The organism is Nocardia sputorum, from assembly GCF_027924405.1.
Taxonomy (GTDB): Bacteria; Actinomycetota; Actinomycetes; order Mycobacteriales; family Mycobacteriaceae; genus Nocardia; species Nocardia sputorum.
Map to the genome: position 1 here is coordinate 2,278,649 of NZ_AP026978.1, position 115,343 is coordinate 2,393,991.

102 protein-coding genes (2 of these 102 running past the window's edge) are annotated in these 115,343 nt (G+C 69.5%); 57 read left to right on the forward strand and 45 right to left on the reverse strand.

The genetic code is table 11. The features are described 5' to 3' along the window. Positions 1-757, forward strand: partial view of an SPFH domain-containing protein gene (locus QMG86_RS10615; RefSeq protein ID WP_281879199.1) — the 3' portion only. The gene continues 521 nt to the left of window position 1, outside the view; the window shows 757 of its 1,278 coding nt (coding positions 522-1,278); the start codon falls outside the window, past its left edge; it ends in the stop codon at positions 755-757. Between the two features lie 66 nt (positions 758-823). Here QMG86_RS10615 and QMG86_RS10620 read toward each other — a convergent pair whose 3' ends face one another. Then, positions 824-1,666, reverse strand: coding sequence for an SGNH/GDSL hydrolase family protein (locus tag QMG86_RS10620; RefSeq protein WP_281879201.1), 843 nt, complete (start codon positions 1,664-1,666; stop codon positions 824-826). Between the two features lie 118 nt (positions 1,667-1,784). Here QMG86_RS10620 and QMG86_RS10625 point away from each other — a divergent pair, with 118 nt between their 5' ends. Next, on the forward strand, positions 1,785-2,462 hold the full coding sequence (locus QMG86_RS10625; RefSeq protein WP_281879203.1) for an O-methyltransferase: 678 nt from the start codon (positions 1,785-1,787) through the stop codon (positions 2,460-2,462). A 7-nt stretch (positions 2,463-2,469) separates the two neighbouring features. Here QMG86_RS10625 and QMG86_RS10630 read toward each other — a convergent pair whose 3' ends face one another. Both QMG86_RS10630 and QMG86_RS10635 read right to left on the reverse strand, forming a co-directional pair. Further along, positions 2,470-3,462: a zinc-binding dehydrogenase gene (locus QMG86_RS10630; RefSeq protein ID WP_281879204.1), complete on the reverse strand. Its 993-nt coding sequence runs from the start codon at positions 3,460-3,462 to the stop codon at positions 2,470-2,472. A gap of 47 nt (positions 3,463-3,509) precedes the next feature. Next, positions 3,510-4,184 carry a TetR/AcrR family transcriptional regulator gene (locus QMG86_RS10635; RefSeq protein ID WP_281879206.1) on the reverse strand — a complete coding sequence of 225 codons (675 nt, stop codon included), beginning with the start codon at positions 4,182-4,184 and terminating at the stop codon, positions 3,510-3,512. A gap of 60 nt (positions 4,185-4,244) precedes the next feature. Here QMG86_RS10635 and QMG86_RS10640 point away from each other — a divergent pair, with 60 nt between their 5' ends. Beyond that, positions 4,245-5,717, forward strand: a complete 1,473-nt coding sequence (locus tag QMG86_RS10640; RefSeq protein ID WP_281879208.1) for an MFS transporter — start codon at positions 4,245-4,247, stop codon at positions 5,715-5,717. 7 nt (positions 5,718-5,724) lie between these two features. Here QMG86_RS10640 and QMG86_RS10645 read toward each other — a convergent pair whose 3' ends face one another. Beyond that, positions 5,725-6,453 (reverse strand): hypothetical protein, encoded by a 729-nt coding sequence (locus QMG86_RS10645; protein ID WP_281879210.1) that lies wholly within the window; start codon positions 6,451-6,453, stop codon positions 5,725-5,727. 237 nt (positions 6,454-6,690) lie between these two features. Here QMG86_RS10645 and QMG86_RS10650 point away from each other — a divergent pair, with 237 nt between their 5' ends. The 4 genes from QMG86_RS10650 to QMG86_RS10665 are packed head-to-tail and all read left to right on the forward strand — an operon-like array spanning position 6,691 to position 9,714. Next, positions 6,691-7,560, forward strand: a complete 870-nt coding sequence (locus tag QMG86_RS10650; protein ID WP_350356375.1) for an SDR family NAD(P)-dependent oxidoreductase — start codon at positions 6,691-6,693, stop codon at positions 7,558-7,560. Positions 7,561-7,619: 59 nt separating this feature from the next. Next, on the forward strand, positions 7,620-8,285 hold the full coding sequence (locus QMG86_RS10655) for an urease accessory protein UreF (protein WP_281879211.1): 666 nt from the start codon (positions 7,620-7,622) through the stop codon (positions 8,283-8,285). 25 nt (positions 8,286-8,310) lie between these two features. Then, positions 8,311-9,024, forward strand: coding sequence for an urease accessory protein UreG (ureG, locus tag QMG86_RS10660; RefSeq protein ID WP_281879213.1), 714 nt, complete (start codon positions 8,311-8,313; stop codon positions 9,022-9,024). A 9-nt stretch (positions 9,025-9,033) separates the two neighbouring features. Next, on the forward strand, positions 9,034-9,714 hold the full coding sequence (locus QMG86_RS10665) for an urease accessory protein UreD (RefSeq protein ID WP_281879214.1): 681 nt from the start codon (positions 9,034-9,036) through the stop codon (positions 9,712-9,714). A 214-nt stretch (positions 9,715-9,928) separates the two neighbouring features. Here QMG86_RS10665 and QMG86_RS10670 read toward each other — a convergent pair whose 3' ends face one another. Both QMG86_RS10670 and QMG86_RS10675 read right to left on the reverse strand, forming a co-directional pair. Beyond that, positions 9,929-10,783 (reverse strand): hypothetical protein, encoded by an 855-nt coding sequence (locus QMG86_RS10670; RefSeq protein ID WP_281879215.1) that lies wholly within the window; start codon positions 10,781-10,783, stop codon positions 9,929-9,931. An 89-nt stretch (positions 10,784-10,872) separates the two neighbouring features. Then, on the reverse strand, positions 10,873-12,306 hold the full coding sequence (locus QMG86_RS10675) for an NAD(P)/FAD-dependent oxidoreductase (protein WP_281879216.1): 1,434 nt from the start codon (positions 12,304-12,306) through the stop codon (positions 10,873-10,875). Positions 12,307-12,535: 229 nt separating this feature from the next. On the opposite strand from QMG86_RS10675, the gene QMG86_RS10680 reads away from it, so the two are divergent. Continuing rightward, positions 12,536-14,032: a cytochrome P450 gene (locus QMG86_RS10680; protein ID WP_281879217.1), complete on the forward strand. Its 1,497-nt coding sequence runs from the start codon at positions 12,536-12,538 to the stop codon at positions 14,030-14,032. Between the two features lie 12 nt (positions 14,033-14,044). Here QMG86_RS10680 and QMG86_RS10685 read toward each other — a convergent pair whose 3' ends face one another. Together QMG86_RS10685 and QMG86_RS10690 are read right to left on the reverse strand one after the other, a co-directional pair. After that, complete coding sequence (locus QMG86_RS10685; protein ID WP_281879219.1) at positions 14,045-14,890, reverse strand: serine hydrolase; 846 nt, start codon at positions 14,888-14,890, stop codon at positions 14,045-14,047. Positions 14,891-15,052: 162 nt separating this feature from the next. Next, complete coding sequence (locus QMG86_RS10690; RefSeq protein ID WP_281879220.1) at positions 15,053-15,250, reverse strand: hypothetical protein; 198 nt, start codon at positions 15,248-15,250, stop codon at positions 15,053-15,055. Positions 15,251-15,507: 257 nt separating this feature from the next. Here QMG86_RS10690 and recC point away from each other — a divergent pair, with 257 nt between their 5' ends. The 7 genes from recC to QMG86_RS10725 all read left to right on the forward strand — a co-directional run bounded on the left by recC (position 15,508) and on the right by QMG86_RS10725 (position 26,562). Next, on the forward strand, positions 15,508-18,876 hold the full coding sequence (gene recC, locus QMG86_RS10695) for an exodeoxyribonuclease V subunit gamma (protein WP_281879221.1): 3,369 nt from the start codon (positions 15,508-15,510) through the stop codon (positions 18,874-18,876). A gap of 229 nt (positions 18,877-19,105) precedes the next feature. Continuing rightward, the gene (locus QMG86_RS10700) at positions 19,106-22,492 is read left to right on the forward strand and encodes a UvrD-helicase domain-containing protein (protein WP_281879223.1); all 3,387 of its coding nucleotides are present in this window, start codon (positions 19,106-19,108) and stop codon (positions 22,490-22,492) included. Beyond that, the gene (gene recD / locus QMG86_RS10705; protein WP_281879225.1) at positions 22,489-24,378 is read left to right on the forward strand and encodes an exodeoxyribonuclease V subunit alpha; all 1,890 of its coding nucleotides are present in this window, start codon (positions 22,489-22,491) and stop codon (positions 24,376-24,378) included. Before QMG86_RS10700 ends, recD begins: the two co-directional genes overlap by 4 nt. A 46-nt stretch (positions 24,379-24,424) precedes the next feature. Continuing rightward, entirely contained in the window at positions 24,425-24,898 is a 474-nt protein-coding gene (locus QMG86_RS10710) for an RNA polymerase sigma factor (RefSeq protein WP_063018698.1), read from the forward strand. Further along, complete coding sequence (locus tag QMG86_RS10715) at positions 24,898-25,509, forward strand: methylated-DNA--[protein]-cysteine S-methyltransferase (RefSeq protein WP_281880902.1); 612 nt, start codon at positions 24,898-24,900, stop codon at positions 25,507-25,509. The genes QMG86_RS10710 and QMG86_RS10715 overlap by 1 nt, the downstream gene beginning before the upstream one ends. Beyond that, the gene (locus tag QMG86_RS10720; protein WP_281879227.1) at positions 25,506-26,288 is read left to right on the forward strand and encodes a 2OG-Fe(II) oxygenase; all 783 of its coding nucleotides are present in this window, start codon (positions 25,506-25,508) and stop codon (positions 26,286-26,288) included. The genes QMG86_RS10715 and QMG86_RS10720 overlap by 4 nt, the downstream gene beginning before the upstream one ends. A gap of 7 nt (positions 26,289-26,295) precedes the next feature. Continuing rightward, positions 26,296-26,562 carry an Ada metal-binding domain-containing protein gene (locus QMG86_RS10725; RefSeq protein WP_281879228.1) on the forward strand — a complete coding sequence of 89 codons (267 nt, stop codon included), beginning with the start codon at positions 26,296-26,298 and terminating at the stop codon, positions 26,560-26,562. A 90-nt stretch (positions 26,563-26,652) separates the two neighbouring features. On the opposite strand, the gene QMG86_RS10730 is transcribed toward QMG86_RS10725, so the two are convergent. The 5 genes from QMG86_RS10730 to QMG86_RS10750 all read right to left on the reverse strand — a co-directional run bounded on the left by QMG86_RS10730 (position 26,653) and on the right by QMG86_RS10750 (position 31,275). Beyond that, a complete protein-coding gene (locus QMG86_RS10730) occupies positions 26,653-27,966 on the reverse strand; it encodes a Dyp-type peroxidase (protein ID WP_281879229.1) in 1,314 nt (437 codons plus the stop codon). Further along, positions 27,963-28,145 carry a type 1 glutamine amidotransferase family protein gene (locus QMG86_RS10735; RefSeq protein ID WP_350356376.1) on the reverse strand — a complete coding sequence of 61 codons (183 nt, stop codon included), beginning with the start codon at positions 28,143-28,145 and terminating at the stop codon, positions 27,963-27,965. Before QMG86_RS10735 ends, QMG86_RS10730 begins: the two co-directional genes overlap by 4 nt. 279 nt (positions 28,146-28,424) lie before the next feature. Then, entirely contained in the window at positions 28,425-29,477 is a 1,053-nt protein-coding gene (locus QMG86_RS10740; protein ID WP_281879230.1) for an HD domain-containing protein, read from the reverse strand. A 109-nt stretch (positions 29,478-29,586) separates the two neighbouring features. Next, positions 29,587-30,615 carry a GlxA family transcriptional regulator gene (locus QMG86_RS10745; RefSeq protein WP_281879231.1) on the reverse strand — a complete coding sequence of 343 codons (1,029 nt, stop codon included), beginning with the start codon at positions 30,613-30,615 and terminating at the stop codon, positions 29,587-29,589. Positions 30,616-30,843: 228 nt separating this feature from the next. Further along, positions 30,844-31,275, reverse strand: coding sequence for a DoxX family protein (locus tag QMG86_RS10750; protein WP_281879233.1), 432 nt, complete (start codon positions 31,273-31,275; stop codon positions 30,844-30,846). A gap of 769 nt (positions 31,276-32,044) precedes the next feature. On the opposite strand from QMG86_RS10750, the gene QMG86_RS10755 reads away from it, so the two are divergent. Continuing rightward, complete coding sequence (locus QMG86_RS10755) at positions 32,045-33,463, forward strand: MFS transporter (protein ID WP_281879234.1); 1,419 nt, start codon at positions 32,045-32,047, stop codon at positions 33,461-33,463. 300 nt (positions 33,464-33,763) lie between these two features. On the opposite strand, the gene QMG86_RS10760 is transcribed toward QMG86_RS10755, so the two are convergent. Beyond that, the gene (locus tag QMG86_RS10760; protein WP_281879235.1) at positions 33,764-35,950 is read right to left on the reverse strand and encodes an MMPL family transporter; all 2,187 of its coding nucleotides are present in this window, start codon (positions 35,948-35,950) and stop codon (positions 33,764-33,766) included. Between the two features lie 266 nt (positions 35,951-36,216). Here QMG86_RS10760 and QMG86_RS10765 point away from each other — a divergent pair, with 266 nt between their 5' ends. Genes QMG86_RS10765 through QMG86_RS10775 form a run of 3 tightly spaced genes read left to right on the forward strand, consistent with a single transcriptional unit; the run spans position 36,217 to position 44,759 of the window. Beyond that, positions 36,217-42,636 (forward strand): type I polyketide synthase, encoded by a 6,420-nt coding sequence (locus QMG86_RS10765; RefSeq protein ID WP_281879236.1) that lies wholly within the window; start codon positions 36,217-36,219, stop codon positions 42,634-42,636. A 31-nt stretch (positions 42,637-42,667) separates the two neighbouring features. Beyond that, positions 42,668-44,065 carry a condensation domain-containing protein gene (locus tag QMG86_RS10770; RefSeq protein WP_281879237.1) on the forward strand — a complete coding sequence of 466 codons (1,398 nt, stop codon included), beginning with the start codon at positions 42,668-42,670 and terminating at the stop codon, positions 44,063-44,065. A gap of 10 nt (positions 44,066-44,075) precedes the next feature. Continuing rightward, complete coding sequence (locus QMG86_RS10775) at positions 44,076-44,759, forward strand: hypothetical protein (protein WP_281879239.1); 684 nt, start codon at positions 44,076-44,078, stop codon at positions 44,757-44,759. 241 nt (positions 44,760-45,000) lie between these two features. Here QMG86_RS10775 and QMG86_RS10780 read toward each other — a convergent pair whose 3' ends face one another. The 8 genes from QMG86_RS10780 to QMG86_RS10815 all read right to left on the reverse strand — a co-directional run bounded on the left by QMG86_RS10780 (position 45,001) and on the right by QMG86_RS10815 (position 54,475). Next, entirely contained in the window at positions 45,001-47,115 is a 2,115-nt protein-coding gene (locus QMG86_RS10780; protein WP_281879242.1) for an MMPL family transporter, read from the reverse strand. Further along, the gene (locus tag QMG86_RS10785) at positions 47,112-48,311 is read right to left on the reverse strand and encodes a peptide synthetase (protein WP_281879244.1); all 1,200 of its coding nucleotides are present in this window, start codon (positions 48,309-48,311) and stop codon (positions 47,112-47,114) included. Before QMG86_RS10785 ends, QMG86_RS10780 begins: the two co-directional genes overlap by 4 nt. A 26-nt stretch (positions 48,312-48,337) precedes the next feature. After that, on the reverse strand, positions 48,338-49,384 hold the full coding sequence (locus QMG86_RS10790; protein ID WP_281879246.1) for an NAD-dependent epimerase/dehydratase family protein: 1,047 nt from the start codon (positions 49,382-49,384) through the stop codon (positions 48,338-48,340). Beyond that, positions 49,381-49,662 carry a hypothetical protein gene (locus tag QMG86_RS10795; protein ID WP_281879247.1) on the reverse strand — a complete coding sequence of 94 codons (282 nt, stop codon included), beginning with the start codon at positions 49,660-49,662 and terminating at the stop codon, positions 49,381-49,383. The genes QMG86_RS10790 and QMG86_RS10795 overlap by 4 nt, the downstream gene beginning before the upstream one ends. Then, entirely contained in the window at positions 49,659-51,338 is a 1,680-nt protein-coding gene (locus tag QMG86_RS10800; protein ID WP_281879249.1) for a fatty acid CoA ligase family protein, read from the reverse strand. Before QMG86_RS10800 ends, QMG86_RS10795 begins: the two co-directional genes overlap by 4 nt. Further along, a complete protein-coding gene (locus tag QMG86_RS10805) occupies positions 51,335-52,249 on the reverse strand; it encodes a beta-ketoacyl-[acyl-carrier-protein] synthase family protein (protein ID WP_281879251.1) in 915 nt (304 codons plus the stop codon). Before QMG86_RS10805 ends, QMG86_RS10800 begins: the two co-directional genes overlap by 4 nt. Positions 52,250-52,257: 8 nt before the next feature. After that, positions 52,258-53,310 carry a 3-oxoacyl-ACP synthase III family protein gene (locus QMG86_RS10810; RefSeq protein WP_281880903.1) on the reverse strand — a complete coding sequence of 351 codons (1,053 nt, stop codon included), beginning with the start codon at positions 53,308-53,310 and terminating at the stop codon, positions 52,258-52,260. Between the two features lie 502 nt (positions 53,311-53,812). Beyond that, positions 53,813-54,475, reverse strand: coding sequence for a TetR/AcrR family transcriptional regulator (locus tag QMG86_RS10815; RefSeq protein WP_281879252.1), 663 nt, complete (start codon positions 54,473-54,475; stop codon positions 53,813-53,815). Between the two features lie 104 nt (positions 54,476-54,579). On the opposite strand from QMG86_RS10815, the gene QMG86_RS10820 reads away from it, so the two are divergent. Genes QMG86_RS10820 through QMG86_RS10835 form a run of 4 tightly spaced genes read left to right on the forward strand, consistent with a single transcriptional unit; the run spans position 54,580 to position 58,950 of the window. Further along, positions 54,580-55,455: a metal-dependent hydrolase gene (locus QMG86_RS10820; RefSeq protein WP_281879253.1), complete on the forward strand. Its 876-nt coding sequence runs from the start codon at positions 54,580-54,582 to the stop codon at positions 55,453-55,455. Next, on the forward strand, positions 55,452-56,522 hold the full coding sequence (locus tag QMG86_RS10825; RefSeq protein WP_434086170.1) for a PDR/VanB family oxidoreductase: 1,071 nt from the start codon (positions 55,452-55,454) through the stop codon (positions 56,520-56,522). The genes QMG86_RS10820 and QMG86_RS10825 overlap by 4 nt, the downstream gene beginning before the upstream one ends. A gap of 38 nt (positions 56,523-56,560) precedes the next feature. Further along, positions 56,561-58,033, forward strand: coding sequence for a flavin-containing monooxygenase (locus tag QMG86_RS10830; protein ID WP_281879255.1), 1,473 nt, complete (start codon positions 56,561-56,563; stop codon positions 58,031-58,033). A 5-nt stretch (positions 58,034-58,038) separates the two neighbouring features. After that, the gene (locus tag QMG86_RS10835; RefSeq protein ID WP_281880906.1) at positions 58,039-58,950 is read left to right on the forward strand and encodes a short-chain dehydrogenase/reductase; all 912 of its coding nucleotides are present in this window, start codon (positions 58,039-58,041) and stop codon (positions 58,948-58,950) included. Between the two features lie 15 nt (positions 58,951-58,965). On the opposite strand, the gene QMG86_RS10840 is transcribed toward QMG86_RS10835, so the two are convergent. Next, on the reverse strand, positions 58,966-59,649 hold the full coding sequence (locus QMG86_RS10840) for a TetR/AcrR family transcriptional regulator (protein WP_195083414.1): 684 nt from the start codon (positions 59,647-59,649) through the stop codon (positions 58,966-58,968). Positions 59,650-59,795: 146 nt separating this feature from the next. Between QMG86_RS10840 and QMG86_RS10845 the strand changes: the two genes are divergently transcribed. Both QMG86_RS10845 and QMG86_RS10850 read left to right on the forward strand, forming a co-directional pair. Then, positions 59,796-61,367: a succinic semialdehyde dehydrogenase gene (locus QMG86_RS10845; RefSeq protein ID WP_281879258.1), complete on the forward strand. Its 1,572-nt coding sequence runs from the start codon at positions 59,796-59,798 to the stop codon at positions 61,365-61,367. Between the two features lie 33 nt (positions 61,368-61,400). Further along, positions 61,401-62,231, forward strand: a complete 831-nt coding sequence (locus QMG86_RS10850; RefSeq protein WP_281879259.1) for an SDR family NAD(P)-dependent oxidoreductase — start codon at positions 61,401-61,403, stop codon at positions 62,229-62,231. Positions 62,232-62,279: 48 nt separating this feature from the next. Here QMG86_RS10850 and QMG86_RS10855 read toward each other — a convergent pair whose 3' ends face one another. Further along, positions 62,280-63,083, reverse strand: a complete 804-nt coding sequence (locus QMG86_RS10855) for a putative protein N(5)-glutamine methyltransferase (protein WP_281879261.1) — start codon at positions 63,081-63,083, stop codon at positions 62,280-62,282. Between the two features lie 88 nt (positions 63,084-63,171). Beyond that, positions 63,172-64,041, reverse strand: coding sequence for a YdcF family protein (locus tag QMG86_RS10860; protein WP_281879263.1), 870 nt, complete (start codon positions 64,039-64,041; stop codon positions 63,172-63,174). 192 nt (positions 64,042-64,233) lie between these two features. Between QMG86_RS10860 and QMG86_RS10865 the strand changes: the two genes are divergently transcribed. Further along, positions 64,234-65,079, forward strand: coding sequence for a bifunctional 5,10-methylenetetrahydrofolate dehydrogenase/5,10-methenyltetrahydrofolate cyclohydrolase (locus tag QMG86_RS10865; RefSeq protein ID WP_159837456.1), 846 nt, complete (start codon positions 64,234-64,236; stop codon positions 65,077-65,079). Positions 65,080-65,115: 36 nt separating this feature from the next. Here the strand turns inward: QMG86_RS10865 and QMG86_RS10870 are convergent, their stop codons facing one another. From QMG86_RS10870 to QMG86_RS10885, 4 genes are all read right to left on the reverse strand, one after another. Then, positions 65,116-65,859, reverse strand: a complete 744-nt coding sequence (locus QMG86_RS10870; RefSeq protein ID WP_281879266.1) for a DUF8176 domain-containing protein — start codon at positions 65,857-65,859, stop codon at positions 65,116-65,118. Between the two features lie 313 nt (positions 65,860-66,172). Next, positions 66,173-66,820 (reverse strand): nucleotidyltransferase domain-containing protein, encoded by a 648-nt coding sequence (locus QMG86_RS10875; RefSeq protein ID WP_281879268.1) that lies wholly within the window; start codon positions 66,818-66,820, stop codon positions 66,173-66,175. 55 nt (positions 66,821-66,875) lie between these two features. Then, on the reverse strand, positions 66,876-67,628 hold the full coding sequence (locus QMG86_RS10880; RefSeq protein ID WP_281879269.1) for a L,D-transpeptidase: 753 nt from the start codon (positions 67,626-67,628) through the stop codon (positions 66,876-66,878). A gap of 201 nt (positions 67,629-67,829) precedes the next feature. Then, positions 67,830-68,264 (reverse strand): winged helix-turn-helix transcriptional regulator, encoded by a 435-nt coding sequence (locus tag QMG86_RS10885; RefSeq protein WP_281879271.1) that lies wholly within the window; start codon positions 68,262-68,264, stop codon positions 67,830-67,832. Positions 68,265-68,330: 66 nt separating this feature from the next. Here QMG86_RS10885 and QMG86_RS10890 point away from each other — a divergent pair, with 66 nt between their 5' ends. Beyond that, a complete protein-coding gene (locus QMG86_RS10890) occupies positions 68,331-69,233 on the forward strand; it encodes an NADP-dependent oxidoreductase (protein ID WP_281879273.1) in 903 nt (300 codons plus the stop codon). A gap of 31 nt (positions 69,234-69,264) precedes the next feature. On the opposite strand, the gene QMG86_RS10895 is transcribed toward QMG86_RS10890, so the two are convergent. Next, complete coding sequence (locus QMG86_RS10895; RefSeq protein WP_281879275.1) at positions 69,265-69,924, reverse strand: cyclodeaminase/cyclohydrolase family protein; 660 nt, start codon at positions 69,922-69,924, stop codon at positions 69,265-69,267. Positions 69,925-70,065: 141 nt separating this feature from the next. On the opposite strand from QMG86_RS10895, the gene QMG86_RS10900 reads away from it, so the two are divergent. Next, complete coding sequence (locus tag QMG86_RS10900) at positions 70,066-71,103, forward strand: LLM class F420-dependent oxidoreductase (RefSeq protein ID WP_281879278.1); 1,038 nt, start codon at positions 70,066-70,068, stop codon at positions 71,101-71,103. Positions 71,104-71,152: 49 nt separating this feature from the next. Here the strand turns inward: QMG86_RS10900 and QMG86_RS10905 are convergent, their stop codons facing one another. Continuing rightward, positions 71,153-71,491 (reverse strand): STAS domain-containing protein, encoded by a 339-nt coding sequence (locus QMG86_RS10905; protein WP_063017971.1) that lies wholly within the window; start codon positions 71,489-71,491, stop codon positions 71,153-71,155. Between the two features lie 250 nt (positions 71,492-71,741). Between QMG86_RS10905 and QMG86_RS10910 the strand changes: the two genes are divergently transcribed. The 3 genes from QMG86_RS10910 to QMG86_RS10920 all read left to right on the forward strand — a co-directional run bounded on the left by QMG86_RS10910 (position 71,742) and on the right by QMG86_RS10920 (position 74,677). Beyond that, on the forward strand, positions 71,742-72,578 hold the full coding sequence (locus QMG86_RS10910) for an SDR family oxidoreductase (protein ID WP_281879280.1): 837 nt from the start codon (positions 71,742-71,744) through the stop codon (positions 72,576-72,578). An 81-nt stretch (positions 72,579-72,659) separates the two neighbouring features. After that, positions 72,660-73,709 carry a 3-oxoacyl-ACP synthase III family protein gene (locus QMG86_RS10915; protein WP_281879282.1) on the forward strand — a complete coding sequence of 350 codons (1,050 nt, stop codon included), beginning with the start codon at positions 72,660-72,662 and terminating at the stop codon, positions 73,707-73,709. A gap of 2 nt (positions 73,710-73,711) precedes the next feature. Beyond that, positions 73,712-74,677, forward strand: coding sequence for a beta-ketoacyl-[acyl-carrier-protein] synthase family protein (locus QMG86_RS10920; RefSeq protein WP_281879284.1), 966 nt, complete (start codon positions 73,712-73,714; stop codon positions 74,675-74,677). A gap of 6 nt (positions 74,678-74,683) precedes the next feature. On the opposite strand, the gene QMG86_RS10925 is transcribed toward QMG86_RS10920, so the two are convergent. Further along, a complete protein-coding gene (locus QMG86_RS10925; RefSeq protein WP_281879285.1) occupies positions 74,684-75,685 on the reverse strand; it encodes a helix-turn-helix transcriptional regulator in 1,002 nt (333 codons plus the stop codon). A 62-nt stretch (positions 75,686-75,747) separates the two neighbouring features. On the opposite strand from QMG86_RS10925, the gene QMG86_RS10930 reads away from it, so the two are divergent. After that, positions 75,748-76,320 (forward strand): DinB family protein, encoded by a 573-nt coding sequence (locus QMG86_RS10930; protein WP_281879287.1) that lies wholly within the window; start codon positions 75,748-75,750, stop codon positions 76,318-76,320. A gap of 42 nt (positions 76,321-76,362) precedes the next feature. On the opposite strand, the gene QMG86_RS10935 is transcribed toward QMG86_RS10930, so the two are convergent. The 3 genes from QMG86_RS10935 to QMG86_RS10945 all read right to left on the reverse strand — a co-directional run bounded on the left by QMG86_RS10935 (position 76,363) and on the right by QMG86_RS10945 (position 79,865). Then, positions 76,363-77,502 carry a DUF3089 domain-containing protein gene (locus tag QMG86_RS10935; protein ID WP_281879289.1) on the reverse strand — a complete coding sequence of 380 codons (1,140 nt, stop codon included), beginning with the start codon at positions 77,500-77,502 and terminating at the stop codon, positions 76,363-76,365. 190 nt (positions 77,503-77,692) lie between these two features. Then, a complete protein-coding gene (locus QMG86_RS10940; RefSeq protein ID WP_281879291.1) occupies positions 77,693-78,412 on the reverse strand; it encodes a MerR family transcriptional regulator in 720 nt (239 codons plus the stop codon). Between the two features lie 13 nt (positions 78,413-78,425). Continuing rightward, positions 78,426-79,865 carry a serine hydrolase domain-containing protein gene (locus tag QMG86_RS10945; RefSeq protein ID WP_281879293.1) on the reverse strand — a complete coding sequence of 480 codons (1,440 nt, stop codon included), beginning with the start codon at positions 79,863-79,865 and terminating at the stop codon, positions 78,426-78,428. Between the two features lie 366 nt (positions 79,866-80,231). On the opposite strand from QMG86_RS10945, the gene QMG86_RS10950 reads away from it, so the two are divergent. The 12 genes from QMG86_RS10950 (at position 80,232) to QMG86_RS11005 (ending at position 91,420) form a co-directional block, all read left to right on the forward strand. Then, positions 80,232-80,456, forward strand: a complete 225-nt coding sequence (locus QMG86_RS10950) for a hypothetical protein (protein WP_063017990.1) — start codon at positions 80,232-80,234, stop codon at positions 80,454-80,456. After that, positions 80,456-80,644 carry a hypothetical protein gene (locus QMG86_RS10955; protein ID WP_159843969.1) on the forward strand — a complete coding sequence of 63 codons (189 nt, stop codon included), beginning with the start codon at positions 80,456-80,458 and terminating at the stop codon, positions 80,642-80,644. Before QMG86_RS10950 ends, QMG86_RS10955 begins: the two co-directional genes overlap by 1 nt. A 359-nt stretch (positions 80,645-81,003) precedes the next feature. Beyond that, positions 81,004-81,813, forward strand: a complete 810-nt coding sequence (locus QMG86_RS10960; RefSeq protein ID WP_281880907.1) for an MlaE family ABC transporter permease — start codon at positions 81,004-81,006, stop codon at positions 81,811-81,813. 2 nt (positions 81,814-81,815) lie between these two features. Next, positions 81,816-82,679: an ABC transporter permease gene (locus QMG86_RS10965; protein ID WP_281879295.1), complete on the forward strand. Its 864-nt coding sequence runs from the start codon at positions 81,816-81,818 to the stop codon at positions 82,677-82,679. A gap of 8 nt (positions 82,680-82,687) precedes the next feature. After that, positions 82,688-84,139, forward strand: a complete 1,452-nt coding sequence (locus QMG86_RS10970; protein ID WP_281879296.1) for an MlaD family protein — start codon at positions 82,688-82,690, stop codon at positions 84,137-84,139. Then, positions 84,136-85,158, forward strand: coding sequence for an MlaD family protein (locus QMG86_RS10975; protein WP_281879298.1), 1,023 nt, complete (start codon positions 84,136-84,138; stop codon positions 85,156-85,158). Before QMG86_RS10970 ends, QMG86_RS10975 begins: the two co-directional genes overlap by 4 nt. After that, a complete protein-coding gene (locus tag QMG86_RS10980) occupies positions 85,149-86,168 on the forward strand; it encodes an MlaD family protein (RefSeq protein WP_281879300.1) in 1,020 nt (339 codons plus the stop codon). The genes QMG86_RS10975 and QMG86_RS10980 overlap by 10 nt, the downstream gene beginning before the upstream one ends. After that, positions 86,168-87,268 carry an MCE family protein gene (locus QMG86_RS10985; RefSeq protein WP_281879301.1) on the forward strand — a complete coding sequence of 367 codons (1,101 nt, stop codon included), beginning with the start codon at positions 86,168-86,170 and terminating at the stop codon, positions 87,266-87,268. Before QMG86_RS10980 ends, QMG86_RS10985 begins: the two co-directional genes overlap by 1 nt. Continuing rightward, the gene (locus QMG86_RS10990) at positions 87,265-88,398 is read left to right on the forward strand and encodes an MCE family protein (protein WP_281879302.1); all 1,134 of its coding nucleotides are present in this window, start codon (positions 87,265-87,267) and stop codon (positions 88,396-88,398) included. Before QMG86_RS10985 ends, QMG86_RS10990 begins: the two co-directional genes overlap by 4 nt. Further along, positions 88,395-89,573, forward strand: a complete 1,179-nt coding sequence (locus QMG86_RS10995; protein ID WP_281879304.1) for an MCE family protein — start codon at positions 88,395-88,397, stop codon at positions 89,571-89,573. The genes QMG86_RS10990 and QMG86_RS10995 overlap by 4 nt, the downstream gene beginning before the upstream one ends. Positions 89,574-89,582: 9 nt before the next feature. Beyond that, on the forward strand, positions 89,583-90,284 hold the full coding sequence (locus QMG86_RS11000) for a hypothetical protein (RefSeq protein ID WP_281879306.1): 702 nt from the start codon (positions 89,583-89,585) through the stop codon (positions 90,282-90,284). A 227-nt stretch (positions 90,285-90,511) separates the two neighbouring features. Beyond that, positions 90,512-91,420, forward strand: coding sequence for an oxygenase MpaB family protein (locus QMG86_RS11005; protein WP_281879307.1), 909 nt, complete (start codon positions 90,512-90,514; stop codon positions 91,418-91,420). A 260-nt stretch (positions 91,421-91,680) separates the two neighbouring features. Here QMG86_RS11005 and QMG86_RS11010 read toward each other — a convergent pair whose 3' ends face one another. Both QMG86_RS11010 and QMG86_RS11015 read right to left on the reverse strand, forming a co-directional pair. Then, entirely contained in the window at positions 91,681-91,833 is a 153-nt protein-coding gene (locus QMG86_RS11010; protein WP_281879309.1) for a hypothetical protein, read from the reverse strand. Positions 91,834-91,914: 81 nt separating this feature from the next. Continuing rightward, entirely contained in the window at positions 91,915-92,598 is a 684-nt protein-coding gene (locus QMG86_RS11015) for a PAS and ANTAR domain-containing protein (RefSeq protein WP_281879311.1), read from the reverse strand. A 114-nt stretch (positions 92,599-92,712) separates the two neighbouring features. Here QMG86_RS11015 and QMG86_RS11020 point away from each other — a divergent pair, with 114 nt between their 5' ends. The 8 genes from QMG86_RS11020 (at position 92,713) to QMG86_RS11055 (ending at position 102,848) form a co-directional block, all read left to right on the forward strand. After that, positions 92,713-94,167: an APC family permease gene (locus tag QMG86_RS11020; RefSeq protein WP_281879313.1), complete on the forward strand. Its 1,455-nt coding sequence runs from the start codon at positions 92,713-92,715 to the stop codon at positions 94,165-94,167. 221 nt (positions 94,168-94,388) lie between these two features. Beyond that, positions 94,389-94,934: a hypothetical protein gene (locus QMG86_RS11025; protein ID WP_281879314.1), complete on the forward strand. Its 546-nt coding sequence runs from the start codon at positions 94,389-94,391 to the stop codon at positions 94,932-94,934. Positions 94,935-95,182: 248 nt separating this feature from the next. Beyond that, positions 95,183-96,247, forward strand: a complete 1,065-nt coding sequence (locus QMG86_RS11030) for a TIGR03617 family F420-dependent LLM class oxidoreductase (protein ID WP_281879315.1) — start codon at positions 95,183-95,185, stop codon at positions 96,245-96,247. Between the two features lie 84 nt (positions 96,248-96,331). After that, on the forward strand, positions 96,332-98,644 hold the full coding sequence (locus QMG86_RS11035; RefSeq protein ID WP_281879316.1) for an arylsulfatase: 2,313 nt from the start codon (positions 96,332-96,334) through the stop codon (positions 98,642-98,644). A gap of 516 nt (positions 98,645-99,160) precedes the next feature. Further along, positions 99,161-99,538, forward strand: a complete 378-nt coding sequence (locus QMG86_RS11040) for a PepSY domain-containing protein (protein ID WP_281879318.1) — start codon at positions 99,161-99,163, stop codon at positions 99,536-99,538. Between the two features lie 34 nt (positions 99,539-99,572). Continuing rightward, on the forward strand, positions 99,573-100,283 hold the full coding sequence (locus tag QMG86_RS11045) for a DUF8020 domain-containing protein (RefSeq protein ID WP_281879320.1): 711 nt from the start codon (positions 99,573-99,575) through the stop codon (positions 100,281-100,283). A 158-nt stretch (positions 100,284-100,441) separates the two neighbouring features. Then, the gene (locus tag QMG86_RS11050) at positions 100,442-101,449 is read left to right on the forward strand and encodes a DNA topoisomerase IB (RefSeq protein ID WP_281879322.1); all 1,008 of its coding nucleotides are present in this window, start codon (positions 100,442-100,444) and stop codon (positions 101,447-101,449) included. A 334-nt stretch (positions 101,450-101,783) separates the two neighbouring features. Further along, positions 101,784-102,848 carry a DUF4185 domain-containing protein gene (locus tag QMG86_RS11055; RefSeq protein WP_281879324.1) on the forward strand — a complete coding sequence of 355 codons (1,065 nt, stop codon included), beginning with the start codon at positions 101,784-101,786 and terminating at the stop codon, positions 102,846-102,848. Here QMG86_RS11055 and QMG86_RS11060 read toward each other — a convergent pair. The 6 genes from QMG86_RS11060 to mftR all read right to left on the reverse strand — a co-directional run bounded on the left by QMG86_RS11060 (position 102,793) and on the right by mftR (position 108,153). Beyond that, positions 102,793-105,084, reverse strand: coding sequence for a SpoIIE family protein phosphatase (locus tag QMG86_RS11060; protein ID WP_281879325.1), 2,292 nt, complete (start codon positions 105,082-105,084; stop codon positions 102,793-102,795). The two genes, QMG86_RS11055 and QMG86_RS11060, sit on opposite strands and share 56 nt — an antisense overlap. Next, positions 105,081-105,713, reverse strand: a complete 633-nt coding sequence (locus QMG86_RS11065) for a SpoIIE family protein phosphatase (RefSeq protein WP_281879326.1) — start codon at positions 105,711-105,713, stop codon at positions 105,081-105,083. Before QMG86_RS11065 ends, QMG86_RS11060 begins: the two co-directional genes overlap by 4 nt. Beyond that, a complete protein-coding gene (locus QMG86_RS11070; RefSeq protein ID WP_051020806.1) occupies positions 105,706-106,119 on the reverse strand; it encodes an ATP-binding protein in 414 nt (137 codons plus the stop codon). The genes QMG86_RS11065 and QMG86_RS11070 overlap by 8 nt, the downstream gene beginning before the upstream one ends. Further along, positions 106,109-106,498: an STAS domain-containing protein gene (locus QMG86_RS11075; protein WP_039798459.1), complete on the reverse strand. Its 390-nt coding sequence runs from the start codon at positions 106,496-106,498 to the stop codon at positions 106,109-106,111. Before QMG86_RS11075 ends, QMG86_RS11070 begins: the two co-directional genes overlap by 11 nt. Positions 106,499-106,511: 13 nt before the next feature. After that, a complete protein-coding gene (locus tag QMG86_RS11080; protein WP_063018025.1) occupies positions 106,512-107,417 on the reverse strand; it encodes an STAS domain-containing protein in 906 nt (301 codons plus the stop codon). A gap of 139 nt (positions 107,418-107,556) precedes the next feature. Next, positions 107,557-108,153, reverse strand: coding sequence for a mycofactocin system transcriptional regulator MftR (mftR, locus tag QMG86_RS11085; RefSeq protein ID WP_281879328.1), 597 nt, complete (start codon positions 108,151-108,153; stop codon positions 107,557-107,559). 64 nt (positions 108,154-108,217) lie between these two features. Here mftR and mftE point away from each other — a divergent pair, with 64 nt between their 5' ends. Next, positions 108,218-108,919, forward strand: a complete 702-nt coding sequence (gene mftE, locus QMG86_RS11090; RefSeq protein WP_281879329.1) for a mycofactocin biosynthesis peptidyl-dipeptidase MftE — start codon at positions 108,218-108,220, stop codon at positions 108,917-108,919. Next, positions 108,916-110,139, forward strand: coding sequence for a pre-mycofactocin synthase MftD (mftD, locus tag QMG86_RS11095; protein ID WP_281879330.1), 1,224 nt, complete (start codon positions 108,916-108,918; stop codon positions 110,137-110,139). Before mftE ends, mftD begins: the two co-directional genes overlap by 4 nt. A 4-nt stretch (positions 110,140-110,143) precedes the next feature. Here the strand turns inward: mftD and QMG86_RS11100 are convergent, their stop codons facing one another. After that, positions 110,144-110,614 (reverse strand): MarR family winged helix-turn-helix transcriptional regulator, encoded by a 471-nt coding sequence (locus QMG86_RS11100; RefSeq protein ID WP_281879332.1) that lies wholly within the window; start codon positions 110,612-110,614, stop codon positions 110,144-110,146. Between the two features lie 194 nt (positions 110,615-110,808). Here QMG86_RS11100 and QMG86_RS11105 point away from each other — a divergent pair, with 194 nt between their 5' ends. The 3 genes from QMG86_RS11105 to QMG86_RS11115 all read left to right on the forward strand — a co-directional run bounded on the left by QMG86_RS11105 (position 110,809) and on the right by QMG86_RS11115 (position 114,247). Next, complete coding sequence (locus QMG86_RS11105; protein WP_281879334.1) at positions 110,809-112,485, forward strand: fumarate hydratase; 1,677 nt, start codon at positions 110,809-110,811, stop codon at positions 112,483-112,485. A 135-nt stretch (positions 112,486-112,620) separates the two neighbouring features. Next, positions 112,621-113,085 (forward strand): hypothetical protein, encoded by a 465-nt coding sequence (locus tag QMG86_RS11110; protein WP_281879335.1) that lies wholly within the window; start codon positions 112,621-112,623, stop codon positions 113,083-113,085. Between the two features lie 664 nt (positions 113,086-113,749). Then, positions 113,750-114,247 carry a M15 family metallopeptidase gene (locus QMG86_RS11115; RefSeq protein ID WP_434085574.1) on the forward strand — a complete coding sequence of 166 codons (498 nt, stop codon included), beginning with the start codon at positions 113,750-113,752 and terminating at the stop codon, positions 114,245-114,247. 57 nt (positions 114,248-114,304) lie between these two features. On the opposite strand, the gene QMG86_RS11120 is transcribed toward QMG86_RS11115, so the two are convergent. Continuing rightward, on the reverse strand, positions 114,305-115,343 hold the end of the coding sequence (locus QMG86_RS11120; protein ID WP_281879337.1) for a TIGR02680 family protein. 3,152 nt of this gene lie beyond the right edge of the window; only the last 1,039 of its 4,191 coding nucleotides appear in the window; its start codon lies off the right edge, out of view — the gene reads right to left on this strand; the stop codon is at positions 114,305-114,307.

The following is a 115,343-nucleotide window of genomic DNA, read 5'->3' on the forward strand; positions in this document are numbered from 1 at the left end:
GGAGAAGCAGATGAAGGCCGACCGCGAGAAGCGCGCCATGATCCTCACCGCCGAGGGCCAGCGCGAATCGCAGATCAAGACGGCCGAGGGCTCGAAACAGGCGCAGATCCTGTCCGCCGAGGGCGCCAAGCAGTCGGCGATCCTGGCCGCCGAAGGTGAACGGCAGAGCCGCATCCTGCGGGCGCAGGGTGAGCGCGCCGCCGCCTACTTGCAGGCGCAAGGCCAGGCCAAGGCCATCGAAAAGGTCTTCGCCGCCATCAAATCCGGCAAACCGACGCCGGAACTGCTTGCCTATCAATACATGCAGACGCTGCCCATGGTCGCGCGCGGTGACGCCAACAAGGTGTGGTTGGTGCCCAGCGACTTCGGCAAAGCACTCGAAGGGTTCGCCAAGAGCTTCGGCACGCAGGGCGAGGACGGCGTGTTCCGGTACGAGCCGCCCGCCTCCGACGGCGCGGAAGTCAAGCCGGAGGACGACTCCGACGTCGCGGACTGGTTCGATACCGCGCCGGACCCGACCATCGAGCGCGCCGTGCGGGCCGCCGAGGCGACGGCGCGGACTCCGGTCGAGGGGCTGACTCCGACACCGCCTCCGCAGAACTTCGAACCGTCGCCGCACCAGCCGGTCATTCCTCCGCACGAGGCTTTCCCGGCCCAGCAGCCGCCGCCACAGGAGCCGCCGCAGCAACCTCCGGCCCAGCGCCCGGACGACCCGCACGGCCGTCCTTGGCAGCCGCCGGAGAATTTCTCGAAATAGGCACACATCCCAGCCGCCCCGGACTCGCCCGAGTCCGGGGCGGTCGTGTCGGCGCCGCTGAATCGCTCAGCCGGGCAGTCCGGCGGCGCGGATCGCCGGGAGCATGACATCGGCGACGCCACGCATGCCCTGCGGGGTGAGGTGGTAGGGAATGAGTGTCTCGGTGGCGACCACGGGGTCGATCCAACGGACGCCGACCGGCGCGCACGCATCGCGGCCCGTCGAGGCGGTGCGGGTGTCGACATAGGTGGCGCCGTGCGCGGTGGCTACCCGGGCCACCACGGTGTTGAGACGGTCGAAGGCGGCTTGGATGGGCGCGGCGTCGGACGGGCGCAGACCGACCAGCTCCGGACAGCCGCCGTCGCGCACATAGGTCGGCCAGCCGTCGACCACGATCGTCGCCCGCGGCGCCAGGGACGAGATCTGTTGCAGGGCGGTCGCATAGGACGTCGCGATCGCCTCGATGTCGGCGTCCCAGCCCGGTCCGGCGCACCCGCCGATACCGGAGAGGCCGTAGACATGACAGGCGACGATGTGCTCGGCCATCAAGGCGTCGTTGGCGCCGATGTGCACTGTGACCAACCTGGTGGCCGGGCCGAGGGCGTCGAACTGGGGTGGGATGCCCGGCCCCTGCGCGGCGGTGAGATCCGGGATGCGCGCGGAGTTGCAGGTGCGGTCGTCGATCCGCAGACCCAGGTCCGCGGCGATCAGTTTCGGGGTGTTCGCGGTCGAGCGGAGACATCGAGGTGGGGACGTGACGTCGTAGTTCCGCACGCCGGTGGTGGCCGCCCCGGAATCACCCAGCGCGACGTATTCGGCCCCGGCTCCGGGGGCGGCCTCGGCGGGGGCGGTGGCGCCCAAGGCGATCAGGCAGGCGATGACCGCCGCGGCCCGCGCAGGGTTCGTCATGTCGGGTCCTTTGTCCGTCGCATGGTCGGCGCGCTCACTGGACACCTACGTCTCGCTGTGCCGAACGCTACTCGGCGAGCCGAGCCCGTGGGCGCGATCGGGTGGCAGACTTCCAGCTATGACGACATCTGGATGGGCCGACGTGGACCGCTATCTGGTGGAGACACTGGTGGCGGACCCCGATTCCGACGCGGCGCTGGACGCGAACAAGGCGGCCGGCCTACCTCCGATCGACGTGTCACCGCCGCAGGGGAAGTTCCTGCACCTGCTGGCCAGGACGGTCGCGGCGCGGCGCGTGCTGGAGATCGGCACGCTCGGCGGGTACAGCACGATCTGGCTCGCCCGGGCAGTCGGCCCCAAGGGGCGGGTGATCACGCTGGAGTTCTCCGCCCAGCACGCCGACGTGGCGCGGGCGAACCTGGAGCGAGCCGGTGTCGGCGACCGGGTGGAGATCCGGGTCGGCGCCGCGCTGGACAGCTTGCCCGTGCTGGCGGAGGAGGACCCGGACCCGTTCGACTTGGTGTTCATCGACGCGGACAAGGTGAACAACTCGAACTACGTGCTGTGGGCGCTGCGGCTGACCCGGCCCGGCTCGGTGATCATCGTCGACAATGTGGTCCGCGGCGGCAGGATCGCCGAGGAGCATTCCGAGGACCCCAACGCACAGGCAAGCCGCGAGCTGGTCGAGTTGCTCGCCGCCGAACCGAGCCTGGATGCGACCGTGGTCCAGACCGTCGGCGGCAAGGGCTGGGACGGTTTCGCTTATGCCGTGGTGAACGGCGACGGCGTCGAGTGAACGGGCGCTAGGGTTCCAGCACCACTTTTCCGGTCGTTCCGCGCGTCTCCAGCGCGCGGTGGGCGGCGGCCGCGTCGGCGAGCGCGAAGCGATGCACGGCCGGACGCAACCGGCCCGCGGCCGCCTCGGCCATCGCGCGCTCCTCCAGGACGCGCAGATCGCCGCCGGCTCGCGCCAGCATCGGCGGGCCGATCACCATCTCCGACGTGATCCCGCGTGCGGCCAGATCGTCGGCGGAAAGCCGCACCGGACCGTCGTCCGCCGACTTGCCGGACCAGCCGTAGACCAGATGCCGCCCACCGGGGGCGAGCAGGTCGATGCCGGTGCGGGCGACGGCGCCGCCCACCGAGTCGAACAGCACGTGCACCCCGCGATCGCCGACGAGTGCACGCACCCGGTCGGGCCAGTCCGGCAACAGGTAGTCCACCGCGAGGTCGGCGCCGTTGCGGCGCACGGGATCCAGTTTCGCGGGGCCACCGGCGGCGCCGATCACCGTGGCTCCGGCGTTCTTCGCGTACTGCACGAGCAAGGTTCCGATACCGCCCGCCGCGGCCGTCACCAGGACAACGCTGCCGGGCTCCAGATCGGCGAACTGAAGGATGCCCATGGTCGTGCGCCCGGTGCCGATCATCGCCACCGCCTCCGCGGCGTCCAGGTCGGCGGGGATCTCGTGCAGCCGGGCGGCGTCGGTCACGGCCAGCTCGGCGTAACCGCCGGGCACCGCGCCGAGATGGGCGACCACGCGCGCGCCGAGCAGACCAGCGGACACGCCATCGCCCACCCGGTCCACCGTGCCCGCGACTTCGCGTCCGGGAACGGTGGGCAGCTCGGGCAACGGAAACGGCCCCGGTTCGCCTCTGCGCAGCACGGTGTCGATCAGATGCACACCGGCGGCCGCGACCGCGATGCGCACCTGCCCGGGGCTGGGCACGGGATCGGGAACGGTTTCGTAGCGCAGGTTCTCGGCCGGGCCGAAGGCATGAAGGCGAATGGCGTGCACGGTGACTCCTGTTCGTGAGCGGTCGCCGGCCAGCCTGCAACATCAAGTCAGCTCGAGGTCAATTCGTCGCGTCGCGCGGCTCTGACCTCGAATCCGTCGCACAGCGCGGTGAGCCCGTCGTAGAGCAGTTCCTCCTGGGTCAGGTCGCGCACGCCGCTGCCCGCGAGATCCGTCAGGGCGGTGGGGACCGGTCCCTGGGCCGTGCCGTTCAGCAGTGTCCGCAGCGCGTTGTCCCCGCCGGGATCCATGCCCTTGCGCGCCATCAGCTCGGCGCTGATCTCCGGCAGGGTCGCGCCGGAGATGTAATTCCACACGGTGAAGGACATACCGGTCGCCTCGCGGGTGGACACGCCGAGTTCCAGGAAGCCGTCCACCAGCCACGCCAGGCAGGCCAGGCTCTGCGGTCCGAAGCTGTAGCGCGGAGTGGCGAAGGTGAGCAGTACCCACGGGTGCTGCCGGTAGAGGGCCCAGTCGACCTCGGCGGCGATGCGTACCCGGTCGCGCCAGGTCCACCGCTGTCCTTCGGGGGAGGGATAGGGATTGCGCCGGGCCACTTCGTCGGTCATCAGCGCGAGCAGTTCGTCCTTGTTCGCGACGTGGCGATACAGCGACATGGCGCCCACCCCGAGCCGATCGGCGATGCGCCGCATGGACAGTGCGTCCAAGCCCTCGGCGTCGGCGAGCTCGATCGCGGTGTCGACAATGGCGGCGCGGTGCAGCATGCGTACACTGTACCCGGAGTCGTGCGTACGACGTACGCGTCAGTGAGAGGATGTCGGGTGATGACAGAGGTGCAGCCGGTGCGAACCACGCCGTCCACCACGGGTTCGCGCCGCGCCTGGCTGGGCCTCGCGGTCCTGTTGCTGCCGGTGCTGCTGGTGTCGATGGACATCTCGGTGCTGTTCCTCGCGCTGCCGACGCTGACCCTGGATCTCGACCCGTCGGCGGACCAGCAGTTGTGGATCCTGGATATCTACGGCTTCTTGATCGCGGGCCTGCTGATCACCATGGGCAACCTCGGCGACCGGATCGGGCGGCGCAACATCTTGCTGGCGGGCGCGGCGGTCTTCGGCATCGCGTCGGTGATCGCCGGGTTCGCCCCCAGCGCCGGCGTGCTGATCGCGGCGCGGGCGCTGATGGGCATCGGTGGCGCGACGCTGCTGCCGTCCAGCCTGGCGCTGATCTCCAGCCTGTTCCCGGACGCCAGGGAGCGAGCCGCCGCGATCGGTGTCTGGACGGCGTTCTTCGCCGGTGGCTCGGCTGTGGGGCCGGTCATCGGGGGCATCCTGCTGCATCACTTCTGGTGGGGTTCGGTGTTCCTCATCAATATCCCGGTGCTGCTGGTCCTGCTCGCGTTCGGTCCGCTCGTGCTGCCGGAGCACCGAGCGGGGGCGCGGGGGCCGCTGGACCTGCCGAGCGTCGCCCTGTCGATCGGCGGCATCCTGCCGGTGGTGTACGGCATCAAGCACGCCGCCACCGAAGGCATCGATGCGCAGGCGATCGTCGTCGCGCTGATCGGCGCGGTGATCCTGACCGTCTTCGTGCGTAGGCAGCGGCAACTCGACGAACCCCTGCTGGACCTGCGGTTGTTCGCCCGCCCGCAATTCTCGGTCGCCATCGGCGCCAGCCTGACGGGCATGATGTCACTGGCCGGTCTGAGCTACCTGACCAGCATCTATCTGCAGTCGGTGACCGGGCGCACGCCGCTGGCGGCGGCCTTGCTCGGCATTCCGATGGCGATCGCGGTGTTCGTCTGCTCGGTGGGCGGCGCCCGGGTCGGGCATCGCTTCGGCGCGCGCGCCACCTTCGTGTTCGCCCTGCTCGCCTCCGCGGTGGGCAATCTGATGCTGCTCGGCGTCGGCGCGCACGACGGACTCTGGTGGTATCTGACCGGATCCGCGATCGCCGGAGTCGGCTACGGTCTGGCGTTCACACTGGTGTCCGAGGTCGCGGTGTCCTCGGTGCCGCCGGAGCGGGCCGGGTCGGCGGTCGGCATCTCGGAGACCAGCTTCGAACTGGGCAACGCGCTGGGCTTGGCGCTGCTCGGTTCGCTCGCCGCGCTGATCTTCCGGTCCGGGGGCGACTACGCGGAGACCCTCGGCGAGACCATCCAGCACGCCGGCGGCGACGCGGCGCTGATCGACGCGGCCCGGGGGTCCTTCGTCGACGGCATGCACGTCGCGGTGGCCGTCGGCGCGGCGGCGCTCACCGCGATGGCGCTGATCGCGCGTTTCGCTTCGCCACGCCCGCGCTGAGCCGGGATCAGCGGCCGAACACCGTCGCCACGACCTCGGCTGCCCAGCGGTTCATCGGCCGGATGATCGCGCCGTGTGCCCAGCGGACCGGGCGCACCACCAGCGCATGCCAGACGACCGCCAGGGCGGCGAACACCGGGCGCAGTACGCAGCGGTACACCGCCCGGCACGGCGCCACCACGAGGACGCCCACGACGAGGGTGGCCACACGCCACCCGTATCGTGCGGTCGTGCGCAGCACGCTCCACAGCGGGCGCAGCACCCAGCGCCACAGTTGCGTCAGCGGCCAGACGATCAACCACTCGACGGTGCGATGGCACACCCATGCGATGGCATAGACGACCGGGTAGACCACCCAGCGCAGCAGCCAAGCCCCCACGGGGCGAATGATCCTGCGCCACAGGAAGATTTCCACCGCCCGCCGCAGCGGTCGCAACAGGTACTCGAGCAGGAAGGACAGGAGCGGCGTGAGCACCAAACCCCACAGCAGATGCTGGATCACCCAGCCCCACAAGAAGTCCTTCGCGACGATCCAGGCCGGCCGCAGCACCCAGTGCCAGACCAGTTCGGCCGCCGGAACCACCAGGTACCGCACGACATACCCGAGCGCCGCTCCGGTGACGCGGCCCAGCAGGACAATGCCTTCCCACAACAGGCGGATCGGGACCAGCACGACGATCGCGATGCCGCGCGCGATCCATTGTGCGATCGATACCTGTGTATCCGGCGTCGACACCGTGTTCCCCCTCGGCTGACCACCTGGGCAAGGCCCGGGCGAAGAATCCGTGCGATCCCACATTCGATCACACGAGTGGCGCTGTGCGCGTGAGTAGAAATGCTCGAGCCGCGCACCGGCGCATCGCCGCCTACCTCACCCGCCAGGACCTGCCGCGGCTCGTACGGGACATGTCGCGCGCGGACCGATCGCGCGAAGCCCGGGTGGGCGCCCCGAACAACGCCTACAGTCGAATTCGTGAACCGAGCCCGGCCTGCGAGCAACGGTCGTCCGGTCGCCGAACGGGTGGCGACGCGACTGCTGTATCCCACGTCGCGTCCGCCGGACGAGGCGTTGCGCGCCGCGGTTGGCGGCAAGATCGTGCTGGTCACCGGTTCGTCGCACGGGATAGGCAAGGCCAGCGCGCGCAAGCTGGCGGCGGCGGGCGCGACCGTGCTGCTCGTGGCCCGCTCCGGCGGCGAACTCGAGCAGGTGGCCGCGGAGATCACTGCCGCGGGCGGCATCGCGCACACCTACCCCACCGATCTCACGGACATGGACGCCGTCGAACGGCTCGGCCGCCTGCTCCTCGACGAACACGGCCACCTCGACATGGTGATCAACAACGCCGGCAAATCGATCCGCCGCCCGATCGATGAGTCCTATGACCGTTTCCACGATTTCACCCGCACCATCGAGGTGAACTACCTGGGTCCGGTGCGCCTGCTGCTCACACTGCTGCCCGCGATGCGCGCGCGGCGACAGGGCCACATCGTCAACGTGTCGACCTGGGGTGTGCGCATGCCACCCGCGCCGCGCTGGGCTGCCTACGGTGCCTCCAAATCCGCCTTCGACGTCTGGCTGCGCAGCGTGGCGGCGGAGGTGGCCGCCGACGGCGTCACCACCACCTCGATCTATCTGCCGCTCGTGCACACGAGGATGAGCGCGCCCACGGACTTCAGCCGCGTCCCCGGGCTCACCGTGGCCGAGGCCGCCGACCTCGTCTGCCACGCGGTGACCGCGAAGCCGCGCGAGATCGCCCCGTGGTGGTCGGGCCCGGTGCAGGCGTGGACCGATCTGACCCGGGGCCGCGCCCAGCGATTCATGGAGCGCGCTTTCCGTCGCTGACCTGGAATGCCAGGAAGCTCTGGGCGTGCGGTCGGCGCACCGGGACATAGGATCGACTAATGCGTGCACCCGCTGCGACCGATCCGGCTGCGTCCGGCTTGACGACGCTGCTCGCGCTCGCCGACTCGCGGCTGCCCATCGGCGGGCACGTGCACTCCGGCGGTGTGGAGGAAGCCGTCGCCTCCGGCGTGCTCCGCGACGTCGCGACGGTGGAACTGTACCTGCGCCGCCGGATCCGGACGTCGGGGCTGGTGGCCGCATCGCTCGCCGCGGCGGTATGCGCGGGCGAGCTGGATCCGGCGCGGGCGGAGACAGAAGCCGACGCGCGCACGCCCGCCCCCGCGGCACGAACCGCGTCCCGGGCCCAAGGCCGCGGCCTGGCGCGGCTGGCGAAACAGCTGTGGCCCCGGCACGATTGGTCGTCACTGGGGACGACACCGCATCTGTCCACGGTCTTCGGGATGGTCGGTGCGGCCGCCGCGGTGCCGCCCCGGGAGATCGCGGGCGTGGTCGTCTACACGACGCTCACCGGGGCCGCCACCGCGGCACAGCGCTTGCTGGCCCTGGATCCCGCCGCGATCGCCGCGTGCACCATCCGCCTGGCCGGCCTGTGCGACCGCGTCGCCGCCGAGGCCGCGACCGGTCTGGCCGCGATGTCCGATCCGCTGCAGGACGTGCTCGCCGAGCGCCATCGGCAGCGGGACATGCCCCTGTTCGCGAGTTGAAGCCCCGGAAGAAGGAGACCGCGCCATGCCCCCGCACCTGATCGACGGTGAGCCGCACGACCACGGTCACGATCGGCCGAAACGCGACCGCACGCCCGGGGAGGCGCTGCGCATCGGCATCGGTGGCCCGGTCGGCTCCGGGAAGACCGCGCTGGTGGCGGCGTTGTGCAGGCAGTTGCGCGACGAACTGTCGCTGGCGGTGCTGACCAACGACATCTACACCACCGAGGACGCCGACTTCCTGCGCAGGCACGCGGTCCTGCCGGACGAGCGGATTACCGCCGTGCAGACCGGCGGCTGCCCGCACACCGCCATCCGCGACGACATCACCGCCAACCTCGACGCCATCGATGATCTGGTCGCCGCCAACCCGCCGCTGGATCTGATCCTGGTCGAATCCGGCGGCGACAATCTCACCGCGACCTTCTCCTCCGGGCTGATCGACGTGCAGATCTTCGTGGTGGACGTGGCGGGCGGTGACAAGGTGCCCCGCAAAGGCGGTCCGGGCGTGACCTTCTCGGACCTGCTGGTGGTCAACAAGACCGATCTGGCGCCGCTGGTCGGCGCCGACCTCGGTGTGATGGAGCGGGACGCGGCGCGGGTGCGTGGGGAGCGGCCGACGGTGCTGATCTCGCTCACCGAGGACCCCGCGGCGACGCCGGTACTGGCCTGGGTGCGCGAGCAACTGCGCGTGGTCGCCGAGCGGGACCGCGCGGACGAATCCGCCGCCGCCCACTGAATGCCGCTGGTGCGCACCGAGTTACGAATATTCGCTCACCCGGCGGCCCTACCGGAGATCCATGCCTGCGGCGGGTTGTCGGCCCGCCGCACCGGCCCGCGAACGGTCCATCTGATCGGCACCGCCGCCACGCCCCTGGGCGGCGACGAACTCGACGTCGTGATCATGGTCGCACCCGGCGCCGAACTGGTGGTGCGCTCGGTCGCGGCGACTCTCGCGCTACCGGGCCCGGCGACGCTCCTGTCGTCCGGACGCTGGCACCTGGAGGTCGGCAGCGGGGGAGTGCTGGATTTCGATCCGGAGCCGATGATCGTCGCGGGTGGCGCGCGGCACCACTCGGTCACCACGATCCGGTTGGCCTCCGCCGCCCGGCTGCGCATGCGCGAACGTGTCCAGGTCGGCCGCGCGGGCGAGGACGGCGGCCAGTGGCAAGGAGACCTCATCGCCGACGTGGACGACATCCCGTTGCTGCGCCACCGGCTGGCGCTGGGCGCGGGCACACCGGTCGATGACGTGCTGGCCGCGCCGCGTGCCCTGGAGAGCGAACTCGTCTATCCGGACGAATGCGCGGCGGCGACTACCGGTTTGACGCAGAGCCGGTTGCCGCTGGCGGCGGGCGGCAGTTTGTTCACCCGCACCGGGCCGGTGCTGCGCGTGTCCGGCGTGGAGCACGCCGAGGTGAAGAGCTGATCAGTGGCGGATCGGCCGTGCGACTCCGGTCCGCGGTGTGTGTCCACCTCCCGGGCGGCCCTGTCGGGAACGATCACGAACGGTCCCGTGCCGTATGTGGGATTTGTTCCCCAGAGGTGTAATTCGACCGAGACCTGGAGAAAGAAAGGGTGGGAGCTCGACAGCGTCGTCGGGTTCCCACCCTTCCGGCTCGCTTCTCGGAAACGTCATCCGGTCAGCCGTTGGCCGTATCGGCGGTCTCAGGAGCCGTCTCGCCTGCCTCCGGGGCCGGGGCGGCCGGCTGTGGTGCGCTGAGCGCCCGCGGCGGCGCGCTGAGCGCGTGCACGACCCCGAGTCCAGCGCCGATGCCCGCACCGATGGCGGACAACGGGGCGGCCATCAGAGCCGCACCGTAGGCCGCCCCGATCGGGCCCGCCGCGAGGCCGATCGGCGCGAACGGCAAACCGATGGCCAGTGCGAGACCGCCGCCGACGGCCGCCCCGAACAGCGCGAACGGGCTGGCGAACACGAAGCCCGCCGCCGCGCCGATCGCGGCGGCACCCATCGTCTGGCCGGCGACGCGGTCGGACCGCGTGCGCTCCATCCCGATCGAATCGAAGAACGTCGCCATATTCGCCTCGGCCATGGCGGCGGTGTCGTTGATCTGGATCGCCTGCTCCCGATAGAGCCATTCCGGTGCGTCGACCTGCACGTCGCCGAAGCGCAACTTGCCGGACGGCGGCGCGATCGGCGGTACCGGGGGCACCGGAACCGGCGCATGCAGCCCGACCAGCGGAGCCAGGTACTGGTGATCGGGCAGTGGACGTGCCCATTGCAACGAACTCAGGATGTCGTCCGGAATCCGCAGACCCTCGTACGGACGCACGTTCGGCGCCTCCGCGGCGGGCCACTGGGCCCCTTCGGTCTGATCGGCGGAATCCGTCCTGGTCACCGGAACGGGATGATCGGGCTCGGCGTTCGCCGTCCCGGTTCCCACCAGCGCGAGAACGAGAGGAACCGCCCCCACGGCGACCAGGGAGCCCAATTTCGGCCGGTGCGGTTTGGGTGCTCGGTGCTTGCCCGTGCCCATAGATCACCTTTCATCCGAAGGAGACGTCGACGCCTCACATTCGGATCCGCTGGGCGACCTGGATTGGTCGAACGCGCTATGACGGCCGATCAGCCGGCTTTGGCGTCGGTATGCGCCTTGTCCACGGCGACGCGGCTGTTGGTGGAGGCACCGAGCGCGGCGGCCAGTTGTTCGGCGTCCTCGTCGTCGCCGTTGCTGATCGCCTCCAAGGCAAGCCGGGCGAACACCCACTGTTCGGTGGCTGCCATCTGCCCGCGGCTGCGGCCGAGGAAGGTGACGAACCACTGGATCACGGTGACGATCCGGCTGCGGTAGCCCACCAGGTAGTACAGGTGCAGCGCCAGCCAGGCCAGCCACGCGATGAACCCGCCGAACTCCAGCTTGCCCACCTGGCACACGGCGCTGAACCGCGAGATGGTGGCCATGCTGCCCTTGTTGAAGTACTTGAACGGCTTGCGCTCCTGCGGCGCCTGGCCCTTCAGTCCCGCCTTGATCTGCTTGGCTGCGTAGGTCGCGCCCTGGATGGCGCCCTGCGCCTGACCGGGCACGTTCGGCACCGACATCAGATCGCCGACCACGAAGACGTTCGGGTGGCCCTTGACGGTCAGATCCGGTTCCACCACGACCCGGCCCGCGCGGTCGACCTCCGTGCCGTCGGACTGATCGGCGATCAGCTTGCCCAGCGGGCTGGCCTGCACGCCCGCCGACCAGACCTTGCACGCCGACTCGATCCGGCGGATCGTTCCGTCGGAATCCTTCACCGTGACGCCGAACGCGTCGACATCGATCACCATGGCGTTGAGCTGGATCTCCACGCCCATCTTCTCCAGCCGGCGTTCGGCCTTGCCGCCCAGCTTCGGCCCCATCGGCCCGAGCACCGCGCCCGCGCCCTCGATGAGCACGACCCGCGCGTCGCGCGGATCGATGTTGTGGAAGGTGCCCTCCAGCGTGCGGTCGGACAGCTCGGCGATCTGCCCGGCCAGCTCCACGCCGGTCGGTCCGGCGCCGACGATGACGAAGGTCAGCAGCCGGTCGCGTTCCTCTTGGGTGGTGGCGAGTTCGGCCTGCTCGAAGGCGCCGAGGATCCGGCCGCGCAGCTCGAGCGCGTCATCGATGGTCTTCATGCCGGGCGCGTAGGTGGCGAACCGGTCGTTGCCGAAGTAGGACTGCTGGGCGCCGGTCGCGACGATCAGGCTGTCGAACGGGGTGACCGTGTCCTGGTCGAGCAGGCGCGAGGTCACCGTGTTGTTGGTCAGGTCGATGTCGGTGACCTCGCCTAGTAGCACCTGTGCGTTCTTCTGCTTGCGTAGCACCAGCCGGGTGGCGGGCGCGATCTCGCCGACCGAGAGGATGCCGGTGGCGACCTGGTAGAGCAGCGGCTGGAACAGGTGGGTCGAGGTCTTCGAGATCAGCGTGACGTCGACGTCGGCGCGCTTGAGGTGCTTGGTGCCGAACAGGCCGCCGAAGCCCGAGCCGATCACCACCACCCGGTGCCGGCCGTTCTCGACAGTCTGAGTGCTCATCGTGCTGCTCCTCGATGGACCTTGGGGGTCGTCCCCGGCGGCGGTTCCTGACAGCTAAACCGTAGCCGCCGCGCCGGGCAGCGTCACGACGAGATCCCCGTTCCTGGCGTGTTGCGGTGCGACGTCTCACCGTCGCCGGGCCGGCGCGGGGAGGTTCGTCGCGGCCGAACCGGCCGAGCGGGGGAGGTGGAGAGCCTACGATGGTACCTGTCGCTCAGGGAGGATTGCCATGGTCGCCGGTGACCGTGCGGTCGGCCGAAAGCCGAGCATGCAGGCCGAATCGGAGAATATCGCGCTGATCGAGGTACCGCACGGCCATCTGATCGACCGGGCGCTCGGGTTGCTGCCGGAACGGCGCCAGGTGCTGGCCACCCCGCCGCGGGGCAGCGACACCGTCCCGGTGCTCGGCGATGCCGGATTGCCCTATCTGGGCCGGGCGCTGCACTACATGCGCTGGGGTCCGGCCGAGATGATGGAGCGCTACCGCCGGTACGGACCCGTCTCGCTGAACACCTCGCTCGGTGTCGACCGCGTGCTGGTCGCGGGACCGGACGCGCTCGACGAAGTGCTCGGTCACCGCCGCCGCGATTTCGGCCAGGGCTGGGACTATTTCATCGGTCCGTTCTTCCGGCGCGGCCTGCTGCTGCTGGAGTTCGACGAGCACAAATTCCATCGCAGGATCATGCAGCAGGCGTTCACCAGGGACCGGCTGGAAGCGCACCTGGCCGCGCTGACGCCGGTGGTGCGGGCGAGCATCGCACGCTGGGTGCCGCGCGAGCGCGAAGCCGAACGCACGGTGCGGCTGTATCCGACGATCAAAGAGCTGACCCTCGACGTCGCGGGCGGGACTTTCATGGCCGCGGACGTCGGTCCGCGGCGCAGGCAATTGATCGACGCGTTCGTCGACTGCACCCACGCGGGTCTGTCGATCATCCGGCACCCGGTGCCCGGCGGCCACTGGCGGGCCGGGTTACGCGGCCGGAGAGTGCTCGAGGACTACTTCACCGCGCTGCTGCCGGAGAAACGCCGCGCCGAGTCGGCGGACTTCTTCTCGGGGTTGTGCCACGCCCGCAGCGAGGACGGCGGCGTCTTCGGTGACGCGGACGTGGTGAACCACATGATCTTCCTGATCATGGCCGCGCACGACACCACCACGACGACCGCCACCGCCGTCGCCTACTACCTGGGCAAACACCCCGACTGGCAGCAGCGGGTGCGCGCCGAGGTGCTCGACATGGACGCGCGCCTCGGCGACGCCCCACCGGCCATCGCGGACCTCGAGGCGCTGCGCGACCTGGATCTGGTGGTGCGGGAGAGCCTGCGGCTGATGCCGCCGGTGCCCGGACTGGCGCGCCGCGCCGTGCGCGACACCGAGATCGCGGGTCACTACATTCCGGCGGGCGCTCCCGTCGACCTCGCCTACCAGGTGAACCACCTGTTGCCCGAACTGTGGACCCACCCCGAGCGCTTCGATCCGGAGCGGTTCGACGAGCGGCGGCGCGAGGACAAGTCGCACCGTCTGGCCTGGATGCCGTTCGGAGCGGGCGCGCACAAGTGCATCGGGATGCACTTCGGCACGTTCGAGGTGAAGACGGTGATCGCCGCCCTGGTGCGCGAGTACGAGTGGCGGATCCCCGAGAAATACCGCATACCCTGGGGATTCACCACGATCCCGTTCCCCAGGGACGGTGCGCCGATGACGCTGCGCCGACGCGCGGCCGCCTGAGCGGCCCCGCGCTCAGCGGCCCGCGAGCAGCATCTCCGCGAGTTTGGTGTCGGTCTCGGCGCCCTCGGTGTAGCCGCCCGCGTCACCCAGCGAACTCATGATGGCCAGGGTGTAGCGCTCGCCCGGGCCCGCGAAGCCGACCGAGTTGACCACCCAGCCGCCCTGCTCGGCCGACCAGCCGTTCTTCAGGCCGGGACGCATGCTCGCGCCCGCGCCCCACACGCCCCAGTGCTGGTTGGAGTCCACCGCGCGCATCCGGTCGACCAGGTAGTTGCGGTCGTCGGGATGCATGCGGTTGAGGATATGGTCCATCAGCCGGTCGAGGTCGGCGGCGGTGCACTTCTGGAACGACCAGTCCGGGAACAGCGCGGTGTTGGTCGGCTGCGGAACCAGCGAGGTCATCCCGTTGGCGCGGAAAGCGTTGTTGTAGGCCATCCGGTCGATCCCCGCGTACTTGGTCCAGAGCAGGTCGGCGGCGCCGTCGTTCGAGGTCGCGAGCATGCCCTCCATCAGTCCGCGATCCTCCGGCGACAGGTTGATCGCGCCGACCCGCGCCCGATTGAGCAGGTCCGCGGCGATCGCGAGCTTGATCGTGGACGCGGTCCAGACCGCGTTCTCGGCATTGGCGTTGGCGTAGACGCCACCCGATACCCGGTCACGCAGGACGTAGCCGGTGACACCGGGACGGCTGTTGAGGTAGGCGTCGGCCTTCGCGATGCGGCTGCTCAGATCGCAGTCGAAGCCGGGCAGGCAGCCCTGAGTGTGCGCGAGCGGCGCCGCGCCCGCGATCGGGAGCGCGGCGGGCAGGCTCGGGGCGATGATCGCCGCGGCGGCAAGGACACAGGCGGAGGCGGCCACGCGGGGAACGGTTCGGGTGGCGGGGGACGGATAACGCACGAGGGACCACGATCGCACATCCCGGGTCCGGACGCACGTCTTGAGCTCGGGTCCGCGGTGTGCTAACGCCGGTCCTGGCGGTTGCGCCCCAGCGATTTTCGCTCGTCACCGCAGGCCAGGGCGTCAACGGAAGGCGGCGCGCAGTTCCTCGACGGTGCGTCCGTTGAGCCGGTAGCAGTGCTCGAACGCCTCGCTGTGGCGATCCCGGGGCCAGGAATGCAGGACGACGGTGCGACCGTAGTGGCGCGAGTTGATCAGCTCCCAGCGGTCACCGATCCGGCGGACCGTGAATCCGCCTTTCGGAACCAGGGGAATCACCATCGCATCCATGAACGCGAACCAGCCTTTCGGTGCAGCTCTCTCGTTCCGCCCCGGTGCAAACTCTTACCTCCCCGGTGCAGCACTGTCGCACATCGCCGCGGCGGTCCCGCCGTGACACGGCGAAGTAATCCGTTCGCGTGTGGTCTATTTCACTGACGTCCGGACGGGGCGGTGCGATTGCGCGTCGGTCGCTGGGCGTATAAACGTGCAAAGTCCGTGGCCAGCGCAGCCGGACACCATCGATCGAGAGGGCGCAGATGCCGCTGCACATCCACCGTGCCGAGCGCGCCGACGTCCTGGCCCGGGCGCTCGCCGATGTGCTGGCCTCGCCGCTGGACGACCCGCTCGCGGCCGAGGTGGTCGCGGTGCCCGCGAAGGGGGTCGAGCGCTGGCTGACGCAGACGCTCTCGGAGGTGCTCGGCGCGGACGGCTCGGCCGACGGCGTGTGCGCGAACATCGCCTTCCCCTCGCCCGCCGCGCTGGTCGCCGAGGCGCTGGCGGCGGCGAGCGGAGTGGCGCCCGCCGAGGATCCCTGGGCGCCGGACCGCGCGGTGTGGACGCTGCTGCGGGTGATCGACGGGTCGTTGTCCGAGCCGTGGTGCGCCGTACTGGCCAGGCACCTCGGCGCGCGGGCCGCCGCGGGCGACGAGCACCGCGTCGGCCGGCGCTACGCGACGGCGGCGCGGATCACCGCGCTGTTCGACAGCTATGCCGCCCAGCGGCCCGCGCTGATCACCGAATGGGCGGCCGGCCTGGACACCGACGGCGCGGGCGGCGCGGTACCCGACGACCTGCTCTGGCAGCCGATGCTGTGGCGCGGGCTGCGCGCGGAGATCGGGGCGCCGAGCCCGGCCGAGCGGCTCGAGGCCGCCTGCGCGCGGCTGCGCGCGCGGCCGGATCTGGTCGCGTTGCCACCGCGGCTGTCGCTGTTCGGCGTGACCCGGTTGCCCAGCGACCAGCTCGCCGTGCTGTCGGCGCTGGCCGCCGCCCGCGACGTCCACTTGTGGCTCGTGCATCCGAGCCCGGTCCTGTGGTCGGCGCTGAACGGAGTGCCCGCCGCCCGGACTCGAGCCGAGGATCACAGCGCCAGGGCGGTCGCCCATCCACTGCTGGCGGGGCTGGCGCGCGACGTGCGGGAGTTGCAGCAGCGGTTGACCGCCGCCATCGGCTCCGACACATATCACCCGCTCGGCTCGGCGAGCTCGGGTAACCTTGCGACGGAAGACGATTCGCACGCGACATTGCTGCGCGCACTGCAGCGGGGCATCCGGGACGACCGGTGGCCGCCTGCGCCAGGGGAGGCGGCCGCCGACGGCACCGTGCAGGTGCACGCGTGTCACGGCCCCGCGCGACAGGTCGAGGTGCTACGGGAATGCCTGCTCGGGCGGTTCGCGGCCGACGAGACGCTGGAGCCGCGCGACGTGCTGATCATGTGCCCGGAGGTGCAGGCGTACGCACCGCTGATACGGGCGGCGTTCGGGCAGCGCTCGACGGGAACGCCCGAGCCGCAGGCCGATTCGGAGCATCCGGCGCACCGGCTGCGGGTGCGGCTGGCCGACCGGGGGCGCGGGGTGACCAATCCGCTGCTCGCGGTGATCGGAGTCCTGCTCGAGCTGGCCGACGGCCGGGTGACGGCGACCCAGGTACTCGATCTCGCGGCCGCCGAAGCGGTCCGTCGCCGTTGCGGATTCGACGACGACGACATCGAGCGGCTGCGCGAATGGGCGGCCGAGTCCGGGGCCAGATGGGGCATCGGGCAACGGCAGCGCCAAGCGTTCGGGCTCGCCGATTTCGCGCAGAACACGCTCAACAGCGCGGTGGACCGGATCCTGCTGGGCGTCACCGCGGGTGAGACCTCCGACGACTGGCTGGATCTCGCGCTGCCCCTGGACGACGTGGACAGCAACGACGTGGACCTGGCCGGACGCTTCGCGGAGTTCGTCGACCGGCTCGCGGTGTGCCTGCGCGACCTGCGCGGCCCCCGGCCCGCGCACGAGTGGGCGGCGGTGCTCGGCCGCGCGCTGGATCTGCTGACCGACGTGCCGGACGCGCAGGCGTGGGTGCGCACCGAGGCCAGGCAGGAACTCGCCGCCGCCACCGACCACGCGGGCGAGGTGTCGTTGCGGCTGACCGATGTCGGCGTGCTGCTGCGGTCGCGGCTGGCGGCGCGCCCCACCCGGGCCAACTTCCGCACCGGCGAGCTGACCGTCTGCACCATGGTGCCGATGCGGTCGGTGCCGCACCGGGTCGTGGTGCTGCTCGGGCTGGACGACGAGATGTTCCCGCGCGCGAGCGCCGCGGACGGTGACGACGTGCTGGCCCGGGAACCGCTGATCGGCGAACGGGATCCGCGCAGCGAGGACCGGCAACTGCTGCTGGACGCGATCCTCGCGGCCCGGGACACGCTGCTGGTGTTCCACACCGGCGCCGATCCGGTCACCGGGGCGCACCGACCGCCCGCCATCCCGGTCGCCGAGTTGCTGGACGCGCTGCGGGCCCACGTCGGCGCGGCGGCGATGCGCGCGGTGGTGACCCGGCATCCGCTGCAATCCTTCGATCGGCGGAACTTCCGGGCCGAGCAGCCGTTCAGCTTCGACACCGTGGCCTTGGCCGGCGCCTACGCGGCGGACGGACCCGTGCGCCCGCGGCCGGGATTCCTGGCCGGCCCGCTGCCCGCGGCGGAGGCGGCGGACGTCGCGCTGGCCGACCTCATCTCCTTCGCCGAGCACCCGGTGCGCGCGTTCCTGTGGCAGCGCCTCGGCCTGCGGGTGCCCGAGCACGAGGAGGACATCGCCGACCGGCTGCCCATCGAGCTCGACGGCCTGGCCAAGTGGGAGCTGGGCGAACGCCTGCTCGCGGCCCGCCTCACCGGCGCGGACCCGGCCGGGCTGCGGGCGGCGGAATGGCGGCGCGGCACGCTGCCGCCCTTCGGATTCGGCGCCGCCGTGCTCGACGAGGTCGAGCACACCGTGGACCGGTTGGTGCGAGCCGCGCAGGCGGACTACGCGGGCTCGGCGCGCGCGGTGGACATCGCGGTCGACCTGGGCAACGGACGACGGCTCACCGGCACCGTGCCCGAGGTGCGCGGGGACGTGCTGGTCCGCACCACCTTCTCCCGGCTGGCTCCCAAACACCGGATCGCGGCGTGGGTTTCGCTGCTTGCGCTGACCGTCACCGAGGACCGGTCGTGGCGGGCGGTGAGCACCGGCCGCGGACAGTTCGGCCGTCCTACCTGGCGCAGCGAACTCGCCGCGCCCGATGTGCCCGCGGCCAGGGAAGCCCTGCGTCAGCTCGTCGCACTGCGCGACGCGGGCCTGACCGAACCGCTGCCGGTCGCGCCGGCCGCCTCCGCGTTATACGCCGAGCGCCGGTTCCGCGGCGCGGGCGCCGAAGACGCGATCGCCGCGGCGGAGCGCGAATTCAACGGCGGGCCCAACGGTCCCGGGCCGTTCGGCGACCACACCGACCGCCATCTGCGCTACGTCTGGGGTCCGGCGCCCCGGCTCGAGGACCTCATGGCCGCGCCCGCCGCGGCGGGCGAGCCCGGGGAGAGCAGCCGGTTCGGCGCGCTGGCCCGGCGGATGTGGTTTCCGTTGCTGGCCGCGGAAAGTCAGGGTCAGCCGTGAGCGATCACCGCGCGGCCGCCCCGGTGCGATGGTTCGGCGCGATTCGGCGCGGAACACCCGGATACACCGGCACGGCGCGTGTCGGTCGTCGGTGGGCGGCCGGGCGCGGGGCAGAATGTCGGGTCGGACAGTCGCTTCGGGAGCAGGTCCGCGCGGCGTGGCCGGTCAGCCGGGCGATCGCGATGTCCGCGGATCGCGGGACCACCGCCCGCACAGGAGGGAGGCGCGCATGACCGTGCAGGAAACCTCCTTCGCCGCAGCGGATTTCGACGCCGACGCGTTCCAGCCGTACGGGCCGCTGCCCACCGGCACCACCGTGCTGGAGGCCAGCGCGGGCACCGGCAAGACGCACGCCATCGTGGGCCTCGCCGTGCGCTACGTCGCCGAGGCCGGGGTCGACGTGTCCCAGCTGCTGCTGGTGACGTTCAGTCGCGCGGCCACCCAGGAGCTGCGGGAACGCACGCGCGACCGATTCGTGGCCGTCGCCGCGGGATTGGCCGATCCGGACGCGGCCGAGGCGCACGCCGACGGCCTGGTCCGGTATCTCGCGCAGGCCGAGGAAGCGGAGGTGCGACTGCGGCGGCGACGGCTGCTGGCCGCCCTGTCGGATTTCGACGCGGGCACCATCGCCACCACGCACAGCTTCTGCCAGCGCATGCTCGACGAACTCGGCCTCGCGGGCGAACACGACCCGGGCACCCGGCTGGTGGAGACCGTCGACGACCTCGTCGGCACGGTCGTCGACGATCTGTACCTCAACCGCTACGCGCGCGCCGAACCGCCGTTCTCGCTGAAGGAGGCCCGCACGCTCGCGCTGGCCGCGGTGCGGGACCGGCACGCGGCGCTCGTGCCCGACGGCGAGACCGGCGCGGGCGAGCGGGTGGCGTTCGCGCACGCCGTGCGTGCGGAGACCGGGCGGCGCAAGCGATCGGCCGGACTGCGCGACTTCGACGACCTGCTGGTGCTGCTGCACGAGGTGCTCGCCGATCCGGAACACGGCCCGCGCGCGTGCCGCCGCATTCGCGCGCGGTACCGGGTCGCCCTGGTCGACGAATTCCAGGACACCGACCCCTTGCAATGGGACATCCTGCGCAGGTCGTTCCACGGGCACACCACCCTGGTGCTGGTCGGCGATCCCAAGCAGGCGATCTACGCCTTCCGTGGCGCGGAGGTGCTCAGCTACCTGGACGCCGTCGCGCACGCAGGCACCCGCCGCGAGCTCACCACGAACTGGCGCAGCGACGCGGGACTGCTCGCCGCGCTGGACCACCTGCACGGCGGAGCGGCGCTGGGGCACGAGGAGATCCGCGTCTATCCGGTCGCGCCGACCCGGCCCTGGTCGCGGTTGTCCGGTCCCGGCGAGCTCACCACGCCGATGCGCGTTCGCTGCCTGCCGCGCACCGGGGCGGGACCGCTCAACAAATCCGGCTTCCCGGCCGTCGGGCGGATGCGGGCCGAGGTCGCCGACGATCTCGCCGCCGATATCGTGCGCTTGCTCGAATCCGAAGTACTGCTGGACGTGAAAGCGGAGAACGCGAGTGATTCGCCGACTGCGTCCGGAGACGCCGCGCGCAGGCCGATCGGTCCCGGCGACATCGCGGTGCTGGTGCGCACCCGCTCGCAGATCGACGTGGTGCGCGCCGCGCTGGACCGCGTCGGCGTCGCCTCCGTGCTCGCCGGGGGCATCAGCGTCTTCGCGACCAGCAGCGCCACCGACTGGCTGTGGGTGCTGCGGGCGCTGGAACAGCCGCACCGCGGCGACCGGGTGCGGCTGGCCGCGTGCACACCGCTGCTCGGCGTGACGGCGGCCGAGCTCGACAGCGGCGGAGCCGATCTGGTCGGCCGGGTCAGCGCCCAACTGCGCGAGGCGGCGCGGCTGTTCGCCCGTGCGGGCTTCGCCGCCGTCTACGAGAAGATCGCCGCCGAGACGCGCCTGGCGCCGCGGCTGCTTGCCGTGGAGAACGGGGAACGGCAGCTCACCGACTTGCGGCACCTCGCGCAGCTGCTCGACCAGGTCGCGCTGACCGAGGGCCTCGGGCTGACCGCGCTGACCCGGTGGCTGGCCGACCGGGTGCGCGATCCGGCCTCCGGCGCTGTCGCCGATCGCAGCCGCAGGCTCGATCGGGACGCCGCCGCCGTTCAGATCGCCACCGTGCACGCGAGCAAGGGACTCGAATTCCCGGTCGTCTATCTGCCGTTCGCGTGGGACAGCGCGAAGAATCCCTATCCGGCGACGTTGCTGTTCCACGCCGACGACGGTGCGCGTGTGCTGGACGTGGGCGGCCCGGACGCCGCGGGGTACGCCGATCGCAAGGCGCGCAGCGAGGCCGAGGAAGCGGGGGAGGAGCTGCGGCTGCTGTACGTCGCGCTGACCCGGGCCATGTGCCAGGTCGTCGCCTGGTGGGCGCCCGCGATCACCACCGCGGCGTCGCCGCTGCACCGGATGGTGTTCGGGCGCGGCGATCGCGGCGCCGTCGTCGCCACCCGCGCCGCCGTGCCGACGGATTCCGTTGCGGCGCAGATGCTGTCGGCGTGGGCGCAGGACGCGGGCGCGGCGATCTCGGTGACGGCGGTGGCCGGGAGCGACGACGTCGCGATCCGGCGGGTGCGCACCGAGCCCGCGCATGGCGCGCTGGCCGCCGCCCGATTCGACCGGGTGCTGGACCAGCAGTGGCGGCGCACGTCGTACTCGGCGTTGACCGCGTCGGCGCACGGGCCCGCGGCCGCGGAACCCGACAGTGAACCGGAGGACGCGCGGGGGCCCGGTGACGAGCCCGCGGGCACCTCCCTGGTCGGCGCGGCGGAGCCGGAGCCGGCGGGCGCGGCGTCGCTGATGAACGCGCTGCCCTACGGGGCGGAGTTCGGCACGCTGGTGCACGGCGTCCTCGAACGGATCGACACCGGCCACCCGGACCTGGCGGCCGAGGTGCGCGACCGGTGCCGCGAAGCGGTGCGCGAGCTGATGGCCGAGGTGGAGGCGGAAGTGCTGGCCACCGCGCTGCTGGCGGTGCTGCGCACCCCGTTCGACACCGGCTGCCTGGCCGATGTCGCCCCGCGCGACCGGCTCAGCGAACTCGAATTCGAATTGCCGCTGGCGGGCGGGGACCGTGTCGGCGCGACCGCGGCGACCCTGCGGTGCGTCGCCGGATTGCTGCGCGAACATCTTCCGGCGGACGACGACCTGATCGCGTACGCCGATCAGTTGGCGGCGCTGGACGACCTCCCGCTGCGCGGCTACCTGACCGGCAGCATCGACGCCGTGCTGCGCGTCGCGGACGGCCCGGACCCGCGATTCGTCGTGGTCGACTACAAGACCAATCGGCTGGGCACCGGCGATCTCACCGTCGCGCATTACACCCGCGACCGTATGGCCGCCGAGATGCTGCGCTCGCACTATCCGCTGCAAGCGCTGCTGTATTCGGTGGCGTTGCACCGGTATCTGCGCTGGCGGTTGCCCGGCTACGACCCGGCGCGGCATCTCGGCGGGGTCCGGTACTTGTTCGTGCGCGGCATGATCGGACCCGAGACACCGTCGGGATGTGGCGTGTTCGACTGGCGTCCGCCCGCCGGCTTGGTCGTCGCCCTGTCGGCGCTGCTGGCCGGGGAGGCGCGATGACCTCGATCCAAGTGGCGCAGCGGGGGACAGGACTGCTGCGCACGTTCAACGAGGCGGGAGTGCTGTCGGCGGCGGACGTGCACGTGGCCCTGCGCTTGGGCCGGCTGGGCCGGGAATCATCGGAGCCGGTGCTGTTCGCCGCGGCGCTGGCCGTGCGCGCGGTGCGCTCCGGCTCGGTGTGCCTGGAACTGCACCGGATGCGGGAGATCGGCGTCGACGCCGACGAAACCTGGGACGCGGGCGTCGATCCGGCGGCGCTGCCGTGGCCGGACATCCCGGCGGTGGTCGCCGCGCTGCGTGCGAGCCCGCTGGTGCGCGGTGGACCGGCCGGTCCGTTGCGACCGTTGCGACTGGTCGAATCGCACGGGCCGGGCGACTCCGGCCCGTTGCTCTACCTCGATCGCTACTACCGGCAGGAGCAGACGATCCGTCGGGTGCTGACCGAGCGATCCGCGCACCATCCGGCGGTGGATCCCCGGATCGTGCGTCGCGAACTGGACCGGTTGTTCGACGCGACCGCGGGCACCGCGCCGGATCGCCAGCGTCTGGCCGCCGCGCTGGCCGCGACCCACTGGACCACCGTGGTCGCCGGTGGGCCGGGCACCGGCAAGACCCACACCATCGCCCGGATCATCGCCTTGTTGTCCGCGCACCGCGAGGCCGAGCCGAAGTTGCCCGCGCTGCGCATCGCGCTGGCCGCCCCGACCGGCAAAGCGGCGGCGCGCCTGCAGGAAGCCGTGCGCGAGCAAGCGGCGTCGCTCGGACTGCCCGAACTCACCGCCGCCACGCTGCACCGGCTGCTCGGCTGGCAGCGCGGGCGCAGTACCCGGTTCAAATACCACGAGTTCAATCGGTTGCCCTACGACGTGATCGTGGTGGACGAGACCTCGATGGTCTCGTTGACGATGATGAGCAGGTTGCTGGCCGCGCTGCGCCCGGACACCCGCCTGGTCCTGGTCGGCGACCCCGACCAGCTGGCCTCGGTCGACGCGGGCGCTGTGCTCGCCGACCTGGTCGCCGGACCGGTCGCCGCCACGGCGAATCCCGTCCTGGACGAAATCCTGGGCCCGGAGTCGGTTTCCGAGCACGCGGAGTCCTTGACCGCGTTGGAGCGCACCCGCCTGCGCGGCGGCATCGTGCGGCTGACCCGGGGCCGCAGGTTCGGCGGCCGGATCGCCGACCTGGCCGTCGCGGTGCGGGCCGGGGACGCGGACGCCGCACTCGAGCTGTTGCGCGGGGGCGGTGCGGAATTGTCGCTCAGCGCGCCGGAGGAACTGGCCGCGGTGCGTGCCGACGTGGTGCGGGCCGCCACCGCGGTCACCGCCGCCGCGCTCGACGGCGACGCGGCCGGCGCGCTCACGGCGCTGGAATCACATCGTCTGCTGTGCGCGCACCGGCAGGGGCCGTTCGGCGTCGAACGCTGGGACCGGATGGCCGCGGAGTGGGCCGCCGCCGGCGGAGCGGGCCCCGATTCGCACCAGGCGCCGTGGTACCCCGGCCAGCCGCTGCTGGTCACCGCGAATGATCACGAGGCGCGGATCTACAACGGTGACACCGGCGTGGTCGTCCGCATGCCCGACGGCTCGCTGCGCGCGGCGCTACAGCGCGGCAGCGAACCGTATCTGGTGCATCCCACGCAGTTCCCCGCCGTGGTCACCGTCTTCGCCATGACCATCCATCGCAGCCAGGGCAGCCAGTACGACACGGTCTCCGTCGTCCTGCCCGAGCCGGAATCGACGCTGCTGACGCGGGAATTGCTGTACACCGCGATCACCAGAGCGCGCCGTCACGTCCGGATCATCGGCACCGACGAGTCCATCCGCGCCGGTATCGCACGGCGGGTGTTGCGCGCCAGCGGGCTGTCGCGACGAGAAGAGGTCCGGTGACGACATCTCACATTCGCGGCGCCTGCCGCGTCTACCCGGTGTGAGCCTGCCCCCGTTCGAGGAAATAGTGGCCGAATACGGCCCGATGGTGTTGCGCGTCTGCCGGGCGGTGCTCGGTCCGTCCGACGCCGCCGACGCCTGGTCGGAAACGTTTCTCTCGGCGCTGCGCGCGTTTCCCGGCCTGCCCTCGGACACGAATGTCGAGGCCTGGCTGGTCACCATCGCGCATCGCCGCGCGATCGACGTCGGCCGGGCGCTCACGCGCGCGCCGGTCCCGGCCGAGACACTGCCGGAACGCCCCGCCACCGCTCCCGGACCCGCCGACTACGACCCCGACCTGTGGGCCGCCCTGCGGGCGCTGCCGACCAAGCAGCGCCAGGCGGTCGCCTACCACTATCTGGCCGGGCTTCCCCACGCGGAGATCGCCGCGTTGCTCGGCAATTCTCCCGACGCCGCCCGCCGCGCCGCCGCGGACGGCCTGAAGACCCTGCGCAAGCTCTACCCGAAGGATGAAGCATGATGGCCACTCTCGATCACGGCGACGGATTGTCGCGCGCGCTGACCCCCGACGCCGATCTGCTCGCCACCTTGCACGCGCGTCTGACCGTCGAGGCCGAAGCCGCGGGCCTGCTCGATGTCGCCTACCGCCTGCTGGACACCCCGGTGGGGACGCTGCTGCTGGCCGCCACGCCCGCCGGGCTGGTCCGCGTCGCCTATCCCACCGAGGACCACGACGCGGTGCTCGCCACGCTGGCCGCCCGGATCAGCCCGCGGATCCTCGCGGCGCCTGCCCGGCTGGACGCGGCGGCGCGGCAGATCGCGGAATACTTCGCGGGCCGCCGGACGCGGTTCGATCTGCCCCTGGATCTGCGGCTGGCCGCGGGATTCCGCCGCCAGGTGATCGAGCACCTGCCCGCCATCGGCTACGGTCAGCGCGCGAGTTACGGCGCGGTGGCCGCCGCCGTCGGGAACCCGCGTGCCGTGCGCGCGGTCGGCTCGGCCTGCGCGCGCAATCCCCTGCCGGTGGTGCTTCCGTGTCACCGGGTGGTGCGCGGTGACGGGTCGATCGGCCAGTACGTCGGCGGCGTCACCGCCAAGCACACGCTGCTGGATCTGGAGGCGGCGGCATGAGTGAGGAAGGCATCGGCGCCGTCCGGGACGCGCACCCGGCGGCGCCGATCCCAGGGGGGACGAGAACCGCCGCCTCCCTGGCAGATCGAGTCGACGACCAGCCGTGGCAGGCGCTGCTCGAGGAAGTCGACGCCCACGGCTGCGCGGCGACCGGGCCGATCCTCACTCCGGGGGAGTGCGCCGAGTTCACCGCTCTCTGGGACGACCGCACGCGGTTCCGTTCCACCGTCGACATGGCGCGCTACCGTTTCGGCGAAGGCACCTACCGGTACTTCGCGGACCCCGTGCCCGAGTCGATCACGATCCTGCGCGCGTGCTTCTACCGAAAACTGTTACCACTGGCGCGTTCCTGGGCCGAGCGGCTCGGCGATCCGGCTCCGTGGCCCGACGAGTTCGCGGACTGGCTCGCCGCCTGTCACGCCGCGGGCCAGACCGAACCGACTCCACTCCTGTTGCGCTACAACGCGGGTGACTGGAACGCCTTGCATCGTGACCTGTACGGCGAACTGGTCTTCCCGATGCAGGTCGTCATCGGATTGGACCGGCCCGGAGTCGACTACATCGGAGGCGAATTCGTGCTGGTCGAGCAGCGTCCGCGTGCCCAGTCGAAAGCGACCGTCTCCGTGCTCGAGCGAGGCCACGCGCTGATCTTCACCACCCGCGACCGGCCGGCGCGCTCGAGCCGGGGCTGGTCCCGGGCCCCGATCCGCCACGGCGTCAGCCGTGTGCGCGGCGGTCTCCGGCACACGCTGGGGCTCGTGCTGCACGACGCGCGGTAGCCCGCCGGTGTACACGTTGCTCGATGGTGGCGGCCGGACTTATCGCAGCACCGTGCCGGGCGGCTACGGCGGTCATCGCCGCAGCCGGATCTACGGTCGCCTCGACTGCCCTTCCGCCCTGCGCGCGCTGGCGCGCGGCGCCTACCGCGCACATCGCGTCTTCTTCGCCACCGAATTCGACGCGCTGGCCGCGGGCTATCGCCCGTGCGGCGTCTGCTTGCCCGACCGATACGCCGCGTGGAAAGCCGCGCGCTCGCAGCGATCAGGCGGGTGAACCCTCACCCCTCCGGACAACCGGTTGTGTTCACCCGCCATGTACGTGGGTCATGGGTTGCCTCTCGGGCGGTTTCGGAGGGGGCTGCGCTCATCGGAGCAACGCTGCCGCGATGGGCTCGTTCGGGATGGCACCGGGCGGCACGGCGAAGATCGCGCTGCCGGTGTGTTCGATGAGCGGGTTCATCCGGTCTCCGGCGGCGAGTGCGTGTTGCGCTCTGATGAACTGCTCGGGCGGGTTGTTCATGTACGCGGCGAACAGCAATCCGGCATCGAGCTGGTTGTGGCCCCCGTGGGTATGTTCGGGGGTGCCGGGCAGGTGTGTGTGCGGGGTCTGCGTGTCGGAACCTGGTCCGCCGGCGTTCGCGATCAGGGTGCCGTAGTCGTAGTTGTAACCGCGGCGCAGCATCGGTATGCCGTGGACGAGGCGCACATGTGCGCCGGCCGGGATGGTGAGGTCGCCGTCTCGGCCGTGGTGGGCGAGGTCCACCGGATCGGATTCGGCCGCGCCGCCCAGGGGCGCTCCGTCGCTGCGGCGGCGACCGACGATGCGGTCCTGCTCGTCCCGCGGCAGTTGATCCCACTCGGCGGTCTTCATCCGGATCTTGCGGAACACCAGGTAGCTGCCGTTCTGGAACCACGCGGGTTCGTCGGCGGAGCGAACCCAGACCGTTCGATCGAACCCGGTCGTCTCCGGGCGGGGGTTGGCGGTGCCGTCTTTGTGCCCGAACATGTTTCGCGGTGTGCCGCCGTCGGTGGGCCGGCTCAGGAAGCCGTGCTGGGTCCAGCGCATACGCGCCAGTCCCGGCATGCGTGCCCGCAATGCGCGGAATGTGTGGCTGACGATCTGGGCGTCGTCGGCGCATATCTGCACCAGTACATCGCCGTCGCACCACGCCGGATTCAGGATGTCGCGGGCGAATGCGGGGAGCGGGCGCAGATGTCTCGGACGCTGCGCGATGAGCCCGAATCGTTCGTCGAACACCGACGGCCCCAGGCCGAAGGTGACGGTCAGGCGAGCCGAATCCAGCCCAGTCGCGAAGTCGGTGTGCGTGCTGAACCCTGGCGGCGTCCCCGGTTGCTCCGGGAGCGGTGCGCCGGCCGCCAGCGCGGCGGCGGTCGCTGTCCATCCGGCGAGAAGTTCGCGTAGCGTCCCACGGTCGGGTCGCACGACATCGACCGACAAGAACAGCGCGTGCGATTGCGTAGGCGTCGCGATCCCCGCTTGGTGCTGCCCGTGGAACGGTTCCAGGCGCGATCCCGCGGTGGTGTCGGGTGTAGTGGAGCGGCCCGCGGCGACACCGAGGGCCGCGGCTCCCGCAGTCACGATGCCCGCGCCGAACAGCCCGCGCCGTGTGACACGCGGTGGATCGGCATCATCCCGGTCCGCAGTGGTTGTGCTCATGTCCCGTCTCTCCGCCATACCGTGCCTCGTCGCTCGTATTCCAGGATTTCCTCGATCCGAACGGCGATGTCCGAGCCCAGTTCCCGCTGCACCAGCCACAGGGCGAGATCCAGCCCGGATGTGACGCCGCCGGTGGTGACCAGATCGCCGTCGTCCACGACTCGCGCCCTGATGATCACGCCGCCTTCTCGTTCCAGTTGCTCGATCAGCCGGTGGTGGGTCGTGCGCGGTCTGCCCCGCCGTCGAACACCAGGATCTGTACCCGCCACTGTCCGGCCCCGTGGCCGCCCCGAGAGCGCGGAACCAGCGGGAGCGGACTCGCCGCCCCCGCTCCGGAGACAGCGCCGAGTCCCGCCCGCATCACTGCCCGCCGGTTCATCTGCGCTCGCGATCACGGTGCACCGAGGCGGCGTCCGGAAATTCGGAGCGATCGCGGTCGCGGTGTGTATCCGACCGGCTCACAGTGAGAAGTAGGGGTCGTCGAGCACATATCGCCACGAGCCGTCGCTGCCGCGTCGTGCGATCTCGGTCGAGGTGGAGATCACCGGGGCACCGTCCGGCGTCGCGCCCGACACGGTGGCATCGTTGGAGATCAAAGCCAGCTCCCCGACCACGTGCACGCGGCGGGTCTGCAACTGGATCTTCGCTCCGGCGTCGATCATCGCGGCGAGGGAACTCCGGATGGCTCCGGCGCCGGATCGCCGGTCACCGGGGCTCGGGAACAGCAGTGCCGCCGGCTCGTAGAGCGACATCAAAGCGTCGAGGTCACCGCTGTTGAAGTAGCGAGCGAACAGTGGAGCCAGATCGGCGGGCCGAGGAGCTCCCAGGCCACGGTCGCCGATTCGTACCGGCTGGTCGTTCCAGCCGGCGTCCTCGACGGCGTCGAACCACGTGGTCGGCGCCTGCGTCGGGTAGTAGAGCTGGCAGAGCTGTCCCGGGAAGGTGAACCAGCTGCCCTTGGCCGGGTTGTCGCGCACCTGCCGGGCCAGGATCTCGCCGAAGGCGTATCCGACGTCGTATCGCGGCCACACCGCATGCACTCGATCACCGAAGCCATCCGGCAGCTGTGCGCGGCGCAGTCCCGCGATATCGGCTCCGGTGCCCATCTGCATCAAGGCCTCGACCGTTCCGAAACGACGCGCGATACCGTCGCTGGTGTGCAGCGCGACGGCGTTCCACACGGTCTGCACCCGCTGCTCGTCGACACCCTTGCTCCTGAGGAACTCCGCCGCGGCGTCGGCTCCGTCGAGTTCGAAACGCTGGTCGCCGTTCGCGTAATCCGTCGCGCCTAGATCGTGCAGTAGGCAGCTGAGATAGAGCAGTTCGTCGTCGTAGTCCGCACCGGCCCGCAACCCGTCGACCGTGGCCAACTCCCGCGCGTACAGGTAGGCGCGCACGCAGTGGTTGTAGACCAGCGGTGGCGACACCTCGGCTACCAGCGCGTCAGCGGCGACGGCGAGTTCCGAGGTGGGCAAGCCGAATTGCGTCGGATCGGCTTCTTGAACGGTCATCGTTTTCCCTTCCGAAAGTGCGCATTCAGTGTGTGCTCGGAAGTAACGGCCGCCCAGTGGCCAGATAGCCAACTATTGCCCAGATCTGGCCAGAGTCCAGGTTCGTCGCTCAGCTCGTCGAGCCGGCCATCCGGCCGCCGCCCGAGGCGGCTTCCCGGCGGCTGTCGATGGACCGCACGGCACCGCCGGAATGATGAAAACTGTTGCGGTAGGCCTGCGGAGAGGTCCGTGTCAGGCGGGCGAAGTGGTAGCGCAGGGTGGTGGCGGCGCCGAAACCGGCCTCCTCGGCGATGCGTTCGATGGACAGGTCGGTGGTCTCGAGCAGTTGCTGCGCGCGGTGCACCCGGACGCGGAGCAACCACTGCAACGGTGTTGTCCCGATTTCCGCACGGAATCGGCGGTTCAGGCTGCGCACACTGATGGCCCCGTGCGCCGCGATGTCGTCGAGAGTGAGCGGGCGGTGCAGGTTGGCCTGCATCCAGTCCAGGACCGGTTGCAGCGACGTGTCCGGATTGTCCGGGTCGGTGTGAGCGATGAATTGCGCTTGCCCGCCATCCCGCTGCGGCGGCATCACGATCCGGCGAGCGGTGTCGGCGGCCACCTGGGAGCCGAGATCCCGGCGAACCATGTGCAGGCACAGATCGAGCCCCGCCGTGGCCCCGGCTGAAGTGAGCACCGCGCCGTTGTCGATGAAGAGCACCGAGGCATCGACGTCGACGAGCGGATACCGGCGCGCCAACTCGGCGGCGTGTTCCCAATGGGTAGTCGCCCGTTGCCCGTCGAGCAGCCCGGTCGCGGCGAGCGTGAACGCGCCGACGCAGACGGAAGCCAGTCGTGCGCCGCGCGCGGCCGCGGCCAGCAGCGCGTCACGGACGCCGTCGGCGGGTTCGCGGAAGAATCCGGCCTGGCCGGGCACCACGACGGTGTCGGCGTCGGCCACCGCGTCCAAGTCCCAATCCGTCTGCAGTCGCACCGCACCGTGAACCGGGGCGATAGCGGCGGTGCCGCCCATCGTCACGACCCGGATGTCGTAATGCTTGCCGCCGCTCACCGTATTCGCCGCGCCGAACACCCAGCCCGGGAGCATCACTTCGAAACCGAGCGCGTTGTCGGGAGCCAGGACCGCCACGATCGCCATGGCCAGAACTTAACAGGCAATCCTGTAATAGCCACGATGGCTTCGGCGGGCTCGGGCGTCGCCTGTTTTGGAGGAATGTGTCCGGGCGGCACGCTGGTGGCGCGCCCCGGTGGGCGAGCGAAGGTGTTGCCGGCGAGGGCGGACCGACCCTGAACGCCCTTGCCGCGCAACGCCGAAAACGATCGGCGGGCCGGAGCCCGCCGATCGTTTTCGGTGTCTGGTGTGTTGTCACCGGGTGAGCAAGGAGCGCAGGGCGAAGAGGGAGTCGCGGCGCTCGTAGGCGATCCAGGCGAAGATCCCCGACAGCACCAGTGGGAAGGGTGCGTAGGCGGGCATATCGGTCAGGAAGAGGTTGGTAGCGGCGGCCAGCAGGGTGAGGATGGACAGGCCGATCGCGGCCGGGCCGCTCAGGCGGCGCACGAGCAGGCCGATGCCGCCGGCGATCTCGCAGATGCCGACGAAGTACATGAACCAGGGTGAGCCGATACCGGCCTCGCGCATCGCCGCCATGTTCTCCTCTGGGACCATGTCGAGTACCTTCGGCATGCCCGAGGCGATGATGAAGAAGAGGGCCAGGAAGATCTGCAGTCCCCACAGGACGCGGTTGCGGACTTTGCCGGGGCGGACGGTGGTGGTGGGCGCGGCGGCGATGGTGGTCATTGTTGGTTCCTCCAGGGTCGGTTGCGCTGTTCGGTAGCGCGTTCACCTGATAGGACGGCGGCCTTCGCGAGGATTCATCGGTCGCGGCGAAAATTGTTCGGACCCGCCTTTCTCGCACGTCCGGCCTGCGGCGACGACAGTTCGCGCGGACCGTGCACGACGGGCGCAGCGGATGGCCGCGGCGCCGGTAGGGCGAGAGGCGGGCCCGCTGTTGTCGGCGGGGCCGCCAGGTTGACCAGGCCCGGACACGACCGGTCTGAGGGAAGGGGCCGGCTGGCAGCCTGGCACACTCGATCGCGGCATAGACGGCCTTGCGCAAGGGCGCCTCGCGCTCGACGCGCCTAGCGCTGCCTCGGACGGCGACGCTCGCACGCCCGGTTTGGGAATCCCGGCAATGGTTGGCGAACCGAATTGTCATCGGGCACAAGACGGCTCGAAAAGTTGGCGCATCGGATATGCGATGTTATCTACTGCAAATTCGAGCCATCCTGTCCGGGGCTGGGAGGCGAGCTGGCCGAATATTCCCGCGAACAGGCCGTCGCGGTGGCAGACGCCTCCGATAGTGGAATTCGGCCGGATCCGGCCGGTAATCGAAACGCGAGGTGAATTCGGCCGCGATGAACAACTCCGAGCGATTTCGTCCGCCGCGTCACGTCGAGGCGGATATGCGAGCGTCGACCGTTGATCGCAGGCAGAACGGCACCTGCTTTCGGGCCTGTGCGCACAAGGAGCGGAACGATTCACAGCCGATGATCGAAAGAGTGGTTCGATGACCCGCAAAGAGGCAGCGGTCGCCCTGGGATCGTTCGGGGCATGCCTGATTTCGGTCTTCATGCAGATGATCGATGTGACGATCGTCAATACCGCGCTTCCGGTGGTCACCGCGGAACTGGGGGCGTCGCGTTCGGAGCAACTGTGGGTGGTGGCCGGTTACTCGCTGGCGTTCGCCTGCGTGCTGCTCACCGCGGCTCGCGTCGGCGCGATCGCCGGCCGCCGCCGGATGTTCCTGTGGTCGGCGGCGGCCTTCACGGCGGCCTCGGTGTGGTGTGGAGTGTCGTCCACCGCAATGGAATTGGTGATCGCCAGGATCGTCCAGGGTGTGGCGGGCGCGGGGATGGCCGCGCAGACCATCGCCATCATCACCGCGAGTTTCCGGCGCGAGCACCATCAATACGCCTTCGCCGTGTACGGCGCGACAGCCGGTTTCGCCGGGATGCTCGGGCCGATCCTGGGCGGCGGGCTGATCACCCTGGATCCGTTCGGGCTCGGCTGGCACGCGATCTTCCTGATGAACCTGCCGCTGGGCATGGTGGCCATCGCACTGGCCGCCGGTTACCTGCGGCTGGGTCCGGCGACGGATCGGGACCCGCTGGATATGCGCGGAGCCGTGGTGGCCACCGCGGCGCTGTTCCTGCTGCTGTTCGCGCTGTCGGACAGTCAACAGGCGGGCTGGCGGCCGCTGCACGGGGCATACATCGCGGCCGCGATGGTGCTGGGCGCGGTGTTCGTGGCCCGCGAACGCGCCACGCGCCGCCGCGGCGGCCGGGCTCTGGTGCGGCTGGACCTGTTCTCCGATCGCGGATTCGCGGTCGGATCGGTGCTGGTGACGGTCTTCTTCGGCCTGTTCACCGCGTTCGTTTTCACCGTTTCGATCCTGCTGCAGGACGTGCTGCGGTTCTCCGCGCTGCGTACCGGTGTCGCGATGACGCCGTTCGCCTTGGGCGCCGGGGCGGGGGCGGTGCTGTCACCGGTGCTCGTCAGCCGGTGGGGAATTCGCGCACCGGCCGCCGGTATCGCCGTCTTCGCGGGCTGCGTCGTGGTCGGCGTGGGCTACCTGTACGTGGGCTCCGGCGCGGTGAACCTGCCGCTGGTGGCCGGACCGGTGTTCCTCGCGGGTTTCGGGGTCGGGGTGTTCGGGGTGCCGCTGCAGCCGCTGATGCTGGCGGACCTGGACGATCGCGCCATGGGGGAGGCGTCGGGGGTGCTGCCCACGATCGAACAGATCGGCAATTCGGTCGGGCTGGCGGTGCTCAGCGCGCTGTTCTTCCGCGCGCACACGTTGTCGGGCAGCATGATCATGCTCTCGGCCATCGCCGCCGCCGCCCTCGGCCTCGCCGCCCTGACGCTGGCGCTGCCGGACCGCGCGCGGACCGCGACGAGCCCGTGGAGTCGGTCGACCGCGAGCTGACCGCTCCGGCCCCCTTCGACGACGCGTTCCAGCGCCGACGGTCCTCGCATACGAGGCCGGATTCCGCGGCAACCGGGGGCTCGGGCACCGCAGTCCAACGGCAACCGTGGTCCGGATGGCACCGAGGCATCCCGAAGACTGCCCCGCAGTGATCGCGCACGCTCACCAGAGAAGGATTCAGCCGCACGGCCATGAGTCGCCGAAAGAGGGACTGGCGGGGGTTCGACGCCGTTGCAGTCGGTCGTCGGGCGACGGCTCCTGGCTGCTGTGCGGGGAGATGCGTGAGTTCGTGGCCCCTGCCTACCGGACCTGGGAGCGTCCGGAGACGACTTCGGGGTGGGAATCCTCGGCCTCGGTGCGACGACGCGCGCCGCGCCGCAGCCAGGACGGCGCCCACCAGCAGGCGTCGCCGAGCAGCCGCATGGTCGCGGGCACCAGCAGCATGCGCAAGATCGTCGCGTCGATGAACAGCGCCGCGACCATGCCGTAGGCGATGTATTGCATCATGACCAGATCCGACAGGGCGAACGCTCCGGTCACCACCAACAGAATGAGGGCGGCGGCGGTGATGATCCATCCGGTGCGGGCTATGCCGACACGGACCGCCTCGGTGGTCGTCGCGCCCGCCCGGCGCGCCTCCACGATGCGGGCGAGCAGGAATACCTCGTAGTCGGTGGACAAGCCGTAGATCACGGCGACGATCAGCACCAGCACCAGCGCCATGATCGGTTGCGGGGTGAATTCCAGCAGTCCCGCGCCGTGGCCCTCGACGAAGATCCAGGTGAGGATGCCGAGGGTGGAGCCGAGCCCGAGCAGGTTCAGCAGAGCGGCCTTGAGCGGCAGCACCACCGAGCCGAAGGCCAGCACCATCAGCACGGTGGTGACGAGGAAGACGAGCGCGATCATCAGCGGCATGCGGCGCAGCAGCGCGTCGACGCTGTCGCGTTGCTTCGCGGGTTGACCGCCGATCAGCACGGTCGTGCTCTTCGGCACGGGCATGGAGCGCAGATAGTCGATGGTCGCGTCGGCGTCGTGCGCGTCACGCAGCACGGTCGAGGTGGTGAAGACGTTCGGATGCGCCGGTCCCTGCACCGCGCGGGGAAACGGCGCGACGAGTCCGGGGGCCCGGCCGGCCTGGGCGACCACCGCGTCGATCGCGGCGCTGTCATGGGTGATCAGCACCAGGTCGATCGGGTTGATCTGACGTAGCGGGAAGATCTGATCGAAGTGCTGTTGCGCCGTGCGCGCCGGATGCTGCGGCGGCAGGAAGCGTTCGGTTATCCCGCCGAAGGCCACCTCTCGTACCGGCGCGATGAGCACCACCAGAACGGCCACCAGCGGAATCGCGACGGCCAGCGGCCTCTTCATGACCCATCCGGCGACGCGGCCCCACGCATTGTCCCGCTCGCGGTCGCTCGCCCGGCGCGCGTGGAAGCGGTTGAATCCCAGCCGGTCCACGCGCCGGCCGAGCACAGCCAGCAGGGCGGGCAGCACTGTGATCGAGATCAGCGCCGCCAGCGTCACCGTCACCATCGCGCCGACGGCGAACGAACGCAGGAACCCCTGTGGGAACAGCAGAATCGCGCCCGCGGCGACAACCACGATGGTCGCGGAGAACACGACGGTCCGCCCGGCGGTCGCGACCGCGCGCCGTACCGCCTCGGGCACCTCGTGACCGTCGGCCAGCTCCTCACGGAACCGGCTCACGAGGAACAAGCCGTAGTCGATGGCCAAACCGAGGCCGACCATCGAGACCACTGGCGACACGAAGGAATTCACTTCGGTGACGGTGGTCAAGGCGCGAATGATCCCCCAGGCACCCAGCACGGTCAGCCCCCCGACGACGAGCGGGAGCGCGGCCGCCACGACGCCGCCGAACAGGAAGAACAACAGCACCGCCACCGCGGGGACGGCGAACAGCTCCATGCGCCGCTGGTCGTGGGCCATCGTGTCGTTGAGGGCGGCCGCGACCGGCTGTCCGCCGGCGACCTCCATCTCGACCCCGGGTAGCCGGAACTCGTCGGCGACGGCTCGGTAGTTGCGCATCACCTCGGTGTCGTCGGTGCCGCGGATGGCGACGGAGGCGAAGGCGTGCGCGCGGTCCTGGGAGCCGAAGATGTCCGGCAGTTCGAGCCCGGTGTCGGTGCGCCAGTAGGTGGCGTTGATCTTGCCGATTCGATCCGGAAAGCGTTGCGGCAGGCTGTTCAAGTGGTCGACGACGGTGGCGGCGAAGGCGGGATCGTCGATCGTCTTCCCGGCCGGGGCGTGGAACAACAACAGCACGTCGGCGATGTGGTCGCGCCCGAACGCCTCGTCCTTCAGCCGAGCCGCCCGCGCCGATTCCGACGTCGGATCGTCCCATCCGCTGACGCTGAGGTGATCACCCAGGCCGAGGCCGTACCCACCGAGGGCGAGCAGCCCGGCCACGACGAGCCCGATGACGAGGAATCGCCGCCGGACGAGCGTATCGGCCCAGTGCGTGAACAATGCCGCCTCCTGATCGATGACATCGCATGCCGGCGAGGGTCACGTACGAGCTGAAAACCTAGCAATCTCAGTAGTTTTCGACGATGGAGAATCGAGAATCTCGAAATGTTACAAAGCGCTCGACGGCCGGATTGTGAAGTCTCCCTGAGTCGGCGACGGGTGGTGTGGCCGCCGTTACGCTGGGGCGGTCGCCAGCTGCGCACGCGTCAATTCGTGAATCGCCGGACAAGAATGGCGATCAACCAGATCCGACCCGGAGGATGTGCATGTCGGATATTGCAATTGTCGGCATCGGCTGCAGATTCGCAGGCGGAATCGACTCGCCCGACACTTTTTGGGAATTCGTCCTGGACAAACGCGACGGTGTGATCGATATGCCCGCCGATCGCTGGGACTACCGCCGCTACTACGATCCGGAACCGCGAACGCCGGGGCGCAGCTACACCAAGCGCGCCGCCTTCATGACGATCGACCCGTGGGAGTTCGACCCGGACTTCTTCGGCATCTCCGCTCGCGAGGCGACCGTGCTGGATCCGCAGCAGCGCCTGATGCTGGAGGTGACCTGGGAGGCGCTCGACGACGCCGGGATCGCGCGGCACGCGGCGGGCTCGTCGATCGGCGTCTACGTCGGCGGGTTCGTGGTGGACCAGTCGGTGATCGGCGTGGTCGGCCCGGCCCTGTTCCACACCGACATGCACACCCCGGCCAGCGCGTCCTACACGATGCTGTCCAACCGGATCGCGTACGCGCTGAACCTGGTCGGGCCCGCGCTCACGGTCGACACCGCCTGCTCGTCGTCGCTGGTCGCCTTCCATCTCGCCTGCCAGGCGCTGGAGAACGGCGACTGCGAGGTGGCGCTCGCGGGTGGGGTGAACGTGATGCTGCAACCGGAGACCTTCGTCCTGATGTGCAAGGGCGGTTTCCTGGCGGCGGACGGCCGCTGCAAGTCCTTCGACGCCTCGGCCGACGGCTACGGGCGCGGCGAGGGCGCGGGCATGGTGGCGTTGAAGAAGCTCGACGACGCGGTCCGCGACGGTGACCGGATCTACGCGGTGGTCAAGGCGACCGGCGCCAACCAGGACGGCCGCACCACCGCGATCACCGTGCCCAGCGCCGAATCCCAAGAGGCGCTGGCTCGTTCGGTGTGCAGCCGGGCGGGGCTCGCGCCGGACACCATCACCTACGTCGAGGCGCACGGCACCGGCACGCTGGTCGGCGATCCGGTCGAGTTGCGCGCGCTCGGCCGCGTGTTCGGCGCGCCTGCGGGGCGCACGCGTTCGCTCGGTGTCGGCTCGGTCAAGTCGACACTCGGCCATACCGAGGCCGCGGCCGGTATCGCCAGCGTGATCAAGTCGGCGCTGGCGATCCACCATCGCACCATCCCGCCGCAGGGCTGGCTGGACAAACCCAATCCCGACATTCCCTTCGACGAGCTGGGGCTGCACGTCCAGCTCGAGGCGGAGGCACTGCCCGCGGACGCCGAGCCGATGACGATCGCGGTCAACGGTTTCGGCTACGGCGGCACCAACGCCCACACCATCCTGCAGGAGTTCCGGCAGGTCTCCCGCCCACCGGCACAGCAGGCACGGCATTTCGGCGTGCTGCCGATCTCGGCGCGCAGCACCGGCGCGGCTCGTGCGCTGGCCGGCCGGTTCGCCGATCTGATCACCGCGGGCGCCGACCCGGGGCGGCTGGCCGAGGCCGCCTGGACCCGGATGGCGCATCACCAGTTCCGCACCGGCGTGCTCGTCGGCGACACCGCCGACCTGGTCCGGGATCTGCACGAATTCGCCGCGGGAGAAGGCCGCGACGCCGCGCGGACGATCGTGTCGCGCACGGCCGAACCGGTGTTCGTGTTCTCGGGCATGGGTCCGCAGTGGTGGGGCATGGCCCGCGAGCTGCTCGGCGGCGAAGGCGTCTTCGCCGACACGGCGCAGGCGATCGACGCCGAGTTCCGTGCGATCGCGGGCTGGTCGATCATCGAGGAACTGCTGCGGCCCGAGGACGAGTCCCGGGTCACCAGCACCGAGGTGGCGCAGCCGGCGAACTTCCTCGTCCAGGTGGCGCTGGTGCGGGAGCTGGCCGAATACGGCGTCCGGCCCGCGGCCGTCGTGGGGCACAGTGTCGGTGAGGTGTCGGCGGCTTACGTGAGCGGCATGCTGTCGTTGCGCGACGCGGTGCTGGTGGCCTACCACCGGGCCCGGTTGCAGGCGACGACCGCGGGCTCGGGTGGCATGCTCGCGGTCGGGATGTCGCTGGAGCAGGCTCGCGAGCTCGTCGGCGACGACCCGCGCGTGGATGTCGCCGCGATCAACAGCGCGAGCTCGCTGACGTTGTCCGGTGACGCCGACCGCCTGGACGAAATCGCCGAGAAGCTCACCGAGGACGGCGTTTTCGCGCGCAGGCTGCGCGTGGAGGTGCCTTACCACAGCCGGTTGATGGACCCCATCCTCGATGAGCTGCGCGTGGCGCTGGCCGGGCTGGAGCCGCAGGCGCCCACCGTGCCGCTGTACTCCTCGGTCACGGGCGAGGCGGTGCACGGCCCCGATTGGGACGCCGGGTACTGGTGCGCCAACGTGCGAGAGCCCGTCCGGTTCGCCGACGCGATCACGAAGCTGATCGGCGCGGACAGCCGGGTCTTCCTGGAGGTCGGCCCGCACCCGGTGCTGTCGGGCAACATCCGCGAGGCGTTGCTGGGCGCGGACGTCAACGGCACGACGGTGGCGACACTGGATCGCAAGCAGGCGGACTCGGAGAGCGTCCGCCGCACCCTCATCGGTCTCTACGCCGCGGGCGTGCTCGACCTCGGCGAGCTGTTCCCCGCGCCGCTTCCCGCCACCCCGCACGTGCCGCTGCCGCGTTATCCGTGGCAGCGGACCCGGCTGCATTCGGCGCTGCCGCTGTTCGAGCAGGCACGGCTCGGCACCCCCGGTACCTACGCCATGCTGGGCGACCCGGACGTCGAGGGCAGGCCGGACTGGTTGCTGCAGGTCGGCACCGAACTGCTGCCGTGGCTGGCCGATCACGTCGTCAACGGCGTCAAGATCATGCCGGGCGCGGCGTACCTGGATGCCGCGCTGAGCGCCACGGCCGCCCGACTGGGTGTCGAACGCGTTGCGCTGGAACAGGTTCGGTTCGTGGCCCCGCTGATCATGGCCGCGCCGGACGTGCCGCTGGTGGCGCTGACCGTCGAAGAGGCCAGCGGCCGCTTCCTGATCCGATCGCGCTCGGCGACGGGCACGGCCTGGACGGTGCACGCGTTCGGCCGCACGCTGACCGGCAGCCACAAGCCCACGAAGGTCACGGTCCCGGCATTGGACGTCGGTCTGGACGTCGACCCGCAGATGTTCTACAGCGGCCTGGCCGCGGCAGGGCTGCAGTACGGCCCGGCCTTCCGCCGCGTGACCTCCGTGCGCGTCGGCGCGGAGGCGGTGGTGGCCACCGTCGACGGCGCCATCGCCGCGGACTCCGGGCACCTCGCCCATCCCGCGGTCGTCGACGCCGCGATGCAGTCGGCGGCGCTGCTGTTCGCCGACGCCCGGATCGATGAGGGCACGCTGGTGCCGGTCGGTGTCGCGGCGGTGCGGCTGGTCGCACCGCTGCCCGAGCGGATCACCGTCGTCGCGCGCCGCGATCCCCGGGCCCGGCTGCGCGCCGACGTGGATCTGCTCGACGACGAACAGAACCTGGTCATGCGATTGAGCGGCTTGCAGATCGGTGCGCTGGCGCCGGGCCAGGATCCGCTGCACCGGATGGTCGACTTCTACTACGCCGAGACGCTGGAACAGCGCGATCCGCTCGATCCCGCCGCGCTGCCGCAGGATTCGGTGAGCACCGTGATCGTCGCGCTCGGCGGCGACTGCCGCCGTGCGGGCCAGCTGGCCGCCGCCATCCCGGGTTCCCGGCTCTACGTCGCCGGAGTGGCGGGTCGCGAACTCGCCTCCGATCTGGCCGCCACATTGGCGGCCGCCAAGGCCGAGGGCGCCGACCGGCTGCACGTCTGCGTGGTCGCGGGGGCTGTCGAGGACGATGTCGCCGATCTGTGGATGCTGGAGCGGATCGCGGTCGCACTCGACGAGTTCGTCCATCCGGAGGCCACCGACGAGGGGCCCAAGAGCGTCTTCGGCGAAGGCTGGTGTCATGCCACCCTGGTGACCGAGCGGGCGTTCGCGCTGCCGGACAGCCCGATCCCGCCGAACTCCAACCACGCCGCGCTGGCCGGTGCCCGCCGGGTGCTGCTCAACGAGCAATCGGCATTGCGCTGGCGGCTGATCGACGTGGAACCCGATACCGAGATGGCCGATCTGATCCGCGAATTGGCGGTTCCCGGCGCGTTCTGGACCGACAACCTCGACGAGGTCGTGCTGCGCGGCGGCAAGCGCTGGGTCCCACTGGTGACCAAGCCGCTGCAGGAGCGTCTCGACGCCCTGGACACCGCCGAACCGCTGGCCGATCCGGAGGCCAACTTCACGCTCGAAATGCCCCGGACCCGGCTGCTGTCGGCGTTGGCGTGGCGGCAGTGCCCGCGGCCCGAACCGGGACCGGGGCAGATCGAGGTGCGGATGAAGATCATCGGCCTCAACTACAAGGATCCGCTCAAGGTCATCGGCCTGCTCGGTGAGCGGGAACTCGCGCCGACCTATTTCGGCACCGTGCCCGGGATGGAGGGCGTCGGCGAGGTGGTGCGCGTGGGCGCGGACATCACCGATGTCGCGGTGGGCGAGTTGGTCGCCGTCGCCGCCAAGGGCATGATGCAGCGCTACGTCGTGGTCGACCGCCAGCTGGCGATTCCGCTGCCCGCCGACGCGGATCCCGGATATTGCACCAGCACCATCGCCTTCGGCACGGCCGAGTACGCGCTGCTGGACCTGGCGCGGCTGGAACCGGGCGAGACGGTGCTGATCCACGGCGCGGCGGGGGGTGTCGGCACGGCCGCGATCCAGGTCGCGAAGGATCGCGGGGCCCGCATCATCGGCACCGCGAGCACCGACGAGCGCCGTGCCCACGTGCTCGCCCTCGGCGCCGACCACGCGATCGACTCGCGTTCGCTGAACTTCGTCGACGACGTGCTGGAGCTGACCGGCGGCAAGGGCGTCGAGGTCGTGCTCAGCAGCGCGCCCGGAGAGATCCTGCGCCAGAATTTCAACGCGGTCGCGGAATTCGGGCGGATCGTCGAGGTCGGCAAGGCCGACATCTACACCGGCGGCCTGCTCGAGATGGCCAACTTCGACAAGAACCTGGCGTACTTCTCGATGGATCTCGACCGCTTGGTCGCCGTCGACGCACAGCGGCTGGCCCGCCTGTTGCAGCGGGTCTACGAGAAGGTGCTCGCGGGCACCTACCAGCCGCTGCCCTACAAACTGTTCGAGACCGACGAGGTGCCCAGGGCCTTCGAGGAAACCATCCGGTCGACCGGGCTCGCCCGGATCGCGCTGCGCATGGATTCGCCCACCCCGGCGGTGCGGCCGTACCTGGCCGGGATCGAGATCGACGGCACCGCTACCTATCTGGTCACCGGTGGGTTCGGTGGGTTCGGGATGGCCATCGGACGCTGGCTGGTATTGCGCGGGGCGCGGCGGCTGGTCCTGCTCGGCCGCGGCGGCGCGAGCACGGAGGAGGCGCGCCGTCAGCTCGAGGCGTGGCGCACTCTCGGCGTCGAGGTGGTCGAGGAGCTGGCCGACGTCACCGATCCGGATGCGGTCGCCGCGATCGTCGCGCGGTCGCACAGCGCCGAGCACCCGCTGCGCGGCGTGTTCCACGCGGCGGGTGCGGTGGCCGACAATCGACTGGCCGCGATGCGGTTCGAGGAGCTGGCGAAGGTGTACCGCCCGAAGGTGCACGGCGCGCGAGTTCTGCATCGAGCCGTGGCCGACGCCGGGATCCGGTTGGACATGTTCGTGCTGTGCTCCTCCGGCGGTTCGATGTACGGCATCTACGGCCAGTACAACTACTGCGCGGCCAACGTGGCGGTGGAGTCGCTGGCCGAGGAATGGTCCCGGGCGGGCGAGCGGGCGCTGTGCGTCGGCTGGGGTCACCTGTCGGGCGCGACCGGCGGCATGGCCGCCGACGAGACGGCGCTGAAGTACCTCGATCTGGTGGGCTTCGACCCGATCGACATGGCCGACGCCACCGCCTATCTCGAGCAGACGCTGCGCTTGGGTGTGGCGCGCGCGGCGATCATCCCGACCGACTGGGCCAAACTGACCGGCACCTTCCCGCAGCTGACCCGCACCGGCCGCACGATCGCGCTCGCGCAGGCCTCCGCCAAGGACACCTCCGAACTGGCCCGCCTGCGAGCCGAGGTGGCCGCGATCGAGGAGAGCAAGCGCGGGGCCTTCGTCGCCCGCAAGATGGCCGAGGAGCTCGCCGTCGTGATGGGTGTGCCGGTCGACTCCATCGACATGACCGTTCCGGTGCCCGAACTCGGCTTGGACTCGTTGATGGCGGTGGAACTCGGTGCGCGGGTCACCAAGACCCTCGGCATCGACCTGATGTCGCTGCAGATGGGCCGCTCGTTCAGTCTGGAGCAGGCCGGCCCGAAGGTGGCCGAGCTGATCCTGGCGGCGGATTCCGGTCAGTCGCAGGCGGTTCCCGAGCCGACCTCGCCGACGGCCGAGCCTGCGCCCGCGAACGGCGCCGCGGCCGAACCGGCTCTGGCGCTGGCGGCGGCCGAGGCCAGGCCGTGAGCGACCGCCGTCATCGAAACGAGGTATCACCGTGGTCCGTTTCGGGCTGATCGATGAATGGGAGCCGGGGCCGGGACGCCTGATCAGCTGGGTGGCGTCACCGGAGTCGGTGGCGCGCGCCCGGCGGGCGCCGGTGCACCCGGCCCCGCCCTCACATCAGCAGGAACAGTATCTCCGGCTCGCCGATCGGCACGCCGCGGCGGACTTCCGGTACTCGGGTCTGTGCCTGGTGACCGCGGAGATCCCGACCGGCAACCTCGATCTGGACGCGATGACGCGGGCGGTCAACGCGTTCCTCCTGCGTCACGACACCTTCCGGACCTGGTTCCGGGTCGACGCCACTGGCGCGATCGAGCGTCACCTCGTGCCCGCGGAGGACGTCGATTTCGTGCCGGTCGACTACGGCCGCGTCGACGAGGCCAGGGCCATCCGCGACCATGTCCAGAAGACGACGCCGGGGCCGTTCGACTGGGACTGCTTCACTTTCGGGGCGATCGAACGCGAGGATTCGACCACGGTCTACCTCGCGGTCGATCACCTGCACACCGACGGATTCGGCCAGTATCTGTCCGGATTCGACCTCGCGCTGCTGTATCTGCGGGAGGTGTGGGAAGACGTCGGCATGCTCGCCCCCGCCGCCAGCTACCTCGACTACTGCACCGCCGAACGGGAGTACACCGGCCGCATGACGCTCGCCTCGCCGGGCGTGCGGAAGTGGCTCGAGCTCATCCGCGGGAACGACGGCGAACTGCCGTCCTTCCCATTGGATCTGGGCAGACGCACCGACGTGTACAACCGCAGCGCGCACCGCACCGTCACCCTGTTCGACGAGCACACCGCGCTGCGTTTCGAGCGGGCCTGCCGTGCCGGCGGAGCGGAGTTCGTGGGTGGCATCTTCGCCGCGGCGGCGCTGACCGAGCGCGAGCTCATCGACAGCGACTACTACTTCGGCATGACGCCCGTCAGCACCCGCAGCACCGCCGCGGAACGCGCGTCGGTCGGCTGGTACGTCACGCTGCTGCCGGTGGCCTTTCCGATCGGCCCCACGACCACCTTCGCCCGAGCGGCGTCGCTGGCGCAGCGCGCCTACGAGAACGGGCTGCGCCTGGCCCCGACCTCGTTCCAGCGCGTGGTGGAACTGCTGCCCGCCGACTCCGATCTCGACCTGGAGCCGGGCTGGTCCACGCCGATGATCTCGTACGTGGACGCAAGGGAGCTGCTCGGCAACGAGGTCTTCGACCTGGCGTCGTGCGGGCTGTACGCCAATCGGGCCGCGTCCGAGCAGGTGCTGATCTGGATCAACCGGCTCGCGTCGGAGACCACGCTGAGCGTCATCTACCCGGACACGCCGGTGGCGCACGACTCCGTCGAACGCTACGTGGCCACGCTGGCAGCGGTGTTCGCGGCGGCGGCCGAGGCCACACAGTAGAGGAGGATTGGTGGACACCGCTTTTCGTGACCCGGGGATCCCGGACGGAGAGAAGTCCGTCTACACCGTCACCATCGCCGATCGGCCACCGAAGATCGACCTGGTCAGCGTGGTCGCCCACGACGGCGACGGTTACCGCTCGACGCTCGAGGCAAGCCTGGGGCACGGGACTTTCGCCATGACCATCGAGCAGCGGTTCCAGCGCTGCGGGGACCGGCTGCGGGCCGAGCGCTACCGCGCCGAGACACGCTCGGGCACCACGGTGGTCTCTCGCGAGGAGGCCGACTTCCTCGGCACCGTCCACCTCCAATTCGGCGGTGGGATAGCGCCTTTCCCGGCCAACGTGATGCCGCTGGCCGGTGGCCTGACGCTGCTGCGCGGCCTGGACTTCGCCGAGGGCGCCGAGGAGTGCGTCGACCTGTGGCTGGCCTTCTCGGTGCACTTCCCGCTCGGGGCCAAGGTGGAGCAGCGCACCGTCGTCGACGTTCCGGCCGGGCGCATCAGCAGCTGGCAGGTCCGGCTGCGGCCGCGGTTGTCCGGACTGAACATCATGGTGGAGAAGGTGATCGGCGGATTCCTACCACCCGCGGTGGCGCACTTCGACACGGCTGCGCCGCATCGGCTGGTCCGGCTCAGCTTCCCGACCGGGCCGATGCCATGGGATCCGCGTGGGGTGATGGAACTGGTCGCTTAGGTTGTCGCGTCGAGCGGAACGCACGGTCGGCCGAAGCGGGTAGGGAGCCGCACAGCTCGCGTCCACGTCGCCCGGGCGGCTCGGACAGCTGATCTGGGTGCCAGGCCAACCGAAGCTGATGCTGTGGCCTTCGAGGTGCAATACCGGGCACCCCGGCCGCCTCCGGCGCCACCGTTGGTGACGATGCCGGGCGATGCGCGGCTGTGCGGCCCGGTGAGTCCGAAGGTCGCTGTCCATCGCGTCAGCGTGTGGTCGCCGTGCGCTCCCGGATCCGGTCGACGGTGGCCGGGACGACGCGTCGGCGGCGTGGTGACCACCAGTTGGCCGGGCCCATCAGCTGCACCAGCGCGGGGACCAGAAGCATGCGGACGAGGGTGGCGTCCACCACGAGCGCGATGATCATGCCCAGGCCGAGGAAGCGCATGGGCGTCAGCGGCGACAAGGTGAACGCGCCGGTGACGATCACCAGAAGAGTGGCGGCGGCGGTGATCACCCGGGCGGTCTTGACCGTGCCCGCGCGCACCGACGCGGCGGTGTCGGCGCCCGCGTCGTGCGCTTCGACCATGCGCGACAGCAGGAACACCTCGTAGTCGGTGGACAGGCCGAAGACCACCGCGATGATCAGCACCAGCATGCCCGCGGTGATGGGTCCGGTGCTCACACCGAGCAGGCCGGACAGATGCCCGCCGCAGAAGATCCAGGTGAGCACGCCGAACGTGGCGGCCAAGCTGAGGAATGCCAGGCCGACGGCCTTGAGCGGCAGCACGATCGAGCGGAACGCCACGGTCAGCAGCACCATCGTCGCGCCGACCATGACGAGGATCATCCACGGCATCCCGGCGACGATCGAGCGCACGCTGTCCACGGTGGCCGCGGTGTCGCCGCCGATCCACAGCACGGTGCCGTCCGGCGGAGTCAGCTCGCGCATGCCGCGTACCGAGGCGCTCGCCGCTTCGGTGCGGTCGGTGTCGCGCAGGAACGCGTGGAAGACGACGAAGTCCTCGGCGCGACCCACCTGGACGACCTGCCGGACGCCGTCGACCGTGCCCAGCGCCGTCGCGGCCGCGTCCACCGCGGCCGACTGCGGCGGCCCGTCCGAGCCGTGCAGCACGGCGGTGACGCCGCTGCCTGCCGCGGGGAACTGCGCGGTGAGCTCTTCGATGGTGACGCGCATGGGGTTGTCCGGGGGCAAGGCGTGGTGGTCGATGTCGCCCAGCCGCAGCCCGGCCAGCGGCGCCGCGAAGACCAGCAGGACGGCGCCGACGACCACGGTCACCAACCCCGGCCGCCGCAGCACGCGATCGACCAGGCCGCCCCAGAACCGGTCGGTGCGATCGATCGCGCGCGCGGTCCCGATGCGCGCGCCGAACAACGCGAGCAGTGCGGGCAGCACGGTGAGCGAGAGGCCTGCGGCCAGCGCGACCGCCGTGATCGCGCCGATGCCGAGCGAGCGCAGCACCGCCTGCGGGAAGACGAACGTCCCCGCGAACGCGCAGACCAGCAGCAGTGCGGAGAACGCGATGGTGCGCCCGGCGGTCGCGTAGGTGCGGCTGATCGCGGAGCGTACGTCGTGCCCGCCGGCGACCTCCTCGCGGAATCGGGTGACCAGGAACAACCCGTAGTCGATGGCCATCCCGAGGCCGAGCAGGGACGCGATGTTCATCGCGAACGTGCTCACCTCGGTCAGCTCGGCGAGCACACGGATGGCGCCCAGCGCGCCGAGCACGGTGAGGCCGCCGACCACGACCGGGAACGACGCGGCGATCAGACCGCCGAACACCAGCACCAGGATGAGCAGCGTCAGCGGCAGCGAGAGCCCTTCCGCCCGCACCAGATCGTGCTGGGACTGCGCGTTGATCTCCGTGGAGACCGCGCTGTAGCCGGACAGGTCCGTGGGCACACCCGGAACACGAAGCAGCGGTTCGATGTCCGGATACGCGGCGACGCGCCGGTTGGCGTCACCGGCGAGATAGACCACGGCCAGGGCGTGCCGGTTGTCGGCCGAGCGCAGGAATCGCTTGCGCGCGAACCCGGCGTTCCAGTAGGTCTCGATCGGCCGTTGCAGCATCGCCGGATCGATCCGCGCCAGCGCTTCCTGTACGCGGGGGCCGAGGTCGTCGAGCGCCTGCCCCTCCGGCGCGGTGTACCGCACGACCACGTCGGGATTCTGCGGGCCGAAATGGTCGCTCACGAGCTGATCCACGCGCGCGGACTCGCTGCCGGGATCGATGAACCCGGCAGCCGTGACCTTGTCCGACGCTCCGATGCCCAGTAGACCGGACAGCAGCATCACCCCGGTCACCAGCGCCAGCACCATCCGCGGCCGGGCGAGGACGACCCGGGCGAGGCCGGTCATCCGACGGCCGCCCGGTGCGGCGCGAGTTCGGCTTCGAGCCGCGCGGTGATCTTGTCCAGCAGCGCCTCCAGCCGGGGCTCGATGCCCGCGCCGTTACGGCAGGAGACGGTCAGCTCCAGCTTCCCGCGCGACTCGACCATGGCGAACAGCAGCGGCATCGCGCCGCTGTGCTGCGGCAGCACCCGCATGGTCGTCGGCGTCCAGCCGGGCACGGCCATCTCAGCGAGATCGAAGGCGCCCAGATGAGAGACGGTGGCCGAGACCATGTTGCGGTTCAGCCGGGCCCCGAGCCAGCTGGCGCCGTGCAGCACGGCGCGGACGACGGCGTCCGGGAACTGCGACAGCTTGCCGTTGTCGAGCTCGTTCAGTTCCCGCTTCTCCCGCAGGCCGGTGCGCATCCGCTCCCGGACCGTCTCCCAGTCTTCGCCGGGCGCCACGTCGAGAAACAGGGGCAGCGCCAGGTTCGCGGTAGAGCGCAGGCCGGGACCGTGCCTGCGCAGGTCGACCGGAATCATGAAGCGGGAGCGCGTATCCGACTCCGCGGCCAGCACCGCGGCCACCCGCGCGACGATGCCCTTGCCGGTCGCCTCGATCGTGCGGTGGCGCAGCAGCCAGCGCGGGGCCGCCGGATCCTGGCGGCCGCGGCCGGTCGGCGCCGCGAACGTCGGCAGGACCAGGGTCGGTTTCCCCGCGGCGCCGACGCGCGCGACCAGTTCGGCGTCGGCGACCGGGTCGGGCGCACCGAGTGGCGTTCGTCCGCGCAGGGCGCGGAACACATCGTCCACCCACATTCGCAGGCCCATGCCGTCCATCACGCCGTGGAAGGCGCGGAACAGCACGGTGGTCTGCGCACCGGTCAGCAGCAGGACCTCGGTGGTGCGATCCGGCGTGGGACCGATCGGGCTGTTGAGCACCGCGTCCTGCTCCAGTGCGGCGTAGTTCAGCGTCCAGCCCGGCACGACGCGCACCGTGGCGGCCAGACCGCTGTCCACCCAGTCGCGCCCGTCGCGCACCAGGCGGGACCCTGGGCAGGCCGCCGAGGCGGCGTCGACGGCGGCTTGCAGCGCCGCCGGGTCCAGGCTGCCGTCGCCGTGGACGGCGAGGTGCATCACGAACGGCGGGGTCACCCGCCGCGTGGCGAAATAGAGGCGTTCGGTGGGCGTGATCTTCCGGCGGAAGACAGGGGCGTTGCTCATGCTGGTCTCCGGTACCGATGAGGTGCTCAGCGCAGATCGCGGGTGAGTTCGACAGCGCCGCCCTGGCTGTCCAGCCAGGCGAGGAAGGCGGTCAGTCCGCTGTCGCGATCGACGACCGGCCGATAGCCGAAATCGCGTGCGGCGGCGCTGGTGTCGTAGGTGGCGCTGCGGGTCAGCAGAGCGACGGCGTAGCGCGACAGCGGCGGCGACCAGCGCGTCGCGACGGCCGGGACCCGCCAGATCGTCTCGATGACGCGCACCGCCGCGTCGATCACCTTGGGGTTGGGTTTCCTGGTCGGCGGCCGGTATCCCAGCCGGACCGCCACCTGGCCGAGAAATCCCCAGACGTCGGTCTTCTCGGCGTCCGCGATGAAATACGCCTTACCGCCCACCGCGTCCGACGCGGCCGCCAGCACACAGGCCTCGACGATGTTGTCGACGTGGCACAGCGAGGCGTACACGGTGCGGCCGAACGACAGGTCCGGCAGCGTTCCCGCGCCGGCCCGGCCGAGCATCCGCACGATGGGACCGGAGCGGTCGCCCGCGCCCCAGATCGCGCGGGGGCGCAGCGCGCAGGTGCGGAAGCCGTCGGTGTCGGCGGCCAGGACCGCCCGCTCGGCCGCGGCTTTGGTCTCCGAGTACAGGTTCAGGTAGCGCCGGGGATACGGCACCGATTCGTCGACGTCGAGCTGGTCGCCGCCGTAGTAGTCCATCAGCGCGCTCGGGCTGGAGATGAACACGAACCGCGAGGCCCCGCCGCGCCGGGCGGCTTCGAGCAGCCGTTCGGTGGCGCGGACGTTCTCGTTCCAGAATTGTTCGCGGGTGCCGCGCTCGTCCACGCGGGCCGCGCTGTGGAAGATGATGTCGACCCCGCGGGTGGCTCGCTCGAGCGAGGCGGGATCGGTCAGATCGCCGTAGACCAGCTGGATCTTGTCGAGGTCCGAGCCGAGATCGGCCAGATTGCTGCTGCGGCGCACCAGAATCGACACATCGTGCTCGCCGTCGCGTACCAGCCTGCGCACCAGCGCGCCGCCGAGAAATCCGGACGCGCCGGTCACCAGAACTTTGCTCATTGTCCTTCCTCCTTGCCGGGCCGGGTCCGCCACCAGGTCAGGCCGAAAATCTGCGTCAGGACCGCCGTCTCCAGCCGGCCACGGCCGGATCCTTCGGCGGCGCGCAGGGCCGCCGGGATCTGGGCCGCGTGCACGACGACGCTGAGGAACGCGTCGATCCACCAGACGGTGCGCAGGATCCGGCTGTGCGGGATACGGCCGGTCGCCGCGGCGAGCGCGCCGCAGGCCAGATAGAGCCAGCCCAGGACGGGAACCGCCCGCAGTACAGTCGTTTTCATCGTCGGTTGTCCGTTCGAAGCCGTTCGGCCGCCCACACCGTGAGCTGTTCGCGGCCGATCTTGGCGTTGTGCCGGATGTCCACCGGGAACGCCGGGTGGACCAGGAAGTCGGTGATCGTCCGGGTGAGGTCGAATCGCGCCGTGTGGGCGCGCAACGTCACCTCGACGACCTCGGCGTCCGCGCCGGGCTTCAGTTCGACGCACAGCACCGGCCGTTGCGATCCCCGCGTCCCGATGCCCACCAGCGCCGTGCGCGCCACGCCCGCGACGGTGTTGCAGATCTGCTCGACCTGGACGGTGAACATCGGTCCGTGCGCCGTGACCACCCGCTGGCTCTTGCGTCCGCAGAACCAGATCCGCCCGTGCTCGTCGATCCACGCGAGATCGCCGGTGCGGTGCCAGATCCGGTCGCCGTCGACGATCTTGCCCAGCGCGTTCGCCTGCGGCGGCCAGTAGTACCCGGGGCTGACGTTCGGCCCCGCGACCACCAGTTCGCCGATGCCGCGCGTATCCACCAGCCCGCCCGCGAGTTCTTCGGCCCGCGCCCACGTCGGGATGGCGTCGTCGGTGATGGCGACGATACGGGCCTGCACTCGGTGGGAGGGCCTGCCGAGACAGGTTCCCGCGCCGCGATGCGCCCGTTCGACCAATCCATCCAGCAGTTCCCTGGACTCGATGGTGGACATCGGCAGCGCCTCGGTGGATCCGTAGCCCGCGACGACCTTCGCGTCCGCACCGAGCACTTCACGCAGTCCGGCGATGCACCAGTCCGGCACCGGAGCACCACCGGAATAGACGCTGTCGAGCGAGTCCAGCGCGGCCGGGCGGACGCGCAGATGCTCGAGCAGTGGAATCAGCACGGCGGGGGAGGCGAACATGGTCCGCACGCCGAACCGCTGGATCGCGTCGACCACGTGCGTGGGATCGGTCGCCCCGACCTTGCTCGGAATCAGCGGCGGCAGCACGCAGCGCGAGCCGAGCAGCAGATCCAGCACGCCGACCAGCGGCAGAGTGATCAACGAGACCTCCGGCGCCACCTCACCCCGCGCCACGTGCACCTGCTCCACCATCGCCGCCAAGTTGCCGTGCGTCAGCCGCACGGCCTTGGCCGGCCCGGTGCTGCCGGTGGTGAACGCGATGAACAACAGATCGTCCTCGGTGACCGGTCGGCCCGAGGGGATCGGGCCGGTGGGCGTGCGGCCCCACTCCCGCAGCGACTCGCCGCGCCAGAACCAGCGCCTGCCGACCGTGACCGCGGTGCGCACGGTGCGGAAGCCCCGCTGGAACAGCACCCGCAGCGCGTGCGCCTGCGGGATGCCGATGAACGCCTCGGCGTCCACGGCGCGCAGGCAGCGCAACATCTTTCGCACGCCCATGCCGGGGTCGATCACCACGGCCACCGCGCCGAGCTTCAGCAGCCCGAACATGATCGCGTACAGTTCGGGACTCGGCAGCACCAGCACGATGGTGCGCGTCCCGGTGCCCACTCCCGACGCGGCGAGCCGCTGGGCGATCGTGTCCGACCACGCGTCCAATTCGCGATAGGTCAGCTGCCGGTAGGCCGGCAGGCCATCGGGGCCGACCCCGTCCGCGTAGCGCACGGCCACCCGGGTGGGGTCGGTGCGGACGACCGCACGGAACCGATCGATGGCCTGCCAGGATGTTCCCGTTGTCACGCAGGCGCCCCGGCGAGCACGGGCAACCGGTAGAGCACCGCCGCCGCCGAAGGACCGGCGCCCGCCGCGACGAACAGCACTTGTCGGAACTCGGCGAAGGCATCGTCGGCGAGCGCCAGATCGTAGGCGGCGGTGAGCGCCGCGGTGTGCGGGTCGCCGTCGCGCAGATCCGGGACGCGGACCGAACCCTGGTCGATGCCGAGCGCGGCGGCCAGCCGCCCCGGGAACTGCGGGCTCGGCGTCGACGCGATCAGCGCGATCTCGTCCAGCGAGCCGTGGTCGGACTCGGCGAGCGCTCGGCGCGCCGCGTCCACGGCCACCTCGAGCAGACGGTCCTGGAAGCCGGGTTCCCGCTCCACGGTCATCGCGCCGCGGCCCGTCTTGCCCATGGTGGAGACGTCGACGTATGCCTCGACGGCGGGTGTGCCCTCGCCGGCGACGGTGTGCACGGAGCCGAAGCCGGTGGGCTCGTCGGTGTGCTCCAGCAGCAGCGCCGCGCCGCAGGTGGCATACGGGAATTCGGCGTCGCCGACGGAGCGCAGCAGCGACGGATGGGTGTCACCGGAGACGATGAGCACGTGTTCGGCGCTACCGGTCGCCAGGACCGACGTGGCCACCTGGACCGCGTTGAGCACGCTGACCGCCCCGTTCAACAGATCGAACGAGAAGGTGCGCGGGTCGTCCTTCGCGTATTCGAGGCCGATGCCCGCCGCTTTCTGGATCAGCGCGGACACCGCCGGTTCGACGGTGTTCGAATCCCGGAAGATGCCCGCGTTGATCAGCAGGCCGACCTGCTCGGGCCGGATCCCGGCACGTTCGAGGCTGCGCTTGGCCGCGCGGGCGCTGTGCTCGACGATGCTGTTGGTGTCGCCGCCCCGGCTGATGCCGGTGGACTTGATGCGGACGCTCATGACCGACCTCAGACCTTCAGAGACGAGATGGTGGTGGACAGGAACCCGGTGACGATGCCGGAGGCCGCGGGCACCAGCAGCAACTTCGAGCCCGCGGGGATGTTCTGCTCGCCGAGCTGATCGTGCAGCACAATGAAATGCGAAGTGGTGGAAGTGTTTCCGTACTTCTCGATGACCCGCAGGTCCGGCGGCATCGGGCTGCCGAACTCGCGCTCGGCGATCGCGTTCATCCACGGGATCGCGGCGGCGCCGAACTGATGGTGGATGACGTAGTCGAACTGCTCGTCGGCGAAGGTCTTGCCCTGCGCCTCGAGGAGTTTCCGCTGGGTGTTGGTCCCGAGCAGGAAGCGGTCCTCGTTGTGCATCTTGCGGTTGTCGGTGTACATCGCGATGCCCTGTGTCTTACTGCTGGGCATGCCCAGGCACAGCTGCGCGTATTCCGCGGCGGTCATCATCTCGATGTAGTGGATCACGTCGTTTTCATCGACCGCCTGATCCAGCACGATCGCGCATCCGGAATCGCCGACAGTCAGCGAGGCGAATTGCGGATCGTATTTTTGGGAAATCTCGGCGACCGCTGTCTCGGCGATCGGAGTAATGGCCTCGCCGCTGACCACGAGGCCGTTTCGAACGGCGCCGGACCGGATCATACGATCTAGGATGTAGGTTCCGGTGAGCATTCCGGCGCAGGCATTGGCGATATCGAACGTAATGGCGTTCTTGGCACCGATAAGACGGCTTATCGATCCGGCGAACGACGGCTCCAGGTACATCCTGGTCGCATGCTTGCTGCGCGTGATGGAGGCGGATATGACCACGTCGATATCCTCTGGCGCATACCGTGACCTGGAGAGACAATCCTCGACCGCCTTGGTGGCGAGGATGAAGGAATCCTCGTGACTTTCCGGCCTGGTGTCGCGTACCCGGCGCTCACGGACGCCGGTGATTTTCTCCAGATCGAACGAAGGCGGCTCTTTCAGCCCGGAAAGCAATTCCGCGGTGGTGACAACTTTTGAAGGCAGATAGGCGCCGATGGATTCGAAGCGAGAATGGGGAGACACGAGCGCTCCTGAAATCGTGGAGATATACGGTTCCGGATCGACTCTGATCGTCGGTGCAATGAACACTACCCGACAGTAACAACAAATGGCTATATCCCCTCCGAAGGCTCCGTCTGAGACGGAAATCACTGACGGAGGTACCTGTTTCGTGAGGTATCACTAACTGGTGACCGGCTGGCTATGGCGTTCGCAGTATTGCGATGTGATCTGCCGTTTCGGCCTGTCGGGGCATTTCGTCTTCGCGGCCCGGTGCGGCGCCGCGGGTGTGGGAAGGCGTTGCTCCGATCGGGGCAATCGATCGGTTATTGCCGAATGGTGGTTCTTTCTGAGTGCCCGGCGGGATGACTCTCTCGCCGGGTGTGAGTGAGTTCACTGTGTACGGGGAGTCGTACCGGTGCCGAGCGCCGCGCCGTCGGCTGGTCGGACGGAGGCTGAACGATGTTGTGACAGAACGTGGGTCATCGGAAGGCGTGCTTCGGCATCCCGTCGGCCGGGTACGGCGTCAGGCTTCGGTGATCAGCGACGAGCGCGCCGTGGCGATCCGCTCGATGACATCGGCGGCGTGCGCGTCGAAACGCGCTCGGGAGACCGGGATTTCGCCGTCGAGCCACGGGCGGTAAAGATAGGCGAGCGCGCCGAAGATGGCGCTGGCGTTGAGCGCGTAGTCGTGCTCGTCGGGCACCGGCTCGGTGTAGTCGCCCGCGCTGATGGTCAGGGCGATGGGCGCGGTGAACAAGCCGATGAGTTCGTTGGCGCGCGGCATCAGCACCGGGGTGGCCTGGGATTCGATGAACATGATGCGGCCGCGGCGGCGGTCCGCCAGCAGGTAGTCGGTGAAGACGCCGACCATGTGGCGGAACATCGCGTCGCGTTCGATGGGCGCGTTGGGCAGCTCGTCGAGCAACCGGTCGCGCGCGCCGAGGACGACGGTGTCCAGCACGGTCGTCAGCAGCGCGTCCAGGTTGGCGAAACTCTCGTAGAAATAACGCTCGGTGAGCCCGGCCTGCCTGCAGACGCCGCGCATGGACGTCTCGGCCGCGCCGACGGTCGCCATCAGCTCCGTGCACGCCTCGATCAGCTGTTCCCGGCGTGCGGCGACGCGGTCGGCGGGGGACTGCCCGCGCCAGCGGCGCATGCCGGGAATCGACCCGTCGCCTTCGTCCATGGCGTCATCCTCTCATAGCGCCCGAATTGACATCATGTGATGTTGACAGCATCTGATGTCACCAATACATTGCGAAGACGCCGATCGATCACGAGGGGTGCGAGATGGGTTCTGCCGTATATGCCGACCAGACACACGCCATCAACGCGCGGGCCGTGGAATTCGATTTCGCCACGGTGCCGATGCACTACATCCCCGGCGAGCCGATGGCCACCCACATCATCAACGTGATGCACCTGGTGCTGCCCGAGGGTGAGCGCGCGATGGCGCAGGCCCTGGCCGAGGCGCTCCCCCTGATCGACGACGAGCGGTTACGCGAGGAGGTCCGCGGCTTCATCGGCCAGGAATCCATGCATGCCAGTTCACACGAGAAGGCTCGCGAGCAGTTGGAGCGGCTCGGCCTGGAGGTCGGCCCCATGGTCGACCGTGTCACCTGGCTTGTCGACCGGATCCTCGGCGACCACGGACTCACCGGCCGGGCCAAACGCGAGTGGCTGTGCGAGCGGCTGGCGTTGTTCGCCGGCATGGAGCACTACACCGCGGTCATCGGCGAGTGGCTGCTGACCAACGACAAGCTCGAAGCCAAGGGCATGCATCCCGCGATGCTCGACCTGATCCGCTGGCACGGCGCCGAGGAGGTCGAGCATCGCAGCGTCGTCTACGACGCCTACATGCACGTCGACGGCGGATACGCGCGCAAGGCGCGCCAAGCGCTGGTGGCGAGCGCGGGACTGCTGGTCCTGTTCGTCATCTCCGGCGGTTACCTCTTCCACAAGGACCCGTCGAAGCACAAAGGCCGATTCTGGCCGCTGCAACTGGCCGGCGCGTCGGTGCGCGGTGTGGTGCCCAGCTTCACGACGTTCTTCACCGAGATCCCGCGATACCTGCGGCCGGGCTTCCATCCCTCGCAACTGGGCCCGATGGACAACGCGCTGCGTTACCTCGCGCAGTCGCCCGCGGCACGGGCGGCGGGCGCGTGACCGCCGTCGGGGAACGGTTCCAGCCCGGCGGCGCGCTGCGGCTGATCGGCTCGGCGGCCGACGCCTACAAACGCCTGTTCGCCGCGAGCGACGCCGCCCCATTGCTCTCGCGGCCCAGTCCGGTCCGTCGCACCGGCTACGAATTCGAGGTCACGGTCGATCGGATCGGCTACGAGGCCGACGATGTGCTGAGCTTGTGGCTGCGCCACCCGGATGGCGGTCCGCTACCCGCGTGGACGCCGGGCGCGCACCTGGACGTCGTCCTGCCCTCCGGTCGGCAGCGGCAGTACTCGCTCACCAACGACCCCGCCGACCGCGGGTTCTACCGCATCGCGGTGCGCCTCATCGCCGACGGCGAGGGCGGCTCCGTGGAGATCCACCGGGACCTGCGGGTCGGTGACCGGCTGGTCGTGCGCGGTCCGCGCAACGCCTTCCCGTTCGTCGAGGCGCCGTGCTACCTGTTCGTCGCGGGTGGCATCGGCATCACCCCGATCCTGCCGATGGTCGCCGCGGCCGAGCGCGCGGGCGTGCCCTGGCGGTTGATGTACCTGGGCCGGGCCAGATCGCGCATGCCGTTCCTGTACGACCTGGCCCGCTACACCGGTGGCGACGTCGTGGTTCGCCCCGACGACGAGTTCGGCGTACCCGACGCGCGGATGATCTTCGAGCAGACCCCGCCCGGCGCCGCGGTATACGTTTGCGGGCCGCCGCCGCTGGCCGAGGCCGCGCGTGCGGTGCTCGCCCTGCACGATCCGACGGCCTCGCTGCACACCGAGCGCTTCTCGCCGCTGCCGGTGCGAGACGGGGAACCGTTCCGGATCCGTTTGCATCGCAGCGGTTTCGACGTGGAGGTCGCCGCCGACGAGTCCGCGCTCAGCGCGATCCGCCGGGTGCTGCCCGGCGTCGCCTACTCCTGTCAGCAGGGCTTCTGCGGTACCTGTAAGACGCGGGTGCTCGCGGGGGCGGTGGAACACCGCGACCGGTCGCTGCTCGAGTCCGAGCGCGCGGAGGCGATGTTGACCTGCGTCTCCCGGGCGCGCGACGGCGAGCTCGAACTGGATCTGTGAACTCGGCGGGCAACGGCGCCCGCGGGTGGGAGGAAGACATGGCAGTGGCTGCGAACCCGGAACATGTCCCGATCGCGGTGATCGGGGCCGGGATTGCCGGGATCGGCCTGGCGGTCGCGCTGCGCGAAGCGGGCATCGAGGATTTCGTGCTTCTCGAGCGGGCGGACGATCTCGGCGGCACCTGGCGGGCGAACACTTATCCGGGGTGCGCCTGCGACGTGCCCTCGCACCTGTATTCGTACTCCTTCGCGCCCAACCCGAACTGGTCGCGCACCTACGGCACGCAGCCGGAGATCCTCGCCTACCTCCGGTCGGTCGCGACGCGCCACGACGTGGTGCGGCACATGCGATTCGGCGTCGAACTGCACGAGGCGCGCTGGGACGACGCGGCCACGCTGTGGCGGCTGCGCACCGGCCGTGGTGACCTGACCGCGGATGTGCTGGTCTCCGCCGTGGGCCCGTTCAGCGAGGCTCGGATTCCGCGGCTGCCGGGTGCGGAGACCTTCGAGGGGACGCAATTCCATTCGCTGCACTGGGAGCACGAGCACGATCTCACCGGCGAGCGCGTCGCGGTGATCGGCACGGGCGCCTCCGCCGTGCAGTTCATCCCCGAGATCCAGCCGATCGTGGGCGCGCTGACCGTATTTCAGCGTTCGGCGCCGTGGATCGTGTCGCGGCTGGATCGGCCCACGCTGCCCGCGGAGCGCGCGCTGCTGCGCCGGGTGCCCGCGCTCGGCAAGGCCATCCGTGGCCTGTACTACACCGGCATCGAAGGGTTCGGCCTGGTCGGCTTCGTGGACAAGCGATTCCGGCATCCGTACGAGGCGCTGGGCAGATTGCAGCTGCTGCGCCAGGTCCGTGATCCGGAGCTGCGCCGCAAACTCACCCCGGATTACGTGATCGGCTGCAAGCGGGCGATCTTCTCCGACGCCTACTATCCGGCGCTGACCCGACCGAACGTCGAGGTGGTGACCGCCGGCATCCGGGAAATCCGCGCCCGCTCGATCGTCACGGCCGACGGTGCGGAGCATCCCGTGGACACGATCATCTGGGGCACCGGATTCGGCGTTCCGCCTGCCGTTTTCGACCGCGTGTACGGGATCGGCGGCCGGTCGATCGGCGACGTGTACCGGCAGCGGCCGAGCAGTTACCTCGGCGCGGCCATGGCGGGCTTCCCGAACTTCTTCTGCACCCTGGGGCCGTTCGGAGCGGCGGGCAATCAGTCCGCCATCTATATGATCGAGGCGCAGGTGCGCTATATCGTCGATGCCGTGACCACCATGCGTGCGCAGAACATCCAGCGGATCGATGTGCGCGAGGAGGCGCAGCGAGCCTTCCTCGACGAGGTGACCGAACGCAGCCGCGACACCGCCTGGCTGACCGGCGGGTGCCGCAGCTATTACCAGACCGCCGACGGCGGCAACGCGGGTCTGTACCCGAACTGGAGTTTCGAATACCGCCGTCGGACAAGCCGTTTCGACCCGGAGTCCTACCGGCTGCGGGCCGGGTGAGCGCCGTGGTCGCCGACCTGCTGCGGCAGTTGCTGTCCCCGCCTGCCGAGAGCCACCTGGACGTCCGTGACCGCGTGGTCGTGATCACCGGCGCGGGCACCGGCATCGGCCGGGCGCTGGCCGAGAAACTCTACGCCTCCGGCGCTTCGGTGGCGCTCATCGACATCGACGAGGCCGCCGCCGCGGCCGTCGGACGCTCGATGGGGGAGCGTGCGCTGGTGGTGCGCGCGGACGTCTCCGATCGAATCGGCATGCGCGAAGCCATCTCCCGCGTGCGCGAACGTTTCGGGCGGATCGATGTCGTCGTGGCCAATGCGGGCGTGGTGCCCGAGCCCGCGACCATCCGGACGATGAACCCCGGGGACTTCGACCGGGTCATCGGCATCAACGTGACCGGCGTGTTCAACACCGTGCACCCGGCGCTGGACGACATCGTCGCCGCGAAAGGGCACGTCGTCGTGGTCTCCTCCGCGGCGGCGTTCGCGCCGGGCATGGCCGGTTCGCCGTACATGGTGAGCAAGGCCGCCGTCGAGCAATTCGGGCGGGCGTTGCGGGTGGAGCTGGCCGCGGTCGGCGCGACCGCGGGCGTGGCGTACTTCGGCATCGTCGACACCGCGATGACCCACGGCACACTCGACGAGGACGAGCTGGGCGCCGACCTGGGCGCGTTGCTGCCCTGGCCGCTCAACCTGCGCATCACCGTGCGCGACGCGGCGGAGTCCATCGCCGACGGCATCGCCCGCCGCGCGGCGCGCACCATCGCGCCGCCGCAATGGGAGCCCTACGCGTTGTTCCGCGGCGTCGTCAACGTGGTGCTGGACAGCAGGCTCGCGCGGGACCCGCGCGTGCACGACCTGATCCACCGGGTCGAACAGCGGGTCCGCGACAGGCATCCCGGCACGCCCGTACCGCGCTGACGCGCGCGGCCCGGCTCACGGCTCGGCGGGAAAGATCGTGGGCAGCGTCAACGCGTACTCCACGTCCACCCTCGTGCCGAGCGTCGTGAGCAGCACCCGGATCATGGTCAGACGTGCCGCGGCGACGGTGTCCGCGTCCGGTTCGGCTCCGGGGGCGGTGCCCGCGGAGATCCGGTAGACCACGTACTCGCACAGGTGCAGCGCGGCGTCCAGGTCGAGCGGGCTCGGCACCGGGCGGCCCAGTTCGGCGAACGTCTCGCGCACCAGGTCGCGAATGTCGTCGAGCGCCCGCTCCCGGTAGGCCGACACCGGCGAGCCCGGATCGTGCAGCTCGGCGAACAGCGGCCGCAGCATGGGGCCGTGCCCGCGCGCCCAGTCCAGGTACGCATCGATCAGCCGGATGCCCAGCTCGACCGGTTCGTCGGTGCCGGTCAGCGCCGCGCGGATGCCGCCGACCAGCCCGTCGTTCGAGCTGTCGAGCACGGCCAGCAGCGGTTCGTTCGCGTTGGCGAAGTAGCGGTAGAAGGTCGGCCGGGCCAAGCCCGCCTGCTCGATGATCTGCGCGACGCTCAGCCCGCGGGAACCGGTGCGGGTGAACACTTCCGCGGTCGCGAGCACGATCCGGGCGCGAACCTCCTCGGCCTGTTCCTGCGTCTGTGGCGGTCTGCCGCGCCGCGCGGCCGTCGGCTCAGCCTGCATAGTGCCGCCTCACAACACGGCCCCCGGGGGATCTGTGCGCCACGACGAACAGCTTGACACGAGCGGTGACATAGACATTAATCTAACACCACTGTTCATTTAATTGGGCGCGCGCGGCGCGGCCATCGTCCTCGAGAGGGCCGACCATGACGACCGCCTCCCCACCGGCCACCGCCGACGCGCTGCCCTCGTCGCTGGTGCAGTCGTTGCTCGCGCACGCCGTCGCGGGCGGCGCCCCCGCGGTCGAGGTGTTCGCGCCGGCGACCGGTGCGAAGATCGTCGACCTGCCGCAGTCCTCCACCGACGACATCGAGACCGCGTTCGCCACCGCCCGCGAGGCGCAGCGCCGATGGGCGGAGCGTCCGGTGCGGGAGCGGGTCGCGGTGCTGCGCCGCTTCCACGACATCGTGCTGGCCGAGCAGGACACCATCCTCGACATCGTGCAGACCGAGACCGGCAAGGCCCGCGCGCACGCCTTCGACGAGGTCGGCGACGTGGCCGTGAACGCCAGGTACTACGCCTCGGTGGCCGGCCGGCTGCTGGCCACGCGCAAGCCGCGCGGGGTGCTCCCCGTGCTCACCCAGGTCGATGTGCGGCACCGGCCCAAGGGCGTGGTCGCGGTCATCTCGCCGTGGAACTACCCGCTGGCCCTGGCCGCCTCCGACGCGCTGCCCGCCCTTGTCGCGGGCAACGCGGTGGTGGCGCGCCCGGACAACCAGACCGCGCTCACCGCGTTGTGGGCGATCGACGCCGCCGTGCGCGCCGGATTGCCGCGCGGGCTGTGGCAGGCGGTGCTCGGCCGCGGCTCGGTGATCGGCGGCGAGGTGATCGCCCGCGCCGACTACGTCGACTACACCGGTTCCAGCGCGACCGGGCGGACCATCGCCCAGCAGGCGGGGGAGCGGCTGATCGGCTACTCGCTCGAGCTGGGCGGCAAGAACCCGCTGCTGGTGCTGGCCGACGCCGACGTCTCGCGCGCCGCCAAGATCGCCATCCGCGCCTGCTTCGCCTCGGCCGGGCAGCTGTGCGAGTCGATGGAGCGGATCTACGTGCACGACAGCGTCTACGACCGCTTCGTCGCCGAATTCGTCGGGCACGTCGAGGCCATCCGGCTCGGCGGCGGGCTGGACTACGACAGCGACATGGGGTCGCTGACCTTCCGGCGTCAGCTGGACACGGTGGTCGCGCACGTGAACGACGCGGTCGCCAAGGGCGCGAAGGTCCTGGCGGGCGGTCGCGCGCGTCCGGACCTCGGACCGTACTTCTACGAACCCACCGTGCTGGCCGGGGTACGGCCGGGCATGACGGTGCACCGCGAGGAGACCTTCGGCCCTGTCGTCTCGATCTACCGCGTGAGCAGCGACGACGAAGCCGTCGAGCAGGCCAACGACACCGCCTACGGCTTGAACGCCAGCGTCTGGACCAAGGACACCGCCCGCGGCCGCGCGGTGGCGGCGCGGATCCACGCGGGCTCGGTGAACGTCAACGAGGGCTTCATCGCCGCCTGGGGCAGCGCCGACGCGCCGTCCGGCGGGCTCGGCATCTCCGGCACCGGACGCAGGCACGGTCCCGAAGGCCTGCTCAAGTACATCGACACCCAGACCATCGCGGTGCAGCGGCTCTTGCCGATCGCGCCGCTGCCCGGCATGTCCGAAGCGCTCTGGGCCAAGACGATGACGCTGTACTTCGGCGTCATGAAAGCGCTCCGGCAGAAGTAACTCGCACGACTCACGGATCAGGAAGCGGTACGGATGAAACTGGACACGGTGGCGGGCAAGAGGGTCCTGGTCACGGGGGCCGCGATGGGCTTGGGCAAGCTGTTCGCCGAGCGCGCGGTGCGCGAAGGCGCCGCGGCGGTGGTGCTGTGGGACATCAACGAGGCCGTGCTGAAGGAGACCGCCGCCGAGCTGGCCGGCCGGGGCAGCGCCGTGCACCACCACGTGGTCGACGTGGCCTCGCCCGAGGCGATCACCGAGGCGGCGGCGAGCGTGCGCGAGCAGGTCGGCGGCATCGACATCCTGGTCAACAACGCGGGCATCGTGCGCGGCAACAGCTACTTCTGGGAGACGGGGGACCGCGCCGACATCGACAAGACGATGGCGATCAACTCGCTCGCCCCGATGTACGTCACGCTGGAGTTCCTGCCCGCGATGGTCGCCGGGGCCACCGAGGCGCGGGTGCTCACCATCGCGTCGTCGGCGGGCTTGGTGTCCAACCCGCGCATGAGCGTCTACGCCGCGTCGAAGTGGGCGGCGCTGGGCTGGTCGGACTCGGTGCGCATCGAACTGGAGCAGGCCGGCCACGAGCACGTGAAGGTCACCACGGTCTGCCCGACCTACATCAATACCGGGATGTTCGAGGGCGCCAAGGGATTCCTGTTCACCCCGATCCTGGAACAGGACAAGGTGGTCGACACTTCGTGGCGCGAGATGAAGAACGGCACCCCGCTGGTGGTGCTGCCGTGGACCTCGCGTCTGAACAAGGCGATCTCCGGCCTGCTGCCGATCAAGTTGCGTGACCTGTTCCTCGACACGGTCGGCGTCTACCACTCGATGGACCAGTTCACCGGCCGTAAGAAGTAGAGCGGCATCCGGCCCCTACGAGCGCGCCGGTCACGCGGTGCGCTGTCGTCAGCGTGGGCGGGTGCCGATGACCACGGTCGCGTAGTGCTCGTCGGATGCCGCGACCCGGCCCGCGAGACCGTGCTCCGCCAGGACGGCGAGCGCGATCGGGGCCTGGTCCTCACCGGCCTCGACGAGAAGATGTCCCTCCGCGGACAGCCACTCGGCCGCTTCGGCCGCGACCCGCCGGAAGACGTCCAAGCCGTCGGGGCCGCCGTCGAGAGCGGTGCGCGGTTCGTGGTCGCGGGCCTCCGGCGGCATCCGCGCGATCATCTCCGAGGGCACGTAGGGGGTGTTGCAGAGCAAGATGTCGATGCAGCCGCGCAATTCCGCGGGCAAGGGATGGAAGAGATCCCCTTGGTAGACCGGCGCGCCGAGCGGGGTGAGGTTGCGACGGGCGCACTCCACCGCGATCGGATCGATGTCGGCGGCCGCCAGCGTGACCGCACGACCTTCGTCGGCGACGGTTCGCGCCGTCGCCAGGCCGAGCGCGCCGGAGCCGCAACACAGGTCGACCACCACCGGATGCCCGGTGCGCTCGCGGATCAACTCGACCGCCTGGTCGACGAGGAACGCGGTGCGCTGCCGCGGCACGAAGACGCCGGGGGTCACCGCGACCCGCAGCCCGTGGAACTCCGCCCAGCCGAGCAGGTGTTCCAGCGGGCTACCGGCGACGCGTTGGGCGACGAGCGCATCGAGGGCCGTGCCGGTCTCCGCGGCGGCGGCTGCCAGCAGCCGCGCCTCGTCCTCGGCGAACACGCAGCCCGCCGCCCGCAGCAGGGCCACCACATCGGTACTCGCGGGTGGGGTCACCCGGCCATCCTGCCGTGCGCACGACGGATGCCGCCAACGAATTTCCCCGAGGCCCGGGACCGGCGTCGCCGGGCCGGTCCCGGCGGAGTCAGCGCGCCGTGCTCAGCTGGAAAGTGCGAGTGGCGTCGAGATAGATGCCGCGCTGGCCCGCTCGGCCGGGCGGCGGTAGTTGCGCGACCAGTTGCTCGAGCGAGGTCGTCGCGCCGACGACCCTGGTGCCCGCGACGATGAAATCGGCGACGGCACGGCGGATGTGGTTGGGGGAGGTGACCACGATCGCGCTCGTCGCACCGACATCGCGCAGCAGCCCGGTGCTGAACAGGGCATTCTGCACGGTCGAGCCCGCGCGGCTCTCCACGTGGATGCGCGTGGGCGGCACGGCGTGCGCCACCAGCCAGTCCCGCATGGCCTCGGCCTCGGTGATCCCGTTCTGCGGATTCCCGCCGGTGACGACGATCGGCGACAGCGGCGCGGCGATCGACTGCAACCAGGCCGCGGTGAGCCGGTTCACCAGTTCGGGGCGCAACGCTCCGTCGGGGAGCAAGCCGTAGCCGAGCACGACGATGCCGGTCTGCGGCCCGGCCAGCGCGGGCAGCGGGTTCGGCAGGGTGCCCACCGCCGCGCGGATGGCCCCGAGCACGTTGTCGGTGCCCTGCGCCAGGCCCGGATCGACCACGTGCAGCCGTGCCATGGCGTCCACCAGCGCGGGCAGGTCACCGGCGTAGTCGGACCAGATCGCCTGCAGGGCCAGCGCTTCGGCGTCCGCGGGGTCTGCTCCGATCAGATTGCGCAGATCGGCGCGGCCTGCGGCGTCGTCGCCGTTGGCGAAGTGGCGCTGGGCGGAGTTATACAGTGCGTCCGTTTCCGGCGCGGCGTGCGCGGGGACGCCGGCCAGTCCGGTGAACGAGAACGCGGCGAACGACGCCGCGACGAGAAGTTTCCAATGCCTCGAGATCATCACTACAGTCGTCACCTTTCCGCTGTGGAACGGGTTGGCACGTGCTAGCAGTTAGCTGGGGCAAGCAGGGATCACGATACGGCCGATTTCCCCGGCCACCCGGCAATTCGCGAACGGGTTGCTTTACCTGTGCGCGATTCGAGACGGGCTGGAGCCGGGTGCCCGCGGCCGCGCCCGTTAGGCTGTGTCAACGTGGATACCGTTTCGCTGTCCGGCAAGGAACTCGCCGCCGCCATCAACGCCGACACCAAGGCCCGCGCCGCCGCGCTCACCGACGGCGGCACCGCTCCGCGCCTTGCCTTGGTCGTGGCGAACGACGACCCGGCGAGCGCCTGGTATGTGAACTCGCTGCGCAAAGCGGCCGAACGGCTCGGCATCGCTTGCGACACGGTCGATCTCGGCCCTGAAGCGAGCGTGGCGGAGATTCGCGACGAGCTCACCGCGCGCGGCGCGGATCCGGCGACCGACGCGATCATGCTGCAGACGCCCCTCCCGGCGGGCGTCACGCTCGACGACGTGAGTTCGGCGATCGTCGCGTCGAAGGACGTGGACGGCGTCAGCCCGTTGTCGCTCGGCCTGCTGGCAGCCGGGCTGGACGGTTTCGTCCCCGCCACCTCCGAGGCGGTGGTGGAACTGCTCGAACATCACGAGATCCCGCTGGCCGGCCGCCACGTCGCGGTCGTCGGCCGCTCGAACGTCGTCGGGAAGCCGCTCGCCCAGCTGCTGCTGGCGAAGGACGCGACCGTGACGGTGTGCCATTCCCGCACGGCCGACCTCGCCGCCGTCACCGCCACCGCGGACATCGTCGTCGCCGCGGCGGGCCGCATCGGCCTGATCTCCGGCAAGCACGTCCGGGAGGGCGCGGTGGTCATCGACGTCGGCACCAACGAGGCCCCCGACGGCAAGATCGTCGGCGATGTCGAGGCGGAGTCGGTGCGCGGCAAGGCCGCCGGACTCAGCCCGGTCCCCGGCGGCGTGGGCCCGGTCACCACGGCCCTGCTCATGCGCCACGTCGTCACCGCCGCCGAATCCGACTGATCGGGCGCTCTTCGCGGCTGTCCGCGAAGAGCCGCCTCACCCGCGGGCGATGGCGCTGATGAGCGTGCGGCTGCCGTCCTTGGTGGTGGTGACGATCTGCGGGTTGTAGGTGACCGGATTCTGCCCGGGCCGATGTTCGGTGACCACCACGAGGTACTGGCCCGCGAACGCGCCGGGACTGATCGCCACGCAATGGGTGGTGCCCGCGGGGATGCTGTCGATGCCGCGCTGGATGGCGTCGGCGGCCTGGACGGCGGCATCCGCGGTGGTGGTGGCACGGACGTGCTCGCCGGACCGGTCCACGTAGTAGGCGTACTGGAAGGCGAAGATCACCGCCGGGCCGGAATCGAAACCGCCCGCGCCATTGCCCTGGATCCGGTTGCCGACCCGTTCGGCCGGGCACTGCGCGACCGGTGCCGCGGGGGCGGTGGCCGCAGCGGACGGGGCCGGTGCGGCGGCCTGCTGGTCGGAGCCGACCCCGAACTGCATGAAGGCCGCGAAGCCCAGCGCGACGACGCCGAGCGTACCCAGCACGGGTACCGCCCACCGCCGCCTCGCGCGCGGCGCGGGGGAGCGGTCGATCAGTCCCGCGAATCGGTCCTCGTACTCGTCCGGATCGGACTGCGGCGTGTGCATGGTTTCGGCGGTGGCTGGTGCCTCGGCGGGCTGCCGGTCCACCCACGTTGCCCACTCACCGCGGTACTCCGCACCGGCAGGTGCCTGAGCCGGGCCCCCGGCGCCGTACGGATTCCCCCGGTCATAGCCGGGTCGTGCGCTCATCTCCGGTCCGTCCATCGCCCCACCCTTCGTCAGGTCCCCGTCAGATTAACCGCATCGCCACGACGCCGGAACGCCCGGCCGCGTGCGCAATTGAGCCGTACCGCGGCGTGTAGTGCGCCGGCCGATGCGTCGATCCGGCGCACGTGTGACTCGCCGCTCCGGCACGCTCCGGCTCGCGGCATCCGCCGATCGGGACCAAGCTACCCGGGGCAGTGCCGACCGGTCGAGCGCGGACAAGGTTCCGAGAAGTGTTCTCAGCCAACGTGCCACGCCGATCTCGGCGGTCCGATCGCTCGGATACCGTCGGCCCGCCTCACTGGAGGAGCGGCAGCCATTCGTGCTCGGGATAGTGGTCGGACAGGTAGTTACGCACCGCCGCGCGCTGGCCGGCGTTCAATTCCGGCCAGGTTCGCTCCAGGTCGACGCGGTCTTTCGGCCTGCCCTGCTTGGCCTTGAAGATCAGGACGAGCTCCGGGTTGAGGTAGCGGATGCCGTCGCCGGCGATCCAGGTCACCTCGTCGAGCGGCGCGGCCATGGTGGGATCGCGCCGGTTGACCCATTGTCCGTGCCGATCGGGATTCAGCAGGAGATCGATCAGCCAAGGGGAGCGGGCATCGGCTCGCAGCCAGACGCCATCGGCACTTTCGGGCAAATCGGGCAAGCGGTCGTCGACGGGGCGGATGCCGTCCGAGCCCGCCGCCCAGATATGCAGGCGGCCGCGCGCCGCGGCGCGCAGAGCGGGCAGATCGCTGCGGAACATCGACGCGTCGACATCACTGTGCTCGCGCCGGGTTCCGGTCCAGGCGTCGATCGCCCAGCCACCGGCGATCCACCACGGAGCGTCGATGTCGCCGAGGATCTCGGCGACATCGACGGGCGTGACCAAAGCCCAAGCGCCCCAAAGGTCCTGGAACTCAACCGCTTCCGCGTCACGCGGCGGCGGGATCGGGAACTCGCGCAACGATGGCCCCTCCCCTCGAGTACGTCTGCCGACACTACCCGCGGGAGGGCGCCGCTCACCAGTGCGTGACGACCGGGTCGCCGATGCCGATCGTGTGATAGACCCATTCGGCGTCGTCGGGGGCGAGGTTGATGCAGCCGTGGCTGACATTCGCATAACCCTGCTGGTCCACCGACCACGGGGCGGAATGAATGAAAACGCCTCCCCACGTGAGCCGTTCGGCGAACTCGCCGTTGATGACGTAGCCCTCGGGTGAGCTCAGCGGAATGCCGATGGTGCGGGAGTCGAACACGACGGAACGGAACTTCTCGAGCACCGGATAGGTGCCGGTCGGCGTCTCGTATCCCGGCTTGCCCATCGAGGCGGGCATCGTCCGGACGACGGTGCCGCCTACGGTCAGCGTGAACGTGTGCGCCGACATGTTCGCCTCGCCGAACACGCCTGCGTTGGTGCGGAATTCCGTGCGCGTGCTACCGACCGACACGAGGATGGTGGCGTCGGCGGGCAGGAACCCGGACGGCGTCCACACCGCTTCGCGGTCGTCGGTCCACGCGAATGTGCCCGGCAACGGGCGGGTCGTTCTGATGTCGATGGATTGTTCCGTCTGGGCGCGATCCGTGACAGGTGCGGTGAAACGAATGGTCACGGGATGAGCCACGCCCACCACCTGGCCGTTCGACGGTCCGATCGACGCCACCCGAGGCGTCGATGGCTTTCCGATCATCGTCGCTGCCGCCGCGCCCGACCCGAACGCGGCCAGTGCCGCGATCACGGTCGCGAGGAACAGGTACCGAATGGCGCTCCTCATGGCGTCCACCCCTTCGAAATGGTGTGGTAGGCAAGGAACAGTTTAGGTCCCCATGATCAACTCGGCCACACGAAGCGAACCGGTCCGCGGTCCGGTTGTGATCGGGGACGCGCGCCCACCAGAGACCGCATACCCGGGCGGATGCGGACGAAACGGGGGCGCTCCACTCGGGCTCGCCGCCGGTGGAGCCGGACAATCCGGTCAGCGCGCGGCATCGGTGGGCAGCGGTTGCGGTGCGGCCGCCTTACGCGCGTCGAATGCCGCTCGGGCGGCCACGATTCGGTCCTGGTTCTCGACAGCCCACACGCCCATGGCGTGGGTGATCGCGCCGATGCTCGCGCCCATTTCGGTGAGCGAGTACTCCACTCGTGGCGGCACCGTGGGGTAGACCGCGCGGCGCACCATACCCTCGCGCTCCAGGTCGCGCAGTGTGCGGGTGAGCATCTTCTGTGTGATGCCGTCCAGGCGGCGGCGCAACTCGTTGAAGCGGATCGGCCGGTCGTGGTCACGTAGCACGGCGAGTACCAGCATCACCCACTTGTCGGCGAGGACGGTCAGTACTTCTCGTGCGGGGCAGTGGTGGAGGTAGTTCTCTACCAGGCCGTCGGCCGCGGGCGGTGCGCAGGCAGTATCCATCGGGAACCTCGGTATCAAGAAGGTGCCTTCTTTCCGAAAGATACCATCGCTGGTCAGAATCGGTGCATGCGCGCAATCACGCAATACACGTTCGGTGGCCCGGAAGTACTCCAAGTGGCCGAGGTGGATCGGCCACGGCCCGGTCCCGGGGAGGTGCTGGTCCGGGTCGCCGCGACCAGCGTCAACGCCGCCGACTGGAAGGTACGCGCCGGGCTGCTCGGGAAGCTCGGCGATCCACCGCTGACGCTCGGGCTCGACGTGTCGGGCGTCGTGGCCGAACTCGGGCCCGGTGCCGACCGGTTCGCGGTGGGTGATCCGGTCTACGGCATGGTGTTCGGCGGCGCGAACGCGGAATACGTCGTGGCGCAAGCGCGGACGCTGGCGCCGAAGCCGGGGAACATCGACCTGGCGCATGCCGCGGCGCTGCCGACGGCCGCGCTGACCGCGTGGCAGGCGCTGGCCGCGCTCGGCGCCGGGCAGCGGGTGCTGGTGCACGCGGCCGCGGGCGGCGTCGGGCATCTGGCGGTGCAGATAGCCCGGCATCGCGGAGCGTACGTGATCGGCACGGCGCGCGCGGTCAACCACGAGTATCTGCGCGGGCTCGGGGCCGACGAGGTCATCGACTACACCGCAACGGATTTCGCCGCCGCGGTGCGCGACGTGGACATCGTGCTCGACCTGGTCGGCGGCGCGTACGGTTCGCGTTCGCTCGCGGTGTTGCGTCCCGACGGCCGGCTGATCGACACCCAGGGCTCGGACGCGGAGGCAGACCCCCGTTACGAGCGGTTCTACGTCGAGCCGTCCGGGACGTCACTGCGCGAGATCACCACGATGGTCGAGCGCGGTCTGCTGCGCGTGACGATCGATCGGATCCTGCCGCTCCCGGAAGCGGCGAAGGCGCACGAGCTCAGCGAAGCGGGGCGGGTGCGCGGCAAGATCGTGCTGGTCGCCTGGGATCCGCCCGCCTGAACGCGCCCAGCCGCGCTCGGCGCGGGCGTGGTCATCGCCGAACGGCGTGCACGACGTCGGCGTGCAGGGCGTCCGCTCGCGCGGTGAGCCCGTCGATCCGCAGCAGCACCGCGGCGAACCGGTCGCCCTCGGCGGCGGGCAGCGAGGCCACGTTGATCTCGATGTTGAGCTGCGAACTGGTCGCGGCGGCTCGGCAGGCGTCGGCGGCCGCGCCGATGTCGGTGACGACGTTCGGATTCCCGATCGGGAACAGCTCCGTGGCCAGCGAGAGCACCTCGTCCGCCTCGTCGACGACGGCGGCGGGCACGCGGGCGGCCTCGATCAGCGCGGCATTGATCGCCGCGGTGCGGGCGGCGAGCTCCTCCGGAGTGTCCTTGGGCAGCTTGTAGGCGGCGCCGACGGCCGTGAACGCGGCGGCGTCGGCGTCCGCGAGCGCGAGAGCGCGCTCGCGGGCCGCGTCGGCCGCCTCGATGATCCGATCGACCACCGGCCGGTTCTCGGCGTCCTTGGCGCGGGTGGTGTAACGCGCGACCATCGCGACGAGCGCGGCGGCCTGGGCGGCGTGCAGCGCGGCCACCGCACCGCCGCCCGGTGCGGGAATCTTGGCGGCCAGATCGCTCAGGTACTGCGCCAAGGCGGCCCCGCCGAAGGACGGCGCAGTTTCCGTGGACGACGAGCTGGGCTGCGACACGAGGAGGTTGCCTTTCGTTCATCGGCGAGGAGGACTACGAGTAGACGCTACCCCGTGGCGCCTGGCCGCGACCATGCCGTGCCGGGCGTTCCCCCGTGGCCGGTGCGCGGCCCGGGCGTACCCGCCGTTATGTTGAGTGCCATGCGGATCGGATTGAGCATCAACTACTCGGGGGGCTTCAAAGAGGCGGCGGCCGAAGTCGCCGACCTCGAGCGGGCGGGCCTGGACATCGTGTTCGTGCCCGAGGCGTACTCGTTCGACGCGGTGAGCGCGCTCGGTTACCTGGCCGCCAAGACCACGCGCCTGCAGCTGGCCTCCGGCATCCTGCAGCTCTACACGCGCACCCCGAGCCTGACCGCCATGACCGCGGCGGGCCTGGACTTCGTCTCCGACGGACGCTATGTGCTCGGGCTGGGTGCGTCGGGTCCGCAGGTGATCGAGGGCTTCCACGGCGTGCCCTACGACGCGCCGATCGGCCGCACCCGGGAACTGGTGGAGATCTGCCGGAAGGTCTGGCGGCGTGAGCGCCTGGAATACCAGGGCAAGTACTACCAGATCCCGCTGCCCGCCGGGCAGGGCACCGGCCTGGGCAAGCCGCTCAAGCTGATCAACCACCCGGTGCGCGAGCGGATCCCGGTGTTGCTGGCCGCGCTCGGCCCGAAGAACGTGGAACTGGCCGCCGAGATCGCGGAGGGCTGGCAGCCGATCTTCTTCCTGCCCGAGAAGGCGAAGGACGTGTGGGCGGACTCGCTCACCGCCGGGCTCGCCAAGCGTGACCCCGCCCTCGGCGACCTGGACGTGTACGCGGGCCCGGCCCTGGCCATCGGAGACCACGTCGAACCGCTGCTGGAGTTCGTGAAGCCGCACCTGGCGTTGTACATCGGCGGCATGGGCGCCAAAGGCAAGAACTTCTACCACACCCTGGCCACGAAGTACGGCTACGGCGCCGAGGCCGATCGCATTCAGGAGCTGTACCTGGCGGGTGAGAAGGAGGCCGCGACGAAGGCGGTGCCGGACCAGCTCGTCCGGGACATCTCCCTGGTCGGCCCGGCCGGCTACGTCAAGGAGCGGATCGCGGCCTTCCGGGAGGCGGGCGTCACCGTGCTGAACGTGGTGCCGATGGCGGCGACCGCCGCCGAGCGCGTCAAGCTGATCGAACAGCTGCGCGAACTGGTGTGAGAAAAGGCGCTGCCGCCGTCGACGGGTGCGACGGCGGCAGCGGCACGGGTCATCTCTGGCGCAGCGCCGCCAGCGCGGCGTCCAGCGTCGAATGCAGCGCGAACACCTGATCCAGGCTGGTCATCTTCAGCTGCCTGCTGGTTGCCGGGCCCTCGGCCACGACGGCGATCGCGGTGGTCGAGCCCGCGCGCTGGTGGGCCGCCACGAGCGTCGCCATGCCCGCCGAGGCGAGGAAGCTGACCGAGGTGAGGTCGATGATCAGCGCCGCGGGTTTGCCGCTGAGGATGGCATCGATCGCGTTCTCCAGCGCAGGGGCGGTCGCCAGATCGACCTCGCCGGCCACCGTCAGCACCGTCGCGCCGTCGTGCGCCGCGACCGTGGTGGTCATCGTGTCCGCGAGGGGATACGCGTCTCCGGAAGTATTGGTCACCCCACCACCCCACACAAATAGCAGAGAATCCGCAACCTCGTAGTGTTCACAGACTCGAACAATACCTCCGGGACGTGAACCGAGCGGAGGTCGCGCAGGCGCCCGTGCCCTCCGTAGCCGGGGTTACGCCTGCCGACCGGCGGAAATCTGGTCCGGGTGGCTCGTGTCAGCAATCTGTTAGGAAACTTCTGTGGCAGGGTGTTCGGCTGTGCGGACAATCCTGATCACGGGGGCGACATCGGGTATCGGTCTCCAATCGGCTCGGCAGCTGGCGGCGCAGGGCAATCGGCTCGTCCTGGTCGGGCGGAATCCGCGGAAGCTCGCCGAGGCGGCGGAGCTGGTGCGGTGCGCGGGGGCGGCGGGCGTCGACACCCTGGAGTGTGATTTCGCGTCGCAGGCGTCGGTCCGGCAGCTGGCGAAGCAGGTGCTGGCCGGGTACGACCGGTTGGACGTGCTGGCCAACAACGCGGGCGGCTACCACGAGACCCGGACGGAGACCGTGGACGGAATCGAGAGCACGTTCGCGGTCAACCATCTCGGTGGTTTCCTGCTCACCGAACTGCTGACGGATTTGATGGTGCGCAGCGCCCCGTCGCGCATCGTGTTCACCTCGTCGGTCATGCAGTTCGGCGCCACCATGGATCTCACCGATGTGGGCTTCCGGCAGGGATATTCGGGAGAGAAGGCGTACAGCCGCTCCAAACTGGCGAATGTCCTCTACGCCCGGGCGCTGGCACGGCGTCTGGCAGGAACTGGAGTAACGGTCAACGCCTTCCATCCAGGCGCCGTGGCGACCGGGATCTGGGACTCCATGCCGTGGTTCGGTCAACCCTTCGTAGCGCTCGCCAAGCGGCTGTTCATGATCTCCGCCGCCGAGGGCGGCCGGGCGCTGACCTACCTGGCCACGGATCCCGAAGTCGCCACGGTCAGCGGCTGCTACTTCCAGAAGAACCGCGTCAAGACACCGTCGCGTCTGGCGCAGGACGACGCACTCGGACAGCAGCTGTGTGAGGTCAGCGCGAGCCTGGTCGGGCTGACGGGGTAGGGCGCACGCACGACCCGCGACAACGTAGTCGCGGCGCACCACACGACCATCGTCGCCGTCTGAAGCGGAAAGCAGGGGACCATGCTTCGTACTCGTTTCGAGTCGATCGGCGCGTACACGCCGACGACCGTCCGCTCCACCGAAGATCTGATCGCCGCGCTGTCCGTGCCGAGGACGCTGGATCTGGAGCGCATCACCGGTATCCGGAATCGGCGGGTGTACGACTCGGATCCGGATCGGTACGAATCATCGTTCGAGCTGGCGTTGCGCGCGATCGAGGACTGTCTGCGGCATTCCGGCTACCGGGCCGACGAGCTGGACGTCGTCATCTCGGCCTCGATCACGCGCACCCGCGGCGCGGGAATCTTCTGTTACGCACCGTCTTTCGCGCTCATGCTGGGCAATGCGATCGGCACGAAGGCGGCACGGCACTTCGACGTCTCGAACGCCTGCGCCGGGATGATCACCGGCGTGCTGGTGCTCGACCGCATGATCAAGGCCGGTGCCGTGCGCAACGGCATGGTGGTGAGCGGGGAGCAGATCACGCCGATCGCCGAGACAGCGCTGCGCGAGATCAGCGAGCCCTACGATCCGCAGTTCGCGGCGCTGACGGTGGGGGACGCGGCGGTCGCGGTCGTGCTCGACGACCGCGGCGACGACAACGACGAACTGCACTACGTCGAGCTGATGACCTCGGCCGACGGCGCCGAGCACTGCCTCGGCATGCCCAGCGACCGCACCGGCGGGATCGCGATGTACACCGACAACCGAGCCATGCAGAACGAAGCCCGCTACCGGCAGGGCATCAACCGCATGGCCGACTTCCTCGCCGAGACCGGGCGCACCTGGGAGAGCGAGAAATACGACTACTGGATCCACCACCAATTCAGCGCGCCCGCCATCGAATACATCTCGGACCTGACCGAACGGCATTTCGGCACGCCGATGCCGCAAGCGCTCAACGTCCTGCGCGACTACGGCAATACCGCCTCGACCTCCCACTTCCTGGTCCTGCACGAGCATCTCGCCCAACAGAAGATCCCGCGCGGATCGAAGATCCTCATGATCCCGGCGGCGTCCGGCATCGTCTCGGGGTATTTGGCCGCGACCATCTCGCGTCTGGAGGCATGAGCATGGCGACGACGATCGTCGCGGCCGCGGCGAACCGCGACCTCGATACCGGCAGCTATCTCGAACTGGCCACGCGGGCGGCGCGGACCTGCGTCGAGCGCGCGGAGGTCGGCCTCGACGAGATCGGGATGCTGGTCAACGCGGGCGTCTTCCGGGACAGCAACATCTCCGAGCCGGCGGTGGCCGCGCTCCTGCAGAAGCGGATCGGGCTCGGGCTGTCCTACGCGCCCGGGCGCACCCCGGTCTTCTCCTTCGACCTGATGCACGGCGCCTCCGGTCTGCTGCACGCCATCGCGACCGCCGACGCTGTCCTCGCCACCGGCATGGTGAAGTACGCGTTGCTCGTCGCGGGCGACACCCACCCGTCGACCGAGCGCGACGTCGCCGATTTCCCGTACAGCGCCAGTGGCGCCGCCCTGTTGCTCGCGACCGCGCCCGCAGGTGGATTCGGGCGGCTGCACACCCGCGACACCACCGGCCCGGCCGATCCGATCGCCTGGGTTGCGCTGGACGAAGCAGGGGCCGACGGACGCAACGCCATGTGCGTCCGCACCGGGGCGGAGGACCGGGTGGATGCGGCGGCCGCGGTAGTGCGTGCCTGCTTGGCCGAGGAGGGGCTGGACGGCGGTCACTTCGCGGCGGGGCAGGCTCTGCTGCTTGTGCCGGACGCGGCAGCCGGATTCCGCGTCCGTTTGGCGGGCGCGCTGTCCCTCCCGGAGTGGTCGGTCGTGGGTTTCGACGCCTCCGTGGGAGATCCGTACACCGCGGGTCCGGTGCACGCCTACCTGCACGCACTGGATGGGGGCTTCGATCCCGATACCACCATGGTCTTCCTGACCGTGGACGAGGCTTCGGCAGCATGTATCGCCTACAAACCGCGGCCTGCGCCGCACAAGGAATGCCTGGCCGCGGATACCGGGACAGCGGCGAGTTCCGGCGCCGAGCCGGATGCGCTCGTCCGACGGTAAGCGGGCTCACGACTCCTCGAGGTGCGGCAGCGGTGCGATCGTCGCACCGGCCGACAGCAGTCGCTGTGCCAGCGCGCGACTGCGTGGCCCGAGTTCCGGAGGTTCGAGTATCTCGAAGGCGTGCCCCAGCAGCGCCATGTGCATGAGCACGAAGTCGAGGCTGTCGGCGGCGCCGCTGAGGACCTCGCATCGGTCGCCGCCGCGCGGCCGTACGACGGCGGCCGAGGCCGGGATCTGCGCGCGCACCGTGTCGGCGGAGGCGTGCACCAGAAAGCGGGCCCGGTTCGGATAGACCCGGCTCGCCACACCCTCCTGCACGTACGCCGCCGCCTCGGGCGCCGCGCGCGGGCGGAAGCGCCACGTCCGTGCCGACACGTCGGTCATCCGGTCGACGCGGAAGCTGCGCCAATCGTCGCGATCGAGGTCGAAGGCCAGCAGATACCAGCGCCGGTCGGAGGCGACCAGACGGTACGGCTCGACCCGCCGTGGTCGCACCGTGCTCCCGGCGGGGTAGCCGAAACCGGCCTCGACCTCGTCGCGGCAGGCTCGGGCCAGCGTCATCAGGACATCGGGATCGACCGGCGTGCGTTCTGCGCCGAAGGACTCCACCGAGCCGGAGAGGGCGTGTACTTCGTGCCGCAATCGGGTGGGCAGTACCCGGTCCAGCTTGGCCAGCGCCCGGAGTGCGGCGTCGCCTGCGCCCGCGACCGCGCCACCCGCGCCCACCAGCAGCGAGACCGCGGTGACGATCGCCTCCTCGTCGTCGAGCAGCAGGGGCGGCAGGTCCTGCCCGGGGCCGAGGCGGTAGCCGCCGCCGACGCCTTGGCAGGCGTGCACCGGATAACCGAGCGCGCGCAGGCGCTCGACATCGCGGCGTACCGTGCGCGCGGTGACCCCGAGCCGTTCGGCGAGTTCCGGACCGGTCCAGACCTGGCGCTGCTGGAGCAGCCCGAGCAAGGTGAGCACCCGTTCCGTGGTGCCCCGCTCCTCGCCGCTCGCCGCGCTCATGTCGCCAGCCTGCCAGAAATAGCGGACCGATTCTGTCCGCTGGGTGTGCCAGGGTGACGGGCATGGACACAGACCAGCTCGACTGGAACAGGACGCTGCGCGAGCAGTGGGAGGCGCACTGGAACCATCAGCTGCGCGACCGGCTCCGCGGCCTCACCGACGACGAGTACTTCTGGGAGCCGGTGCCGGACACCTGGAGCGTGCGGCCGCGCGGCAGCTCGACGGCGCAGATGCAGGCCGGTTCGGGGGACTTCACGATCGATTACGCCTTCCCTACGCCGGTGCCCGCGCCGTTCACCACGATCGCCTGGCGGCTCGGTCACGTCATCGTCGGCGTGCTGGCCGCGCGCAACGCGGCCCACTTCGGCGCGCCCGCCGCGTCGTACGAGACCTGGGAATACGCCGGTGATGCGGCCACCGCGCTGGACCAGCTCGACGGGCAGCTCGACGCCTGGCTGGCCGGAGTGCGCGGTCTCGGCGAGGACGGACTCCACGTCCCGATCGGACCGAAGGAGCCCTTTCCCGAGGCGCCGATGGCCGATCTGGTGCTGCACATCCACCGTGAGCTGATCCACCACCTGTCCGAGGTGTGTCTGCTGCGCGATCTCTACCTGCACACCAGGCGGCAGCGGTAGACCCCTTTCCGGGCTACTCGGATCGCAGGGGTTTCGCTCTGTTCAGCGGTGCGCTGCCCGAGGGACGCTGCTCTGGGATGCCACGATGCGCACGAGATCGCCCAGTGCGATCTCCACGTCGGTCAGGTGCAGGCCCCATGTGGCGTCCGGGACGGGATACAGCTGCGGACTGCCCGGTTCCGGAGTCGCCATCAGTGCCGTCGCGCCGCCGTCGCGCACGCATTGGAGCCGGTACTGCTCGGCGGGGATCAGCCACGGCGTCGGCGCGGCGACGGCGGCCGGCCCTCGGCGCAGCGCCACTTCGACGCCGAGTGGGCTGGGCACCGGTCCGGTGCGGAGTACGGTCGCCGCGACGCGGGCTTCGTTGCGGCTCAGCGAGGCCGGATTGGTGCAGGCGATCTCGTAGTCCGGACCGTACGGCCGTGGCAGCGGCTCCGGGGTCGCCGGATTGCGGCCGAACCGGCTGTCGGGCGGCGGGGTCGCGCCGAAAGTCTGCCACGCGAGCACGCACCGCGTCTGCACCTCGCTGCGGCACAGCGGCAGATACCGGAAGTCGCCGCCGACGTCAGCGTCTCGGGGCACCACCACATTGCCGCCGAGCAGGATCGCCGACAGGATCCGGTCGCGCACCGCCTGCTGCGGTTCGATCTCCTCCCGGATCAATTGGCGCAGCATGCGCGCACCCTGCGAATGCCCGATCAGCACGACCGGCCTTCCGCTCTCGCGCTCCGCGAGGAACTGACGCCACGCCCGCAGCACGTCCCCGTAGGCGATCCGCGCCATCTCCGCGCGCTGCTCGGGGGTGTAGACCCGCTCGGCCGCCAGCGCGGTCAGGGTCCGCTGCCGATACACCGGCGCGAAGACCTGACACACCTGCGAGAATCGGGCGGCCTGTTGCTCCGCGACGGCCCGCACTTCCGGCGTCACCGCGGTGCCGGAGTTGGGTGTCGGCTCCAAGGACGCCGTCGGATAGACATAGAAGCAGTCCACGCCGGAATCCGTGGCGACAGCGGGATCTTCGCGGACATCGGGTTGCCCGGCCCGCCGCACGGTCGTCGCCGAGCTCCCTCGGCACGGATCATCGGTTCGATCCGGCCGGCACAACCAGACGACACCGGCGTCGTCGAGCGGGTCCGCCGCCGCGCTCACCGACGAGCCCGCCGACAGCCCGATTCCACACACGACGGCCGCAATCGTCCGTGCCCACCGACTTTTTCGCATCGCGCCTACCTCACTGCTTCCGCACCCGGCCACCGGTGCCGAACCGGGAACGCTCGTCCGGGCGCCTGGGTTGGCGTCAGCCTAGCGGCCGTCGCACGGACCGGGACCGCGATCGTGCGTGTGCCTCACATCCGGCGGCGAGCGGCACCGGTCAGCCCTGCACGAGTCGGGCGAGGCGGTGCCACGCCGGAGAGGAAACACCGGGCAAGGACTGCGCCGCCAATCGAGCCATGGCGGGGTTGGCGACCGGATCGGTCTCGGATCGGTTGTGCCGGTTCGCGAACCAGCCGCGCGTGCGGTCGGCGAGGGCGGGAAGACGAGGATCGTCGGGTGACCAGTCGTAGGCGGCGTCGTGGTCGAGATAAAGGGCGCGGAATTCGGTGTCGGCGAGGAATTCGCGTTTCTCGGTCAGCCACTTGGCCGCGTCCTCCGGTGCGGCGGTCCGCATGAGAATCCAGCCGTCTCGTTCGAGGCGTATCTGACGCTCGCTGACGCCGAGTGCCCGCAGATCGTCGAGATGGTCGGCGGCTTCCGCGGAGACGAAGAGCCGGTCGCCGCCGCGCAGCTGGGCGAGTTGGTCGCGGGTTCGCCGCAGCCGCGCGATACGGCCCTCGAGGTCGCGGTCTATCTCGGCGACGACCGCGGTGAGCGCCTCCGGATCAGCGTCGAGGACGTCCTTGATGCGGGCCAGCGGTACGCCCGCGTCCGCGAGGACCCGTATCTTGACGAGATCGATGGCGTCGCCGGCGGTGTAGCGCCGATAGCCGGACGAGTCGCGGTCGGGCTCGGCGAGCAGACCGCGCTCGTGGTAGTGGCGGATGGCTTTGATGGTCACTCCGGCGTATTCCGCCAGCCGGCCGATCGTGATCATGCCGGACATCCTTTCACTCGGGGTTTCTTACCGGGACCCGTCGGGCCAGGCGGCCACCCCCGTTGCGGAAACGCGCTCGGCCGTCGCGGATGTCGTGGTAGGAGACGAGCAGCAGCCGCAGGTATCCGTCGAACGTCTCCAACGGGTATCCGGCGGGCGCGAAGAGCCCGGGCCGGATCGGCACGTAGCGCTGCGGCGGTGCGGCGGTCGCGCCGCCCGCGAACTCGGTGAAGATGCGCTCCTGCGCCGCGTCCGCCGGTTCGTAGGTCACCCGCTCCTCGAGCAGGCCGTCGATGACGCCGACGTCGATACGCAGCTGATCCGAACGGTAGGTGCCCACATAAGGGGTGAGATCGATATCTTGCGCGGTTTCGGTGACCAGGGCGGGGATCCGGACGCCGAGGTGCTCGCTCAGCAGCCATCGCAGGATCTCGTCGTGCAGCATGATCGCGCCCGGGTTGTTGCCGAACGCGGTGAACACCAGGTCGTGTTCGGGCACGACGCACAGGATGGACACGCCGCCGGGCGACGCGCCCGACATCGCGAGGACAGTCGTGTCGCCGAACGGGTAGCGCACCCAGCCCAGGCCCATCGGCGGGACGTTCGGTGTGGCCATGTCGTGGGCGATCTGCCGCATCGACGCGGTCGACTCGGGCGAGAGGACGCGCGTGCCGGAAGGGGACACCCCGCCCGCGAGGTGGGTGCGTCCGAAAGCGAGCAAGTCGGTGACGGTGCCGATCGGCGTGCCGCCGGCGGGCCCCCAGGTGTCGGGCAGCATGAACATGCCCGTCGGCTTCATCGTCATGTCCGCGGCCGGGAAGTGGCCGATCGCGGTGCTGCGCAGGATGGCCTGCCGGGCGGACGTACTGGAATTCGTCATACCGACAGGCGCGTAGATGTCGCGCGCGAGCAGATCGGGGAAGGACAGGCCGGTCACCACTTCCAGCAGGCGCCCCGCGACGATCATGCCGCCGTTGGAGTAGCTGAGTTGCTCCCCGGGTTCGAACAGGATGCCGCAATTGCTCGCGAGGCCGTCGACATAGGTCTTCAGCGCGTCTCGTCCCCCGGCGTCGGGGAAGAACAAGTCGGCGTCGATACCGTTGGTGTGCGAGACCAGGTGCCGGACCAGGATTCTGTCCGCCGCGCCCGGCTCGGTCAGGGCGAACTCGGGAAGGTACCGCACCACCGGCGCGTCGAGGTCGAGGCCTCCGCGCTCGACCTGCTGGAGGACCAGCGTGGTGGTCAACACCTTGGTCACCGAGCCGAACAGGAACCCGGTGTCGTCGAGCATCGGTGCGCCGGTGGCGGCATTGGCGGTGCCGTGGGCGACCACGATCTGCTCGCCGCCGTGGTAGACCCCGGCGACGAAGCCGGGGACACCATTCGACGCGCAGTGGGCGACGACCTGCTCGCGAATCCGGGCTTCGAGGGTGCGCAGTGCGTTGTTGTTCATGCCGACCACCGTCCAACCTTCACCCAGGGGCAAGGTCAAGGCCGCGAGCGGAATTCGGTCCGATCGACCTGCGGCGGCCGTGCTGTGGGCACTAAACCAGCCACGGCGACCGACCGGGACTCACTGGATCTATGAGAATCGCCGTCAACATGATGATGTGAACGCATCGCCGATATGGGTCGATGTCCTGCTCATATCTAACGGATCATGGTGCATTCGGCTGGAAGTCTTCCATTCTCACGAGAATAGTGACTAACATATTGCTCGGATCCCCTCGGCTGACCCGTGCGGCTGGACACCTGCCCGCCGGCGCGGGTGCCGGTCGATACGCGGCGCGTGGATCGAAGCGAAAGGATGCATCGACGCATGCTCAAGAGACTCGACCGAATACTCGGTTATGAGATGAAGGTCTCCGAGTTCCTCGGCACCCTCATCATCATCGGCGTTCCCTACGGGCTGGCCGGGGTGGTCTGGACGCTCACGCACACCAGCCATCTGCGCGACATGCACGGCATCGATCTGGTGATCTCGTTCCTGGGATCGATCGTGTGCTGGCCGGTGCTCACCTTCTCGAACGTGTGCATGACCTGATGATGGCTTTGGTATGGCTCATCGACGTTCTCGTGATCGTGGTCAAGATCCTCGGTGGGCAGATGAAGGTGAATCCCGTGCTTCGCGCCGGGTTGTGGGTGGCAGTGCTGAGCCTGTTCCTGGCCGGCTGCGCGGTGCTCGTCGCGCTCGTGGTGTTGCTGCAACGGTGGCTGGAAGCTCTCGCTTAACCGTCTCGCGATGCGTTCATGAATGTTGGAATAGAGAGTTACATACTGACTTTGTGAGCGTGATCGTCAAGTGGTGTCGACGTGATCGACGACTCATATGAGCACTTCGAGACGGGTGTCGCCCTAAGCTCGGCGAGCTCGAGGCGAAGTTCGCCGCTTCGATGACCAAAGAAATTGTCAATCACTTGTCTCTTGTATGACGTCTGTGACGTGTGCAACACTGCACACGCTCCGCGCCATCGAAGGGGCGGCCGCTGGCGCGGCGGACGAGAAATCGAAAGGAACGGCCACCAGTGACTGCCTCGCTGCGAACGCCGGCCGACAAGCAACCGCCACCGGAACCGGGCGAAGTCGAGAAGATGATCGCCGGCGCTTCGGGGTTGTGGCGGCGCCACCCCCAGCGCTCACTGGAAACCCTCGGCCGGCAGGTCACTTTGGGCCGCGAAGCGATCGTCCAACTCTTCGTCTCACTGGTGCGCGGGCGCTTTCCCTACCAGGAGTTCATCAAGCAGTGCGCCTTCATGGCCAACGTGTCGGCGGCGCCGACCGTGTTCGTGGCCATTCCGATCGCCGTCGTGGTCTCCATTCAGGTCGGCGCTCTGGTGAACCAAGTGGGCGCGACGACATTCATCGGCGCCGTAGCGGGATTGGGCATCATCCGCCAAGGCGCGCCCTTGGTGTCGGCGTTGATGGTGGCCGGTGCGGTCGGCTCGGCGATCTGTGCCGATCTGGGATCGCGGACCATCCGGGAAGAGATCGACGCGATGATGGTGATGGGCGTCGATCCGGTGCGCCGCCTGGTCGCGCCCCGGCTCGCGGCGGCGGTGCTGGTGAGCGTCTTGCTCTGCGGCTTCGTCGTCTTCGTCGGATTCGCGACCGCGTACATGTTCAACGTGTACGCGCAATCCGGGACGCCGGGCTCGTTCATCAGCTCGTTCGCCTCCTTCGCGGTGGCGAACGACCTGATCATCGCCTTGGTCAAAGCCGCGATCTTCGGCGTGCTCACCGCGGTGATCGCCTGTGACATCGGCTTGCACGCGCACGGCGGCCCCGGCGGCGTGGCGAACGCGGTCAACTCGGCGGTGGTCAGCTCCGCGCTGATGTTGTTCGCCACCAACATCATCCTCACCCAGCTGTACAACACCTTGTTCCCGGCGAAGGTGGTGTGAGAATGGCGAGCACCTACACACCTCCGGCGCTGAAACCGCTGCGCAGTGTCGGAAAGACCGCGCTGGCGCCGGTGCACGCCAACCAGCGCCTCGGGCATCAGGCCATCACGTTCTTCCAGGCTCTCGGCGCCATCCCGTTCGTGCTCCGGCACTATCGCCGTGAGGTGGCGCGGCTGACGGCCGACATCGGCTGGGGCAACGGCTCACTCATCGTCGGTGGCGGCACGATCGGCGTCGTCGTCATCTTGTGCGCGTTCGGCGGCATCATCGTCGGGATGGAGTCGTTCACGGCGCTGAACCTCCTCACGATGTCCCCGCTCACCGGCGCGATCTCCGGATTCGCCACCACCAGGGAACTCGCGCCGATCCTGGCGACCTTGGCCTTCGCGATCCAGGCCGGCTGCCGGTTCACCGCTCAATTGGGCGCGATGCGGATCTCCGAGGAGATCGACGCGCTGGAGTCCATCGCCATCCGCCCGCTTCCGTACCTGATCAGCACGCGCATGATCGCCTCGACCCTGACCATCATCCCGCTGTACAGCATCGGTCTCGCCACCGCCTATCTGACCACCAAGATCACGGTGCTGTTCCTGGGCGGAACGGCGGCCGGCACCTACGACCACTACTTCTTCCAGTTCCTGATCGGCACGGATGTCTTCTTCTCCCTGCTCAAAGTCGTGGTGTTCGTGATGCTCTCGACGTTCATCCAGTGCTACTACGGCTATGTCGCCACCGGCGGCCCGGAAGGCGTCGGGGTCGCGGCCGGGCGTGCCATCAAGATGGTGATCGTCGTGATGGTCTTCGCGAATCTCTTTCTGACCTTGACCATCTGGGGCATCGATCCCGGATTCCGGATTTCGGGGTAGGGCCGACGATGATTCTGGACCCCAGTGGCCGCGGACCGAGCGCCAGGCAGCTGACCCTCGCCGGGCTGGCGGTGCTGACCACGATCGCGGTGCTGCTGTACCTGCTGGCGCTGCGCTACACCGGCTATTTCGAGGACAAGGTCCCGGTGACCGTCGTGCTCACCAGCACCGGCGACGGCTTGCCCGGGCGGGCGGACGTCAAGTTCCGCGGCATGGTCGTGGGCCGGGTGGCCGCGGTGGACGTGGTGGCGCGCGGCGCTCGCCAGGAAGCGCACGTGGACCTGCGACCGGAGGTGGCCTCGACCATTCCGGTGAACGTGACCGCCCGGGTGATCCCGAACAATCTGTTCGGCGTCACGGCGATCGAACTCGTCGACAACGGGCCGGAACCGAAGACGCTGCGCGCCGGTGCGACCATCCCGGAGGACACCGGCAGCGAGACGGTCGCGCTGCAAACCACCTTGAACGTCCTGCGCAACGTGCTCGACAACATCCAGCCCGAGAAATTGGGCCGGGTGCTGGCCACCCTGGCGGCGGCGCTGGATCCCGCGGCCCGCGCGCCCGGCTCGACGGTGCAGCGCCTGGACGTCTGGCTGACGGAGATCCGGGCGACACCCGGTGTCGACACGCTGCTCGGAGATCTCGGGCGGGCGTCGATCGCGCTGAGCCAGTCGGCGCCGGAGTTGGTCGGAGTGCTGTCGGAGTCGGTGACCACCGCGCGAACCCTGGCCGAACGACGAGCGAAACTCATCGATCTGCTGGCCACCGGGAATGCCACGGTCGATACGGTCAACGCCCTGTTCGCCCGCAATCCGGACGCGGGCAAGTTCCTCGTCGCCGGGCTGGACGATCTGTTCGGCGGTTTGGCCAAGGACCCGGAAGCCATCCCCTACACGGCCGCGAACCTGAACGTGGCTTTGCAACGGCTGGCCACCACGTTCCGCTACGGTCCGGCCAAACAGATGGTGTGGAAGATGGACGTGTCGTTCACGCCGTTCCAGCAGTACACGGCGAAGGACTGCCCGCACTACGGCGACCAATACGGCCCTCGCTGCGGCGGCGCAACGGTACCCGAGGTGGCGCCGGAGCAGAACTATCCGCCGCAACTGATGCCGAAGTGGCTCGACGCGGCAGGACCTCCGCCGGTACCGGTGGCGCCCGCACCCCTCGGTGCGATGGGGCTGGTGCTTCCCGGGCTACCGCCGATTCCGGGTCTTCCCTTCCTCCCGGGGCTGCCGTCCATCCCGGGACTCTCGCCGGCGCCGAATGCCGTCGCGCCGACCGAGCCCGCCACGCGGAATCCCGGCACCGGGGCCGAGCCGATCGCACTGCGCGGATCCGATGCTGTCGCGGCCATCGTGGGAACGCGACCCACCGTGGCGCAGTACCTGCTGTTGAGCCCGGTACTGGCGGGCGGGTCGGTCACCGTGTCCGCCCACGACGAAGGACGGGGCAAATGAAATCGGCCAAGGCGCTGGCGGGCTTCAGCTTCTTCGCGGTGGTGGCCGTCGCGCTCACCTTCACCATCTGGTCCACTCTGCAGCGGTCGGTCGACGGCGACACCCACCGCTATTCGGCGATCTTCTCCGACGTGCTCGGCCTGCGCGTCGGGGACGACGTGCGGATGGCGGGCGTGCGGGTCGGGCGCGTGGACGAGATCGATTTCACCGACGGCTACCGGGCCAAGGTCGATTTCCGGATCGATGAACGCCAGCATCTCACCACCACGACGAAGGCGCTGGTGCGCTACCAGAACCTGATCGGCCAGCGCTATATCGCCCTGGCGCCGGGCAAGGAGGCGGGCGCCGTCGTCGAAGCCGGTGCGCAGATCCCCTTGGAGCGCACCGAGCCGTCGTTCGACGTGTCCGCGTTGCTGTCCGGATTCGAACCGCTGTTCAGCGTGTTGCAGCCGGATCAGGTGAATTCGCTGTCGGAGACGTTGATCCAGGCGCTGCAGGGCAATCAGGTGTCCCTGCGCAGCCTCATCGTGCAAGCCTCCGAGCTCGCGGGCACCTTCGGGCAGCGCGACGAGATCCTGGGGGAGGTGCTGGGCAATCTCAGCTCGGTGGTCAGCGGTCTGGCCCACCGCAGTGGCGAGCTGGAGACGTTGATCACGCAGGCCAGGGCGCTGGTGGAGGCCCTCTACTCGCAAGGAGAGAGCTTGAAGCACTCGGTCGACCGGGTGGCAGACACGACCGACTCGCTGACCCGGCTGATCATGCAGGTCAAGCCGGGCCTGGCGGGGGCGCAGCACGACGCCACCACGGGCGTCGCGTTGCTGTTGCTCAACGGCGCGTCCCTGGATCGGGCCGCGGTCGAACTGCCCGCCGTTCTCAACGGCGTCGCCCGCTTCACCAGCAACGGCGCCTACGGAAACGCGTATCTGTGCAGCCTCGACGTGTCGTTGTGGGGCGTGGTATTGCCGCCGGGATTGTTCTCCCAGGTGGGCGGCAATTCGCACTCGGAGGTGTGCCGGTGATCGGGCGCCTTCCGACCCCGGGTTTCCTACGGAATCGGTACCTGCGGCTCGGCTTGATCGCGGCCGCCACGGTGGCGGCTCTGCTGATCGGATCGAGTGTCCTGACCCAGGCCCGGCTGGGCGACAAGACGATTCACGCCGAATTCGCCCAGGCTGCCGGTCTCCGTCCCGGCGCGACGGTGGACGTCTCCGGGATCGAAGTCGGCGAGGTGCACTCCGTGCGCCTCGAGGGCACCAAAGTCCTGGTGGACCTGAAGGTCCGGCGCGATCTTCGGTTGGGCGCGGACGCGCGCGCGGCGATCGAGATGTCGACGATCCTCGGCCGATTGCACGTCGACCTGGTCCCCGGCGACGGCAAGGGATTGCCGGGCAACCGCATTCGGTTGGAGAACACCTCGGTGCCGTACAACCTGAGCAAGGTCATCCAGGACCCGAAGTACAAGAACTCCTTCGAACGCATCGAACGCCTCGACCCGCAGAAACTGCGCCAAGCGCTGGATCTGGTCGACCAGCAGCTGGGGGATTCCCCGCAGCTGGCGGTCCAGGCGCTCGACAGCATCGGCGCGCTCGCCAAAGTCGTCACCGATCGCCGGGACGAGGTGGACGCGCTGCTGAAGAGCATGGATCAGGTGTCCCAGCTCGTCTCCGACAATCAGAACAGCGTGCTGCTGTTGCTGACCCGCGGCGAAGCGATCGGCAACGCGGTGCGGCAGCGGCAGGACCTGCTGAAGCAGCTACTCGACAACGTCGCGGCCCTGTCGCGACTGCTCCAGGAGATGGGGGTGGAGAACAACGATCAGCTGGCGCCGCTGATCCACGATCTGAACACCATGTCGGAGGGTTTGCAGAAGAACCGCGACAACCTGGACCGGCTCTACGAGAACATGCCGATCGCGTTGCGGCAGTTCAACAACGCCGTCGGCAACGGGCCGTACGGCGACGTGTGGGCGCCCTGGTTCTTCCCGGACAACTGGCTGTGTTTCGCCCGAGCCGTACAGGGGTGCAACTGATGAGAACACGACGATTCGCGCAGGTCGGCGGCCTGATCGTGGCCGCGCTGGTCACCGCGAGCTGCGCGCTCGTGCCCGACAGCCTGACCGCGCTGCCGAGGCAATACCTCGGCGAGCGCATCCGCATCAGCGCCGATTTCGAGAATGTCGCCGGGCTCTACGCGGGCAACGAGGTCGCCGTGCTGGGCGTCCCGGTCGGCCGGGTCGACACCGTGGCGGCCAAGGGCAGTTATGTCCAGGTCACCATGAGCTTGGAGAAGGGAACCAAGGTTCCGGCCGATGCGATCGCCGCTCTCGTGTCGCCGCAGCTGATCACCAACCGCCATGTCGAACTCGCCCCCGCGTACGGTGGCGACGGGCCGACCCTCACCGATGGCATGCACATTCCGCTGTCCAGGACGCGGACACCGGTCGAACTCGACCGCATTCTGCAGAATTTCGACCAGCTCGGAGCCGCGCTGAAAGGCGACGACCAGAACGGGCCGATGGCCAGCCGGGTCCTGTTCCCGCTGCTGGACGGCAACGGCGACCGGCTGCGCGCGACATTGGACGCCTTGTCCTCGGCCTTCGAAGTGACTTTCGCCAACAAGGACCAGATCTCGAACACCATCGTCGAACTCAACGAGATCACCCAGATCATCGCCCAGAACGACCAGACCGTACGCGATTTCAGCGGCCGCCTCACCGAATTGGTGCAGCTGATGGGTGACCAGGCGCCCGGTCTGCAAGCGGTGCTGCGGCAGCTGGACCAGTTCGTCACCAATACCGGCACGCTGGTCGGCGAGAACTCCGATCAGCTCGCGGGCGCGCTGGAGCGATTCACGACGATCACCGAACAGATGCGGGCCAACTCCCGCGGCCTCACCGAGATCGTCGACGTCGGACCTTTGCTGTTCGAGAACCTGTCCAACGCCGTCAGCCGGGAACATCAGGCGCTGCGCCTGCACGCGCTCACCGACAAGGTGCTGCTCGACAACGAGGTCGTGTCGCAGTTCTGCGAACGCATCCAGATGCGCCTCGATGGTTGCCGCACCGGAAAACCGCAAGATTTCGGGCCCGACTTCGGTATCACCGCAGCCCTTCTGGGGATCACCAAATGACCGGCGGGAAAGCGCTTCGGCGCACGACAGTGGCGGCCGCGCTGGTCGCGGCGATGAGCACCGCGACCGGCTGCAGTGTGACGGTGGCGAATCTGCCGATGCCGAAACCCGGCATCGGAGCCCCCGGCTACACCATTCGCGCGGCCTTCCGCGACGCGCTGAACCTGCCCGATCACGCCCACGTGAAGATCGGCGGCACCGATATCGGCGTCGTCACCGCGATCAGCACGACCAACTTCATCGCGGAAGTGGACATGCTGATCAGGGAAGACATCCAGCTGCCCCGGGGCACCACCGCGGAACTGCGTCAGGCGACGCCGCTGGGCGACATCTTCGTGGCGATGACCTTGCCCGCGACCGCACCGGGCGGGGAGAACCTGCGCGTGGGGGACGTCATCGACACCGAGCACACGTCGGCCGCCGCGTCCGTCGAGCAGCTGATGATGTCGGTCTCGATGCTGATCAACGGCGGCGGCATCAACCAGGCCGCGAAGATCACCTCCGAACTGGATTCGATGTTCGCCGGTCGCGCGCCGCAACTGGCACACCTGCTCAGCGAGCTCACCAATGTCATCGCCGCGCTCAATCAGCGCACCGGGGACATCGACAACGTTTTGACCGGCCTCAACGTGCTGACCGGCGAATTGGCCCGGCGCAAAGCCGAACTCGGCGACGCCGCGGACACCTTCCCGGCGCTGCTGGCGCTGTTGGCCGAGAACAATCAGTCCATCGTCGACCTGCTCGACAAGGTCTCGACCACGATGACCGCGCTCGGTGATTTCACCGAGACGACCGGGCCGCAGGCGGTCAGCCTGTTCGACAGCATCCAGCGGCTGATGGCCGGCTTCACCCAGATGGGCGACGATCTGAGCGGCACGTTGAACGGTCTGCACACCATCTACCCCGGGCTGATGGCGAGCCTGGACGGCCCCACCCTGGCCGTGGCGGCGACGGTGTCCTACCTCAGCGTCGGCGCCTTGACCGATCCCAGTGGCAGCAGGCCGCCCGAGCTCGGTGACGTGCCCGCGTTCGTCGGCAGCTTGGCACAGGTCATCGAGAAGGTGATCGGGCGGGTCACCAGTCCGCCCCAGCAACCGCAGCAACCCCAGCAGCAAGGAGGGGAGCGGTGAATCCTCCGCTGTGGCAATGGCTGGTGCGCCGCCGCATCGCGCTCGCGAACTTCGGATTGGTCGTCGTGCTGATCGTCGGCGCGGCGTATCTCGGCGCCGAAGTCCTGCGCATCAACCCGCTGCCGAACAACTACTCGGTGACGGTGGAGTTGCAGACCTCGGGCGGACTGTCGGCGGGCAACGACGTGACCTTCCGCGGTACCCGGGTGGGCAAGGTCCGCGAAGTGAAGGTGGCGGGCAGCGGCGTCGCGGCCGTCGCCGAGATCGACTCGTCGGCGAAGATCCCGGTGGGCGGCACGGTCGCCGTGGGCCGGCTGTCGGCAGCGGGCGAGCAATACCTCGACTTCCGTCCGGATTCCGACACCGGCCCCTACCTCACCGACGGGGCGCTGGTGGAACGGTCCCAGACCACCGTCCCGGTGACGGTGCAGTCGGTGCTGACCAACCTCAGCGGCTTCATCGGGGGCCTGAACCCGGACCGGTTGAACGTCATCGTCGACGAACTCGACAAGGCGCTGGCCGGCGGCCCCGACCAGCTGCGCAACATGGTGTCGGGCATCAGCCGCGCCATGGCCGGGCTGAGCGACTTGCTTCCCCAGACACGGCAACTGATCGAGAACCTCGAAGTGATCGCGGAGACGACGTCGCACGCGCAGCCGGACCTCGCGACACTCACCCGCACGGGCGGGGTGTTGTTCGAGCAGCTGACCGCGGCGGACCAGGAACTCCGTCATCTCTTGGACGAAGGGCCGGTCCAGCTCCGCACACTCGGCGGCTTCGTGTCCCGCACCGAAGACCCGCTGACCAACCTGGTCACGAACTTCGTCGCCATCACCAAGGCCGCCAAGCTGCGCGCACCGGCGATCGCGGCGCTGTTTCCGGCATTGCGGGTCGGATCGCAGGCGCTGGGGATACCCGCCCACGACGACGCCTTCTACACACTGGTCGACATCTGGCCGCGGCCCACCTGCGAATACGACACCATCCCGCTGGTGCCCACGGACAAGATGACCGACACCAGGGTCCGGCTCTACAACTACTGCGTCACCAACGATCCTGCCCTGCAGGTGCGCGGTTCGGCGAATGCGCCGCGTCCCGACATCCCGGACAACGGGTCCACCCGACCGCCGGGCGTCGGGGGCGATGAGCTGTCTCGCCCGGTTCCCGGCAACTAGGAGATTCCGATGAAGAGTGAAGACGTCGATCCGGCCGTCGAAACCGACTCGCCCGCAACGCGACCGGAAGAGCAGGCCGTCCCGGTGGCAGCCGGCTCCGGCGGCACGGCGGCCGCGGACGGCGGCGCGGATCCCGGCGTGACCGCCGGCTCGGAGCCCGCGCAAACCCCCGGCCGGTGGGAAAGGCTGCGCCGCCTGCCGATCGGACGCCCCGGGCCGATCGTGCAGCGCTCGGCGGCCGCGGTCCTCGTCGGCGTATCGGTGGCCTCGGCCGGTTACTGGTACGTGCAGAACGACAACAGCAAGGATCTGCTGGCGGCGCACGAGGACGCGCGCGCCGCCGCCTGCCGCTACGCGCCCATCCTGGCGAACTACGACTCCAAGAACCTCGACGCGTACTTCGCCGCTGTCGGTGACGGCGCGACCGGCGACTGGAAGAAACAGTTCGAGTCCACCAGCACCGAGCTGCGTGCGGTGCTCGGCGAGGGCCAGGTCACCTCGGCCACGCGCGACGTCCAGTGCGCGGTCCGCGCCGGTGACGAGCACTCCGCCGAAGCGATCGTGGTCATCGGCCAGACCATCACCAGTCTCGGCACCAAGGGCAAACCCGCGCCGGGGCAGCTGTCCATGGTGATGCGCTTGGAGAAGGTCGGGGACCGGTGGCTGGTGAACAAGGTCAACTCGCCGTTGACTTTGCCTGCGCAGCCCTGAAATTTCTATAAACATAATGACGCCGATCCAAGGGTGAAGACGCGCTTAAACCCAGGTAGAGCCTTGTTAGGCTCGTCGAGTCGGGTAGAATATTCGGTAACATAAGTCCGAGGTGGCCCACCCGGTCATCGAACGTAGGAGTCCGGGCACGGCGGCGTCCGGCTGACGTCGACCCGGCCGATTCCCCTCGTCGTGCGACGTGTGAACGCAGATGGAAGGACATCCCGATGACCGCAGTCGCTCATCAACCCGATCACGACCACGGAACACCGCTGACGAAGGATCGCACCCGCATCGGTATCAGCGTCACGCATCGGCCGTTTACCAAGCGGCCGATCAAATTGACCGACGCCCTGGATTTCTGGTCCTTCGCCGGCGCCGCGGCGAACGTGGTCATGCAGATGGCCCGGCCCGGCGTCGGTTACGGTGTGGCCGAGAGCAAGGTGGAATCGGGCTCGCTGATGAAGCATCCGTGGAAACGCGCGCGGACGACCACGCAATATCTCGCGGTCGCCATCCTCGGCACCGACGAAGAGCGCAAGGCATATCGCGAGGCGGTGAATGTGGCGCACCGGCAGGTGCATTCGGCCCCGGGCGCTCCGGTCAAGTACAACGCCTTCGACCGTAATCTCCAATTGTGGGTCGCCGCCTGCCTGTACATCGGGTTCGAAGACACCTATCAGCTGCTGCACGGAAGAATGAACGACGCGCAGGCCGAGGCGTTCTACACCTCCTCCTCCACGCTGGGCACGACCCTGCAGGTAACCGAGGACATGTGGCCCGCCACCCGGGCCGAATTCGATGAATATTGGAACGCCGCCTGCGAGCAAGTCGTGCTGGACGACTACGTCCGAGGCTATCTCGAAGCCTTGCTGGAGCTTCGTATGATCCACTGGTACCTGCGGCTGCCTTTCCGGAACCTGCTCCGATTCCTCACCATCGGATTCCTGGCCCCGATCTTCCGGGAACAACTCCGGGTCGAGTGGACCGCCGCCGACCAGCGGCGTTTCGAGCATCTTTTCGTGTTCGTCTCCTTCGTCAACCGCTTCATTCCGCGCTTCGTCCGCCACGGCGGATCGCACGCGCTGATGGTCGACCTGCGACGGCGCATCCGGAAGCAGAAAAACCTCATCTGAACAGTTGCTCGTCAAACCGTTCGGCCACTGCGGGATTTGGCGATTTCGCGCGGTACCCGGTACATTCGTCTCGTCAAGCTACCGAGCGATCGGTGGACAGGCACGAATACCCCCGAGCGAGCCCCGAACCGATGCAGACCGGTTCGGGGCTCGGTTGGTTCACGTGGCTTTCGAACGATCCGGGGCCCATGTCCCCTACGCTGTCGAGCCGCCTGTCTTGTGGACCACCCGTTCTCGTGCCGGAGGAGCGGCCGAACGAATCAGTCCGGCGGTTCCTGCGCCTCGTCGGTGGTCAGTTCCGGAGCGATCTCCCGAGTCGCCATTCCGCCGTGGCGGTCTTGATCGGTCGGGCCCGGCCTGCCTCCCTTGGGCTCGCCGGTCCTCTCGTCGTCCCTGTCTTTCTCGCGTGCCATGACAAACCCCTTTCGTTGTCGCTTCGATCTACCCGCAGGGGTCCACTTCACACTTCATCCGCTTCGTCGCCATCACCCTGGTCATGGCATCGAGGGCTCCAGTGCGGCCGGTCGACGGCGACGTTCGCGCAAAGTGAGCAGTACGTGGTCGAAGCGGGTGCGCGTGTGCACTCCGGCGCCGCCGAAATCGATCAGCGCCGCCACCAGTTCCTCGGCCAGGACACGCAATTTCGTGTTCGTTTCTTGAGACCGCCAAATCAGCACACGAAACGCTTGATCGGCCGAGATCCCGTACACGAGCATCAGAGCGCCCTTCGCCTGCTCGATCACTTCCCGAGCGGCGACCATTTCCGGCAGCGTCTCGTCGATGATTTCCTGGCGTTCCTCATCGACGGTATCGGTGACATCGATATAGAAGCCCGCCGTGCCGACCACCGCACCGGTGGAATCACGCAGCTGGTCGCTCACCACCAGCACGTGGTGCACCACCCCCGCGGTATCGATGATGCGGTGGCGGCCGCTGAAAGGCAGCCCGGTCCGCACCGCCGTGGCCAGGGTGTCGGCGACCTCGGCCCGATCATCGGGATGTTTGTGCGCCAACAGCAATTCCGTCGTCGGCGTCACCTCGCCCGGCGCGTAACCATGCAGGGCCGCGACCTCGTGCGACCATTCCCAGCGTTGATCGGCGAACCAGAACTGGAAACTTCCGGTCCGCTTCGAGAGTGGGACCGTGGGCGCCGGTCCCGATGGCGCATTGTCGTTCACGGCCTCTGCATTCCCCGCCGCCGGGCCGGTATGCGCCAGTACCGCACCGGCGGGTCGTGAACCGCCTCACCGAGCCGCCCTCCCGCTCCCACTGCGAACATCGCGCCGGGAGCGGTGTCCGCGGCAACGGCCCGACGCTGCCCAGCGGCCGCCTTCGGCTTCGCGCGCATCGTCTTCGGCAGCCGGTTCTCGGTCGTCGCCGACGGCTTCGGCGCCGATCACCGGGGTATTCGCCGCTTCGTGGTGGATTCTCTGCGACGGGCGGTCAGCACGCCCCTGCTGTATTTCTTCATCCTCGGCGACATCCTGGGCGCGGGCGTCTACGTGCTGGTCGGGTCCATCGCGGGGGAGTCCGGCGGCGCGGTCTGGTTGCCGCTGCTGGTGGCGCTCGGTCTCGCCTGCCTCACCGCGGGCTCCTATGCCGAGTTGGCGACCAAGTACCCGAAGGCCGGCGGCTCGGCACACTACGCGGGCCGCGCGCTGGGACCCGCGGCCGGATCGCTCGTGGGTTTCTGCATGCTGGCCGCCGGTGTCGTGTCGGTGGCGGCGTTGAGCAGGGCTTTCGCCGCGGACTACCTGCGCGCCTTGGTGACGTTGCCGACCGCGGTCGTCGTCGTGGTGTTCCTCACTACGCTGGCGTCGCTCAACGTCTACGGGATCAAGGAGTCGCTACGCGCCAACGTAGCCGCGACACTCGTCGAAGTCGGCGGGCTGGTCGTGGTCATCGGGCTCGGAGCGTGGGTGGTTTTCCGGGGAGACGCCGACCCGGGCCGGCTCACCGAGGTGGGGACAGCGGAGCGCGGCGTTGTCGGCGCGACCCTCGCGGGCGCCGTCTTGGCCTTCTACTCCTTCGTCGGGTTCGAGACCTCGGTGAATCTGGCGGAGGAAGTCACCGAGCCGCGCAGGTCCTATCCGCGAGCGCTCTTCGGGGCGCTGCTCACTGCCGGTGGCGTGTATCTGCTCATCGGGTTGGCGGCCGGTGCGGTGGTGCCCACCGATCGGCTGGCGAACTCGAGCGGTCCGCTCCTGGAAGTGGTGCGCGCGGCCGGAGGCGTTCCGGACGAGTTGTTCGCGGTGGTCGCCTTGGTGGCCGTGGCGAACGGAGCCCTGCTCACCGGCATCATGTCCTCGCGGCTGGCCTACGGCATGGCTCGCGAGGGACTGCTGCCGCGGGCGCTGGGCCGGGTCTTGCCGGGCCGCCGGACGCCGTGGGTGGCGATCGTCGTGACAGCGCTCGTGTCGCTACTGCTCGCACTGACCGGTGAGGTGGCCGCACTGGCCGAGACGTTGGTGCTGTTGTTGCTGGTCGTCTTCACGGCGGTCAACGTGTCGGTGCTGATCCTGCGGCGCGAGCCGCACGAAGCGGAGCATTTCCGCGTGCCCGTCGTGGCGCCGTGGCTGGGTCTGGCCTCCTGCCTGTTCCTGTTCACCCGGATCGACGCGGAGGTATGGCTGCGCGGTTCGATCCTGATCGGCGTCGGAGTGCTGTTCGCGGCCGCGAACGCGGTGCGCGCCCGTCTTTCGGAGCCGCACCGTCGCGGTGCTTTCCCGGCCGGGCGCGGAGCATGACGATTCGCTCTCCATTGCGCGGCGACACGACCATGTCCTTGCACCGCTCTTAGCCCGGTGGTACACAAAATCTATGACAACTTAGTTAGATTTTCTCCCGAGAAGAACGGTATCCGGGTGTGCCACCGGCTGCCGGACCCACGGCGCCGCTGCGCCGATCGCAGTACGGAGATCGAATCGGTATTCCCCGAAGTAGCAACTGTCCCTGGAGGTTCCACGCAATGACATACCCCGCGCACGGCGTCTCTTCGCTCGGCAGGGAAGTCCACGGCCCCACCCCGCGGCACGACAGTACACGCGCGGCGGCGCCCCGCGGTCTCGCCGTACCGGACCGTCCCAGCGAATGGCACCCGGGGATGCTGTGGTGGGACGCGGACACGGTATTGGTGACATATCCGCAGCCGCAGGCCGGAGGGCGCTGGAACACCGTGCCGCACCTGGTATTGCCGGTCGGTCACGGGCGTCTGGCCTTCCGGATCTCGTCGCATTCGAGCGAAGCTCGGCATCTGGACGGCGACCGGCGGGTCATCGTGCAAGCCGCGGACTGGCGGGGCGAGCCGGCCCTCGGGTCGCGCCAGCATCAAGGCACCGCCGAATTGCTGCGGACCGGGCCGCTGTTCGACCAGGTGCGAACCGGTATGCGGGTCAAATATGGAAAACGGGTCGGCTTGGCTCGGCTGACCCACCGATTGGCCATGGGCGCGGCTCCCTACGGCGACATCGTGGTCGTCGTCACCGTGCGCGAGAACCGGCTCCTCGGCATGTGAGTTCACGGTCGGGTCACCGCCGCGCCACGGCTGGCCCTCGGCGCCGGACCGGCTGCCGAGGGCGAACGAGGACTTGTGCGAGGTTCGCCCCTCCGGGTCGGCGGTGATCCGAAGTGCTGGGCGGGCATCGGATCCGCCGGACGCGCGAGAGACAATCCGGTCGTACCGGACATGTGCACGGAGCGCTGTCCATACGATGAGGTCGCGTCGCGGAAGGCGTGACGCACCGAGGGCCGACGGAGGTCGATGTGAAGGTCCATCTGCAGGTCACCGGAGCGCCGCGGCAGGTCGCGACCGACGCGCGGGAACTGGCCGAAACCGGGGCCGACGGCCTGTTCACCTTCGAGGGTCCGCACGACGTGTTCTTCCCGCTCGTCGTCGCGGCCGGTGCGACGTCCCTGGAGTTGATGACGAACGTGGCGATCGCCGGGCCGCGCAGCCCGATGCATCTCGCGCACGCGGCCTACGACCTGCAGGTATACAGCGAGGGGCGGTTCCGGCTGGGGTTGGGCTCGCAGATCCGCGCCCACATCGAGAAGCGCTACGGCAGCACGTGGGGTGCGCCCGCGGAGCGCACCGCGGAGAGCGTGGCGGCGGTGCGGGAGATCCTCGCCGCGTGGGAAGGCCGGGCGCCATTGAACTTTCGTGGCAAGTACTTCACGCACACCCTGATGCCGCCCACCTTCGATCCCGGCCCGAACCCGTTCGGGCCGCCGCCGGTGCTGATGGGCGCGCTCGGACCGGTGATGACCCGCAAGGCCGCTGAGGTCGCCGACGGGCTGCTGGTGATGCCGTTCAACAGCGCGCGCCACTTCACCGAGCGCACGCTGCCCGCGCTCACCGAGGGTCTGCGCCGTTCCGGCCGGACCGCGGACGATTTCCCGGTGATCGCTCAGGTCATGGTCGCACTCGGACGCACCGAGGAAGCTTTGGCCGCCGCGATCGACGGGGTGAGCGCGCTGATCGCGTTCTACGGGTCCACCCCCGCCTATCGTCCGGTCCTGGAGGTCGAGGGATGGGCGCAGGTGCACTCCCGGCTCAACGCGTTGTCCAAGGCGGGCGGATTCGCCGAGATGCGGGCGCTGGTGACCGACGAGATGGTCCGCAGGATCGGAGTGGCCGGAACTCCCGAAGAGTGCGCGGCGCAGATCACCACCCGCTTCGGCGCCGGTATCGAGGAGGTGTGCTGCTATTTTCCCGGCTACACACCGGACGCGGCGGATGTCGCCGAGTTGGTGGACGCGTTGCGCGAGCGCCGGGACGCCACCGCGCCGGTCGGGGTGCGCAGTGGCGAAGCTCGACCGCGAAGCTAGCAACACCGGACCACGCGGTCACTCGTTCGGCGCAGGGTGCGCGAAAGAGTGGTGAGCGGGGGAGCAGCTGGTTTGACTGCACAGATGCCTGTTCCACCCCATGCTCGCGGCTACGAGGACTTCGGCGGCTCCGTCGGTCGCACCACGGCCGATTCGACGCCGGATTGGCGCTTCCCGCCCACCGCCCCCGAGGGCGCTCCGAACATCGTCGTGGTGCTGATCGACGACATGGGATACAGCGACATCGGCCCGTTCGGCTCGGAGATCGAGACGCCGACACTGGACCGGCTGGCCGCCGACGGTCTTCGGCTGACCAACTACCACACCACCCCGCTGTGCTCGCCGTCGCGCGCGTCGCTGCTCACCGGGATCAACGCCCACCGCGCCGGGTTCGGCTTCGTCGCCAACGCCGACCCCGGCTATCCCGGTCTGCGCCTGGAACTCGCGGACGACGTGCTGACCCTGCCGGAGATCCTGCGCGGCAACGGTTACGCCACCTACGCGGTCGGCAAGTGGCACCTGGTGCGCGACGCCACGATGAACCCCGCCGCCCACCGGGACTCCTGGCCCACCCAGCGTGGGTTCGACCGCTACTACGGCTCGCTCGAGGGGCTGAACTCCTTCTACTACCCGAATCAGCTGATCTCGGACTCCTCGGTCGTCGACATCGAGGAGTATCCGCCGGGGTATTACCTGACCGACGACCTGACCGACAAGGCCATCGCCTATATCAAGGATCTCCGCGCGCACGACGCCGCCAAACCGTTCTTCCTGTACTTCGCCCACGTGGCTATGCACGGCCCCCTGCAGGCGAAACCCGCGGACCTGGCCAAGTACCGCGGCCGCTACGCGAAGGGATGGGACGAACTGCGCCGCAGCCGATTCGCCGCGCAACTCGGCCAGGGCCTTTTCCCCGCCGGTACGCAGCAGAAACCACGCAACACCGAACCGGGTTACGAGGCTGCGGAGTGGGATTCGCTGACCCCCGCGCAGCAGCGCCGCTTCGCCCGGTATATGGAGGTGTACGCGGGCATGGTGGACAGTATCGATCAGAGCCTGGGACGCATCGTCGACACGCTCGAGCAACTCGGCGAACTCGACAACACCATCGTGGTGTTCACCTCGGACAACGGCGGCACCGCCGAGGGCGGGCCGGAGGGCACCCGCACCTATTTCGCGGAGTTCGCCCACATCACGGATCCCGAGTGGATCGGCGACGTCCCGCACGACGAGGAGTTGATCGGCACCGCGAAGCTGGGCGTGCACTATCCGCGCGGGTGGGGCCAGGCGTCGAACACGCCGTTCCGTTTCTACAAAGGGCAAACCTTCGCAGGCGGTGTGCGCGTGCCGTTCGTGATCTCCTGGCCGAAAGGGCTGCCGCGCGACGCGGGCGACGACGGTATCCGGCACGAGTACACCTATGTCACCGATCTCGCGCCGACATTGCTGGAGCTGGCCGGATTGCCGCGGCCGAGTGTGCGCAACGGTCTGCCCGCCAAGGATTTCGACGGCGTCTCGGCGGTGCGGACGCTGCGTGATCCGCGGGCGGTGTCCGCGCACACCGAGCAGTACTCGGAGATGGTCGGCAACCGGGGCTTCTATCGCGACGGATGGAAGCTGCTGTCGCTGTACGAGCCGGGGACCGACATCGATGAGCCGAAGTGGCAGTTGTTCGACGTCCGCACCGATCCGACGGAGTTGCACGACCTCGCCGAGCGGTTCCCGGAGAAGGTCGCGGAACTGGCCGCCGCCTGGGACGAATCCGCCTGGGCGAATACGGTGTTCCCGCTGATGACCCGTCAGGATCTGGCGCGGCGGCGGCCCGAAGAAGAACGATTCTCGGCTCCCGTCCGGCTGCTGCCCGGCACGCCGACCTTGGAACGGTATCGCTCCCAGCGACTGATCGCCTATCGGGACTTCGCCATCGAGGCGGAACTCGCCGGCTACGCCGCCGCTGACGAAGGCGTTCTGGTCGCACACGGTGATCCGCTGGGTGGCTATGTCCTCTACGTCGAGGACGGCCGGGCGACCTTCGGCCTCAACAGCTACGGCCGCTACGACAGCGTGACGACACCACCCCTCCCGGCCCGCCTGCGGGAGATCACTGTGCGCGCCACCGTGCGACCCCGGCTGCGGTGGGATTTCACTCTCGAGATCGACGGCGCCCCCGTCGCGCGGCTGCTCGATCAGGTGCAGCTGGTCGGCATGTCGCCGTGGACCGGGATCTCCGTCGGCGTCGACGCCCGCGGCCCGGTGGCCTGGAATCTGCGGGAACGCCGCGGCACATTCCGCTACACCGGCGCGCTGCGCGCGATCACGTACACGCCGGGCCCGGTTCGGGTGCCGCGACCGGCCATCGAGGCGGTGGAGCGCGAGGCGGAATTCATCGCCGAATGATTCCAATTACCGATCAGCATGCGTCGCCGAACATCTGTCCGGCCGCGCGCAGCGAATGGTCGATGGCGTCGAATCCGGGGAGCATGACCCGCTCGTAGGCCGCGATCGCGTCGGCCGGCGGCTTCGCGCCCGGGCAGGGTCGAGGAGCGCCGCGAGCGTCAGCGGGCTCGACACCACCTGGGCTCCGGCCGCAACCGACGACATCGCCGGGCGTCATCCGGGAAGGTGGGTGCAGTCGGAGGGGATCGAGCGCACCCACCCTCGCGCCTCGGCGACAGCCGAGCAGCGGGCACGGCCGGCGCGGGCAGCGTCGGGACTGACCGACGGAGACGATGTGAAAACCCCCGGAAACCCCGACCCGTGACCGACCTTAACTCCGAAGGCCCTTCGATGGCGGGAGAAATCGCAATTCGCTATTCCTGAAGCGGATTTCAGGCGCCTTCAGGCTGCCTTAAGCCCCCTGCTGCGAAGGTGATCTGCAACTTCGAGAGCACAATTCCCACAGGAGGTTTCGCAATGAAAGCCACTCTTCGCCGTACCCTGTCCGGCCGGCGCGGACTGCTCGCTGCCGCCGCTGCCGCCGCTCTTCTCGTCGGTGGCCCCGTGGCGCTGTACGCCGCCGCGAGTCCGCAATCGCCCGCCCGGCAGGCCGTCGCCGCCGCTGTGCCGGACCACGAGTGGACCCTCACCGCGGCGCCCGCGATCGGCAGGGAGCAAGCAGGCGACAAAGCGCGCGAAGCTGTGCCGGGGAGCACCGTGGTCTCCGCCGAACTCGACGACGAGGGAAGGACGACGGTGTGGGAGGTCGAACTCCGGACACCCGACGGCGTGGAGCACGAGGTGACGATCGACGCGACCAGCGGGGCCGTGCTGGGCACCGTGCGCCAGGACTGACAGCGACACAACGAAGGTCAAGGTTTCCGGAGACATGAATCTGCGCAAGATCGCCACGATATCGACGCTCGCTGTCGCGCTGACCGGCATCACGGCCGGCAATGCAGGCGCCGCACCGCAGGATGCCGGTGCGGAAGTCGTCAATTACACCGCCACCACCTCCGCCGAGAACGTCGTCGTCCGGATCGACTCGGGCTCGATGCGGGCCGAGAACGGGATATTCGCGATCGAGGCGACCGACGGCACCGTACTCGCGGGCACGCCCCTCGAATTCCGGGTCGACGACTTCGTCTTCCCCATCGCGGCCGATATCAGCGGCCGGACGGCTACGCTCACACCGCGCTTCGACATCGCCCACGCCCAGTACCGCCCGGTCGCTCTGCCGTTCGAAGACTCGGCGCATTGGCGAACGCCGTACGAGCGTGAAGTCGCGGCCTTCACCCGGCTCAAGGACACCATCGCCAGCGGCGCCGCGATCGGCACCGTCGTCGGCGGCCTCGGTGGCGGCCTGGTCGGTTGCGTGCTGGGCGGCATCGCAGGCGCCACGGTCGCCGCCGCCACGATCGTCGGCATGTTCGGTCCGTTCATCCCGGCCGCCGCCGTCGGCTGCCTGGGCGGCATCCTGGCCGTGGGCGCACTGGGCACGCTCGCCGGTCAACTCTTCGTCACCGCACCCGTGGCCGTCGCCGCGCTGGTGCAGTACTTCACCACGATCAATCAGCCCTTCGTCCCGCCGGCCAAATAGCTTACCGGTGGGCTCTCGCCCAGCGTGCCGCCAGGTGAACTGCCGGGTCCTGGCGGCTCGGGTTGTTTCGCCGGTGCGGCACGGGGCAGCTAAGTGATGTGAGTACAGAACACGAGCGACCGCGTGGCGACCGGGTCGCGGTCACCGGCGGTGACTGAATGCGACTGCGCCGTAGCCGACCGTACGACGGCGGAGTCGAGCGCGTCCGGCGCGGGCGCGGATTCAGCTACCGCACCGCGGACGGCGCACCCGTGCGCGACGACGAGACGTTGGAGCGCATCCGCGGGCTGGCGATCCCACCGGCCTGGCGCAAGGTGTGGATCTGCCCGCACGACAACGGTCACATCCAGGCCGTCGGCGTCGATGCCGCGGGGCGGCGCCAGTACCTGTACCACGAGCAGTGGCGCAAAGAGCGCGACGAGGAGAAGTTCGACCGGGTTTTGGCCCTGGCCGGGCGCTTGCCGGAGATCCGCGCCCAGGTGCGGGAAGACCTCGCGTTGCGCGGCCTGACCCGGCCGCGGGTGGAGGCGGTGGCCGTCGACCTGGTCGATCGCGGAGTGTTCCGAGTCGGAGGCGAGGAGTACGCCGAGGAGCACGGCACCCGGGGAGTCGCGACGCTGCTGCGTGAGCAGGTCGAGGTGTCCGGGGATCGAATGCTTTTCGACTATCTCGCCAAGGGCGGCATCCGGCGCCGCGTGAGCGTCCGAGATGCGCTGCTGGCCAAAGCGGTTCGATCGCTGCTGCGCAGCAAAGCGGATTCCGATCGGCTCTTGGTGTACCGGGACGGCAGCCGTTACGGCGAACTGCGCGCCGACGACATCAACTCGCGCTTCCGCGAACTCGCCGCCTGCGAGTGCAGCGTCAAAGACTTGCGCACCTGGCAGGCCACCGTCCTCGCGGCGGCCGCGTTCGGTTCGATCGAACGTCCGGCCGGTCGCCGGGCGCGCAGGACCGCGGTGCGGGAGGTCATGGACGAGGTCGCCGCCGCCCTCGGCAACACCCCTGCGGTCGCCCAGGCGTCGTATGTCGACCCACGGGTCGTGACGGCATTCGAGAACGGCACGACCGTCGCCGCGGCACTGCGGCGCGCGAAGCGGGCCGAGTCGGCCGATGCGGAGCGGGCGATCATCGACAGCGCCGTAATTCGTATGCTCCGCCGGATGTGACGACACCGGTCGGTCCCGATGCGCACCGGAAGGTGCCGTCGGCTATGTGACCGCACCGGCGCGAGGGGCATTGGCGGCGAACATCGTGCACATCCGATGCCGCACCCCGCGGCGGAGTTCGGGCACCGGCCGTGTCCTGGCATTCAGCCGTGCTCATCTGCCGAAACACAAGCTGTGCAGTCGGTTTCCCCATTTTCGCCTGCATTCGTTCACCCGAACCAGCAACGGCACAGCCATCGACGCCTGATACTGAACGAGCAACGTCTCCGCACTGCGCGGTGATCCCTAGGAGCCGATCTGGTAGCGACGCTCCGAGAATCGACAGGATCCGGCGATGCCCAAGATCAAGAATCTGAACCCGCTCCCCATGGCCGACATCGGCGGCTCGGATCTCTTCATTCCCTTCCGAATGCCGAGTGGCGAAATCGGATACCTTCTCGGCGACACATTCTCCGGGACCGAACCGAGAGTGGGTGGCCCGAATTGGCGTTCCCCGATGCTGCTGCGCAGCGGTACCCACGACATGTCCACGCCCATCGAATTCGGCTCGGCCGCACGGGGCGCTCGGCAACTCTGGGACTACGTGCACGACAATCCGGAGTACTCCACGATCCTGCCTTGTGACGCGCTCACCATCGGCGGCCGAATCTATCTGTGGGTGATGGTCACCCAGGGATTGGCGAACGAGCGCTGGTGCGAGATCCGTTATTCCGACGACAACGGAGAGAGCTGGACCGATACCGCGGTCCGGTGGTCGACCAGCGCCTACGGTGGAAAACGCACCATGATCTCCTGGGAACGCGGCGGCGACGGCTTCGTCTACGTCATCTCCACCGGCGGACTCGCCCGCAACAAGAACATGCTGCTGTGGCGGGTGCGGGAGAGTCATACCGCACTCACCGATCCGGCGGCCTGGCAGGGATGGGGGTGGAACGGCTGGGACTGGGGATGGGGCCGCGATCCCGGCAGCGATCCGCGTTTCGGCATCCTGGCCGACGGCACCAAGCTCGGCGAGATCGGATTGCGGCGGGTGCAGGGAAATTGGGTGATGTCCGGTTTCGACGCCGGGGCATACGGTGCTTTCGTCAAGGTCGCCGCGAGAATCACCGACAACTGGCGCACCGCCCCTACCTACCGTCCCGTGAAGGGATCTTTCTGGGCACCGGGCGGGCCGGATATCGTGCCGCGTCTCTATGGCTGCTACGTCCACCCGGACAGCAGATTCGACGGCGCATTCTGCATGATCGTCAGCGAATGGGCGGAATCCGGTATGCCGTATCGCGGCATGCAATTCCGGATCTACGGGGTCCGGCCCGTCGCTCCGATCACTGCGGCACGGGTCGTCAGCCGGCCACGCGGCGGTTCGTTCCACGCAACGGATTGGCCACCGGGAACGTGATCGCGGGCAGCGTCACCGACATCCGCACGGTCGTGCCCGCTTCGGAGTGGTCGATGTCGAGTTGCTCGGTCAGCGCGCGCATCATGTCGATGCCACGGCCGCGATAGCCGGGATCGGACGCCCGGGGCTTCCAGTCGCCGGTGTCGGTGACCACGATGACGACGGTGTCGATATCGCAGGTGGCCGACATCGACACCCGGCCGTTGTCGTCGTTGCGGTAGGCGTGCTCGATGCTGTTGCTGCACGCTTCGTTGGCCGCGGCGACCAGATCGGCGGCCAGATCGTGCGGCACCGCCGCGGCGGCCAGCCACCCCTTCAGCGTGCGCCGCAGCGCCGCGAGCTCGTCCGCGCGCGCGGGCACGTCCAGCCGCAGCGGCGCGGGCGGCTGGCGGTAGACCACCATGGCCACGTCGTCGTCGTAGCCCGCGTCCGGGCGCAGACGCGAGAGCACCGCGTCGGCCACCTCGCGCGGCAGCCGCCCCGAAGTGTCGGCGAGGACCGCGGCGATCTTGGCGAACCCCTCGTCGATGTCGACGCCGCGCTGTTCGACCAAGCCGTCGGTGAACAGCACCAGGGTGGAACCGGGCGTCAGCGCCGTCGTCGCCTCCGGCCGGCGCGGCGTATCGAAGGTCGCCAGCGGCACCGCGCGTCCGCCTTCCAGCATCCGGCCGGTCTTGCCGACGTCGGCGAGGATCGGTGGCATGTGACCGGCGTTGCTGTAGCGGACCAGTCCGCGCACCGGGTCCAGAACGGCGGCGCAGACCGTGGTGCACATGGCGCCGGGGATGCGCGCGGCGACGGTGTCGAGTTCGGCGAGCAGCTGCGCCGGTCCCGCGCCGCGCAGCAGCAGCGCACGGGCGGCGGTTCGCAGCTGGCCCATCACCACCGCGGCGGACAGACCACGGCCGACGCAGTCGCCGACCACCACGCCGATGGTGCCGTCGCGCAGCGGCACCACGTCGTACCAGTCGCCGCCGATCTCCAGCGGCGGCAGCGCGGGTTCGTAGTGCACCGAGAAACGCGGCGGCAGATCGATCGGGCCGAGCATGGCGCGCTGGAGGGTCAGGGAGGTGGCGCGGGCCTGGTCGAAGTTGCGTGCGCGCTGAACGGCGAGACTGAGATGGCCGATCAGCAGGGAGAACAGCGTCCAGTCCGCGGCGCTGATCGCCCGCGGCGCGGCGAAGCGCAACCACATCGCCGCGTCGCCGGTCTCGCCGAGCGGAGCGACGATGCCCTCGGAGCTCTCGGCCGCTTCGGGAATCGCGAGCAGGCTGCGCGGCGGTCTGCGCCTGGCCCGTTCCAGCAGTGCGCGCGACCGGTCGTCGAGGGAGGCGGCGCCGTCGTGGGACGCGCCGTCGGCGCCCACACCGGAGACGTACACCTCCGGCATGGCGTTGCGGCTCGGCCACACCGCCACCACCGCGGTCTCCGCACCCACCGTGCGGCGCAGCTCGTCGAGCCCGACGGCGAGCACTTCGACCACGCTGGTGGCCGCGCCGACGGCGGTGGCGAGCCGGGAAGCGGCCTGGTCGCGTGCCTGCGCGTCGTGTTCGGCGGTGATGTCGCGGAGAGTGCCGACGAAGATCCGCTCGTTGTCCTCCGGCTTGATCAGCGCGCTGGTGCTCACCGCGAGCCACACATTCCGGCCGTCGCGGTGGCGGATCGGGATGACGAAGCGCTGTGCCTCGGTGCCGAGGTCGGGGTAGCGCGGACCCTCCGGGCTCGACCACGGATGCGGTAGCGGATAGGGGACACCCGCGGCGCCGTAGCCGGTCAAGGCGCCGAAGGCGGTGTTGACCTCGATGATGGTGCCCTGCGCGTCGGCGACGAAGAAGCCGTCTTGCAGCGATTCCACCAGCGCCGTGCGGAAGGCGTCGCGTCCGGCGAGATCGTCGGCGCGAGTACGTTGCTGCTCGTAGCGGCGGGTGCCATCGAGGTAGCCGCGGGTGGCGATGTCCAGCGGGACGAGGGTCTGCAACAGGAATTCCAGCGCGGTCTCCGGCAGGCGGGCCCCGGATTCGCCGCCCTCGGCGGAACCTGCCTTCTGGCGCTGTTCCTCCGCGTCCTGGACCACCCGGAAGTGGTTCTCGGTGAGATCGAGCAGGCTGATGCCTTCGACCAGGGCGCGTCTGCCCAGCTCGTACCCCTCGGCGAGGCCGGCCTGGGTGGGCGAATCCAGGTGCCGCCGTAGGGCGTCGGCGTAGTCGTCCAGGAAGTCGGCCAGCAGGGCGCTCATCTGGCCGCCCCTCGCACACCGCGATGCCGCGCCGCGAGCACCAGCGCGTCGTCGGTGTCCTTGGCGTGCCGGGCGAGCATCTCGGCGGTGATGTCGGCGGTGGACTTGGAAAGATCGATGTCGCCGGTGGACTCGGTGACGATGCCGTCGGTGGACATCAGCAGCAGGTCGCCGGGACGGACCGCGACCGACTGCGGCTGCAGCGTCGGCGGGAGCCGATAGCCGACGATGCCCGCGGTCAACAGGACGGTCGCGTGTACCCGCAAGCCCGCGGGACCCGCGGTCAGCACTTGGGATTCGACATTGCCGACGCCGAGCCAGCGCACCGTGTCACCCTCGTCGAACAGGGCGAGCGAGATCGCCGCCCCCCGGGTGTCGGCCATCGCGCGGTGGCACAGCACCATCAGCACGTCCAGCGGTTCGGCGCGGTTCTCCGACAGCACCCGCGCGGCGCGATCGGCCGCGTCCGCCGCGGCGGCGCCGTGACCGAGCCCGTCCAGGACCGCGAACAGGACGGTGCCCCCGCCCGTGTCGAGGACGACGCCGCGGTCACCGGAGACCTGTTGACCGGGCAGTGCGCGACCGGCCACCGCCCACTCGATCCGGCCGATGAACCCGTCGTCATGCACCGTTCGGTACCCACTTCCACATCTCCACCAGCGTGCCGCGACCCGGCGCCGAATCCACGGTCAGCCGGTCCATCAACCGCCGGGCGCCGGGTAGGCCGAGCCCGAGCCCGCGTCCGGTGGAATAGCCGTCCTCCAGCGCCCGGGCGATGTCGATGATGCCGGGCCCCTGATCCTCGGCCTGCACCACCAGGGCTTGCCGACCCTCGCGGTCGTCGACGAGCAGGCGGATCTCGCCGCTGCCCGCGTAACTGGTGATGTTGCGGGCGATCTCGGAGATCGCCGTGGAGATCATCGTGCGGTCGGTCAGGGTGAATCCGAGCTTTGCTGCCAGTTCGCGTCCGGCTTGACGTGCGGTCACGATGTCCCCGGACACCCTGACCGCGATCACCACGTTCTCAGCGGCCACTGTCACGACCGTCTCGCTGGCGACGGGCTGGGATCTTGCGGTCCAACCAGGCGAGCCCCTCTTCCAGATCGAGGGCGGTGTGCATGTCCTCGAAGGTGAGCCCGAGTTGCACCATGGCGAACGCGACTTCCGGTTGCAGACCGACGATCACCGTTTCGGCGCCGCGCAGCTGCGTCATGTGCGCGATGGTACGCAACGATCTCGCGGCGAACGAATCCATCACGTCGATGGCGGTGACATCGACGATGATGCCGTGCGCCCGATACTTGCTGACCTGCTTCATCAGGTCGTCCTGCAGGCGCTCGGTATCGGCATCGGTCAGCGCGGACTGCACCGACGCGATGAGATAAGTCCCCTGTTTGAGAATCGGAACCGGCATGTGACGCGCCTGATCAGCGGCCGTCGCGTTCGGTCACCCGTTCGGTGACGCGAGAAACCTCGTAGCCCAGCAGCCGTTCCGCCTCCTCGATTCCGCCTTGCAGGTCGCCGACCGCATTCATCTTCGACAGATCCAGACCGATGGTGACCAGGGTGAGCGCGATCTCCGAGGACAAGCCGGTGATGATCACGTTCGCGCCCATCAGCCCGGACGCGTCGACGGTCTGCACCAAGTGGTTGGCCACGGTGGAGTCGATCTGCGGCACACCGGTGATGTCGATGACGACCACCTTCGCGCGGTTGGCCCGGATGGCGCGCAGCAGCTGCTCGGTGAGCTGGCGGGCACGCTGGCTGTCCAGCACGCCGATGATGGGAAGGATCAGCAGCTGCTCACGCACCTGGAGCACCGGGGTGGACAGCTCGCGGATGGCTTCCTGCTGCTGGCGGATGACGCGCTCGCGCTCTTGGACGAAGGACACGCCCACGGTGTTGGCGATGCGGTTGGCGGCCGGTTCGTAGGCGTCGAGCACCGCGTTGAGCAGTTCGAAGTCCGCCTGGTACTTCTCGAACAGCGACCGGGCCAGCACGTCGCGCAGCAGCAGCACGATGCCGAGCACCTCGTCGGTCTCGACGCCGCGCGGAATGATGCGCTCGGACAGGTCGCGCGCGTAGGCCTGCAGCGCCTCGACGCTACCGGTCTCGAGCACCTCGACGTAGTTGTCGTAGACCGAGGTGGCCTCGGAGAAGATCTCTTCGGGCGTCATCGCGGTCAGCAGTTGCGCGTCGGTGATGCGCCGGGCCCATTCCTCACGCAGCGCGGTGCGGTTCTGGCGCAGGTGCTCGACCAGCTGCGGGAGCAGGTTGTCGACCGGTCCCGCGGTCAGGGAATCCGCCGAAAGGCTCATGGACACCTCGGACATGGAAACTCCTGCCCCTTTCGACGGGTTAGTCGGGATCTTCGTGCGTTCGGCGCTAGCCGATTCCGAGCCTAGTCATACCCCACCCGCGTCACCGGCGAAACCTACCGCTTGTTCGCCGGATGTTCGGGTGTGACGGACCTTACGGCACCGTATCGAACCCGCGTTCCAGCGCTGCGAGCGCCTCGTCCAAATACACGGTGAGATCCGCGTCGGCGCGGGCCAGCCAGGCGTCGAACGCGGCGCGCGCCGCGGCCAGCGTGGTCCGCCCGACGGCGAGCGGGATGAGCCCGTCCTCCGGTTCGCCGAGCCTGCTCGCCGCGAACGCGCTCACGGCGCGCTCCCAGGCGTCGTAGTGCGCGCCCGCGGTGGCGGCCAGCGCGGGGACGGTGGCGATCAGCTGCATCCGGGTGCGCAGTTCCGGAACGTCCTCGGCGCGATATCGGTTGGCGTTCACCACGACTCGGCGCACAGCGGTCATCATCGGCACGTCGTCCGGCGCCGTCGCGAACGCGGCGCGCAGGGCGGCGACCTCGTCGTCGAACTGCCACCACAGGACCTCCGCCTTGGTGGGGAAGTACCGGAAGAAGGTGCGTCCGCTGATTCCTGCGGCGGCGGCGATCTCATCGACGGTGGTCTCGTCGAAGCCCTGTTCACTGAACAGCCGCATGGCGATCACTTCGAGTTCGCGCTTGGTGGTGCCCCGTGGGCGGCCGCGCGTGGGCCGGTTCTCCAGCATCGTCTGATTGTGCTCGTTCGCCGCCGCTATTGATTATGTCAGTGACTGACGATAATCTCGCCGCATGTTGGCGGATCTCACCTGGCCCGAGGCGGGCGCGCGCGCCACCGCGGGTGCGATCCTCGCCGTGGCGGTCGGGGCGACCGAGCAGCACGGCCCGCATCTGCCGCTGTCCACCGACACCGATGTCGCCGCCGCGCTGTGCGCCCGGCTGGCCGCGGCGCGACCGGACGTGCTCGTCGGGCCCGCGATTCCGTACGGCGCCAGCGGCGAGCACGCCGGCTTCCCCGGCACGCTGTCGATCGGCCAGGCGGCGCTGGAACTGCTGGTGGTCGAGCTGTGCCGCTCGGCGACCGACACCTTCGACCGCGTCCTGCTGGTCAACTGGCACGGCGGCAACATCGAAGCGCTGCGCCGGGCGACGGAACTGCTGCGCGCCGAGTCACGCGACGTGCGGCTGTTCTTGCCGCGCTTCGAGGGCGACCCGCACGCGGGCCGGTCGGAGACGGCGCTGCAACTGGCGCTGGCGCCCGCGCGCGTGCGCGACGACCGCGCCGCGGCGGGGGACACCCGCCCGCTGGCCGAACTGCTGCCGCTGCTGCGCCGCGGCGGAGTGCGCGCGGTGAGCGCCAACGGCGTGCTCGGCGACCCGGCGGGCGCGACCGCCGCCGAGGGCGCGGCCCTGCTCGAACACCTGAGCACCGACCTGCTCGACCGAACCCGGCTCTGGTGGCCGGAGAACTCCCCGGAAAGGACCGGAACATGAACCCGTGGTTCGAGACCGTCGCCGAAGCGCAGCGGCGGGCGAAGAAGCGGCTGCCGAAATCGGTGTACGGCGCGTTGATCGCCGGCTCCGAGCGCGGCCAGACCATCGAGGACAATCAGCAGGCGTTCACCGAACTCGGTTTCGCGCCGCACGTGGCCGGGCCGATCGGCGAGCGCGACCAGTCCACGACCGTACTGGGACAGCAGGTTTCGATGCCGGTGCTGATCTCGCCGACCGGTGTGCAAGCGGTGCACCCCGACGGCGAGGTGGCCGTCGCCCGGGCGGCCGCGGCCCGCGGCATCGCGATGGGCCTGAGTTCGTTCGCCAGCAAGCCGATCGAAGAGGTGATCGCCGCCAATCCGGCGACGTTCTTCCAGCTGTACTGGTGCGGCGGCAAGGACGAGATCCTGGAGCGGATGCGCCGGGCCGAGGAGGCGGGCGCGGTCGGGTTGATCCTGACACTGGACTGGTCGTTCTCGCATGGGCGGGACTGGGGCAGCCCGGTCATCCCGGAAAAGCTGGATCTGCGCACCATGCTGAAGTTCGCGCCGCAGACCCTGGCGCGTCCGCGCTGGCTGGCGACCTACGCGCGATCGGGCAGCATCCCGGACCTGACCGCGCCGAACATGGCCATCGGCGACGCGCCCGCGCCGGGCTTCTTCGGCGCCTACGGCGAATGGATGGGCACGCCCCCGCCGGACTGGGCGGATGTGCGGTGGATCTGCGAGCAGTGGGGAGGCCCCGTGCTGCTCAAGGGCGTCATGCGGGTGGACGACGCGCTGCGCGCGGTGGATGCGGGTGTGGCGGGGATCTCGGTGTCCAACCACGGCGGCAACAATCTCGACGGCACCCCCGCCGCGATCCGGGCACTGCCGGTGCTGGCGGACGCGGTGGGCTCGCAGGTCGAGGTGCTGCTCGACGGCGGCATCCGGCGGGGCAGTGATGTGGTGAAGGCCGTGGCGCTGGGCGCTCGGGCGGTGCTGATCGGGCGTGCCTACCTCTGGGGGCTGGCCGCGAACGGGCAGGCCGGTGTGGAGAACGTGCTGGACATCCTGCGTGGCGGCATCGACTCGGCGCTGCTGGGTCTGCGCAAGACGCGCGTCACCGATCTGGACCGCTCGGACGTGGTGGTGCCCGCCGGGTTCGAGCGAGCGCTCGGATTGCCCGAAACAGCCGCCGCGGCAAGCGTTCCGGCCGATCACGCGGCTTCGCACAACTGAGCGGTCAGCTTTCGGCCGCCGCCCGCCGGTGGTGTGCGAGCAAGGTGTCGTAGATATCGGCCAGGGCGGTCAGCTGCTGACGATCGAGGATGTCGATCATGTGCCTGCGCACGCTCTCCACGTGCGCGGGCGCGGCGCCGGTCAGCACCTCGGCGCCGCGCGGGGTGAGTTTGGCGGCCGTGCGGCGGGCGTCGTCGGGGATCGGCTCGCGGACGACCAGCTCCCGTTTCTCCATCCGGGTGATCTGGTGGGACAACCTGCTCTGCGACCACTCCAGCTTGGCCGCGAGGTCGGCGAAGGTGAGCCGGTGGTCGGGCGCCTCGGCCAGATAGGCCAGCACCGAGTATTCGACGTAGGTGAGGTTGGACTCCCTGGTGGAATCCCGCCCGACCGCCGCGGCGATGAGGTCGCGGGTGCGCACGAAACCCAGCCAGGCGCGCATCTCGACGTCATCGAGCCAATGGGGATCGGTCACGATAGCGCTCCAAACTCTGACGTGTCCCAATGAGAGGTAGCATCACCGGGGTTGAACGTGCAACCTTTTCCGGGCAACTGTCCGAGATAGGGTTGCCTAACCCGGAGCGGCCCGGCGGTGGTGGCTAGGCTCGCTGTGCTCGTGACCAGCCCGGCCGTTCGCGGCGCTCGGGCCCACCCAAAGGAGTGCGACTGGTGACCGCGCCGGACTTCCGCTATTCAGACCTGCTGCCGATCGGCGCGGACGACACCCCCTATCGGCTGCTCACGACCGAGGGCGTCAGCACGTTCGAGCACAACGGGCGCACTTTCCTGCAGGTAGAGCCGGAAGCGCTGCGGCTGCTCACCGAAACGGCGATGCACGACATCAGTCACTTCCTGCGCCCGGCACATCTGGGTCAGTTGCGCAAGATCATCGACGACCCGGAGTCCAGCGGCAACGATCGCTTCGTCGCGCTCGATCTGCTCAAGAACGTCAACATCTCCGCCGGCGGCGTTCTGCCGATGTGCCAGGACACCGGTACGGCGATCGTGATGGGGAAGAAGTCCGAGGGCGTGCTCACCGGCGTCGACGACGCGGAATGGATCAGCCGCGGGGTGTTCGACGCCTACACCAAGCTGAACCTGAGGTACTCGCAGCTGGCGCCGATCACCATGTGGGAGGAGAAGAACACCGGCTCCAACCTGCCCGCGCAGGTCGAGCTGTACTCCACCGCGGGCGACCCGGCGAACCCCGCCTACAAGTTCCTGTTCATGGCCAAGGGCGGCGGCTCGGCGAACAAGTCGTTCCTGTACCAGGAGACCAAGGCCATCCTGAACCCCACGCGCATGCTGGAGTTCCTGGACGAGAAGATCCGCTCGCTCGGTACCGCGGCCTGCCCGCCCTACCACCTCGCGGTCGTCATCGGCGGCACCAGCGCCGAATTCGCCCTGAAGACGGCGAAATACGCGTCCGCGCACTACCTGGACAATCTGCCCACCGAGGGATCGCTGTCCGCGCACGCCTTCCGGGATCTGGAGCTGGAGGAGGAGGTCTTCAAGCTGACCCAGTCCTTCGGCATCGGTGCGCAGTTCGGCGGCAAGTACTTCTGCCACGACGTGCGGGTGGTGCGCCTGCCCCGGCACGGCGCGAGCTGCCCGGTCGCCATCGCGGTGTCCTGCTCGGCGGACCGGCAGGCACTGGCCAAGATCACCGCCGAGGGCGTGTTCCTGGAACAGCTCGAGCGCGAGCCCGCGCAGTACCTGCCCGAGCAGACCGACGCCATCCTGGGCGGCGACGTCGTGCGCATCGACCTCAACCGGCCGATGGACGAGATCCGCGCCGAATTGTCCAAATACCCGGTGAAGACGAGGCTTTCGCTGAGCGGTCCGCTGGTCGTCGCACGGGACATCGCGCACGCCAAGATCAAGGAGCGACTGGACGCGGGCGAGCCGATGCCGGACTACCTGCGCGACATGGCCGTCTACTACGCGGGCCCGGCCAAGACGCCGGAGGGCTACGCGTCCGGTTCCTTCGGCCCGACCACCGCGGGCCGGATGGATTCCTATGTCGACCAGTTCCAGGCCGCGGGCGGCTCGTTCGTGATGCTCGCCAAGGGCAACCGGTCCGCGCAGGTCACCAAGGCGTGCAAGGAGCACGGCGGCTTCTACCTCGGTTCGATCGGCGGACCGGCCGCCCGGCTGGCACTGGACTGCATCAAGTCCGTCGAGGTGCTCGAGTACCCCGAACTGGGCATGGAAGCCGTCTGGAAGATCGAGGTCGAGGACTTCCCGGCGTTCATCGTCGTCGACGACAAGGGCAACGACTTCTTCGCCGAAACGCAGAAGCCGATCGCGCTGCGCGTGCGCACCCGATCCAAAGAGCGCGTCTGATTCACCTCGACCCGCAGGCGGCAGGACGCGGACACACCGATGTCCTGCCGATCACCGGGTTCTCGGCGTCGTCGCAGCGGGCACGCTTAGCGAAGTACATCGTTGATCCGGCACCGATGCAGGTCGAGGAGAGCTATGAGCACGTCCAGGCCAGTACCGACGGCGTTGTATATCACCGAGTCGGCCGCCCTCCGGCTGGCCGATCGCGCTGCCCGGGAGGGCACCAGCAGTACCGCACTGCTCGATCGGCTCATTCGCGAAGGCGTCGATCAGCTCGATCACCCCGGGATCGTGTTCCGAGGGCCGCTGCACGACCGCCGAGCGGCGCTGTCTGCCGGACCGGAGGTCTGGGAAGTCGTTGCGCGCCTGCGGGAACTGGACGGACCCGTGGAACGCCGGATCGCCGCGCTGAGCGCGAAGTCGGACCTGAATACGAGCAAGATCCGGCTGGCGCTCGCCTACGCGCGAGCGCACGACGGCGAGATCCTGGAGCGGATCGCGCGCAATAAGCAAGCGGCGGAGTCGATTCACCGCCGTGGCGTCCGGGTGGCCGCGACATCGTTGCCGTCCAGCGTGCTGGACGGTCCACCGTGGGCCTGATTCGGGCGGTTCGTCCCAGGGGCCCGATCTTCTGAACATCCACCGTGATCTGCGGGCAGCTGACGGCATGAGCCGATGGCTGCCCGCACTGCTATGCGGCCCAGTGCCGTTCGTGGCCTGTGGGGCAGCCGATCGGCGGTTGACTGCTGCACCGCGCTCGAGGTGGGTACGAGGGACATACAGCCCGAAAGGGATGCATCGCTCCCCGGAAACACTTCTATATCGGGCGAACTCGGCGAACGGCGCACCGGCGATGAATCGCAAACCGTTCAAAAGCCCCATGGATCCCGGCATTTCGGTAGTGGTAGCCGGGGAGGTCTATTTGTGATCCACAACACTGGAATAGATTGTGGACAGCTGGTTTTCCACGGCGGCGAAAGATTAGCTATCTCACTGTTATTGGGCACATAACGGGCATATCAGATACGCATTATCCCAAGCTGTGGAGTTTTCTGTGGAATTCGCTGGATGTTGTCCACATGGTTGACGGTGTCTCCTGTGGAACGGAGGGTGGCCGCCGAGAGCAGGTGAGCCGCATGCGGCTGCCGGGCGCGGAAGGCCGAGCCGCACCGTGGAGTGCCTCTTCGTGCGCCTCCGATCGGGGCATATCCGGCAGAGGCGATAGCATCGGCGCATGGTGCTCGGGAATTCTGTGCGGAGTCGGGTGGCGGTAGGGCTTTCGGTGACGGTGCTTCCGGTGCTGGTCGCGACCGGCGCGTGGGCGGGACAGGCGCAGGCCGACACCGCCGTCGCCATCGAGCAGCGGGAGTCGGTGGGCTCGGCGACGGGGACCGAGGGGCTCGATCCCAAGCTGGCGTTGGCGTACACCCTGGCCGAGCGGGAGGCGCACGCCCAGGGGGTGCCCTTGTCCATCACGTCCGGATATCGGACGCCCGCCGAGCAGCAGGCGCTGTGGGAGGACGGCGTGGCGACCTACGGGCCCGACGACGCGCGCCGCTGGGTGCTGCCGCCGGAGGAGTCCACCCACGTCTCCGGCGACGCGATCGATGTCGGTCCGCAGCAGGGCGCTCGGTGGCTCGAGGCGAACGGCTACCGGTGGGGACTGTGCCGGATGTTCGAGAACGAATGGTGGCATTTCGAGTTGGCCACCGTGCCGGGCACGGATTGCCCGCCGATGACGCCGGACGCGAGTGTGCGCTGATCCGCCGCAGGTCTGCTGGACGCCGCGCGCCGCGATGCCCCGGAATGAGCCGGTCGGCTAGGTCATCGGCGTGAGTTCCAGGCCGCCCTCGATCGTGCTGGGGACGCGGCGGCGATCGGGAGAACCGAGCGCGGCGGTGAGATCCGTTCCGTCGTGTTCGGCGAGCAGGTCGCCGCTGTCCCACACCAGCAGTGTCGCGCTGACGGTGTTCTCGGCCGCCGAGTGCGCCAGGTCGTAGTGCGCGCACGCCGGGACGTGCGGATAGGTGATCCACAGGTCGTAACCGGTCATGAACAGGTCCAGGTCGAATTGCACGCTCAATCCGAGCAATTCGCTGCGGCCGTTGTCGTCGACGCCCGCGAACGCCTCGTCCAGCGCGAGCAGGCGCGGGGCCTGCGGGTCGGCCGAATCGAGCATGACGTGCGCCGCGGCGAACAGCGGCAGGTGCAGCGATACCGACTGCTCCCCGCCCGACAGCGCGCTGTGCCTGGCCACGGTGAGCTTGTCCTCGCTGCCGTCGGCGGAGATCAAGGTGAACGAGAACACCCGCCAGGTGCGGTAATCCAGCGTCGCGGCCAAGATCTCGGGGTAGGAGCGTTCCGGGTGCGCCGCCCGCGCCGCGCGGATCTCGGAGGCGAAATGCGCACGGACCGCCGCCAGATCCTCCGCCGTCAGCGCCGAGGCATCCCGGTCGAGCAGCTTGCACATCGCCCGCGCCGCGTCGGACAGGCTGTCGGCCAGCACCCAGTGCACGCCGATGGTGTTGCCCGAGGACATCCGGCGCTGTTTCATCTCCGCGCCCATCCGGCCGATGAGATCGCGGGCGTCGCTGGTGCGTTCGTGGATCTGCTGGGCCAGGCCGGTCAACAGCGCGTCCTCCAGGATGCGTCGCTCGGCGTCGGTGAGCAGCAATTCCTGGTCACGGCGTGCGGAGTCGAGGCGGCCTGCGAAGTCGGCCAGCGCGGAGACGCCGTGCTCGTCGTGCACCTGGACGACGGTGAGGCCGTCGGCGGCGTCCCATTGCAACCGGTAATCGCGGCCCGAAGCGGCGAGCGCGGCATCGAATTCCTGCAACGCCGCGGTCACCGCCGAGCGC

Bases quoted from the DNA above. Each gene is read 5' to 3' on its own strand.
- QMG86_RS10635 (WP_281879206.1), bottom strand. From the start codon at position 4,184: ATGCTGCACCGCGCCGCCATTGTCGACACCGCGATCGAGCTCGCCGAC.
- QMG86_RS10765 (WP_281879236.1), top strand. From the start codon at position 36,217: ATGTCGGATATTGCAATTGTCGGCATCGGCTGCAGATTCGCAGGCGGA.
- QMG86_RS10795 (WP_281879247.1), bottom strand. From the start codon at position 49,662: ATGAAAACGACTGTACTGCGGGCGGTTCCCGTCCTGGGCTGGCTCTAT.
- QMG86_RS10950 (WP_063017990.1), top strand. From the start codon at position 80,232: ATGCTCAAGAGACTCGACCGAATACTCGGTTATGAGATGAAGGTCTCC.
- QMG86_RS10925 (WP_281879285.1), bottom strand. From the start codon at position 75,685: ATGAGCGCGGCGAGCGGCGAGGAGCGGGGCACCACGGAACGGGTGCTC.
- QMG86_RS10960 (WP_281880907.1), top strand. From the start codon at position 81,004: ATGATCGCCGGCGCTTCGGGGTTGTGGCGGCGCCACCCCCAGCGCTCA.
- QMG86_RS10920 (WP_281879284.1), top strand. From the start codon at position 73,712: ATGGCGACGACGATCGTCGCGGCCGCGGCGAACCGCGACCTCGATACC.
- QMG86_RS10805 (WP_281879251.1), bottom strand. From the start codon at position 52,249: ATGAGCGTCCGCATCAAGTCCACCGGCATCAGCCGGGGCGGCGACACC.
- QMG86_RS10750 (WP_281879233.1), bottom strand. From the start codon at position 31,275: ATGACCACCATCGCCGCCGCGCCCACCACCACCGTCCGCCCCGGCAAA.
- QMG86_RS10820 (WP_281879253.1), top strand. From the start codon at position 54,580: ATGGGTTCTGCCGTATATGCCGACCAGACACACGCCATCAACGCGCGG.
- QMG86_RS11050 (WP_281879322.1), top strand. From the start codon at position 100,442: ATGCGACTGCGCCGTAGCCGACCGTACGACGGCGGAGTCGAGCGCGTC.
- QMG86_RS11005 (WP_281879307.1), top strand. From the start codon at position 90,512: ATGACCGCAGTCGCTCATCAACCCGATCACGACCACGGAACACCGCTG.
- QMG86_RS10860 (WP_281879263.1), bottom strand. From the start codon at position 64,041: ATGATCTCGAGGCATTGGAAACTTCTCGTCGCGGCGTCGTTCGCCGCG.
- mftR (WP_281879328.1), bottom strand. From the start codon at position 108,153: ATGCTGGAGAACCGGCCCACGCGCGGCCGCCCACGGGGCACCACCAAG.
- QMG86_RS11025 (WP_281879314.1), top strand. From the start codon at position 94,389: ATGACATACCCCGCGCACGGCGTCTCTTCGCTCGGCAGGGAAGTCCAC.
- QMG86_RS10840 (WP_195083414.1), bottom strand. From the start codon at position 59,649: ATGCAGGCTGAGCCGACGGCCGCGCGGCGCGGCAGACCGCCACAGACG.
- QMG86_RS11035 (WP_281879316.1), top strand. From the start codon at position 96,332: ATGCCTGTTCCACCCCATGCTCGCGGCTACGAGGACTTCGGCGGCTCC.
- QMG86_RS10720 (WP_281879227.1), top strand. From the start codon at position 25,506: ATGAGTGAGGAAGGCATCGGCGCCGTCCGGGACGCGCACCCGGCGGCG.
- QMG86_RS10880 (WP_281879269.1), bottom strand. From the start codon at position 67,628: ATGAGGAGCGCCATTCGGTACCTGTTCCTCGCGACCGTGATCGCGGCA.
- QMG86_RS10965 (WP_281879295.1), top strand. From the start codon at position 81,816: ATGGCGAGCACCTACACACCTCCGGCGCTGAAACCGCTGCGCAGTGTC.
- QMG86_RS11000 (WP_281879306.1), top strand. From the start codon at position 89,583: ATGAAGAGTGAAGACGTCGATCCGGCCGTCGAAACCGACTCGCCCGCA.
- QMG86_RS10670 (WP_281879215.1), bottom strand. From the start codon at position 10,783: ATGGGCACGGGCAAGCACCGAGCACCCAAACCGCACCGGCCGAAATTG.
- QMG86_RS11060 (WP_281879325.1), bottom strand. From the start codon at position 105,084: ATGAGCGCCCTGCTGGCCGACTTCCTGGACGACTACGCCGACGCCCTA.
- QMG86_RS10640 (WP_281879208.1), top strand. From the start codon at position 4,245: ATGACAGAGGTGCAGCCGGTGCGAACCACGCCGTCCACCACGGGTTCG.
- QMG86_RS10755 (WP_281879234.1), top strand. From the start codon at position 32,045: ATGACCCGCAAAGAGGCAGCGGTCGCCCTGGGATCGTTCGGGGCATGC.
- recC (WP_281879221.1), top strand. From the start codon at position 15,508: ATGCCGCTGCACATCCACCGTGCCGAGCGCGCCGACGTCCTGGCCCGG.
- QMG86_RS10990 (WP_281879302.1), top strand. From the start codon at position 87,265: ATGACCGGCGGGAAAGCGCTTCGGCGCACGACAGTGGCGGCCGCGCTG.
- QMG86_RS10985 (WP_281879301.1), top strand. From the start codon at position 86,168: ATGAGAACACGACGATTCGCGCAGGTCGGCGGCCTGATCGTGGCCGCG.
- QMG86_RS10790 (WP_281879246.1), bottom strand. From the start codon at position 49,384: ATGAGCAAAGTTCTGGTGACCGGCGCGTCCGGATTTCTCGGCGGCGCG.
- QMG86_RS10945 (WP_281879293.1), bottom strand. From the start codon at position 79,865: ATGAACAACAACGCACTGCGCACCCTCGAAGCCCGGATTCGCGAGCAG.
- QMG86_RS10780 (WP_281879242.1), bottom strand. From the start codon at position 47,115: ATGACCGGCCTCGCCCGGGTCGTCCTCGCCCGGCCGCGGATGGTGCTG.
- QMG86_RS10740 (WP_281879230.1), bottom strand. From the start codon at position 29,477: ATGACCGTTCAAGAAGCCGATCCGACGCAATTCGGCTTGCCCACCTCG.
- QMG86_RS10715 (WP_281880902.1), top strand. From the start codon at position 24,898: ATGGCCACTCTCGATCACGGCGACGGATTGTCGCGCGCGCTGACCCCC.
- QMG86_RS11045 (WP_281879320.1), top strand. From the start codon at position 99,573: ATGAATCTGCGCAAGATCGCCACGATATCGACGCTCGCTGTCGCGCTG.
- QMG86_RS10845 (WP_281879258.1), top strand. From the start codon at position 59,796: ATGACGACCGCCTCCCCACCGGCCACCGCCGACGCGCTGCCCTCGTCG.
- QMG86_RS10680 (WP_281879217.1), top strand. From the start codon at position 12,536: ATGGTCGCCGGTGACCGTGCGGTCGGCCGAAAGCCGAGCATGCAGGCC.
- QMG86_RS10940 (WP_281879291.1), bottom strand. From the start codon at position 78,412: ATGATCACGATCGGCCGGCTGGCGGAATACGCCGGAGTGACCATCAAA.
- QMG86_RS11075 (WP_039798459.1), bottom strand. From the start codon at position 106,498: ATGCCGGTTCCGATTCTCAAACAGGGGACTTATCTCATCGCGTCGGTG.
- QMG86_RS11010 (WP_281879309.1), bottom strand. From the start codon at position 91,833: ATGGCACGCGAGAAAGACAGGGACGACGAGAGGACCGGCGAGCCCAAG.
- QMG86_RS10975 (WP_281879298.1), top strand. From the start codon at position 84,136: ATGAAATCGGCCAAGGCGCTGGCGGGCTTCAGCTTCTTCGCGGTGGTG.
- QMG86_RS10700 (WP_281879223.1), top strand. From the start codon at position 19,106: ATGACCGTGCAGGAAACCTCCTTCGCCGCAGCGGATTTCGACGCCGAC.
- QMG86_RS10785 (WP_281879244.1), bottom strand. From the start codon at position 48,311: ATGAGCAACGCCCCTGTCTTCCGCCGGAAGATCACGCCCACCGAACGC.
- QMG86_RS10730 (WP_281879229.1), bottom strand. From the start codon at position 27,966: ATGAGCACAACCACTGCGGACCGGGATGATGCCGATCCACCGCGTGTC.
- QMG86_RS10930 (WP_281879287.1), top strand. From the start codon at position 75,748: ATGGACACAGACCAGCTCGACTGGAACAGGACGCTGCGCGAGCAGTGG.
- QMG86_RS10620 (WP_281879201.1), bottom strand. From the start codon at position 1,666: ATGACGAACCCTGCGCGGGCCGCGGCGGTCATCGCCTGCCTGATCGCC.
- QMG86_RS10625 (WP_281879203.1), top strand. From the start codon at position 1,785: ATGACGACATCTGGATGGGCCGACGTGGACCGCTATCTGGTGGAGACA.
- QMG86_RS10955 (WP_159843969.1), top strand. From the start codon at position 80,456: ATGATGGCTTTGGTATGGCTCATCGACGTTCTCGTGATCGTGGTCAAG.
- QMG86_RS10890 (WP_281879273.1), top strand. From the start codon at position 68,331: ATGCGCGCAATCACGCAATACACGTTCGGTGGCCCGGAAGTACTCCAA.
- recD (WP_281879225.1), top strand. From the start codon at position 22,489: ATGACCTCGATCCAAGTGGCGCAGCGGGGGACAGGACTGCTGCGCACG.
- ureG (WP_281879213.1), top strand. From the start codon at position 8,311: ATGCCCCCGCACCTGATCGACGGTGAGCCGCACGACCACGGTCACGAT.
- QMG86_RS10905 (WP_063017971.1), bottom strand. From the start codon at position 71,491: ATGACCACCACGGTCGCGGCGCACGACGGCGCGACGGTGCTGACGGTG.
- QMG86_RS10870 (WP_281879266.1), bottom strand. From the start codon at position 65,859: ATGAGCGCACGACCCGGCTATGACCGGGGGAATCCGTACGGCGCCGGG.
- QMG86_RS10970 (WP_281879296.1), top strand. From the start codon at position 82,688: ATGATTCTGGACCCCAGTGGCCGCGGACCGAGCGCCAGGCAGCTGACC.
- QMG86_RS11110 (WP_281879335.1), top strand. From the start codon at position 112,621: ATGAGCACGTCCAGGCCAGTACCGACGGCGTTGTATATCACCGAGTCG.
- QMG86_RS11055 (WP_281879324.1), top strand. From the start codon at position 101,784: ATGCCCAAGATCAAGAATCTGAACCCGCTCCCCATGGCCGACATCGGC.
- QMG86_RS10830 (WP_281879255.1), top strand. From the start codon at position 56,561: ATGGCAGTGGCTGCGAACCCGGAACATGTCCCGATCGCGGTGATCGGG.
- QMG86_RS10885 (WP_281879271.1), bottom strand. From the start codon at position 68,264: ATGGATACTGCCTGCGCACCGCCCGCGGCCGACGGCCTGGTAGAGAAC.
- QMG86_RS10655 (WP_281879211.1), top strand. From the start codon at position 7,620: ATGCGTGCACCCGCTGCGACCGATCCGGCTGCGTCCGGCTTGACGACG.
- mftE (WP_281879329.1), top strand. From the start codon at position 108,218: ATGTTGGCGGATCTCACCTGGCCCGAGGCGGGCGCGCGCGCCACCGCG.
- QMG86_RS10900 (WP_281879278.1), top strand. From the start codon at position 70,066: ATGCGGATCGGATTGAGCATCAACTACTCGGGGGGCTTCAAAGAGGCG.
- QMG86_RS10690 (WP_281879220.1), bottom strand. From the start codon at position 15,250: ATGGTGATTCCCCTGGTTCCGAAAGGCGGATTCACGGTCCGCCGGATC.
- QMG86_RS10815 (WP_281879252.1), bottom strand. From the start codon at position 54,475: ATGGACGAAGGCGACGGGTCGATTCCCGGCATGCGCCGCTGGCGCGGG.
- QMG86_RS10850 (WP_281879259.1), top strand. From the start codon at position 61,401: ATGAAACTGGACACGGTGGCGGGCAAGAGGGTCCTGGTCACGGGGGCC.
- QMG86_RS10745 (WP_281879231.1), bottom strand. From the start codon at position 30,615: ATGGCGATCGTGGCGGTCCTGGCTCCCGACAACGCGCTCGGTTTCGAA.
- QMG86_RS11080 (WP_063018025.1), bottom strand. From the start codon at position 107,417: ATGTCCGAGGTGTCCATGAGCCTTTCGGCGGATTCCCTGACCGCGGGA.
- QMG86_RS11040 (WP_281879318.1), top strand. From the start codon at position 99,161: ATGAAAGCCACTCTTCGCCGTACCCTGTCCGGCCGGCGCGGACTGCTC.
- QMG86_RS10915 (WP_281879282.1), top strand. From the start codon at position 72,660: ATGCTTCGTACTCGTTTCGAGTCGATCGGCGCGTACACGCCGACGACC.
- mftD (WP_281879330.1), top strand. From the start codon at position 108,916: ATGAACCCGTGGTTCGAGACCGTCGCCGAAGCGCAGCGGCGGGCGAAG.
- QMG86_RS10675 (WP_281879216.1), bottom strand. From the start codon at position 12,306: ATGAGCACTCAGACTGTCGAGAACGGCCGGCACCGGGTGGTGGTGATC.